The organism is Thermus brockianus, from assembly GCF_021462505.1.
GTDB lineage: Bacteria > Deinococcota > Deinococci > Deinococcales > Thermaceae > Thermus > Thermus hydrothermalis.
This window is the reverse complement of the sequence record NZ_JAKEDV010000003.1, coordinates 54,926-161,181: the sequence shown is the minus strand read 5'-3', so window position 1 is coordinate 161,181 and position 106,256 is coordinate 54,926. Positions and strand designations below refer to the sequence as shown.

117 protein-coding genes, 1 tRNA gene, 1 other RNA gene, 3 pseudogenes and 1 riboswitch (2 of these 123 running past the window's edge) are annotated in these 106,256 nt (G+C 66.9%); of the genes and pseudogenes, 58 read left to right on the top strand and 64 right to left on the bottom strand.

The genetic code is table 11. The features are described from left to right. The 5 genes from LXN00_RS04915 to LXN00_RS04895 form a co-directional block, all read left to right on the top strand. Window positions 1-289: the 3' portion of a prepilin gene (locus LXN00_RS04915; protein WP_234505616.1), read on the top strand. Its footprint begins 92 nt before the window's first position; the window shows 289 of its 381 coding nt (coding positions 93-381); the start codon falls outside the window, past its left edge; it ends in the stop codon at window positions 287-289. Then, window positions 286-981: a prepilin-type N-terminal cleavage/methylation domain-containing protein gene (locus LXN00_RS04910; protein WP_234505613.1), complete on the top strand. Its 696-nt coding sequence runs from the start codon at window positions 286-288 to the stop codon at window positions 979-981. Before LXN00_RS04915 ends, LXN00_RS04910 begins: the two co-directional genes overlap by 4 nt. 11 nt (window positions 982-992) lie before the next feature. Next, window positions 993-2,480, top strand: coding sequence for a hypothetical protein (locus tag LXN00_RS04905; protein WP_234505610.1), 1,488 nt, complete (start codon window positions 993-995; stop codon window positions 2,478-2,480). A 232-nt stretch (window positions 2,481-2,712) separates the two neighbouring features. After that, complete coding sequence (locus LXN00_RS04900; protein ID WP_234505607.1) at window positions 2,713-3,078, top strand: prepilin-type N-terminal cleavage/methylation domain-containing protein; 366 nt, start codon at window positions 2,713-2,715, stop codon at window positions 3,076-3,078. A gap of 70 nt (window positions 3,079-3,148) precedes the next feature. Next, window positions 3,149-3,508: a prepilin-type N-terminal cleavage/methylation domain-containing protein gene (locus tag LXN00_RS04895; protein WP_234505604.1), complete on the top strand. Its 360-nt coding sequence runs from the start codon at window positions 3,149-3,151 to the stop codon at window positions 3,506-3,508. Here the strand turns inward: LXN00_RS04895 and LXN00_RS04890 are convergent. Both LXN00_RS04890 and LXN00_RS04885 read right to left on the bottom strand, forming a co-directional pair. Further along, the gene (locus LXN00_RS04890; protein ID WP_234505603.1) at window positions 3,492-4,817 is read right to left on the bottom strand and encodes an O-antigen ligase family protein; all 1,326 of its coding nucleotides are present in this window, start codon (window positions 4,815-4,817) and stop codon (window positions 3,492-3,494) included. The genes LXN00_RS04895 and LXN00_RS04890 overlap by 17 nt on opposite strands. Window positions 4,818-4,930: 113 nt before the next feature. Then, window positions 4,931-5,380: a YbjN domain-containing protein gene (locus LXN00_RS04885; protein WP_234505600.1), complete on the bottom strand. Its 450-nt coding sequence runs from the start codon at window positions 5,378-5,380 to the stop codon at window positions 4,931-4,933. Window positions 5,381-5,447: 67 nt separating this feature from the next. Between LXN00_RS04885 and LXN00_RS04880 the strand changes: the two genes are divergently transcribed. Beyond that, the gene (locus LXN00_RS04880; protein ID WP_234505597.1) at window positions 5,448-5,921 is read left to right on the top strand and encodes a DUF1640 domain-containing protein; all 474 of its coding nucleotides are present in this window, start codon (window positions 5,448-5,450) and stop codon (window positions 5,919-5,921) included. An 83-nt stretch (window positions 5,922-6,004) separates the two neighbouring features. Here the strand turns inward: LXN00_RS04880 and LXN00_RS04875 are convergent, their stop codons facing one another. Next, on the bottom strand, window positions 6,005-6,568 hold the full coding sequence (locus tag LXN00_RS04875) for a Uma2 family endonuclease (protein ID WP_234505594.1): 564 nt from the start codon (window positions 6,566-6,568) through the stop codon (window positions 6,005-6,007). Window positions 6,569-6,604: 36 nt separating this feature from the next. Between LXN00_RS04875 and LXN00_RS04870 the strand changes: the two genes are divergently transcribed. Next, on the top strand, window positions 6,605-7,021 hold the full coding sequence (locus LXN00_RS04870; RefSeq protein ID WP_234505590.1) for a DUF1640 domain-containing protein: 417 nt from the start codon (window positions 6,605-6,607) through the stop codon (window positions 7,019-7,021). Here LXN00_RS04870 and LXN00_RS04865 read toward each other — a convergent pair. Continuing rightward, on the bottom strand, window positions 7,018-8,130 hold the full coding sequence (locus tag LXN00_RS04865; RefSeq protein ID WP_234505587.1) for an NAD(P)/FAD-dependent oxidoreductase: 1,113 nt from the start codon (window positions 8,128-8,130) through the stop codon (window positions 7,018-7,020). The two genes, LXN00_RS04870 and LXN00_RS04865, sit on opposite strands and share 4 nt — an antisense overlap. A 60-nt stretch (window positions 8,131-8,190) precedes the next feature. On the opposite strand from LXN00_RS04865, the gene icd reads away from it, so the two are divergent. Continuing rightward, window positions 8,191-9,468 carry an NADP-dependent isocitrate dehydrogenase gene (gene icd, locus LXN00_RS04860; RefSeq protein WP_234505583.1) on the top strand — a complete coding sequence of 426 codons (1,278 nt, stop codon included), beginning with the start codon at window positions 8,191-8,193 and terminating at the stop codon, window positions 9,466-9,468. Here icd and LXN00_RS04855 read toward each other — a convergent pair whose 3' ends face one another. The 5 genes from LXN00_RS04855 to coaE all read right to left on the bottom strand — a co-directional run bounded on the left by LXN00_RS04855 (window position 9,469) and on the right by coaE (window position 13,665). Continuing rightward, window positions 9,469-11,265, bottom strand: a complete 1,797-nt coding sequence (locus LXN00_RS04855; RefSeq protein ID WP_234505580.1) for an RNB domain-containing ribonuclease — start codon at window positions 11,263-11,265, stop codon at window positions 9,469-9,471. It abuts the gene before it with no gap. A gap of 141 nt (window positions 11,266-11,406) precedes the next feature. Then, window positions 11,407-11,949: a glycerol-3-phosphate acyltransferase gene (locus LXN00_RS04850; protein WP_234505577.1), complete on the bottom strand. Its 543-nt coding sequence runs from the start codon at window positions 11,947-11,949 to the stop codon at window positions 11,407-11,409. Then, window positions 11,949-12,353: a SufE family protein gene (locus tag LXN00_RS04845; RefSeq protein WP_234505574.1), complete on the bottom strand. Its 405-nt coding sequence runs from the start codon at window positions 12,351-12,353 to the stop codon at window positions 11,949-11,951. Before LXN00_RS04845 ends, LXN00_RS04850 begins: the two co-directional genes overlap by 1 nt. 9 nt (window positions 12,354-12,362) lie before the next feature. Continuing rightward, on the bottom strand, window positions 12,363-13,055 hold the full coding sequence (locus LXN00_RS04840; RefSeq protein WP_234505572.1) for an SDR family oxidoreductase: 693 nt from the start codon (window positions 13,053-13,055) through the stop codon (window positions 12,363-12,365). Between the two features lie 4 nt (window positions 13,056-13,059). After that, entirely contained in the window at window positions 13,060-13,665 is a 606-nt protein-coding gene (gene coaE / locus LXN00_RS04835) for a dephospho-CoA kinase (RefSeq protein ID WP_234505569.1), read from the bottom strand. Here coaE and LXN00_RS04830 point away from each other — a divergent pair. Both LXN00_RS04830 and amrB read left to right on the top strand, forming a co-directional pair. Further along, complete coding sequence (locus LXN00_RS04830; protein ID WP_234505566.1) at window positions 13,645-14,931, top strand: HDIG domain-containing metalloprotein; 1,287 nt, start codon at window positions 13,645-13,647, stop codon at window positions 14,929-14,931. The genes coaE and LXN00_RS04830 overlap by 21 nt on opposite strands. Then, window positions 14,915-16,030 (top strand): AmmeMemoRadiSam system protein B, encoded by a 1,116-nt coding sequence (gene amrB, locus LXN00_RS04825; RefSeq protein WP_234505563.1) that lies wholly within the window; start codon window positions 14,915-14,917, stop codon window positions 16,028-16,030. Before LXN00_RS04830 ends, amrB begins: the two co-directional genes overlap by 17 nt. Here amrB and rnr read toward each other — a convergent pair. From rnr to glmM, 6 genes are all read right to left on the bottom strand, one after another. After that, entirely contained in the window at window positions 16,027-18,255 is a 2,229-nt protein-coding gene (gene rnr / locus LXN00_RS04820; protein ID WP_234505560.1) for a ribonuclease R, read from the bottom strand. The two genes, amrB and rnr, sit on opposite strands and share 4 nt — an antisense overlap. A gap of 1 nt (window position 18,256) precedes the next feature. After that, window positions 18,257-19,501: an aspartate aminotransferase family protein gene (locus tag LXN00_RS04815; protein ID WP_071676315.1), complete on the bottom strand. Its 1,245-nt coding sequence runs from the start codon at window positions 19,499-19,501 to the stop codon at window positions 18,257-18,259. 4 nt (window positions 19,502-19,505) lie between these two features. Beyond that, the gene (locus LXN00_RS04810; protein WP_071676316.1) at window positions 19,506-19,904 is read right to left on the bottom strand and encodes an acyl-CoA thioesterase; all 399 of its coding nucleotides are present in this window, start codon (window positions 19,902-19,904) and stop codon (window positions 19,506-19,508) included. Continuing rightward, window positions 19,883-20,167 (bottom strand): ribosome-binding factor A, encoded by a 285-nt coding sequence (locus LXN00_RS04805; RefSeq protein ID WP_071676317.1) that lies wholly within the window; start codon window positions 20,165-20,167, stop codon window positions 19,883-19,885. Before LXN00_RS04805 ends, LXN00_RS04810 begins: the two co-directional genes overlap by 22 nt. Window positions 20,168-20,215: 48 nt before the next feature. Then, window positions 20,216-20,689 carry a DUF4143 domain-containing protein gene (locus tag LXN00_RS04800; RefSeq protein WP_234505557.1) on the bottom strand — a complete coding sequence of 158 codons (474 nt, stop codon included), beginning with the start codon at window positions 20,687-20,689 and terminating at the stop codon, window positions 20,216-20,218. A gap of 68 nt (window positions 20,690-20,757) precedes the next feature. Further along, window positions 20,758-22,059, bottom strand: a complete 1,302-nt coding sequence (glmM, locus tag LXN00_RS04795) for a phosphoglucosamine mutase (RefSeq protein ID WP_234505547.1) — start codon at window positions 22,057-22,059, stop codon at window positions 20,758-20,760. A gap of 72 nt (window positions 22,060-22,131) precedes the next feature. Between glmM and LXN00_RS04790 the strand changes: the two genes are divergently transcribed. Together LXN00_RS04790 and LXN00_RS04785 are read left to right on the top strand one after the other, a co-directional pair. Then, a complete protein-coding gene (locus LXN00_RS04790) occupies window positions 22,132-22,764 on the top strand; it encodes an AzlC family ABC transporter permease (RefSeq protein ID WP_326491127.1) in 633 nt (210 codons plus the stop codon). After that, a complete protein-coding gene (locus tag LXN00_RS04785) occupies window positions 22,761-23,021 on the top strand; it encodes an AzlD domain-containing protein (RefSeq protein WP_234505542.1) in 261 nt (86 codons plus the stop codon). Before LXN00_RS04790 ends, LXN00_RS04785 begins: the two co-directional genes overlap by 4 nt. On the opposite strand, the gene polA is transcribed toward LXN00_RS04785, so the two are convergent. Genes polA through aroE form a run of 3 tightly spaced genes read right to left on the bottom strand, consistent with a single transcriptional unit; the run spans window position 23,018 to window position 26,874 of the window. Continuing rightward, the gene (polA, locus tag LXN00_RS04780) at window positions 23,018-25,510 is read right to left on the bottom strand and encodes a DNA polymerase I (protein WP_234505539.1); all 2,493 of its coding nucleotides are present in this window, start codon (window positions 25,508-25,510) and stop codon (window positions 23,018-23,020) included. The two genes, LXN00_RS04785 and polA, sit on opposite strands and share 4 nt — an antisense overlap. A gap of 3 nt (window positions 25,511-25,513) precedes the next feature. Next, entirely contained in the window at window positions 25,514-26,083 is a 570-nt protein-coding gene (locus tag LXN00_RS04775) for an IMPACT family protein (RefSeq protein ID WP_234505536.1), read from the bottom strand. Beyond that, entirely contained in the window at window positions 26,074-26,874 is an 801-nt protein-coding gene (gene aroE, locus LXN00_RS04770) for a shikimate dehydrogenase (RefSeq protein ID WP_234505533.1), read from the bottom strand. The genes LXN00_RS04775 and aroE overlap by 10 nt, the downstream gene beginning before the upstream one ends. A gap of 43 nt (window positions 26,875-26,917) precedes the next feature. Here aroE and LXN00_RS04765 point away from each other — a divergent pair, with 43 nt between their 5' ends. The 15 genes and pseudogenes from LXN00_RS04765 to LXN00_RS04700 all read left to right on the top strand — a co-directional run bounded on the left by LXN00_RS04765 (window position 26,918) and on the right by LXN00_RS04700 (window position 38,191). After that, window positions 26,918-28,186 (top strand): NfeD family protein, encoded by a 1,269-nt coding sequence (locus LXN00_RS04765; protein WP_234505530.1) that lies wholly within the window; start codon window positions 26,918-26,920, stop codon window positions 28,184-28,186. A 1-nt stretch (window position 28,187) separates the two neighbouring features. Then, window positions 28,188-29,165 carry a flotillin-like protein FloA gene (gene floA, locus LXN00_RS04760; RefSeq protein ID WP_234505527.1) on the top strand — a complete coding sequence of 326 codons (978 nt, stop codon included), beginning with the start codon at window positions 28,188-28,190 and terminating at the stop codon, window positions 29,163-29,165. Beyond that, on the top strand, window positions 29,162-29,539 hold the full coding sequence (locus LXN00_RS04755) for a hypothetical protein (protein ID WP_234505524.1): 378 nt from the start codon (window positions 29,162-29,164) through the stop codon (window positions 29,537-29,539). The genes floA and LXN00_RS04755 overlap by 4 nt, the downstream gene beginning before the upstream one ends. Next, window positions 29,503-30,198: pseudogene (locus LXN00_RS12720) on the top strand (PhoH family protein); the annotation flags it as partial. The gene LXN00_RS04755 and the pseudogene LXN00_RS12720, both read left to right, overlap by 37 nt. Next, window positions 30,187-30,987, top strand: a pseudogene (locus LXN00_RS12715) (LAGLIDADG family homing endonuclease); the annotation flags it as partial. The pseudogenes LXN00_RS12720 and LXN00_RS12715, both read left to right, overlap by 12 nt. A gap of 279 nt (window positions 30,988-31,266) precedes the next feature. Then, window positions 31,267-31,566: pseudogene (locus LXN00_RS04745) on the top strand (PhoH family protein); the annotation flags it as partial. Then, window positions 31,544-31,963, top strand: coding sequence for an rRNA maturation RNase YbeY (ybeY, locus tag LXN00_RS04740; RefSeq protein WP_234505521.1), 420 nt, complete (start codon window positions 31,544-31,546; stop codon window positions 31,961-31,963). The pseudogene LXN00_RS04745 and the gene ybeY, both read left to right, overlap by 23 nt. Beyond that, on the top strand, window positions 31,918-32,316 hold the full coding sequence (locus LXN00_RS04735; RefSeq protein ID WP_234505518.1) for a diacylglycerol kinase family protein: 399 nt from the start codon (window positions 31,918-31,920) through the stop codon (window positions 32,314-32,316). Before ybeY ends, LXN00_RS04735 begins: the two co-directional genes overlap by 46 nt. 4 nt (window positions 32,317-32,320) lie before the next feature. Continuing rightward, window positions 32,321-32,683, top strand: a complete 363-nt coding sequence (locus tag LXN00_RS04730; RefSeq protein WP_234505515.1) for a hypothetical protein — start codon at window positions 32,321-32,323, stop codon at window positions 32,681-32,683. A gap of 63 nt (window positions 32,684-32,746) precedes the next feature. After that, window positions 32,747-33,217, top strand: a complete 471-nt coding sequence (locus tag LXN00_RS04725) for a GreA/GreB family elongation factor (RefSeq protein WP_234505512.1) — start codon at window positions 32,747-32,749, stop codon at window positions 33,215-33,217. Beyond that, a complete protein-coding gene (gene lysS, locus LXN00_RS04720; protein ID WP_234505510.1) occupies window positions 33,214-34,689 on the top strand; it encodes a lysine--tRNA ligase in 1,476 nt (491 codons plus the stop codon). Before LXN00_RS04725 ends, lysS begins: the two co-directional genes overlap by 4 nt. Before the next feature lies 1 nt (window position 34,690). Further along, window positions 34,691-35,557, top strand: a complete 867-nt coding sequence (locus LXN00_RS04715; protein ID WP_234505508.1) for a cation diffusion facilitator family transporter — start codon at window positions 34,691-34,693, stop codon at window positions 35,555-35,557. A 54-nt stretch (window positions 35,558-35,611) separates the two neighbouring features. Next, a complete protein-coding gene (locus LXN00_RS04710) occupies window positions 35,612-37,267 on the top strand; it encodes an acyl-CoA mutase large subunit family protein (RefSeq protein WP_234505505.1) in 1,656 nt (551 codons plus the stop codon). Window positions 37,268-37,277: 10 nt separating this feature from the next. Beyond that, the gene (locus LXN00_RS04705) at window positions 37,278-37,706 is read left to right on the top strand and encodes a cobalamin B12-binding domain-containing protein (RefSeq protein WP_234505502.1); all 429 of its coding nucleotides are present in this window, start codon (window positions 37,278-37,280) and stop codon (window positions 37,704-37,706) included. After that, window positions 37,703-38,191, top strand: coding sequence for a PaaI family thioesterase (locus LXN00_RS04700; protein ID WP_234505499.1), 489 nt, complete (start codon window positions 37,703-37,705; stop codon window positions 38,189-38,191). The genes LXN00_RS04705 and LXN00_RS04700 overlap by 4 nt, the downstream gene beginning before the upstream one ends. Here LXN00_RS04700 and LXN00_RS04695 read toward each other — a convergent pair. From LXN00_RS04695 to ssrA, 7 genes are all read right to left on the bottom strand, one after another. Further along, window positions 38,112-38,489 carry a hypothetical protein gene (locus LXN00_RS04695; protein ID WP_234505497.1) on the bottom strand — a complete coding sequence of 126 codons (378 nt, stop codon included), beginning with the start codon at window positions 38,487-38,489 and terminating at the stop codon, window positions 38,112-38,114. The two genes, LXN00_RS04700 and LXN00_RS04695, sit on opposite strands and share 80 nt — an antisense overlap. A 48-nt stretch (window positions 38,490-38,537) precedes the next feature. Next, the gene (locus tag LXN00_RS04690) at window positions 38,538-39,455 is read right to left on the bottom strand and encodes an MBL fold metallo-hydrolase (RefSeq protein WP_234505494.1); all 918 of its coding nucleotides are present in this window, start codon (window positions 39,453-39,455) and stop codon (window positions 38,538-38,540) included. Between the two features lie 22 nt (window positions 39,456-39,477). After that, window positions 39,478-41,619: a VWA domain-containing protein gene (locus LXN00_RS04685; protein ID WP_234505491.1), complete on the bottom strand. Its 2,142-nt coding sequence runs from the start codon at window positions 41,617-41,619 to the stop codon at window positions 39,478-39,480. A 1-nt stretch (window position 41,620) separates the two neighbouring features. Beyond that, a complete protein-coding gene (locus LXN00_RS04680; protein WP_234505488.1) occupies window positions 41,621-42,820 on the bottom strand; it encodes a bifunctional 3,4-dihydroxy-2-butanone-4-phosphate synthase/GTP cyclohydrolase II in 1,200 nt (399 codons plus the stop codon). Next, window positions 42,804-43,403, bottom strand: a complete 600-nt coding sequence (locus tag LXN00_RS04675) for a riboflavin synthase (protein WP_234505486.1) — start codon at window positions 43,401-43,403, stop codon at window positions 42,804-42,806. Before LXN00_RS04675 ends, LXN00_RS04680 begins: the two co-directional genes overlap by 17 nt. Beyond that, window positions 43,404-44,537 (bottom strand): bifunctional diaminohydroxyphosphoribosylaminopyrimidine deaminase/5-amino-6-(5-phosphoribosylamino)uracil reductase RibD, encoded by a 1,134-nt coding sequence (gene ribD / locus LXN00_RS04670; RefSeq protein WP_234505484.1) that lies wholly within the window; start codon window positions 44,535-44,537, stop codon window positions 43,404-43,406. A gap of 3 nt (window positions 44,538-44,540) precedes the next feature. Next, window positions 44,541-44,660, bottom strand: a riboswitch (FMN riboswitch). A 92-nt stretch (window positions 44,661-44,752) separates the two neighbouring features. Then, window positions 44,753-45,099: a transfer-messenger RNA gene (gene ssrA / locus LXN00_RS04665) on the bottom strand. A gap of 134 nt (window positions 45,100-45,233) precedes the next feature. Here ssrA and rimP point away from each other — a divergent pair. From rimP to LXN00_RS04630, 7 genes are all read left to right on the top strand, one after another. Further along, the gene (rimP, locus tag LXN00_RS04660) at window positions 45,234-45,683 is read left to right on the top strand and encodes a ribosome maturation factor RimP (RefSeq protein WP_234505481.1); all 450 of its coding nucleotides are present in this window, start codon (window positions 45,234-45,236) and stop codon (window positions 45,681-45,683) included. 8 nt (window positions 45,684-45,691) lie between these two features. Beyond that, the gene (gene nusA, locus LXN00_RS04655) at window positions 45,692-46,855 is read left to right on the top strand and encodes a transcription termination factor NusA (RefSeq protein ID WP_234505478.1); all 1,164 of its coding nucleotides are present in this window, start codon (window positions 45,692-45,694) and stop codon (window positions 46,853-46,855) included. Beyond that, a complete protein-coding gene (locus LXN00_RS04650; RefSeq protein WP_234505476.1) occupies window positions 46,855-47,130 on the top strand; it encodes a YlxR family protein in 276 nt (91 codons plus the stop codon). Before nusA ends, LXN00_RS04650 begins: the two co-directional genes overlap by 1 nt. Further along, entirely contained in the window at window positions 47,099-48,814 is a 1,716-nt protein-coding gene (gene infB, locus LXN00_RS04645) for a translation initiation factor IF-2 (RefSeq protein WP_234505473.1), read from the top strand. Before LXN00_RS04650 ends, infB begins: the two co-directional genes overlap by 32 nt. 5 nt (window positions 48,815-48,819) lie before the next feature. Then, complete coding sequence (locus LXN00_RS04640) at window positions 48,820-49,107, top strand: hypothetical protein (protein ID WP_234505471.1); 288 nt, start codon at window positions 48,820-48,822, stop codon at window positions 49,105-49,107. Window positions 49,108-49,215: 108 nt separating this feature from the next. Next, window positions 49,216-51,423, top strand: a complete 2,208-nt coding sequence (gene secD, locus LXN00_RS04635) for a protein translocase subunit SecD (protein ID WP_234505468.1) — start codon at window positions 49,216-49,218, stop codon at window positions 51,421-51,423. Between the two features lie 132 nt (window positions 51,424-51,555). Then, the gene (locus LXN00_RS04630) at window positions 51,556-52,311 is read left to right on the top strand and encodes a 3-hydroxybutyrate dehydrogenase (protein WP_234505466.1); all 756 of its coding nucleotides are present in this window, start codon (window positions 51,556-51,558) and stop codon (window positions 52,309-52,311) included. On the opposite strand, the gene sdaAA is transcribed toward LXN00_RS04630, so the two are convergent. Continuing rightward, the gene (gene sdaAA, locus LXN00_RS04625) at window positions 52,308-53,165 is read right to left on the bottom strand and encodes an L-serine ammonia-lyase, iron-sulfur-dependent, subunit alpha (protein WP_234505463.1); all 858 of its coding nucleotides are present in this window, start codon (window positions 53,163-53,165) and stop codon (window positions 52,308-52,310) included. The two genes, LXN00_RS04630 and sdaAA, sit on opposite strands and share 4 nt — an antisense overlap. Before the next feature lie 25 nt (window positions 53,166-53,190). On the opposite strand from sdaAA, the gene LXN00_RS04620 reads away from it, so the two are divergent. After that, window positions 53,191-53,769, top strand: a complete 579-nt coding sequence (locus LXN00_RS04620) for a response regulator transcription factor (RefSeq protein WP_234505460.1) — start codon at window positions 53,191-53,193, stop codon at window positions 53,767-53,769. Between the two features lie 38 nt (window positions 53,770-53,807). Here the strand turns inward: LXN00_RS04620 and rplS are convergent, their stop codons facing one another. From rplS to LXN00_RS04590, 6 genes are read right to left on the bottom strand one after another with little or no spacing between them, the layout of a single operon-like run. Further along, entirely contained in the window at window positions 53,808-54,236 is a 429-nt protein-coding gene (rplS, locus tag LXN00_RS04615; protein ID WP_234505457.1) for a 50S ribosomal protein L19, read from the bottom strand. Between the two features lie 56 nt (window positions 54,237-54,292). Further along, window positions 54,293-55,012 carry a tRNA (guanosine(37)-N1)-methyltransferase TrmD gene (gene trmD / locus LXN00_RS04610; RefSeq protein ID WP_234505454.1) on the bottom strand — a complete coding sequence of 240 codons (720 nt, stop codon included), beginning with the start codon at window positions 55,010-55,012 and terminating at the stop codon, window positions 54,293-54,295. 6 nt (window positions 55,013-55,018) lie between these two features. Continuing rightward, entirely contained in the window at window positions 55,019-55,636 is a 618-nt protein-coding gene (locus LXN00_RS04605) for a TetR/AcrR family transcriptional regulator (RefSeq protein WP_234505451.1), read from the bottom strand. A 25-nt stretch (window positions 55,637-55,661) separates the two neighbouring features. Then, window positions 55,662-56,156 (bottom strand): hypothetical protein, encoded by a 495-nt coding sequence (locus tag LXN00_RS04600; RefSeq protein ID WP_234505449.1) that lies wholly within the window; start codon window positions 56,154-56,156, stop codon window positions 55,662-55,664. 9 nt (window positions 56,157-56,165) lie between these two features. After that, window positions 56,166-57,875, bottom strand: coding sequence for an FAD-dependent oxidoreductase (locus LXN00_RS04595; RefSeq protein WP_234505446.1), 1,710 nt, complete (start codon window positions 57,873-57,875; stop codon window positions 56,166-56,168). A 52-nt stretch (window positions 57,876-57,927) separates the two neighbouring features. Beyond that, window positions 57,928-58,782 carry an NAD(P)H-dependent flavin oxidoreductase gene (locus LXN00_RS04590; protein ID WP_234505443.1) on the bottom strand — a complete coding sequence of 285 codons (855 nt, stop codon included), beginning with the start codon at window positions 58,780-58,782 and terminating at the stop codon, window positions 57,928-57,930. A 36-nt stretch (window positions 58,783-58,818) separates the two neighbouring features. Between LXN00_RS04590 and LXN00_RS04585 the strand changes: the two genes are divergently transcribed. After that, the gene (locus LXN00_RS04585) at window positions 58,819-59,991 is read left to right on the top strand and encodes an MFS transporter (protein WP_234505440.1); all 1,173 of its coding nucleotides are present in this window, start codon (window positions 58,819-58,821) and stop codon (window positions 59,989-59,991) included. Here LXN00_RS04585 and LXN00_RS04580 read toward each other — a convergent pair. The 9 genes from LXN00_RS04580 to sdhC form a co-directional block, all read right to left on the bottom strand. Then, window positions 59,953-61,383: a glycosyltransferase family 2 protein gene (locus LXN00_RS04580; protein WP_234505437.1), complete on the bottom strand. Its 1,431-nt coding sequence runs from the start codon at window positions 61,381-61,383 to the stop codon at window positions 59,953-59,955. The genes LXN00_RS04585 and LXN00_RS04580 overlap by 39 nt on opposite strands. After that, complete coding sequence (locus LXN00_RS04575) at window positions 61,383-62,516, bottom strand: HEAT repeat domain-containing protein (protein ID WP_234505433.1); 1,134 nt, start codon at window positions 62,514-62,516, stop codon at window positions 61,383-61,385. Before LXN00_RS04575 ends, LXN00_RS04580 begins: the two co-directional genes overlap by 1 nt. Further along, complete coding sequence (locus tag LXN00_RS04570; protein WP_234505430.1) at window positions 62,500-62,862, bottom strand: response regulator transcription factor; 363 nt, start codon at window positions 62,860-62,862, stop codon at window positions 62,500-62,502. The genes LXN00_RS04575 and LXN00_RS04570 overlap by 17 nt, the downstream gene beginning before the upstream one ends. Window positions 62,863-62,872: 10 nt before the next feature. Beyond that, the gene (locus LXN00_RS04565; RefSeq protein WP_234505427.1) at window positions 62,873-65,044 is read right to left on the bottom strand and encodes a sensor histidine kinase; all 2,172 of its coding nucleotides are present in this window, start codon (window positions 65,042-65,044) and stop codon (window positions 62,873-62,875) included. A 42-nt stretch (window positions 65,045-65,086) separates the two neighbouring features. Next, window positions 65,087-65,404 (bottom strand): cupin domain-containing protein, encoded by a 318-nt coding sequence (locus tag LXN00_RS04560; RefSeq protein ID WP_234505424.1) that lies wholly within the window; start codon window positions 65,402-65,404, stop codon window positions 65,087-65,089. 62 nt (window positions 65,405-65,466) lie between these two features. Continuing rightward, on the bottom strand, window positions 65,467-66,165 hold the full coding sequence (locus LXN00_RS04555; protein WP_234505423.1) for a succinate dehydrogenase iron-sulfur subunit: 699 nt from the start codon (window positions 66,163-66,165) through the stop codon (window positions 65,467-65,469). 9 nt (window positions 66,166-66,174) lie between these two features. Beyond that, a complete protein-coding gene (gene sdhA, locus LXN00_RS04550; RefSeq protein ID WP_234505421.1) occupies window positions 66,175-67,908 on the bottom strand; it encodes a succinate dehydrogenase flavoprotein subunit in 1,734 nt (577 codons plus the stop codon). 1 nt (window position 67,909) lies between these two features. Beyond that, window positions 67,910-68,305 carry a succinate dehydrogenase hydrophobic membrane anchor subunit gene (locus tag LXN00_RS04545; RefSeq protein ID WP_234505418.1) on the bottom strand — a complete coding sequence of 132 codons (396 nt, stop codon included), beginning with the start codon at window positions 68,303-68,305 and terminating at the stop codon, window positions 67,910-67,912. Continuing rightward, window positions 68,295-68,660 (bottom strand): succinate dehydrogenase, cytochrome b556 subunit, encoded by a 366-nt coding sequence (sdhC, locus tag LXN00_RS04540; protein ID WP_234505416.1) that lies wholly within the window; start codon window positions 68,658-68,660, stop codon window positions 68,295-68,297. Before sdhC ends, LXN00_RS04545 begins: the two co-directional genes overlap by 11 nt. Before the next feature lie 282 nt (window positions 68,661-68,942). Between sdhC and speD the strand changes: the two genes are divergently transcribed. The 4 genes from speD (at window position 68,943) to LXN00_RS04520 (ending at window position 72,481) form a co-directional block, all read left to right on the top strand. Further along, on the top strand, window positions 68,943-69,377 hold the full coding sequence (speD, locus tag LXN00_RS04535) for an adenosylmethionine decarboxylase (RefSeq protein WP_234505414.1): 435 nt from the start codon (window positions 68,943-68,945) through the stop codon (window positions 69,375-69,377). A gap of 87 nt (window positions 69,378-69,464) precedes the next feature. Beyond that, window positions 69,465-70,610 carry an NEW3 domain-containing protein gene (locus LXN00_RS04530; protein WP_234505412.1) on the top strand — a complete coding sequence of 382 codons (1,146 nt, stop codon included), beginning with the start codon at window positions 69,465-69,467 and terminating at the stop codon, window positions 70,608-70,610. 1 nt (window position 70,611) lies between these two features. Then, window positions 70,612-71,535 carry an ABC transporter ATP-binding protein gene (locus LXN00_RS04525; protein WP_234505409.1) on the top strand — a complete coding sequence of 308 codons (924 nt, stop codon included), beginning with the start codon at window positions 70,612-70,614 and terminating at the stop codon, window positions 71,533-71,535. Beyond that, on the top strand, window positions 71,525-72,481 hold the full coding sequence (locus LXN00_RS04520) for an ABC transporter permease (RefSeq protein WP_234505406.1): 957 nt from the start codon (window positions 71,525-71,527) through the stop codon (window positions 72,479-72,481). Before LXN00_RS04525 ends, LXN00_RS04520 begins: the two co-directional genes overlap by 11 nt. A 2-nt stretch (window positions 72,482-72,483) precedes the next feature. On the opposite strand, the gene LXN00_RS04515 is transcribed toward LXN00_RS04520, so the two are convergent. Both LXN00_RS04515 and LXN00_RS04510 read right to left on the bottom strand, forming a co-directional pair. After that, on the bottom strand, window positions 72,484-72,861 hold the full coding sequence (locus LXN00_RS04515; protein ID WP_234505403.1) for a cupin domain-containing protein: 378 nt from the start codon (window positions 72,859-72,861) through the stop codon (window positions 72,484-72,486). After that, complete coding sequence (locus tag LXN00_RS04510; protein ID WP_234505400.1) at window positions 72,849-73,475, bottom strand: phosphoribosyltransferase; 627 nt, start codon at window positions 73,473-73,475, stop codon at window positions 72,849-72,851. The genes LXN00_RS04515 and LXN00_RS04510 overlap by 13 nt, the downstream gene beginning before the upstream one ends. 89 nt (window positions 73,476-73,564) lie before the next feature. Here LXN00_RS04510 and LXN00_RS04505 point away from each other — a divergent pair, with 89 nt between their 5' ends. Next, window positions 73,565-75,247, top strand: a complete 1,683-nt coding sequence (locus LXN00_RS04505) for a long-chain-fatty-acid--CoA ligase (protein WP_234505397.1) — start codon at window positions 73,565-73,567, stop codon at window positions 75,245-75,247. Here LXN00_RS04505 and LXN00_RS04500 read toward each other — a convergent pair. From LXN00_RS04500 to LXN00_RS04455, 10 genes are read right to left on the bottom strand one after another with little or no spacing between them, the layout of a single operon-like run. Next, window positions 75,244-76,368: a cysteine desulfurase family protein gene (locus LXN00_RS04500; protein WP_234505394.1), complete on the bottom strand. Its 1,125-nt coding sequence runs from the start codon at window positions 76,366-76,368 to the stop codon at window positions 75,244-75,246. The genes LXN00_RS04505 and LXN00_RS04500 overlap by 4 nt on opposite strands. A 9-nt stretch (window positions 76,369-76,377) precedes the next feature. Beyond that, window positions 76,378-76,824 (bottom strand): RrF2 family transcriptional regulator, encoded by a 447-nt coding sequence (locus tag LXN00_RS04495; RefSeq protein ID WP_071677519.1) that lies wholly within the window; start codon window positions 76,822-76,824, stop codon window positions 76,378-76,380. 15 nt (window positions 76,825-76,839) lie between these two features. Beyond that, window positions 76,840-77,646, bottom strand: coding sequence for a metal ABC transporter permease (locus LXN00_RS04490; protein ID WP_234505391.1), 807 nt, complete (start codon window positions 77,644-77,646; stop codon window positions 76,840-76,842). Further along, window positions 77,639-78,379, bottom strand: coding sequence for a metal ABC transporter ATP-binding protein (locus LXN00_RS04485; protein ID WP_234505389.1), 741 nt, complete (start codon window positions 78,377-78,379; stop codon window positions 77,639-77,641). The genes LXN00_RS04490 and LXN00_RS04485 overlap by 8 nt, the downstream gene beginning before the upstream one ends. Before the next feature lie 39 nt (window positions 78,380-78,418). Then, entirely contained in the window at window positions 78,419-79,249 is an 831-nt protein-coding gene (locus LXN00_RS04480) for an ABC transporter ATP-binding protein (protein WP_234505388.1), read from the bottom strand. Between the two features lie 40 nt (window positions 79,250-79,289). Beyond that, on the bottom strand, window positions 79,290-80,486 hold the full coding sequence (locus LXN00_RS04475; protein WP_234505386.1) for an ABC transporter substrate-binding protein: 1,197 nt from the start codon (window positions 80,484-80,486) through the stop codon (window positions 79,290-79,292). Window positions 80,487-80,495: 9 nt separating this feature from the next. Further along, window positions 80,496-81,563: a branched-chain amino acid ABC transporter permease gene (locus tag LXN00_RS04470; RefSeq protein ID WP_234505384.1), complete on the bottom strand. Its 1,068-nt coding sequence runs from the start codon at window positions 81,561-81,563 to the stop codon at window positions 80,496-80,498. Further along, window positions 81,560-82,453: a branched-chain amino acid ABC transporter permease gene (locus LXN00_RS04465; protein WP_234505382.1), complete on the bottom strand. Its 894-nt coding sequence runs from the start codon at window positions 82,451-82,453 to the stop codon at window positions 81,560-81,562. Before LXN00_RS04465 ends, LXN00_RS04470 begins: the two co-directional genes overlap by 4 nt. After that, the gene (locus LXN00_RS04460; protein ID WP_234505380.1) at window positions 82,450-84,384 is read right to left on the bottom strand and encodes a long-chain fatty acid--CoA ligase; all 1,935 of its coding nucleotides are present in this window, start codon (window positions 84,382-84,384) and stop codon (window positions 82,450-82,452) included. Before LXN00_RS04460 ends, LXN00_RS04465 begins: the two co-directional genes overlap by 4 nt. Beyond that, a complete protein-coding gene (locus LXN00_RS04455; RefSeq protein WP_234505379.1) occupies window positions 84,381-85,142 on the bottom strand; it encodes an ABC transporter ATP-binding protein in 762 nt (253 codons plus the stop codon). The genes LXN00_RS04460 and LXN00_RS04455 overlap by 4 nt, the downstream gene beginning before the upstream one ends. Before the next feature lie 161 nt (window positions 85,143-85,303). On the opposite strand from LXN00_RS04455, the gene rpmH reads away from it, so the two are divergent. The 6 genes from rpmH to prmC are packed head-to-tail and all read left to right on the top strand — an operon-like array spanning window position 85,304 to window position 88,715. Continuing rightward, complete coding sequence (gene rpmH, locus LXN00_RS04450) at window positions 85,304-85,450, top strand: 50S ribosomal protein L34 (RefSeq protein ID WP_014516087.1); 147 nt, start codon at window positions 85,304-85,306, stop codon at window positions 85,448-85,450. Beyond that, complete coding sequence (gene rnpA / locus LXN00_RS04445; protein WP_234506136.1) at window positions 85,420-85,788, top strand: ribonuclease P protein component; 369 nt, start codon at window positions 85,420-85,422, stop codon at window positions 85,786-85,788. Before rpmH ends, rnpA begins: the two co-directional genes overlap by 31 nt. A gap of 5 nt (window positions 85,789-85,793) precedes the next feature. Further along, window positions 85,794-86,036, top strand: coding sequence for a membrane protein insertion efficiency factor YidD (gene yidD, locus LXN00_RS04440; RefSeq protein WP_234505377.1), 243 nt, complete (start codon window positions 85,794-85,796; stop codon window positions 86,034-86,036). Further along, a complete protein-coding gene (locus LXN00_RS04435) occupies window positions 86,033-87,325 on the top strand; it encodes a YidC/Oxa1 family membrane protein insertase (protein ID WP_234505375.1) in 1,293 nt (430 codons plus the stop codon). The genes yidD and LXN00_RS04435 overlap by 4 nt, the downstream gene beginning before the upstream one ends. 9 nt (window positions 87,326-87,334) lie before the next feature. Then, on the top strand, window positions 87,335-87,922 hold the full coding sequence (locus LXN00_RS04430; RefSeq protein ID WP_234505373.1) for a protein jag: 588 nt from the start codon (window positions 87,335-87,337) through the stop codon (window positions 87,920-87,922). Next, window positions 87,885-88,715 (top strand): peptide chain release factor N(5)-glutamine methyltransferase, encoded by an 831-nt coding sequence (gene prmC, locus LXN00_RS04425; protein ID WP_234505371.1) that lies wholly within the window; start codon window positions 87,885-87,887, stop codon window positions 88,713-88,715. Before LXN00_RS04430 ends, prmC begins: the two co-directional genes overlap by 38 nt. Here prmC and LXN00_RS04420 read toward each other — a convergent pair. Both LXN00_RS04420 and lptB read right to left on the bottom strand, forming a co-directional pair. Then, the gene (locus LXN00_RS04420; protein WP_234505368.1) at window positions 88,647-90,032 is read right to left on the bottom strand and encodes a DUF3084 domain-containing protein; all 1,386 of its coding nucleotides are present in this window, start codon (window positions 90,030-90,032) and stop codon (window positions 88,647-88,649) included. The genes prmC and LXN00_RS04420 overlap by 69 nt on opposite strands. Continuing rightward, a complete protein-coding gene (gene lptB, locus LXN00_RS04415; RefSeq protein ID WP_234505366.1) occupies window positions 90,033-90,761 on the bottom strand; it encodes an LPS export ABC transporter ATP-binding protein in 729 nt (242 codons plus the stop codon). It abuts the gene before it with no gap. Window positions 90,762-90,815: 54 nt separating this feature from the next. On the opposite strand from lptB, the gene gltX reads away from it, so the two are divergent. The 3 genes from gltX to ftsY are packed head-to-tail and all read left to right on the top strand — an operon-like array spanning window position 90,816 to window position 93,613. Next, entirely contained in the window at window positions 90,816-92,228 is a 1,413-nt protein-coding gene (gene gltX / locus LXN00_RS04410) for a glutamate--tRNA ligase (RefSeq protein ID WP_234505364.1), read from the top strand. Between the two features lie 33 nt (window positions 92,229-92,261). Continuing rightward, window positions 92,262-92,699 carry a hypothetical protein gene (locus LXN00_RS04405; RefSeq protein ID WP_234505362.1) on the top strand — a complete coding sequence of 146 codons (438 nt, stop codon included), beginning with the start codon at window positions 92,262-92,264 and terminating at the stop codon, window positions 92,697-92,699. After that, the gene (ftsY, locus tag LXN00_RS04400; RefSeq protein ID WP_234505359.1) at window positions 92,699-93,613 is read left to right on the top strand and encodes a signal recognition particle-docking protein FtsY; all 915 of its coding nucleotides are present in this window, start codon (window positions 92,699-92,701) and stop codon (window positions 93,611-93,613) included. The genes LXN00_RS04405 and ftsY overlap by 1 nt, the downstream gene beginning before the upstream one ends. Window positions 93,614-93,619: 6 nt before the next feature. Here ftsY and LXN00_RS04395 read toward each other — a convergent pair whose 3' ends face one another. Further along, complete coding sequence (locus LXN00_RS04395) at window positions 93,620-93,775, bottom strand: DUF5522 domain-containing protein (RefSeq protein WP_234505357.1); 156 nt, start codon at window positions 93,773-93,775, stop codon at window positions 93,620-93,622. Window positions 93,776-93,805: 30 nt separating this feature from the next. Between LXN00_RS04395 and LXN00_RS04390 the strand changes: the two genes are divergently transcribed. Next, window positions 93,806-94,210 carry a disulfide bond formation protein B gene (locus tag LXN00_RS04390; RefSeq protein WP_234505354.1) on the top strand — a complete coding sequence of 135 codons (405 nt, stop codon included), beginning with the start codon at window positions 93,806-93,808 and terminating at the stop codon, window positions 94,208-94,210. Here the strand turns inward: LXN00_RS04390 and LXN00_RS04385 are convergent. The 3 genes from LXN00_RS04385 to LXN00_RS04375 all read right to left on the bottom strand — a co-directional run bounded on the left by LXN00_RS04385 (window position 94,207) and on the right by LXN00_RS04375 (window position 95,996). Next, window positions 94,207-94,854 (bottom strand): chromosome segregation protein ScpA, encoded by a 648-nt coding sequence (locus LXN00_RS04385; protein WP_234505353.1) that lies wholly within the window; start codon window positions 94,852-94,854, stop codon window positions 94,207-94,209. The two genes, LXN00_RS04390 and LXN00_RS04385, sit on opposite strands and share 4 nt — an antisense overlap. Then, window positions 94,851-95,864, bottom strand: a complete 1,014-nt coding sequence (trpS, locus tag LXN00_RS04380) for a tryptophan--tRNA ligase (protein ID WP_234505351.1) — start codon at window positions 95,862-95,864, stop codon at window positions 94,851-94,853. The genes LXN00_RS04385 and trpS overlap by 4 nt, the downstream gene beginning before the upstream one ends. Window positions 95,865-95,909: 45 nt before the next feature. Beyond that, window positions 95,910-95,996 (bottom strand) — tRNA-Leu (locus tag LXN00_RS04375). A gap of 192 nt (window positions 95,997-96,188) precedes the next feature. On the opposite strand from LXN00_RS04375, the gene leuC reads away from it, so the two are divergent. The 7 genes from leuC to ilvD are packed head-to-tail and all read left to right on the top strand — an operon-like array spanning window position 96,189 to window position 102,633. Beyond that, on the top strand, window positions 96,189-97,607 hold the full coding sequence (leuC, locus tag LXN00_RS04370; protein WP_234505349.1) for a 3-isopropylmalate dehydratase large subunit: 1,419 nt from the start codon (window positions 96,189-96,191) through the stop codon (window positions 97,605-97,607). A 12-nt stretch (window positions 97,608-97,619) separates the two neighbouring features. Further along, window positions 97,620-98,225, top strand: a complete 606-nt coding sequence (leuD, locus tag LXN00_RS04365; RefSeq protein WP_234505347.1) for a 3-isopropylmalate dehydratase small subunit — start codon at window positions 97,620-97,622, stop codon at window positions 98,223-98,225. After that, on the top strand, window positions 98,222-99,259 hold the full coding sequence (gene leuB, locus LXN00_RS04360) for a 3-isopropylmalate dehydrogenase (RefSeq protein WP_234505345.1): 1,038 nt from the start codon (window positions 98,222-98,224) through the stop codon (window positions 99,257-99,259). Before leuD ends, leuB begins: the two co-directional genes overlap by 4 nt. 5 nt (window positions 99,260-99,264) lie before the next feature. Beyond that, entirely contained in the window at window positions 99,265-99,804 is a 540-nt protein-coding gene (locus LXN00_RS04355) for a Uma2 family endonuclease (protein ID WP_234505342.1), read from the top strand. Then, window positions 99,801-100,238, top strand: coding sequence for a Uma2 family endonuclease (locus LXN00_RS04350; RefSeq protein ID WP_234505340.1), 438 nt, complete (start codon window positions 99,801-99,803; stop codon window positions 100,236-100,238). Before LXN00_RS04355 ends, LXN00_RS04350 begins: the two co-directional genes overlap by 4 nt. Then, window positions 100,235-100,969 (top strand): SDR family NAD(P)-dependent oxidoreductase, encoded by a 735-nt coding sequence (locus tag LXN00_RS04345; protein WP_234505338.1) that lies wholly within the window; start codon window positions 100,235-100,237, stop codon window positions 100,967-100,969. Before LXN00_RS04350 ends, LXN00_RS04345 begins: the two co-directional genes overlap by 4 nt. Next, complete coding sequence (gene ilvD, locus LXN00_RS04340; RefSeq protein WP_234505337.1) at window positions 100,966-102,633, top strand: dihydroxy-acid dehydratase; 1,668 nt, start codon at window positions 100,966-100,968, stop codon at window positions 102,631-102,633. The genes LXN00_RS04345 and ilvD overlap by 4 nt, the downstream gene beginning before the upstream one ends. Here the strand turns inward: ilvD and LXN00_RS04335 are convergent. The 5 genes in view from LXN00_RS04335 to LXN00_RS04315 are tightly spaced (at most 35 nt apart) and all read right to left on the bottom strand, a layout consistent with a single transcriptional unit that may run on beyond the window. Beyond that, window positions 102,630-103,007 carry a c-type cytochrome gene (locus LXN00_RS04335; protein WP_234505336.1) on the bottom strand — a complete coding sequence of 126 codons (378 nt, stop codon included), beginning with the start codon at window positions 103,005-103,007 and terminating at the stop codon, window positions 102,630-102,632. The two genes, ilvD and LXN00_RS04335, sit on opposite strands and share 4 nt — an antisense overlap. Window positions 103,008-103,042: 35 nt before the next feature. Further along, complete coding sequence (locus LXN00_RS04330) at window positions 103,043-104,098, bottom strand: polyamine ABC transporter substrate-binding protein (RefSeq protein WP_234505334.1); 1,056 nt, start codon at window positions 104,096-104,098, stop codon at window positions 103,043-103,045. Beyond that, a complete protein-coding gene (locus tag LXN00_RS04325) occupies window positions 104,095-104,874 on the bottom strand; it encodes an ABC transporter permease (RefSeq protein WP_234505332.1) in 780 nt (259 codons plus the stop codon). The genes LXN00_RS04330 and LXN00_RS04325 overlap by 4 nt, the downstream gene beginning before the upstream one ends. Beyond that, window positions 104,871-105,731, bottom strand: a complete 861-nt coding sequence (locus tag LXN00_RS04320) for an ABC transporter permease (RefSeq protein WP_234505331.1) — start codon at window positions 105,729-105,731, stop codon at window positions 104,871-104,873. The genes LXN00_RS04325 and LXN00_RS04320 overlap by 4 nt, the downstream gene beginning before the upstream one ends. Continuing rightward, a protein-coding gene (locus tag LXN00_RS04315) for an ABC transporter ATP-binding protein (RefSeq protein ID WP_234505329.1) crosses the window boundary here: on the bottom strand, window positions 105,724-106,256 show its 3' portion. Its footprint extends 535 nt past the window's final position; 533 of the gene's 1,068 nt are visible here — the last part of the coding sequence; its start codon lies beyond the right edge, outside the window — the gene reads right to left on this strand; the stop codon is at window positions 105,724-105,726. The genes LXN00_RS04320 and LXN00_RS04315 overlap by 8 nt, the downstream gene beginning before the upstream one ends.

Genomic DNA, 106,256 nt, shown 5'->3' with positions numbered 1-106,256 from the left:
CAGCCTCAGGGCTTCCCAAAGCGGTCGGCTGACCCAGGCCCTGGTGCGCGAGGCGGAAAACCTCCTGGCAAGCATGCGGGCCAACCCGGGAAACATAGAGGCCCTCTGCCGGGATACCCTCTCCCTGACCACGGCCACCGCCCGGTGCACCTACACCCCCTGCGCCGCTAAGGCGGACGGCACCCTGGAATGCCCGGCCACCGGAACAGCCCACGCTTTCCGGGTGGTCCTCGAGGTCCCCAAGGACTCCCCCCGCCTGACCCTGGAAACGGTGGTCTATCGGCCATGAGGCGCGCCTTTACCCTCCTGGAAGTCCTCCTAAGCCTTGCCATCCTGGGCCTCCTCCTCAGCGCGATGCTTGCCACCACCCAGAGCACCCTGCGGCTTGAGCGCACCCAGCGGGCCCTGGCCCTACTGAGCGAGGAGCTTTCCCTCACCGCTATGGTCCTCGCCCGGGAAGCCTCCCTGGCGGGCTACCGCCTGGAAACGGGCACACCCCTCGTCCTCTCCGGTAGCCTCCTCCTCCGCTTCCTCTGCGACGACGGCATGGAGATCTATTGCTCCAGCGAGAGCATGGGCAAGGTCCGCACCGTGGGGTACGCGTTTCGGGATGGGACCCTTTACTGGGGAACCTGCACCGGCGAGGCCTGCGCCCCCACCCTCAACCAGCCCGTGATGGACGGGGTGGAGGCCTTCCGGCTGGCCTACCGTTCGGGAGGAAGCTGGGCGAGCGGGAACCTTAGCGTCACCCTTTCCCAAGGGGGAGCGAACCCCAAGGTGGAAGCCCTAGCTCTCTACCTGGCCGCCCGCTCCCCCTGGCGCACGGGGGCAAGGCCCTTCACCCCGGGAAGCCAAGTGGACTGGGAGAAGGCTCCCGGCCTAGGCCGGGATCTACTCCTCTCCGGCTATAGCCCTCCCCAGGACGGCCACCCCCGGGCGGAGCGGCTCGTGGTGGTAGCCATGCCCAACCTGGTGCGTTGAAGGAGGTACGTATGCGCAAAGGGATTGCCCTGGTCAGTGTCCTTTCCGCCATGACCGTGGTCCTCCTCCTCTCCTTGGCCGTGAGCCTGTGGGCCGAGGCCAACCTGCGGACGGGTAGCCACCTGGCCCAAAAAGCCGTGGCCCGGGAGCGGGCGGAAGCCGGGATTGACCACGCCTTGGCCCACCTGGCAGCCCAAGGAGCACCCACGGGCACGGTCCAGCTCAGGGGCCCAGGCTACACCGCCACCCTTACCGCCGAAGGGAACGGGCAGTACCGGGTGGAAAGCACGGGCACCCAGGGCATGGCCCGGCACCAGGCCGTGGCCCTCTTGGGCCTCCAGGCGGTGCCCGCCCAAAGGACCCACCCCCTCTTCGGCCAAGGCTGGATCACCGGGGGTCACATCACCATCAACGGCGGGGTGGACCTCCGGAACGCCCGGCTCCACGCCGACCTGGGGTACGCCAACCTCACGGGGCAAGTCCGGGTGTGCGACGAAAACGGGGCGAACTGCCGTAACGTTAGCGAACTCAGCCCTCCCCCCATCACGGGCGGGGCCAGGGTAGGGAACCCGCAGTGCAACGCCTCGGGGAACAACCGGAGCGTGTGCCAGGGCAACGCGCCCAAGTACCAGGTCTGCCCCGTCTACCAAACCCCCGGCGACCCCGACCTGGTGTGCACGGATGCGGTCACGGGGCGTCAGGTGCGTTGGCGGGAGGCTTACCGCATCAGCCCTCCCGACGTGGACAACCTGGCCCAGACCGCCCTAGGGGTGAGGGCCTCGAGTCCCTACCCGGACGCCGTGGCAGGAGGACGGTGCGACGTGACCTTCTCCAGCCTGGATCCCGGAAGGAGCGATGAACTCACCTCTTTCCTTGATGCCCGAGGCCACACCAACCTTCCCACGGACGTGAACGCTCTCCTGGGCCTCGTCCTGAACGCCCTAAACGGCTCTAATCTGCGCGTGTGCGTGCAGGGCAACGTAGCCCTTCCAGGCGGCACCTCGTTAAGCGGGGTCACCTTCTACGTGGGAGGCACCTTCCAGGTGAACGGAAGCGCCACCCTGCAAGGGGTCAAGGTGGCAGCAGGAAGCGGGGTAAATCTCGGGGACGTCCAAGCCACGGACAGCAAGTTTTACTCTGGAGGCTACGTCAACCTAAACGCAAACGCCCTCTTCCGTGGGAACAGCACCCTAGCAGCCCGCCAAAGCATCACCTTTAACGGCGGAGCTAATCTGCTAAACGACCACGCCCTCGCTATCGTGAGCGAGGGGGACATCACCTTCAACGGACGGGCCGATACCCATGCTTTTATGTGGGCAAGGGGCCAGATCACCTTTAACGGCACAGGGGCCTTCATCGGGGGTGCCGTTAGCATGGGTGGTGCCACCCGCAACGGCGGAGGACAGTTCTACATCCAAAGCTCCAGCGCCCAGAACACCGACCTCCCCCAGGTTGAAACCCACGGCAACCCCAGGCCCCGGGTCCTTTACCGCCGCTAGCTTTCACACCCCTTTCACACCCCCCTGCCACCCTAAAGGTGTCCCCCCCAAAAGGGGGAGTTGACAAAAGGAGGAAAGCTCCCTAAGAATGGGGTGCGAAAGGAGGTGAAAGGAGGGTTAAAGGTACAAGGAAAAAGGTTAGAGAGATGGTCCGGTAAGAAGGCTTTTCGGCAACAGGCACTCATGGCCGCGCGATAGATGAAAGCGCGGAAATCTTGGAGGAGAAAGAAGTATGCGCAACGCTAAAGGCTTCACCCTGATTGAGCTCCTGATCGTCATCGCCATCATCGCCATCCTGGCGGCAGTTCTGATTCCCAACCTCTTGAATGCTCGTGGGAACGCTAACACCACCGCGGCCCAGGCGTATGTGCGCAACGTGGCTACTGCGGTAGAAGCTGCGCGTGATCCCACCACAGGCGCCCTGCCTACCCTTGGAGCATGCACCAACTTCGTTAGCAATCCTCCTGCTTCAGTTAGCAGCTGCAACGTTACAGCGAACAACGATAGCGTGAACTTTACCGTTACCGCCAGCCTCCGCGGCGCCCGCTACAACAGCCTATCGTTTGACAGCGCGACCGGGCAATTCTCGTTCCAGTAAGCAACTGTGAGGACTCCGGGGCCGGGGCTTCCCGGCCCCTTGGTTCTAGTCAGGTTACCTCGGAGTAACCATGCGCGCAGGATTTACCCTAATAGAGCTCTTAGTAGTGGTCACACTACTTGGCTTCTTCCTTGCCCTCACGTACCTCCCCATTGCAACGACCCGCAAAAAGGCGAATCTGACCTCCGCAGAAGCATATGTACGAAACGTAGCCGTCAGCCTAGAGGCCCTCCGGGACCCTACGGGTAGGCTACCAGTCCACCTTACAGACTGCCTTACCGGATTCGGCTACCGCCCTCGGAGCATAAGCATGTGCTCCATTTCCTTCCCCACTTCAATGGACTTCGTCATAGAGGCCGTTGTAGACGGCGCTACAATCACAAAGGTGATTTACACAAGCGAAAACGGAAAGCTTACACACCTCCCTTAATGCCGCCAGCTACACTGCGGGCGGTTATCCCTCCGCCCGCTATGCCTATGAACGCCCAGAAAACTCCCTGGTTGTAGAAAATGTTATACCAAAAACCCAAAAAACCAAGATAAGCAATCAAAGCAGCTGCCACTGGCGTCGGCCAGGACCATCGGATAGCCAATAGCAGCACACATAACCATAAGGCTGCACCGGGTAAACCGTAAAGAAGCGCTTGATCCAAAAATTCGTTGTGAGCCTTAAAAGAATCCACCACCAGAACCCGTCTTCTGCCCTCCATATCCACTATGCCGAAGGCAGGTATACCCTCGCCGTTAACCCCTTTAGACAACACCATCTGAGCTCCCCACATGATACGCAAGAAATAGGCTAGATCTTCCTCAGATAAATATCTCGGCCACACAAAATGAAAGCCGCCCGCTCCATAGCCCATCCAAGGCCGGTCCGCTATCCCTGCTACCGCCGCTTTCCACCCATACCACCTTTGCTCTAGAGAAGAAGAACTTTCTAGAGGCTTTTCTCCCCCTGACCCACTCACGCGCACTATCCACAGCCCTAAGACAAGGCCTAACCCAAAAATCAAACCTACACGAAAAACTTGTCTCACACCATACCTCTTATAGACCAGGGAAAAAGCAATGAGAACACCCACTAAAGAGGCCCGGTTGTACGTTAATCCTACCCCCATAGCCAGAACAAATACCATAAAAGGATTTGCAAGATAAATAACACCGCCCAATGCGAGCCCAAGGAAGCCAGCAAGATGCCCTTTGGAAGCAAAGGTAACTTGCGGCAAAACATCTGCTGAAAAATTCCCTATCCACGCCCGCTTATTTATAACTTCAACCGCAGCGAGGAGGGTCAAAATAAGCCCAGAGGCATATATAGCCTTTAAAAGGGTGTGTCTTAGAGAGGGTTCTTCTTCCACCCTTAAAGCTATTAAAGTCGCTATCGCAACCATGAGCACGACCCAAAGTGCCCCATCTCCCAGACCTTCCGGACTGCCTGTCAGGGCAAAAATAGGATTGACAGCAAACGGAACCGCTAATAGTGTCCACAATGCATAAATCCAGGCCACAAGCAAAACCGGTCTTTTCCATAACCAAAGACCAAGACGGGGCAGGTGAGACAGATGTGTATGCGGATGACTAAAAGCTTCTAAAACCAATGCGCCCCCTAAAAAGAAACTGCTAACCCAAACATGCACAGCGTAGTCCCACCTTAAGTCCCTTGCATGCGTTGGGTAAAAAAGCAAAGGGTAGAGAAAAGCATACACCGGCCACCAATATCTAAGCAGTAAGCTCACCACAAAGCAATGTTACACGAAAGCCCCAGGAAAAAGCAAAAAATAGATACCACTTGGCCCTTTTTAAAAACTCGGGTGTGGGCGCAGTGCCTAACACATTAAGTACCCCCACTGGGCTATCGGGTAAACTCAATTTGTTCCATAAAACGGGGCAATATCTCCTCGGCGAAAAGCTCCAAAAAGGCCACCACCGCCCCCAGGCTTACCCCGCCCGTCAGGTCCAGGTCCGACTCCAGCCACACGTCCCCTTCCTCGTCCAAATAGGCCCGGCTAAAGCGGTGCTCCCGGTTCCAGGCGTTCACCACCTCCCAGGAAGGGGGCTCGTCCAGGCTAAAGCCGGCACTTAGGGAAAGGACGCCGCACACCTCCTCCTGGCAGTAGTCCAGGTAGAGCCAGACCTTCTTGAGCCCCGCCATCTCCAGCCGGTACTCCCCTTGGCCCGTGCGCGCAAAGGGGATGCCCGCCTGGCGCAAGACCGCCTCCAGTTCGGCTTCCTTTAACCCCTTCACCACCCCCTGGCCCAAGGCCAGGCCCATCAGTGCCAAAACCCAAACAAAAGCCCGCATGCGAACCCCTTTCCGCCCCGAAGGACTCCCTCATCCTAACCGAACGCCCCGTGCTACTCTAAGGGCAATGACCACGGAGGAACGCCTCTACAAGCTGGAGGGCATTGTGGAGGGGGTCATGGCCACCCTCCCCGACCGGGTTTCCTCCCTGGAGCACCGCATGGACCTCCTGCGGCAGGAGGTGAAGGAGGAAATCGCAAGCCTCCGCCAGGAAGTAAAGGCGGAAATCGCCGGCCTCCGGAGGGAGATGGAGGAGAAATTCACCGGCTTGCGCCAGGAGCTGAAAGCCGATATCGCAAGCCTCCGCCAAGAGGTCAAGGCGGAAATCGCCGCCCTCCAGAGGGAAATGGAGGAGAAGTTTACCGGCCTGCGCCAGGAGATGAAAGCGGAAACCACCAGCCTCCGCCAGGAGATGAAAGCGGAAATCACCAGCCTCCGCCAAGAGGTCAAGGCGGAAATCAACACCGCCCTAAACCGCCTCATGCTCTATTTCACCGCCCTGGCCGCCGCCCTGGCCCTCCTCACCCTCTTTGCCCGGTGAGGGCACCCCCCGAAGGCAACCCTAAAGGCCGCCCCCCATGGGGCATGGAACTCCCGAGCTTTCGGAAACGAAGAAGGCCCCCGCTACACCCCCACCCCCTCGTACACCTCCTCCAAGGAGACCCGGACTCCCAAACAAGGCACCTCCACCACCCCGGCTTCCGCCAGGGTGTAAAGCCACCCCTCCCCTTGACGGGCGTAGACCTCCACCCTACGGGCGCGGCTATCCACCAGGAGGTAGCCCTGCAGGCTGGGCAACTCCCGGTAGCGCCAGAGCTTCTCCCGCCGGTCCACGGGCTCCGTGGCCTCGGAAAGGACTTCCACCACCAGGCACGGGTTCTCCTCGTAGTGGCTGTGGGGCGGTTCGCCCTCGCAGACCACCATCAGGTCAGGGTAGTAAAAGGTGCGCTCCCCCACCCGAAGCTTCACCCTCTCCGTGTAGATACGGCACCCCTGGGGCCGCGCCCAGGGCCTCAGGGCGGCGTACAGGTTCCCCACAAGGAGGTTATGGACCCGGCTCGCCCCTGCCATGGCATAGGGCAAGCCTTCCACCAACTCATGGCGCGTGGGCTGCTCCGCCTCCCAGGCCAGGTACTCCTCCGGGGAATAGAACTTTAGCCTTTCCGCCGCTTGCCCCACAAGGAGCATTCTATCCCCCTGCCCAGGCGTGCTACCCTAAGGGCAATGACCACGGAGGAACGCCTCTACAAGCTGGAGGGCATCGTGGAGGGGGTCATGGCCACCCTCCCCGACCGGGTTTCCTCCCTGGAGCACCGCATGGACCTCCTCAGGCAGGAGGTCAAGGCGGAAATCGCCCGGCTAGAGAGCAAAATAGAGGCCCTTCGTCAGGAAGTGAAGGAGGAGATCGCCAGCCTGCGGCAGGAAATAAAGGAGGAGATTGCCAGCCTGCGGAAAGAAACGAAGGAGGAAATCACCAGCCTGCGGCAGGATATCGCCGCCCTGCGCCAGGAAACACGGGAGGAAATCACCAGCCTGCGCCAAGAGGTGAAGGCCGAGATCAACACCGCCCTCAACCGCCTCATGCTCTACTTCACCGCCCTGGCCGCCGCCCTCGCCCTCCTCACCCTCTTCGCCCGCTAGACGATGCCCCTTTCTCGCAAAAGCCTTCCCTCCCGGAAGCGCTGGGGGCGGAAGGGGCTTAGGTCCAGACTCCTCGCCCGCCCGTAGACCACCTCCTCCGCCATGAGCCGCCCCACCATGGCCGCCTGTTGCACCCCGTGGCCGGAGAAGCCCGCCGCCACCCAAAGCCCCTCCTCCACGGGGCCCAGGAGGGGGTTAGCGTCAGGGGTCATCTCGTAGTAGCCGAACCAGCTCGCCCTCCGGTCCAGGGCGAGGCTTTCCAGGAAGGGAAAGCGGGAAAGGCCCGCCTCCAAGGTGGGCCCAAGCCAGGCCCAGTCCACCCCCTCCCGGAAGCCCGGGGGCTCGTCCGGGTTGGAGCGGCCCAAAAGGAGCCTTTCCCCCTCGGGACGGAAGTAAAAGCCCGTGGCCAGGTCTATGGTGAGGGGGTAGAGGGGAGCGTGGCCCAGGGGGGCGGTGGCGTAGACCATGCGCCGCACGGGGTAGACGGGAAGGTCCAGGCCCAACCGCCTCCCCACCTCCCCCGTCCAGGCCCCGGTGCAGAGGAGGAGGTAGGGGGCCTCGTACCGCCCCTTAGGGGTTTCCACCCACCACACCCCCCCTTCCCGCTTGGCGGAAAGGACGGCCTCCCCGAAGCGCACCTCGGCCCCAAGCCGGCGGGCCTCCCGCAGGTAAAAGCCCGTCATCCCGTGGGGGTCAATGACCCCGTCCAGGGGGCCGTAGGTGGCGAAGGCAAGGCCCTCTTCCCAGAAGGGCACCAGTTCCTGGGCCTCGGGCAGGGAAAGCCGCCGCACGGGCACACCCAGGGCCTCCTGGGTCCTTAGGGCCTCCTCCTGGACTTCCTTTAGGCCTTCTGGCACCAGGAAGAGGTAGCCGATGGGCCGGTAATGGGCCTCCTCCACCTCCCGGTATTCCAGGATGGAATGGTAGGAAAGGAGGACGTTGAGGGGCTCGGAAAACTGCACCCGCACCCCGCCCGCGCTCCTTCCCGTGGAACCTTGGGCGAAGGTGGCCTCCTTCTCCAGGACCAAGACCCTAAGCCCCGCCTCCGCAAGCCGATAGGCGCAGGCCGCCCCCACAATCCCCGCCCCCACCACCATGGCCTCGGGCATAGGAAGAGTCTAGGACACTTTTCCCCCAGGGTAGCGGTATGCTAGGGCCCGGAGGTAGCCATGGGCTACAAACACATCCGGATTCCGGAGGACGGCGAACGGATCACCATCCAAGGGGGCACCTTGCAGGTGCCCGACCGGCCCATCATCGGCTTCATTGAAGGGGACGGCACCGGCCCCGACATCTGGAGAGCGGCCAAGCCCGTCCTAGACGCCGCCGTGGAAAAGGCCTACGGGGGGAAGCGCAAAATCGCCTGGGCCGAAATCTACGCCGGGGAGAAGGCCAACCAGGTCTACGGGGAGCCCATCTGGCTTCCCGAGGAAACCCTGGAGTTCATCCGGGAGTACCTGGTGGCCATCAAGGGCCCCCTGACCACCCCCGTGGGGGGCGGCATCCGCTCCATCAACGTGGCCCTAAGGCAGGAGCTGGACCTCTACGCCTGCGTGCGCCCCGTGCGCTGGTTCCAGGGGGTGCCGAGCCCGGTGAAGCACCCGGAGCTGGTGAACATGGTCATCTTCCGGGAGAACACGGAGGACATCTACGCCGGCATTGAGTGGCCGGCGGGGAGCGAGGAGGTCAGGAAGGTCCTGGACTTCCTCAAGCGGGAGTTCCCCAAGGCCTACGCCAAAATCCGCTTCCCGGAAACCTCCGGCATCGGCCTCAAGCCCGTGTCCAAGGAGGGCACGGAGCGCCTGGTGGCGGCGGCCATTGACTACGCCATCAAGGAGGACCTCCCCAGCGTCACCCTGGTGCACAAGGGCAACATCATGAAGTTCACCGAAGGGGCCTTCCGGGAGTGGGGCTACGCCCTGGCCCGGGAACGGTACGGGGCGGTGCCCCTGGACGGCGGCCCCTGGCACGTCCTGAAGAACCCCCGCACGGGCCGGGAGATCGTCATCAAGGACATGATCGCCGACAACTTCCTGCAGCAGATCCTCCTCCGGCCCGACGAGTACTCCGTCATCGCCACCCTGAACCTCAACGGGGACTACATCTCCGATGCCCTGGCGGCCCAGGTGGGGGGCATCGGCATCGCCCCCGGGGCCAACATCAACTACCAGACGGGCCACGCCGTGTTTGAGGCCACCCACGGCACCGCCCCCAAGTACGCGGGCCAGGACAAGGTGAACCCCAGCAGCGTGATCCTCTCCGGGGAGATGATGCTCCGCTACCTGGGCTGGAACGAGGCGGCGGACCTGATCCTCGCCGCCATGGAGCGCACCATCGCCAAGGGGCTCGTCACCTACGACTTCCACCGCCTCCTGCTGGCGGAGGGCAAGCCCGCCACCCTCCTCAAGACGAGCGAGTTCGGGCGGGCCCTCATTGAGCACATGTAGCTAGACCAGGGCGAAGCGGGCCTCGAGGGCAGCCAGGTCCGCCTCCAGGAAGCGGAGGCGGGCCTCGGCGTTTAGGGGAAGGGGCCGGGGAAGGGCCACCTGGGCGGAAAGGCCGAGCTCGGGGAGGAGGAAGACCCCCTGCCCGCCCCGCCGCTCCACCAAGACCCCCACCCCCTCGTACCCCTCCTCTTGGAGGTAAAGGAGGGTCCAGTGGAGCTTGCTCTTGCGCTCCGCCTCACGCACGGCGTCCGCCACCGCCTCCGCCGCCCCCACCCGCTCCAAAAGCTCCCCTTGGGAAAGGGGCTTCTCCCCTTTGAGCCAGGCCCTCAGTTGCTGGTGGGCCACCAGGTCCAGGTAGCGCCGCAAGGGGCTCGTCACCTGGGCGTAGAGGGGAAGGCCAAGGCCCTTGTGGGGGGCAGGGGTGGCCTTGAGCTGGGCCCGCTTCAGGGTCTTCCGCTGCTCCCACATGGCGGCGAGGCCCTCCCCCTCCACCCTGCGGCTTGGAGCCTCCTGGGTGGCGTAGGGGAAGGGGAGCCCCTCCCGGAAGGCCAGGTGGGCGGCGGCGTAGCCCGCAAGGAGCATGGCCTCCCGCACCCAGATGCGGCTCTCGTAGGGAGGAAGGGGGGTGATGCGCACCCTTTCCCCCTCCACCCGCACCTTCACCTCGGGGAGGGAGATCTCCAGGGCCCCTTGGGCGAGGCGCCGCCTGCGGAAGGCCTCCGCCACCTCCCGCAAGGGGGAAAGCCCGCCATGGCCCAGGGCCTCGGCGTAGGTGAGCCTTTCCACCCGCACCCAGCTCGGGAAAATCCGCTCCTCAAGGAGCTCCCCTTCCTCGGAAACCCAAAGCTCAAAGGTGAGGGCTGGGGAAACCGGTTGTAGGCCCAGGCCCAAAAGGGCCGTGGCCTCCGGGGGAAGCATGGGCACGGTGCCCTCGGGGAGGTAGAGGTTCGCCCCCCGGCGCAGGGCCTCCCGGTCCAGGGGGCTTCCCGGGGCCACCAGGGCGGCCACGTCCGCCACGTGCACCAGGAGGCGGAAACCCCCTTCCACCCGCTCGGCGTAGAGGGCGTCGTCGGGGTCCTGGCTCCCCTCGTCGTCAATGGCGAAGGCGGGGAGGTGGGTGAGGTCCTCCCGCCTTTCCTCGGGCAAGGGGGGAAGGGGGAGGTGGGGAGCCTCGAGGGGCAGGCCAAGCCGCCTGGGGTGGGGGTTTTCCCGCCGCCAAAGGCCGAGGCGGAGGAGAAGGGCGTGGGCCGCCTCGGGGGTTTCGGGGAGGCCCAAGGCCTTCAGCACGGGGCTTTCCTTCCGCTCGCCCCAGGCCAGGGCCTCCACCTCGGCGAGGAGGGGGCGGTCCTCCGGGGCGGGGCTTCCCGCCTTGAGCCGGGCGATGCCCTCCTGGAAGGCCTTTTCCCGGGCCTCCTTCTCCCTTTTGGCCGCAAGCCAGGCGGCGAGCTCCTCCGCGGTGCGGGCCCTAACCCTTTCCCCCTCCAGCACGAACCGCTCCCCCTTCTGGGCAAGGAGGTAGGCCCCCAAGGCCGTCTCGGGCGTGTAGGCCCCGTAGACCAGCTCGGCGAGCTCCTTCAGGCTCACCGCCTCCCCCTGCAGGAGCTCCCACGCCGCCTCCTCCTCCCCGGGGGGCACCTCCAGGGCCAGGCCCGCCGGGCCCGGGTGGAGGAGGAGGACGTCCTTGGGCCGGACCTTGAGCCTTTCCCCCGTGGCCAGGGTGAGCTCCAGCCGGTCGCCCTTTTCCTCGGCCAGGGCGGGCTTGCCTTTGTAGATGACGAGGGCCTGCCTTAAAGGCATACGGGTATCTCCTGTCATAGAAAGAGGGCTAGCCTTCGGGGCTTTATGGCCCCCTTGTTCACCGCCAAGCAATATCCCACGTAAAAACCGGCCACCAAGGCCGCGCCTTCCTAGACTATACCTTCGGGCGGGGTAAGCCACCTAACGTGACCGGTCCTGAAAGAGGCGCAGGGCGACAGGAAGGCCAAGGCCCAGCCCGAAAAAAAGATAGGGCAGGGTCTTCCCCACCCAAGCGGCGAGGATGGGCATGCCTAGGGCCACGGCCAGAAGGGCACGCTGGGGTCTGCGGCTCAAGGAGGCCAGGAGGGCAAAAAGGAAGAGGGCCCCAAAGAGAAGCCTAGGGTCCACCGCCAGGAGCACCCCGGCCCCCGGAACCAAGCCCTTGCCCCCCCGGAAGAGGAGCCACGGCGAAAAGGCGTGCCCCCACACCGCCCCCACGCCCCCGAGAAGCCCCCCTAAGGGGCTTCCCATGGCCCCTTCCCCCAAGGCCACGGAGAGCACCCCCTTGAAGAGGTCCAGGAAGAGGACCATGAGGCCGGGTATGGGCCCCAGGAGGCGGTAGGCGTTCAAAGCCCCCGGGTTACCCGAACCCTCCTGGAGGAGGTTCTTCCCCCGAAGGGCCCCGAACCAGTAGGCGATGGGGAGCCCCCCGAGAAGGTAGCCGAGCAGAAAGGCGAGAAGCATCAGAGGGCCCTGCGCACCTGCTCCTGCAGGCGGAGAAGCGCCGCCTCGAGGCCCCTGAGCCTTAGGGGCGTGAGGATCTCCTCAAGCCCCGCCCCCCGGTAAAAGGAGGGGGGCACGGCCAGAACGGCCTCGGGGGGTTCGCCCTCGAGGCCCTCCTTCAAAATCCCGGCGAAGGCCTTCACCGTGGGGGCCTCGTCGGGAACCATGAAGTGGAGGCGCACCCTTCCCCCCTCCACCTCCGCCCGGAGGAAGAAGGGGGTCTGGCACTCGTGCACCCGCTCCAGCTCCACCCCTTGGGGGGGCGGGGGGACCTTCTTGGCGTACTCCAGGAGGACCTCGGTCTTGAGCTCCTTGGGCAGGGAGCGGATGAGGTCCAGGGCCGCTTGAAGCCTGGGAGGCAACATGTTCTAAGCCTACCCCGCCTTGGCGGGAGGGTGGGTGGGCCTGAGCTCTATCTCGCTCACCAGGGCCCTTTCCGGCATCTCCAGGGCGAAGAGGATGGCCTGGGCCACGTCCTCGGGGGAAAGCTTCCAGGACTGGCCCGGGGTGTTCCCGGCGAAGCCCGTGTCCACCGAGCCCGGCAAAACGTTCACCACCCGCACCCCTTCCTCCCTTAGCTCCAGCATGGCCGCCCCCATGAGGCCCAAGAGGCCGAACTTGCTAGCGTTGTAGGCCGCACCCCCCTTAAAGGGGTTCTTGCCAGCGAGGCTTCCCACGTTCACCACCACGCCCCGCCACCGCTTGAGGGCGGGGAGGGCGGCCTTTAAGCCCAAGAAAGGCCCCAGGAGGTTCACCTCCAAGACCTCCCGCACCTCCGCCTCGGAAAGCTCCGCCACCGGCTTCATGATGCCGATGCCGGCGTTGTTGACCAGGGCGGAAAGCCCACCGAAGGCCTCTTCCAGGGCCGATACGGCCCTTTCCCAGTCCGCAAGCCGCCTCACGTCCCCGGGGAGGGCCATGGCCCCTTCCCCGAGCGCCTCGGCCAAAGCCCGAAGCCTTTCCCCGTCCCGGGCGAAAAGCCCCACCTTGTACCCTTTGGCGTGGAGGAGGCGGGCCGTGGCCTCGCCGATGCCCCGGCTCGCCCCCGAGATGAGCGCCACCCGCATGGCCTTACCTTACCCCAAAGCGCTCCCCGATGTCGGCGAGAACCCGCCTGAGGGCCCCTTCCAGGTCCTCGAGGCTCCCCGCATTCTCCACCACCCAGGTGGCCCGTTTCCTCTTCTCCTCCTCGGGCATCTGCGCCCGTTCCCGGGCCAGGACCTCCTCGGGGCTAAGCCCCGAGCGGGCCACCACCCGCCGAAGGCGTTCCTCCCAGGGGGCGGCCACCAAGAGGGTGGCGTCCAGCCTCCCCTCCCACCCCTTCTCAAAGAGGAGGGGAATCTCCAGGAAGACGAGGGGGGCCTGGAGGCGGGCCAGTTCTTCCTCCAGGAGGCGGCGGATCTCCGGGTGGAGGAGGTCCTCCAGGGCCCGAAGCTTCTCCGGGTGGGCGAAGACGAGCCTCCCCAAGGCCCTCCGGTCCAGGGCCTCGCCCCGAAAGGCCTCGGGGAAAAGGCGCCTAAGCTCCTCCTTCTTGTTCTCCCTGGCCCTTTCCGCCAGGAGGTCCAGGTCCAAGACGGGGTAGCCCCAGGCTCTAAGGAGGCGGGCCACGGTGCTTTTGCCGCTCCCGATGTTGCCGGTGATGCCGATAATGATGGGGTGCTTCGCCTGGTGCGCCATAGGGACTTCCCCTTTTATACCCCCAAGGGGGCCTTCCCCGTGGGAGGGGCTCTTCGGGACCTCCTCTTGGGCCTTAGGCCCAAGGACCTGGACTACGTGGCCATGGACCCGGAAAGGGCGGCGAAGGAGGCCCAAGGCCGCCTTGGGGGAAGCCTCTTCCCCTTGGATGCGGCGCGGGGCCACTACCGCCTGGTGGCCCAGGGCCTCACCCTGGACTTCACCCCCCTGGAAGGGAGCCTAGAGGCCGACCTCCTCCGGCGGGACTACCGCCTGAACGCCCTCCTCTGGAAAGACGGGGCCATCTTCGGCCTGGAAGGGGTGGAAAGGGACCTAAAGAAGAGGGTCCTGGTGCCCGTCAAGGAGGAAAACCTCTACGCGGACCCCCTCCGGAGCCTCCGGGGCGTGCGGCTTGCCGCCACCTTAGGCCTGGGCCTCCCCGAGGCCACCCGGGAGGCCCTCCGCCGCCACGCCCGCCACCTCCAGGCCCACCCCGAGGCCCTCCCCGCTCGGGAAAGGGTGCAGGAGGAGCTCGCCAAGCTCCTCCTTTCCCCCCGGGCGGCCTTCGGCCTCGCCCTCCTGGAGCGGCTTGGGCTCCTGGCGGTCTACCTCCCCGAGCTCACCCCCCTCGTGGGCCACGTCCAGGGCGGGGTGCACCACCTGGACGCCTGGCGGCACACCCTCTCCGTCCTCTTCCACCTCCTCTGGCTCTGGCCCCACGCCCCCCTCGAGGCCCGCCTGGCCGCCCTCTACCACGATGTGGGGAAGCCCCTCACCCGCCGGTTTGACCCCGAGGTGGGGCGGTACCGCTTCCTGGGCCATGCGGACGTGGGGGCCGAGGTGGCCAAGGCGGCCCTTTCCTGGCTCCGCTTCCCCAAGGAGGTGCAGGAGAAGGTGGCCGCCCTGGTGCGCCGGCACATGGACCGCCCCCCCGAGGAGAAAGGGGCCCTCCGCCGCTTCCTCCTCAAGCGCCAAGACCTCCTCCCCCACCTCCTCTACCTCATGGCGGCGGACCGCCTGGGGGCCAAAAAGGTGGAGGCGGAGGCCTGGGAACTCCTAGAGCGCTTCCAGGAGGCCATGGCAGAACCCTTGCCGCAAAAGCCCCTCCTCTCCGGGGAGGAGGTCATGGCCCTTTTGGGCCTAAGGCCGGGCCCCGAGGTGGGAAGGGCCCTCGAGGCCCTCCTCCTCGCCCAGGCGGAGGGGAGGGTGGGAAGCCGCGAGGAGGCGGAGGCCTTTCTCCTATATTGGAAGGGTGGAAGGCCGGCTTAGGCTACGCACGCCCGAGATCACCCCCATAGAAGGGGGCTTCCTCCTGCGGGACCCTTACGGGGTCTACGAGAAGCCCCTGGCCCTCACGGAGGGGGGGCTTTTCCTCCTCTCCCTCATGGAGGGGCGCACCCTGGAGGAGGTGCGGGAGGAGGTCTTCAAGGCCCACGGGGTCATCGTGCCTTTGCAAGAGCTAGAGGAGCTCGCCCGCGCCCTGGAGGAGGCGGGGCTTCTCCTCACGGAAAAGGTGGAGGCGAGGCTCAAGGAGGAAGAGGAAAAGCTCAAGCGGGAAAGGCCCATGCGCCTCGCCGGGCTCTCCTACCCGGAAAGGGAGGAGGAGGCCCGGGCTTTTTTGGAAGCCTTCCGGGCCAGTTTCTCGGGGGAGGCTCCGCCCGCTAGGGCCCTCCTCCTCCCCCACCTGGAGCCAAGCCGCGTGCCCGAGGCCTACGGGGCGGCCCTGGCCAGCCTGGAAAGAACCCCGCCCCCCGAGCGCATCTACCTGGTGGGGGTGGCCCATAGGCCCCTGAAGGAACGGGCGGCCGCCCTCCCCGTGCCCTTCCACACCCCCTTTGGCCCGGCGGAGCCGGACCTCCCCGCCCTCCAGGCCCTGGACGCCCTCCTGCCCTTTGAGCTCTTCAACACCCCCTTGGCCTTCCGGGAGGAGCATAGCCTAGAGCTTCCCCTCTTCTTCCTCAAAGGGCTTTTCCCCAAGGCCCGCTTCCTCCCCCTCCTGGTGGGGCAAAGGACGGCGGCCTTGGGCGAGGCCCTGAAGGCGGTCCTTTCGGAGCACCCGGGCCTTTTGGTCCTGGCGGTGGACCTCTCCCACGTGGGGCCCCGCTTCGGGGACAAGCCCCTCTCCCGCCCCCTGGCGGAGGAGGCGCGGCGGCGGGATTTGGGCTTCCTGGGGCGCCTGGCCCAAGGGGAGCCGGAGGCCGCCTTGGCCCACCTGGGGGCGAACCCTACCCGGGTGGACGCCACGGAGGTGGTGGCGAGCCTCAGCCCCCTCCTCCAGGGCCAAAAGGGCGAGGTCCTGGCCTACCGCCTGGACCTCGAGGCCCCCACCCTAAGCGCCGTGGGGGCGGGCACCCTGGCCTTTGCCTAGCGGCGCCGGCGCCGCTTCCGGGCCCGGGTGTCCACGGGACGGGTTTCCCGGTTTTCCCTGGGTTGCCACTCCCCAAAGTACACCGTTTCCACGGTGGCCCGCTCGGGCCGCGTGTCCCGCGCCTTTTCCTTGGGTGGTCCTACCACTTTGCGCATATCCACCTCCTTTCCCCTAGCCCCCTTCTTGGGGGCCTCTTCTTCCCGGTAGGGCACCAGGTCAATCTGCCGTAGCCGGGGGTTGGCGCCGGCGATCACCACCTCCATCTCGTCCCCCAGGCGGATGCGCTTCCCCTTAGGGCCCAAGAGGGCCAGGGCCTCCTCGCTGTAGGTGTAGGGCCCCAGGGCCTCGAGGCGCACCAGGCCCTCCACCCCGTTTTTCAAGGTCACGAAGGCGCCAAAGCTCGCCACCCCCGTCACCTTCCCCGTGAAGCGCTCCCCCACGTGAAGCTCCGCCCACTTGGCCATGTAGTACTTGGTGAGTTCCCTTTCCGCCGCCTCCGCCTTGCGTTCCCTCTCCGAGGCGTGCTCGGCGATGCCCGGGAAGGTTTCCAGCCAGCGGGCCTTCTTGGCCGGGGTCAGGGTGCGGCGCAGGGCAGCCCGGAGCACCCGGTGCACCACCAGGTCCGGGTAGCGGCGGATGGGGCTCGTGAAGTGGAGGTAGTGCTCCATGGAGAGGCCAAAGTGGCCCAGGTTCTCCGCGGCGTAGCGGGCGAGGCGCAAGGAGCGGAGGACCAGATTGGCCACCACGGGCTCCTCCGGGCGGCCCTTGGCCTTAAGGAGAACCTTCTGCAACGCCCGGGGCGAAACCTCCTCGGGCAAGGTGTAGCCGAGCCGGGCCAGGGCCAGCCGGAGCTTGCCGTAGGCCTCCTCCAGGGGTTCCTCGTGCACCCGGAAGAGGCCAGGGAGGCCTCGCTTCACCAGGTACTCGGCCACCTTTTGGTTGGCGAGGAGCATGAGCTCTTCAATGAGGCTACGGGCCCTTGGCTCCGCTTGGGGAATGAGGTGGAGGGTGCCCCCCTCCACCTCCACCTTCACCTCGGGGAAGTTAAAGTCCAAGGCCCCAGCGGCCAAGCGTTTCGCCCGAAGCCGCCCGGTGAGATCCAAAAGGAGCCTGAGGTCCTCCGCCAAGAAGGCGTGGGCCTCGGGCAGGCCAAACCCCTCGGCGAAGGCCTCCACCTCGGTGTAGGTGAGGCGGGCCACGCTCCTTATCACCCCCTCGGCGAAGCGGACCCTTTGGACCTCGAGGTCCTCCGTGAGGTCAAGGAGCACGGAAAGGGTGAGGCGGTCCTCCCCCGGCTTCAAGGAGCAGACCCCGTTGGAAAGCCTTTCAGGGAGCATGGGCAGGACCCGGCCCGGTAGGTAAACGCTCGTCCCCCTGAGGAAGGCCTCCTGGTCCAAGGGGCTTCCCTCCTGCACGTAGTAGGAAACGTCGGCGATGTGGACGCCCACCCGGTAGCCCCGGGGAAGCCGCTCAATGTGGATGGCGTCGTCAAAGTCCTTGGCGTCCACCCCGTCTATGGTGAAGACCCGTAAGGCGCGGAAGTCCTGCCGCCTTTGAAGCTCCTTTTCCGGGATCTCCAGGGGAATGGCCTCCGCCTCCTTAAGGACCTCCTCGGGAAACTCCGCCCTCAGGCCGTACTTGGCGATGACCGCCTCGGTTTCCGTCTCCGGGGCATCCCCTTCCCCCAGGTATTCCAAGAACTCCCCGTAAGGGCGCTTGCCGTAGTGGACCTTCACCACGATGCGGCTTCCCCGCTTGAGGCCATGGAGCCCTTCGGGAAGAAGCCTGAGCTCGGGCAGGCCCGGCTCGTCGGGGACGAGGACGGCGTAGCCCCGGCGGAAGTCCAAGGTGCCCACCACCCGTTCCCGGGCCCGCTTCACCACCCGTTCCACCACGCCCCAAGGCCTCCCGTCCCGCCCGGGAGGCATGATGCGGGCCTCCACCAGGTCCTCGGGCCACGCGTCCAGGGTGTACCCCGGGGGGATGAAGAGGTCCTTGTCCGGAAGCCGCACGAAGCCGTAGCCGTCCCGGTGAAGGCTAAGGGGGCCCACCACCTTGGCGGGGAGGAAGTACTGGCTTCCCTTCTTTTCCAAAAGCCCTTCCCGCACCAAGGCTTTCAGGTAGGCCTTGGCCTCGCGCTTTTCCAGGCCGAACCGCCTTAGGATCTCCTCCAGGCGGTGGGGCCTGCCCGTCTTTTTGAAAAACTCCAGCAGCGTTTCTTGCATTCTAACCCAGGAGGCCCTCCAAGGCCCTCTCGGTGGCCTTTAGGCTCTCGGAAAGGGCGGCTAGGGCCTCGTCCACGTGTTCCTTGCCGATGATGAGGGGGGGCTCCAAGCGCACCACCTTGGGGTTGTTGAGGCCGAAGGCGGTGATCACCCCCCGTTCGGCCAGCTCGGCCACCACCAAGGCGCCGATATCGGCGTCGGTGAACTCTATGCCCAGCATCAGCCCCCGGCCCCGCACGTCCTCTATGAGGTGGGGGAACTCCCCTTGCAAGGCCTTTAGCCCCTCCATGAGGTACCCCCCCACCTCCAAGGCCCTCTCGGGCAGGTTCTCCTCCAAGGTCACCTCTATGGCCGCCAGGGCCGCCGCCGCCGCCAGAGGGTTGCCGCCGAAGGTGGAGGAGTGGTAGAGGGGGTTTTGCTTGAAGACCTCAAAGACCTCCCGCCGGCCCACGCAGGCCCCGATGGGCATCACCCCGCCCCCCAAGGCCTTGGCCAGGGTCATGAGGTCGGGGGAAACCCCTTCCCAGTCCACCCCAAAAAGCTTCCCGGTGCGGCCCAGGCCGGTCTGCACCTCGTCGGCGATCATGAGAATGCCCCGCTTTTGGGTAAGCTCCCTGACGCCCCTCAGGTACCCCTCCGGGGGCACCCGGATACCCCCTTCCCCTTGGATGGGCTCCACGATGACGGCGGCGGTGTCCTCGTCCAGGGCAGCCTCCAGGGCCTCGAGGTCCCCATAGGGCACCACCTTGACCCCGGGAAGGAGGGGCTTGGCGGGGTCCTGGTACTCGGGCTTGGGGGTGAGGGAAAGGGCCCCCATGGTCTTACCGTGGAAGCCCCCTTGGGTGGTGACGATGCCGGGCTTCCCCGTGTAGGCCCGGGCCAGCTTGATGGCCGCCTCCACCGCCTCGGCCCCGGAGTTGCCGAAGAAGACCATCTCCAGGCCCTCAGGGGTGATCTCCGCCAGCTTGGCGGCAAGCCGCGCCGTGGGCTCGGAAACGAGGACCCGCACGGACATGGGCATGCGCCGAAGTTGCGCCTCCACGGCGGCCACCACCTTGGGGTGGCGGTGCCCTAGGTTCAGGGTGCCGTAAAGCCCCAAAAAGTCCAGGTAGCGCTTGCCCGTGGTGTCCCAGACATACGGGCCTTCGGCGTGGGACTCGGTGCGGTCAAGGCCGGTAAAGCGGAGAAGCCCAGCAAGCCCAGGGTTGATGTGCCGTTCAAAGAGGGTGAAAGGGTCCATGCCCAAAATGCTACCCTAAGTGTAGCACACGCAAGGCTTGGTAGAGGTCTTCCGGGATACGCCCCGCCCTCTCCCCCACCTGGCAGAGGTGGCGGGTGTAGCCTTCCGCCAAGAGGAGGCCCTCCCGCTCCACCCGGTAGGCGAAGCGGAGGTCACGCCGGGAAAGGCCCGCAAGCCGGGTTTTCACCGCCACCACCTCGCCGAAGCGGGCTGGGGCGCGGAAGGTGAGGCCAAGCTCCACCACGGGGAAATAGACGCCCCGGGCCTCAATGGCGTGGTAGGGAAGCCCGGCCTGCTCCAAAAAGTCCACCCGGGCCGCCTCCAGGTAAACGGCGTAGACGGAGTGGTGCACCACTCCCATCTGGTCGGTTTCGGCGTAGCGGACCTTTAGGAGGGTTGTGGTCTCCATGGCATAAACGCCAGCCGGGGCAGGCGCCGGAGGCGCACCCTTTCCGCCAGGGCGGAAAGGAGCCTCCCCTTGGCGTGCTCCAAGGCAGCCAGGGCCTTCTCCTCCTCGGCGAAGGCCTCCACGTACACGGTGAGGACCTTTCCGTCAGGGGAAAGCCGCACCGCTTCCACGGTGAGGAGGAAGAGCCTGGGGTCCTCGAGGCCCTGGAGGGCCTCGGCCAGGGCCCGCTTCAAACGCTCCTCCAAATGGGCCCGGCCGTACATGGCCTTAGCATATCCCAAAGCGAAGGGCAAGCTTGCCGGGCCTACCGCCTAGGCACCCCGCCCCACGTTCTCCATGAGGGCCTTTAGGGGCGTGGCCCAAACCCCCCTCCCGAGGGGAAAGGCCTCCTTTCCAGGGTAGACCACATAGGCGGCCTGGGGCGCCAGGTCCCCTATGGCTTCCAAAAACCCCCTGGAAGGCTTGGGGGCCAGGCTTCGCTTCACCTCCACGGCCACCATCCTCCCACCAGGTAGGGAAAGGACCAGGTCCACCTCCGCTCCTGCCCGGGTGCGGTAGAAAAAGGCCTCCCCGCCCTCGGGCAAAACCCGCAGGAGGTTCTCCACGACAAACCCCTCGTAGCTCGCCCCCACCACAGGATGGGCCAGCAAGGCCTCGAGGTCGGGGATGTGGAGAAGGGCGTGCACGAGACCGCTATCCCGGAGATACAGCTTCGGCGACCTAATCAGGCGCTTGCCCACGTGGGCCTCCAAAGGAGGGAGGCGCCGGAGCAAGTAGAGGTCCACAAGGAGGTCAAGATAGCGGCTAATCTAGCATCATGATGTCAAAAAAGCAAGGTTATACCCCTCTCCCCCTACCCTTGGTCCAGGGAACGCACCAGGGCAGCGAGCTCCTTCGCCAAGGCTTCCGCCCCCTCCTCCGCCTCCACCATGACCCGCACCACGGGCTCGGTGCCCGAGGGGCGCACGTTGACCCGGCCCCTTCCCCCAAGCCTCCTCTCCGCCTCGGCCACCGCCTCCTTGAGCCTGGGGTGGCCCATCACCTTGGCCTTGTCCGCCACCTTCACGTTGAGGAGGACCTGGGGGTAAAGGGGAAGGGCCTCGTACCAGTCGGCGAGGTCTCCGCCCGTGCGCTTCAGGGCCCCAAGCACCATGAGGGCGGTGAAAAGCCCGTCCCCCGTGGTGTGGTGGCGGCGGAAGATCACGTGCCCCGAGGGCTCCCCCCCAAGGTAAAGGTCCTTTTCCTTGAGCATCTCCAGCACGTACCGGTCCCCCACCTGCGCCCGGTGGAAGGCGATGCCCTTCTCCTTGAGGGCCACCTCGAGGCCCATGTTGCTCATCACAGTCCCCACCACCCCTTTCTCCCCAAAGGCCAAGGCGGCCAGGTAGAGGACGTGGTCCCCGTGGAAGAGGCGGCCCCTCCGGTCCACGAAAAGGGCCCGGTCCCCGTCCCCGTCAAAGGCGATGCCCAGGTCCAGGCCCAGCTCCACCACGAAGCGGCTTAGGGCCTCCGGGTGGGTGGAGCCGCACCCCTTGTTGATGTTGCGCCCATCGGGGGTGTTGAAGAAGGCCATGACCTCAGCCCCCGCCCTCTGGAAGAGCTTCGGCCCCACCCGGTAGGTGGCCCCGTGGGCCAGGTCCAGGCCCACCTTGAGGCCCGAAAGGTCCGGGGCATGTTCCAAGAGGAAGTCCAGGTACATCCTTTCCGCTTCCCGGAAGTCCCCCACCGTGCCGATGCCCCGGGTGGGGTGGGCCTCCTCCAGTAGCGCCTCTATGGCCTCCTCCGCCTCGTCGGGAAGCTTCTCCCCAGCGGGGCCAAAGAACTTGATGCCGTTGTCCTGGTAGGGGTTGTGGCTCGCCGAGATCATGGCCCCGGCGGTGGCCCCAAGCCGCCTCGTGAGGTGGGCCACCCCCGGGGTGGGGAGCACCCCCAGGTGCTCCACCCGCACCCCTTGGGAAAGGAGGCCTGCCGCCAAGGCGGCCTCCAGGAGGTCCGAGGACTCCCGGGTGTCCTTGGCGAGGAGGACCACCGGCCTCGCCGCTTCCTTCCGGAAGTACGCCCCCGCCGCCTGGCCTAGCCTCAGGACGAACTCCGGGGTAAGGGGGTGCTTGCCCGCCTCCCCCCGCACCCCATCCGTACCGAAGTAGCGCCTCATCCGGCCCACTATACCCCACCCCCTTTATAAAATCCCCCCATGGCCGCCCTCCCGCCGTCCACACCAAGCCCTTTGCGCCAGGGGCTTCTCGCCGCCTGGCCCGTGGCCTTGGGGTACTTCCCCGTGGCCGTGGCCTTCGGCATGGCCGGAGCGAGCGCGGGGCTTGCCCCCTGGGCCGTAGCGCTCCTTTCCCTCTTTGTCTTCGCCGGGGCGAGCCAGTTCGCCTTCCTCGGCCTCCTGGCGGAAGGAGCCTCCCCCTGGCTCGCCGTAGGGGTGGCCCTTCTCCTAAACCTGCGCCACGCCTTCTACGGGCCAGCCCTTAGACCTTACCTGGCAGGCCATCCCGTCCTGGCCTTTTTCCTTACCGACGAGGTCTTCGCCGTGGCCCTAAAGTCCCTTCCCGGCCTTCCCGAACCCGCCCGCACGGGGTTTTTCCTAGGCCTCGGCCTCGGGGCCTATTTGGCCTGGAACCTGGGCACCCTCCTGGGCGTCTTCGGCCCCGCCGGGCTAAAAGGGCTCCCGGGGGCGGAGGAAGGCCTTTCCTTTGCCCTCCCCGCCCTTTTCCTGCTCCTCGCCCTGCCCCATTTGCGGAACCCCGTGGCCCTGGGCGCCGGGCTTTTGGCCTTCGCCCTCCACCTCCTGGGCCAGACCGCCTGGGGGCTCGTCTTGGCGGGCGTCTTGGGCTTCTTGTGGAGGCGGCCTTGATCCCCATCCTGGTTCTGGCCTTGGGCACCCTTCTCCTCCGCTATCTCCCCTGGCGGGGGGAAAGGGGCCCTTCCCCGGGCCAGGCGGGGCCCGCCTTGGCGGTGGCCCTCTTCCTGGTATCCGCCTTCGGGCCGCCCCCCTCTTGGCTTTGGGCCAAGACCCTGGCCGCCCTTCTTGTGGTTTCCTTGGCCTTTCGGCTTTCCCGCCGCCTAGGGCTGAGCGTCCTCCTCGGGATGGCGGCCTACGCCCTCTTCTAGCCCTTGGCGGAAAGCCAGTCCTCCCCGATGCCCACCTCCACCTCCAGGGGCACGGCCAGGGGCCAGACCCCCTCCATGACCTCCTTGGCCAGGGCCGCCGCCGCCTCCGCCCGCTCCTTGGGCGCCTCCAGGAGGAGCTCGTCGTGCACCTGGAGGAGCATCCGCGCCCCCACCTCGGGAAGCCTGGGGAAAAGCCTCACCATGGCGAGCTTCATCAGGTCGGCGGCGGTGCCCTGCACGGGCATGTTAAAGGCCATGCGCTCCGCCGCCTCCCGCACGCTCTTTACCCGGGCGTTGAGGTCGGGCACGTAGCGCCTGCGGCCGAAGAGGGTTTCCACATACCCCCTCTGCCGCCCCTCCTCCAGGGTCCTTTCAATCCAGGCCTTCACCTTGGGGTAGCTCTGGAAATAGCGGTCAATGAAGGCCACCGCCTCCTCGTAGGGGATGCTGAGCTCTTGGGAAAGCCGATGGGCGGACATGCCGTAAAGGACGCCGAAGTTGATGGTCTTGGCCGCCCGGCGCATGAGGGGGTCTATGGCCTCCGCCGGCAGGCCGAACATCCAGCTCGCCGTCTGGGTGTGGATGTCCCGGCCCTCCTGGAAGACCTGGATGAGGTTCTCGTCCCCCGAGAGGTGGGCCAGGACCCTGAGCTCAATCTGGCTATAGTCCAGGGCCACGAGCAGGTACCCCTCCTCGGCCACGAAGGCCCGGCGGATCCTTTGGCCCAAGGGGGTGCGCACGGGGATGTTCTGCAGGTTGGGGTCGGAGCTGGAAAGGCGGCCCGTGGCCGTGGCCGTCTGGTTGAAGCGGGTGTGGAGCCGCCCCGTCTTGGGGTGGACCAGGGCGGGAAGGGGGTCAATGTAGGTGCCCTTGAGCTTGGCCAGTTCCCGGTACTGAAGGATCTTTTCCACGATGGGGTGGGCCTCCCGCAGGGCCTCGAGGACGGCGGCGCTCGTGGAGCGCTTCCCAGTCTTCTCCGTCTTGCCGATGGGGGGAAGGCCGAGCTCGTCAAAGAGCACCCTTTCCAGCTGGTCGCGGGAATTGAGGTTGAAGGGGTGGCCCGCCAGGCGGAAGACCTCCTCCTCCAGGCGGCGCATCTCCTCCGCCACCTCCAGGGAAAGGGCCTTGAGGTAGGCCACGTCCAGCCTCACCCCCGTGGCCTCCATGTGGGCGAGGACCCGGGAGAGGGGCTTTTCCACCTCCTCGTAAAGCCAAAGGAGCTTCTCTTCCCCTCTCAAGCGCCCAAGGAGGTTCTCGTAGAGCCTTTCGGAAAGCACCGCCCGCTCCCCCGCCTCCTCCGTCCACTCCCCCCCATACCGCCGGGCCACGCCCTCGGGGGTGGTGTTGGAGGGGTCCAGGAGGTAAGCGAGGAGCATGGGGTCGTCCGTGGGGGGAAGGTCCAGGCCCTCCCTTAGGGCCAAGACGGCGAGGTCCTTGGCAAGAAGCCCCCGCACCTCCTTCAGGCCCCTTAGGGCCCCATAGGGCTCCTCCGCCCGGTAAACCCGGCCCTTGGCGCTCGCCGCCAAGGCAAGAAGCTCCGCCCACATGGGCTCGGGCCGGGAAAGGCGGTAGCCCAAAAAGGCCCCTTCCGGCGGCGGCCATGGGGCCTCCTCCGCCGGAAGGGGGCTTTCCAGGAGGCCGAACTCGTGGAGGAGGCTTCCAAACTCAAGCCGCTCCAAGAAGGCCTTAAGCCCTTCCCTATCGGGCTCCCGCCGCTTTTTAAAGTCCACCTTCAAGGGGAGGTCCGTGCGCACCCGGGAAAGCTCCTGGGAGAGCCTGAGGTCGTCCAGGTGGGCGAGGATCTTCTCCCTTACGGAAGGAGGCTTCACATGGTCCAGGTTCTTGAGGAGGTTTTCCAGGCTCCCCCACTCCTTGAGGAGCTTCAGGGCGGTCTTCTCCCCGATTCCCTTCACCCCGGGGATGTTGTCGGAGGGGTCGCCGGCCAGGGCGCGGAAGTCCACCCACTGCTCCGGCTTCAGACCGTACCGCTCCCAAAGCCACCCCGGGGTGATGAGGTGCCCTTCCGGGTGGAGGACGGCGATGCGGTCCGAAAGGAGCTGGAAGAGGTCCCGGTCGGCGGTGAGGATGCGCACCTCGTACCCTTCCCGCTCCGCTTGCTTGGCCAAGGTGGCGAGGACATCGTCCGCTTCAAAGCCCGGGACCTCGAGGCGCTCCAGCCCCAAGAGGTCCACCAGCTCCTTTATGAGGGCGAGCTGCCGGGGAAAGTCCTCCGGGGTGGGGGCCCGGCCCGCCTTGTAGGCCTCGTAGGCCTCGTGGCGGAAAGAGGGGGCCTTGGCGTCAAAGACCACGATGACCACGTCCCCGTCCTCCTTCAGGGCCTTGAGGAGGCTTTTGGCGAAGCCGTAGACCCCTTGCACCGGCTCGCCCCGGCTCGTGGTGAGCCCTTTGAGGGCGAAAAAGTTGCGGTAGGCCAGGTGGTGGCCGTCCACCAGGAGCACCCGGCCCTTGGGCTCAAAGAGGGGAAGCATCCCTCACATTCTACGGGCCTTCCCCCGGGTGGCCTCCCGTAGCGCCGCCTCCAGGGAAGGGAGGGCCTCCTGGGGAAGCCGGAGGCGCAGGAGAACCCCCTCCTGGCCGTGGCTTTCCCCCACCACCTGGTCCCGCACCAAGGGGTAGACCCGGCCTAGCTCGGCGAAGGGGACGAGGAAGGTGGCCTCCGCCCACTCCACCCAGGGCACCTTTTTCCCCCACCTGAGCGCCTCCGCCGCCACCCCCCCGTACGCCCGCACGAGCCCCCCGGCCCCAAGCTTGACGCCGCCAAAGTAGCGCACCACCAAGACCGCCACCCCGTCCAGGCCCTGGGCCTCAATGGCGTGGAGGATGGGCTTGCCCGCCGTTCCCGTAGGCTCCCCATCGTCCGAGAAGCGGTAAAGGTGGCCGATCTTGTAGGCGAAGCAGTTGTGGGTGGCCGCCTCCTCCCGGTTTCGTTCCAAAAAAGCCCGGGCCTCCCCTTCCGAGGCCACGGGCGCCGCCTTGGCGATGAAGCGGCTTTTCTGGATGGTTTCCTCGTGGAAGACGGGCTCGGCCAGGGTCAGGCGCATGGCTCCCCTAAGGCCTTTAAGGCCGCCTCCTCCATGCCCTTGGGGTCGGGGAGGAGGCCCGTCCAGATGCGGAAGGCCAAGGCCCCCTGCCAGGCCAGCATGGGAAGCCCGGTCTGCACCCTTAACCCCTGGGCCTTCGCCTCCTTGAGGAAGCGGGTCCAAAGGGGCCTGTAGACCAGGTCCACCGCCGCCCCCTCCTCGGGGAGGAGCGCTTCGGGAAGGGGGGTGGCCTCGGGATCCTCCAGGCCCACCCGGGTGGCGTTCACGAGAAGCCGGGCCCTCCTGGCCCACGAGAGGGGCACGGCCTTCAGGCCGAACTCCGCCGCCAAGGCCTCCGCCCGCTCGGGGGTGCGGTTCCAAACCCAGACCTCGAGGCCCGCCTCCCTAAGCGCCCAAGCCACGGCCCGCCCCGCCCCCCCCGCCCCCAGGACCAGGGCGGGGCCCTCGAGGGGTATCCCCCCCGCCTCCAAAGCGGCCAAGAACCCGGGGGCGTCCGTGTTGAAGCCAAGAAGCCTCCCCTCCACCTGGAGCACGGTGTTCACCGCCCCAATGGCCTTGGCCTCCGGGGAAACCCAGTCCAAGTGGGCCAAGGCCGCCTCCTTCAGGGGAATGGTGAGGTTCACCCCCCGAAAACCCCGCCGCACCGCGGAAAGCCTATCGGGCAAGGCCTCCGAAGGGGTCTCCCAGGCCTCGTAGCTCCCCCTAAGGCCCAGGCTTTCCAGGGCGTAGCGGTGCATGGCCGGGGAGAGGGAGTGGGCCACGGGGTGGCCCAGGACGGCAAGGCGCAACATCCCCTTCAGCATAGCCCACACTCCTTCCCGGGGGCCGTATAGAATGAGGGCGGTGAAAAGGCTCCTAGCCCTAGCCTTCCTCCTCTCCCTGGCATGGGGGAAGACCTACCTCATCCCCATCCAAGGGGAGATTGACCCGGCCCTGGCGGTCTTCGTGGAAGAGGCCCTCTCCCGGGCGGAACGGGAAGGGGCAAGCGGCGTGGCCTTCCTCATAGACACGCCGGGGGGCCGGGTGGACGCCGCCATCCGCATCACCGACCGCATCCTGCAAACCCCCCTCCCCACCCTGGCCGTGGTGCAAAACGCCTTCTCCGCCGGGGCCCTCATCGCCCTCGCCTGCCGCCAGGTGGCCATGCTCCCAGGCTCGGAGATCGGGGCCGCCCTGCCCCTGGTGGCCCCGCCCCTCGGCCAGCCCCAGGCGGCGGACCAGAAGGTCATCTCCGCCCTCAAGGGCAAGTTCCGCGCCGTGGCCGAGGCCCGGGGGCGGCCCACGGAGCTCGCCGAGGCCATGGTGGACCCCAACGTGGAGGTCCCCGGGCTTTCCGCCAAGGGAGAACCCCTAACCCTCTCCGCCGACAAGGCGGTGGAGCTCAAGGTGGCGGACTTCAAGGCGGCAAGCCTCCCAGAAGCCCTCAGGCAGGCGGGCCTCAGCCCGGAAACGGAGCGCCTGGAGCCGGGGCCTAGGGTCCAGGTGGCCCGCTTCCTCACGAGCTCCGCCGTGGCCGGCCTCCTCCTCGCCCTTGGGCTTCTCCTTCTCCTCATAGAGCTCTTCACCCCGGGCTTTGGCGTCATGGGGGCCTTGGGCCTCGCCTTCTTGGCCCTTTACTTCGCCGGGGGGTGGCTTGCGGGGCTTTCCGGGGCCTTTGAGCTCCTCCTCTTCTTCCTGGGGGTGGTGCTCCTTTTGGCGGAAGCCTTCCTCTTCCCCGGCTTTGGCCTGGCCGGGGCCTTGGGCGTGGGGTCCATTCTGGCCTCCGTCTACTTCACCTTCGGGGAGAACGCCCTTTTGGTCCTGGCCATCGCCGTGATCGCCTTGGGGCTTGGCCTCCTGGTGGTCTTCCGCTACCTGCCCAGGACGCGGCCCGCCCGGGCCTTGGTGTTGGAAAGCGCCATCGCCGCCCACGCCACGGAGGAAGCGGTGGAGGTGGGCTCGGTGGGGGTAGCCCTCACCGACCTCCGCCCCGGGGGCGTGGGGCGGTTTGGCGCCAAGCGCGTGGACGTGGTGGCCCACCGGGGCTTCATCCCCAAGGGCACGGCCATACGGGTGGTGGAGGTGCGGGGTCCCACGGTGCTGGTGGAACCTTTGGAGGAATAGTATGGAAGGACTCGGCGTACTCTTTCTGGCCTTTTTGGTCCTCGTCCTCGTCTTCCTCTTCTTTAGCTTCATCCCGGTAGGCCTTTGGATCTCCGCCTGGGCGGCGGGGGTACGGGTGCCCCTCCTGACCCTGGTGGCCATGCGCCTTAGGCGCGTGCCCCCGGCCAAGATCATCTACCCCCTCATCAAGGCCACCAAGGCGGGGCTGGACGTGCGGCTGGACCGCCTCGAGGCCCACTACCTGGCGGGGGGCAACGTGGACCGGGTGGTGGACGCCCTCATCGCCGCCGACAAGGCGGGCATCAAGCTCACCTTTGACCGGGCGGCGGCCATAGACCTGGCGGGGCGGGACGTTCTGGAGGCGGTGCGGGTCTCCGTGAACCCCAAGGTGATCCAGACCCCCATGGTGGCCGCCGTGGCCAAGGACGGGATCCAGCTTCTCGCCACCGCCCGGGTCACGGTGCGGGCCAACATTGACCGCCTGGTGGGCGGGGCCGGGGAGGAAACCATCATCGCCCGGGTGGGGGAAGGCATCGTGACCACCATCGGCAGCGCCAACTCCCACAAGGAGGTCCTGGAAAACCCCGACCGCATCTCCAAGACCGTCCTGGAGAAGGGCCTGGACGCCGGCACCGCCTTTGAGATCCTCTCCGTGGACATCGCCGACGTGGACGTGGGCAAGAACATCGGGGCGCAACTGCAGATTGACCAGGCGGAGGCGGACAAGAAGATCGCCCAGGCCAAGGCGGAGGAGCGCCGGGCCATGGCCGTGGCGGCGGAGCAGGAGAACCGGGCCCTGGTGGAGGCCATGCGGGCCAAGCTGGTGGAGGCCCAGGCCCAGGTCCCCTTGGCCTTGGCGGAGGCCTTGCGCAAGGGCAACCTGGGGGTCATGGACTACTACCGCCTGAAGAACATTGAGGCGGACACGGACATGCGGGAGTCCATCAGCCGCGCCGCCAAGCCCGAGGGTGAGGAATGAGCCTGGACGACCTTTTGGGCCTCCTCTTCCTCCTCTTCTTCATCGTCCTCCCCGCCCTGCAGGGGTTGCGGAAAAACCCCCAGGCCCCCCCGGTCTTCCCCGAGGACCTGCCCCTGCCCGAGCCCCCCAGGCCCAAACCCAAGCCGAAGCCCAAGCCCGCCCTGCCCCCAAGCCCCCCGCCTCCCCAGGAGGGGGAAAGCCTGGAAAGGGCCCCAAGCCCTGAACGGGAGCGCCTGGAGGTGCGCTTCCGGGAAGAAGTGGCGGAGGAGGTGCGGGAAAAGCCCGCCAAGAAACGCCTTCTCACCATGGACCGCGAAAGCCTTTTCAAAGGGGTGATATGGCACGAAATCCTGAAGAAGCCCAAAGGCTTGTGATCCCCCTAAAACCCGAGGAAACCCTGGCCTTCTTGGGCCAGGCGGACAGGAACCTGAAAAAGCTCCGGGCCCTTTTCCGCGAGGCCTTTGGCGACCGGCTCAAGCTCGTGGCGCGCGGGGAGCAGGTGGAGCTTTCCGGCGACCCCGAGGCGGTGGCGGTGGCCGAAAGGACCGTGCGGGACCTCCTGGCCCTCCTCAGGCAAGGGGCGGAGCTGGACGAGCCCACCCTGGAACAGGCGGTGGCCCTGGCGCAAGGGGGGGAGGGGCTTTACCAGGCCACCACCCCGGAAACCGAACTCGCCCTCCCCGGGCGGCTCCGCCCCAAAACCCCTGGGCAGAAGCGGTACGTGGAGGCCATCGCCCAGCACGACATCACCTTCGGCATCGGCCCCGCCGGCACGGGGAAGACCTATTTGGCCGTGGCCATGGCGGTGAGCCACCTGCGCGCCCGCAAGGTGAAGCGCATCGTCCTCACCCGGCCGGCGGTGGAGGCGGGGGAGAAGCTTGGCTTTTTGCCGGGGGACATCCAGGCCAAGGTGGACCCCTACCTCAGGCCCCTTTACGACGCCCTTTTTGACATGATTGACGCCGAGCGCTTTGAGCAGTACCTCCAGTCGGGGATCATTGAGGTGGCCCCCCTGGCCTTCATGCGCGGCAGGGCCCAGCCCGTGGACACACCGGTCCTAACCCCCGAGGGCTTCCGTCCCATCGGAAGCCTTAAGCCAGGGGACTGGGTGGTGGGCGCTTACGGCGTGCCCGTGCTGGTGGTGGCCGTGCATCCCCAAGGCGTCCGACCCATCTACCGGGTTCGTTTCAGCGACGGCACGGCCACAAGAGCCACGGCCGACCACCTTTGGGCCGTCTTTACGCCTTGGGACCGGAGGCGAAAGCGCCCTCCCCGTTTGGTCACCACCGAAGAGATGCGGGATACCCTCCGCCTGCACCACCAGCACCGCTACGAGGTCCCCTTGCTCCAAGCTCCGGTGGAGTTCCCCCAGCGCCCAGTCCCTTTGGACCCTTACGCTTTGGGCCTCCTTCTCGGGGACGGGTGCCTTACGGGAAGCAGCACCCCAAGCTTCTCCACTGCCGACCCCGAGTTGCAAGAAGCCCTCGCCGCCCGGCTCCAGGGGGTCATGGTGCTCCCCAAGGGCGGCGTGGACTACACCTTGACCTTGGGCTTTAAGGGGGGGAACAACCGCAACCCCCTAAGCGCCGCCCTCCGGACCCTGGGCCTTTGGGACACTCGCTCCTCTGAGCGCTTCGTCCCCAAGGAATACCTTTGGAACACATCTGAGGTACGTCTGGCCCTGCTTCAAGGACTCTTGGATTCGGACGGGAGCGTCCACGTGCAACCGGGACGGAGGGCACGGGTCCAGTTCAGCACCTCCTCCCCTCGCCTGGCCCAGGACGTGGCCTTCCTGGTCCGCTCCTTGGGCGGTGTGGTGTATCACCGGGTGCGGCCGCAAGCCAGCCTCCGTCCAGGCCTTGCCCGGGGCAGGCCCGTCAAACACCGGGCCGACAGCCACGTCTTGGATATCCGCCTGCCGGAAGGCCTTGCCCCCTTCCGCCTAAAGCGAAAAGCAGCGGTCTATGCCGAGGCCGGAGGGATCCGCCCGATGCGATTCGTGGAAGCCATTGAGCCCGCCGGGGAAGCGGAGGCGGTGTGCATCACGGTGGCCAGCCCCGATGGCCTCTACGTTACCGAGGACTTCATCCTCACCCACAATACGCTAAACGACGCCTTCATCATCCTGGACGAGGCGCAAAACACCACCCCCGAACAGATGAAGATGTTCCTCACCCGCATGGGCTTCTCCTCCAAGATGGTCATCACGGGGGACGTGACCCAGATTGACCTGCCCAAGCACCAGAAGTCGGGCCTCATTGAGGCCACCCGCATCCTGAAGGGGATTGAGGGCATCGCCTTCATCTACTTCAAGGAATCCGACGTGGTCCGCCATCCCCTGGTGGCCCGCATCATCAAGGCCTACGAGGAAGCCGAGCGTGGTGGAGATCGTAGCCAATAAGCGCCCGCCCAAGGGGCTAAGGCCCAGGCTCAGGCGGGCCCTCACCGCCCTCATGGAGGAACTGGGGGTGGGGGAGAAGGCGGTGACGGTGATCCTCACGGGGGACCGCCGCCTTAGGGCCCTAAAGCGGGCGTGGTGGGGGGAGGACGAGGCCACGGACGTCCTCTCCTTCCCCCACTACGAGCCCGGGGACCCCTTCATCCCCCCCCACCTGGGGGACATCTGGATCAGCCTGGACACCGCCAGGCGCCAGGCGGAGGCCCGGGGAGCCCCCTTGGAGGAGGAGGTCTTGGTCCTGGCAGCCCACGGGCTATGGCACCTCTTGGGCCACGACCACCAGAAGGAGGAGGATTGGGAAGGGTTCCGCCGCGTCCAAGAGTGGATCCTCGCCCTCTAAAGGGGGTGGTGCGCTCCTTCGGCTACGCCTGGGAGGGCGTGGTCTACGCCTGGCGGGTGCAACGGAACTTCCGCATTGAGGTCCTCCTGGGCCTTTTGGCGGTGGGCCTTTCCTTTTGGCTTGGGGTGAACCCGGTGCCCGTCCTCCTCCTAACCGCCCTGGTCCTCTCCTTGGAGCTCGTGAACACGGCCCTCGAGGCCCTCACCGACCTGGCAAGCCCCGTCTACCACCCCCTGGCCAAAAGGGCCAAGGACACGGCAGCGGCGGCGGTCCTCCTGGCAAGCCTCCTCGCCTTCCTCACGGGGCTATGGCTCTTCCTGCCCCCCCTCCTCGCCCGCCTTGGGCTAAGCTAAGGCCATGGACCACGAAGAGCGGGAGATTATCCTGGAGTTCTTTCCAGGAACCTCCCCCGAACTCCTCCCCCTAGGGGAAATCCTCTACTACCGGGATGCGGAAGGCCGGGTGGTGATCCTGGAAAAGGGCCCCCCCGAGCTCCGGCTGGAACTGGAACCCCTCCCCGGCGCCGCCCACGGCCCCCAGGTGTGCGAGGCCTGCCGCCGCCACCTTTCGGGAAGCGCCCTGGGCTTCTTCCGCCACCCGGTGGGGGGCAAGGACACCCACCTCCGCTACCTGGTCCTCTGCCTGGACACCGCCTCCTGCGCTAGCCACGCCGAGCCCGAGCGTTTGAGGGAAATCCTCCTTCGGGGTATACTCACCTGAGAAGGGGGCCCTTGGGCCAAGGAGGTCGGCTTTGGCCGGCCTCCATGACTTACGAGGTGAGCTATGGCGCGCGAGGTGAAGCTAACCAAGGCCGGCTACGAGCGGCTCATGAAGCAGCTAGAGCACGAGCGGGAGCGCCTCCAGGAGGCCACCAAGATCCTGCAAGAGCTCATGGAATCTTCGGATGACTACGACGATTCCGGCCTCGAGGCGGCCAAGCAGGAGAAGGCCCGCATTGAAGCCCGCATTGACTCCCTGGAGGACGTCCTCTCCCGGGCGGTGATCATTGAGGAGGCCACCACCGAGGTGATCGGGTTGGGCTCGGTGGTGGAGCTGGAAGACCCCGTGACCGGGGAACGCCTGGAGGTGCAGGTGGTTTCCCCCGCCGAGGCCAGCGTCCTGGAAACTCCCATGAAGATCTCCGACGCCTCTCCCATGGGCAAGGCCCTCCTGGGCCACCGGGTGGGGGACGTGCTTACGCTAGAAACCCCCAAGGGCAAGAAGGAGTTCCGCGTGGTGGCGGTACACGCATGAACGAACAGACGCGCCAACGCCTGCTCAACCTGGAAGCCCTGGTGGAGGCGGGCTTCTCCCCCTACCCCTACCGCTACCCCAAGACCCATAGCGCCCAGGAAATCCTAACGGCCAAAGCGGGTGCCCCCCCGGAAACCGAGTGGCCGGAAGAGGTTGCCTTGGCGGGGCGCATCATGGCCCTAAGGCGGATGGGCAAGGTCACCTTCGCCCACCTCCTGGACGAAAGCGGCAAGATCCAGCTCTACTTCCAAAAAGACCTCACCCCCCGGTACGAGCTTCTGAAGAAGCTGGACGTGGGGGACATCCTGGGGGTCCAGGGCACCCTTTTCACCACCAAGACGGGAGAGGTCACGGTCAAGGTCCTCTCCTGGACCCCCCTGGTGAAAAGCCTCCACCCCCTGCCGGACAAGTGGCACGGCATCCGGGACAAGGAGGTGCGCTACCGCCAGCGCTACCTGGACCTCATCGTGAACCCCGAGGTGCGGGAGGTCTTCCGGCGACGCACGGCCATGGTGCGCTACATCCGCCGCTTCTTTGAGGAAAGGGGTTTCCTGGAGGTGGAAACCCCCATCCTCCAGCCCACCACAGGGGGGGCGGAGGCCAGGCCCTTCAAGACCTACCACAACGCCCTAGACCACGAGTTTTACCTGCGCATCTCCTTGGAGCTCTACCTGAAAAGGCTCCTGGTGGGCGGCTTTGAAAAGGTCTTTGAAATCGGGCGCAACTTCCGCAACGAGGGCATTGACCACAACCACAACCCCGAGTTCACCATGCTGGAGGCCTACTGGGCCTACGCCGACTACCAGGACATGGCCGCCTTGGTGGAGGAGCTCCTTTCCGGCCTGGTCTTCCACCTCTTCGGGAGCTACCAGGTGCCCTACCAGGGCCGCATCCTGGACTTCACCCCGCCCTTCAAGCGCATCTCCTTCGTGGAAAGCCTGAAGGAGAAGGCCGGCCTTCCCTTTGACCCCTTGGACCTGGAAAGGCTTCGCCTCTGGGCCGACGCCCACCACCCCGAGCTCGCCCAGGTGCCCAGCTACAAGCTCCTGGACAAGCTCTTCGGCCTCTACGTGGAGCCCCACCTGCAAGACCCCACCTTCGTCTTTGACTTCCCCCTGGCCATCAGCCCCCTGGCCAAGCGCCACCGGGAAAAGCCCGGGCTCACCGAGCGGTGGGACCTCTACGCCGCCGGGATGGAGCTCGCCCCCGCCTATTCCGAGCTCAACGACCCCCTGGACCAAAGGGAGCGCTTCTTGGAGCAGGCGCGAAGGCGCAAGGAAGGGGACGAGGAAGCCCCGGAGCCCGACGAGGACTTCCTCTTGGCCCTGGAGTACGGCATGCCCCCGGCGGCGGGGCTTGGCCTTGGCCTGGACCGCCTGGCCATGATCCTCACCGACCAGCCCTCCTTAAGGGACGTGCTCCTCTTCCCCCTCCTCAAGCCCAAACGGGAGCTGGCGGAAGAAGGGGTCTGAGGTGGCGGAACGGGCCGCCTGGGTGAGCTTTGCGGTGGCCCTCCTGGTCCTGGGGCTCAAGGCCCTGGCCTACCTCCTCACGGGCTCCGTGGCCCTCCTCTCCGACGCCCTGGAGTCCACGGTGAACGTGGCCGCCGCCCTGGCCGCCCTCCTGGCCATCCGCCTGGCGCAGAAGCCCCCGGACGAAACCCACCCCTTCGGCCACACCAAGGCGGAGTACTTCTCCGCCGTGCTGGAGGGGGTCTTGGTGGTGGGGGCGGCGCTTCTCATCGCCAAGGAGGCGCTCCCCCGCCTCCTTAGGCCCGTGCCCCTCGAGGGCCTGGGCCCAGGGCTTGGCGTGAGCCTCTTGGCCGCAGGCTTGAACGGCCTTCTCGCCTACTTCCTCCTCCGGGAGGGACGCCGCCACCGCTCCCCCGCCCTCACCGCCGACGGGTACCACGTGTTTTCCGACGTCCTCACCTCCTTGGGGGTCCTGGCGGGGGTGGGGCTCGCCTGGGCCACGGGGTTTTGGGTTCTGGACCCCCTCTTGGCCCTCCTGGTGGCGGGGAACATCCTCCTCATGGGCTTCCGCCTGGTGCGGCAGTCCGTGGGGGGGCTCATGGACGAGGGGCTTTCCCCCGAGGAGGTGGAGCGGATCCAGGGGGTGATCCAGGCCCACCTGAGGGGGCGGGCCCTGGAAGTGCACGACATAAAGACCCGACGGGCCGGGCCCAAGAGCTTTTTGGAGTTCCACCTGGTGGTGCCGGGCAGGATGAGCGTGGAGGAGGCCCACCGCCTTTGCGACGAGCTGGAGCGGGCCCTGGAGAAGGAGATGCCGGGCCTGGTGGTCACCATCCACGTGGAGCCGGAAAGCGAACGCCAGGCATAACGCCCTTTTCCCCTAGCGCAAAAAAGCGTAAACTTTAGGGTAAAGGGAGGGCCCATGCGCAAGAAGCACGACTGGCTCAGGGAGACCTACCAAAAGAGCCTGGAGAAGATGCCCGAGAGGCCCGTGGCCCACCGCACCCTCTCGGACATCGCCCCAGAGCCCCTCTACACCCCGGAGGACATCGGCGTCCTGGACCCGGAGTACGAGGAGAAGCGGGGCTACCCGGGGGAGTACCCCTACACCCGGGGGGTCTACGGCTCCATGTACCGCTCCAAGCTCTGGACCATGCGCATGTTCGCCGGCTTCGGCACCGCCGAGCAGACCAACGAGCGCTTTAAGAAACTCCTCAAGGCGGGCCAGACCGGGCTTTCCGTGGCCTTTGACCTCCCCACCCTCATGGGCTACGACTCCGACCACCCCCTTTCCAAGGGGGAGGTGGGGAAGTGCGGGGTGGCGGTCTCCAGCCTGGCGGACATGGAGATCCTCTTTGACGGGATCAACCTCGAGGAGGTCACCACCTCCATGACCATCAACAGCCCCGCCAACGCCATCTGGGCCATGTACCTGGCGGTGGCCAAGAAGAGGGGCTACGACTGGAAAAAGCTCGGGGGCACCATCCAAAACGACATCCTCAAGGAGTTCATCGCCCAGAAGGAGTTCATCTTCCCCCCCGAGCCCAGCGTGAAGCTGGTCATTGACACCTTTGAATGGGGGCCCAAAAACGTCCCCAAGTGGAACTTCATCTCCGTGTCCGGCTACCACATCCGCGAGGCGGGGAGCACCGCCGTGCAGGAGCTCGCCTGGACCCTGGCGGACGGCTTTGAATACGTGGAGGCCGCCCTCAAGCGGGGTCTGGACATAGACGAGTTCGCCCCGAGGATCAGCTTCTTCTTTGACGTGCACAACGATTTCTTTGAGGAAATCGCCAAGTTCCGCGCGGCGAGGCGCATCTGGGCCAAGGAGATGCGGAACCGCTACGGGGCCAAGAACCCGGCGAGCTGGATGCTCCGCACCCACGCCCAGACCGCCGGGGTTTCCCTCACCGCCCAGCAACCCCTGAACAACATCGCCCGGGTGGCCATCCAAGCCCTGGCGGCGGTGCTTGGCGGCACCAACAGCCTCCACACCGACGCCTACGATGAAGCCCTAGCCCTACCCACGGAAGAGAGCGCCACCATCGCCCTAAGGACGCAACAGATCATCGCCTACGAGACCGGGGTCACCCACACCATAGACCCCTTGGCGGGGAGCTACTACGTGGAGTGGCTCACGGACGAGATGGAACGCCAGGCCATGGCCATCATTGAGGAGATCCGCCGCATGGGCGGGGTGGTGCGGGCCATTGAGGAGGGGTACTTCCTGAGGGAGCTCGCCGAGGCCAGCTACCGCTACCAGCAGGAGGTGGAGCGGAAAGAGCGCATCATCGTGGGGGTGAACGCCTTCACCGACGAAATCCCCCTGAAGGTGCCCATCCAGCTGGTGGACCCCGAGGTGGAACGGGTGCAGGCGGAGCGCCTGGCCCGGGTACGCCGGGAGCGGGACCCCAAGCGCGTGGAAGAGGCCCTGGCGGGCCTGCGCCGGGCAGCGGTGGAGGGGCAGAACACCATGCCCCACTTCGTGGAGTGCGCCCTGGCCTACTGCACCCTGGGAGAGATGATGGACGTCCTGCGGGAGGTCTACGGCACCTATCAGGAACCCGCCTACGTCTAGGAGGTTTAGGATGCAAGGCGTGGACCGGCGCATACGGGTACTCATCGCCAAACCGGGCTTGGACGGGCACGACCGGGGGGCCAAGGTGGTGGCCCGGGCCCTGCGGGATGCGGGGATGGAGGTGATCTACACGGGGCTCCGCCAGACCCCTGAGATGATCGTCTCCGCCGCCATCCAGGAGGACGTGGACGCCATTGGACTTTCCATCCTCTCCGGGGCCCACATGCACTACTTCCGCGAGGTGAAGCGGCTTTTGGAGGAGCAAGGGGCCTCGGACATCCTGCTTTTCGGGGGCGGCATCATCCCCGACGAGGACGTGCCCAAGCTCAAGGAGCTCGGGGTGGCGGCGGTTTTCGGCCCCGGCACCAGCACCCAGGACATCGTGGACTTTCTCCGGCAAGCGGTGCCCGAACGCTGGCGGGCCCAGGGGCTCGGATGAAGGCCATCCAGCTCTACTACCCCCCGGAGTGGGCCCACTGCTACGGGTGCGGCTACCTCAACGCCCACGGCCTCCACATCAAGACCTATTGGCGCGGGGAAAAGGGGGAAAGCGAAACCCGCTTCACCCCAAACCCCCACCACACCGCCATCCCTGGCTTCGTCTACGGGGGGCTTCTCGCTTCCCTGGTGGACTGCCACTCCACCGCCACCGCCGCCGCAGCCAAGGCGGCGGCGGAAGGGCTTAGCCTCGAGGCCCACCCCTTGCGCTTCGTCACCGCAAGCCTCAAGGTGGACTACCTGAAGCCCACCCCCCTGGGCCCCGAGCTCCTCCTGGTGGGCAGGCCCAAGGAGGTCAAGGGCAAGAAGGTGGTGGTGGAAACGGAGCTTTACGCCGAGGGGACCCTCACGGTTCGGGGGGAGGCGGTTTTGATACAGATCGGCGAGGATTTCGGGCGTTCCAAATCCGCTCCAGATGGTGGATGAGCTGGCTCACCTCGGAGGCCCGCTCCGAGCCCATGAGGCTAAGCTCCAGCCAGGCTTCCTCCAGGACCCTCTTGGCCCAAAGGAGCTCCTCCTCGGGGAAAGCGCGCCCCAGGAAGATCTCCCGCACCTGCCACCGGAGGGCTTCCCTGTCCCCTTGCAGGTGCCGGACCAGCTCTTTGAGCCGCAACACCTCCAGGCGTAACCTGTCAATCTCCTCCCTCAGGGGCTTCTCCCACATTTCGCGCCGCGCCAACTCCGCCCGCATGCGGCGCTCCAGGTCATCGTCCCAGTGGAACATGGCCTTAGCCTAGGCCCCCTTCCCTGTTGCCCATGTGATTTTTGCACATTAGAACTCAAAGAAGGCGGGGACGAAGGCATACCCCTCCCCTTCCCGGCGGATGTACCCCAGGGCGGGCCAGGGGAAGTGGTAGGCGGTGATGAGGCTTTTCTCCTCGCTCACCTTCCTAAAAAGCCGGGCCCGGGTGCGCACCACCTCCGCCTTGTCCATGTCAAAGCCGAGGTAGGCCTGGGGAAAGCGCAAGGAGAGGAGGTAGTGCCCGGCGGCGTCCCCGAAGAGGAAGAGGGTTTTCCCCTCGGAGGTGGCCTCGAGGCTCATGTGCCCCGGGGTGTGGCCGAAGGAGGCCACGGCCCTTACCCCAGGGAGGATCTCCTCCCCGTCCTCCACGGGCCGGATGCGGTCCCGCAAGGGAAAGAGGGCCCGCTCCACCGCCTGGGAGGGGTTCTTGAGCCAGTAGTCCAGGTCCACCCGGCCCATGAGGTGGACCGCCTGGGGGAAGGCCGGCCGCCCCCTTTCGTCCACCAGCCCCCCGATGTGGTCGGGGTGGCCGTGGGTGAGGAAGACGTGGGTGATGTCCTCGGGGGCGTAGCCGGCGAGCTCCAGGTGCGCAAGAAGCCTCCCCCCAGCCCCCACCCCCCGGCCCGTGTCCACCAAGAGCCTCGCCTCCCCCAGGTCCAGGAGGACGGGGTTGAAGTTGTTGCGGGTGGCGTCCGGGTTGAGGAAGTGCTCCTGGAGCACGCGCCGGAACTCCCCCTGGAGCTCGGGGTTCGCCCCCCAGTTGGGGAGAAGGGGCCCCGGGGCCGACTGGCCATCGGAGAGAATGGTGACGGCCATCCGCCCTAGGGCGAAGCGGTAAAACCCGCCCCCGTTCACCCCCTTGGGAGGCCGCCCCTGGCCCCAGGCGGGGGCAAACCCCGCCGCCAAGAGAAACCCACCAGAAAGGCCGATAAACCGCCTGCGGTCCATACTGACCCCCTTCGCCGCCAGGCTAACCGAGGGCGCCTTGGGAAAGTGTGCCCCGGCTCACCCGGGCCTCCCAAACCCGCTCCAGGAGGAAGAGGAGAAGAGCCGCCCACAGGAGGTAGGGCCTTAGGGGAAGGGGCCTAGGAGGGGGCCTGCCCACCTCCTCCAGGGCCAGAAGCCGCCCGCCGCTCGCCTCCGCCATGGCCCTGAGGGTGGCCGCCCCGTCCCTGGGCGTCCACTCCCCGGGAAGGGGAACGGCCAAGGGGATGCGGCGCTTCCCGTCCAGGAGAACCCCGGGACCCGCCACGCGGGCCTCAAAGCGCAAAGGCCCCGTGGGCACCATGGGGGTTTCCGCGCCGCCCGTCAGAAGCCTCGGGGCCTCGAGCCGCCCCAGGGCCACCACCCGCACCCCTTCCCCCTCGGGGTAGGCGTAGAGGGCGAGGGCCCGCCCCGTGCCCGCCAGGTACCGGGCGAGCCCCCCAAGGAAGGCGGAAGCCCCCTCAAAGTCCCGCCAGGAGCGGGAAAGGTCCGTGGCCAGGGCCGCCACCCGCCCCTCGCCCCGCTCCCCCACGGCGAGCACCGCCCGCTCCCCGCTTTTTAGGAGCACCTCGGCCCAGGGCTCGGCCCTTGCCGGGAGGAGGACGGAAAGGGGCGGGAAAAGGAAGCCCTCCGTGAGGGGGTGGGGAAGCGCCTCCACGGGAAACCGCCCCTCCACCGCCTCCTTCCCGAAGACCTCCTGCCCCTCCTTGAGGAAAAGCCGGGGAAGCTCCCGGGCCGTGGCCGCCCGGTAGAAGCGGCCCCCGCCCCGCCGGGAAAGCGCCTCCAAAAAGTCGTGGTCCGCATCCTCCCCCAAGGCGATGGCGGAAACCTCCGCCCCCGCCCCCTCCGCCAGGGCCAGGAGGGGCTCTTTGGGGTCAGAAACGAGGCCATCCGTGAGGACCAAGATCCCCTTGCGGGCCACGGGGACCCCCCGCAAGAGCCCCACCGCCTCCCGCAGGGCCCCGCCCAGCACCGTGCCCCCGCCCGCCCTTAGGGAGAGGAGGAGGCGTTCCGCCTCCTTTTTGGCCCGGTCCGTCATGGGCCTCGGGGGGAAGAGGACCCGATGCCCCGAGGCGAAGGCCACCACCCCCAGGTAATCCTCGGGGGCGGCGCTTTGCACGAGCTCCAGGGCCGCCGCCACCGCCAGGGCGAGCTTCTCCCCCTCCATGCTCCCGGAAACGTCCAGGAGCAGGACCAAGGCCGCCCCTTGCCGCCCCAGGGGCTTCAGGGGAAGCTCCTCGGGCATCGCCCGGTCCCAGCCCCCGAAGAAAAGCCCCTTGGGGGTGGCGGTGAAGAGGAGGCCCCCGCCCCGGCGGAGGTAGTCCCTAAGGGCCTCCGGCGCCCCCTCGGGCAGGTCCAAGACCCCAAGGCCCACCGCCACCAGGTCCGCCTCCAGGGGAAGCCGGAAAGGGCCTTCCTCCACCTGGAAGCCCTGGGCCTCGAGGTAGCGGGCCAACGCGGGGTCGCCCAGGACCAAGGCCCTCGCCCGGTCCTGGGGGGCCACCTCCACCCTGGCCGCGCTCCGCCCCCAGGGCCCCACCGCCTCCGCCCGCACCTCCCCTTCCTCCAAAAGGGGAAAGGTGTAGGTGAAGGCCACCCGCCCCTCCACCCTGAGCGCCCGCTCCCACGTGCCCCCCGGCCCCTCCACCCTAAGCCGCACCTCGGCGGGCAAGGGGGCCTCGAGGACCACCCGCACCCCCACCGTCTCCCCCAGGAGGGGAAAGGGCGGGGGGAGGAGGCGAAGGGCCACGAAGGGCCTTGGGAGCACGTACACCGCATCCAGGGGAAGGGGGGAGGGCACGGGGGGGAAAAGCCCATCGGAAACCAGGACCACCCGGTCCGCCCCCAGGCGCAAGGCCTCCGCCAAAGCCCCCTGCACCTCCGTCCCCTCCCCTAGGTCCAGCCGCCTCGCCGTGGGGCCCGGAAGCCGCGCCACCCTTTCGGCAAAGGCCAAATAGACCCCGTCCCTAGGAAGCCTTTCCGCCGCGGCGAAGACGCTTTCCCGGGCGGAAGGGGAGAAATCCAATAGGTAAACCACCCGCCCCTTTAGGGGCAGGCGGAGGTCTAGGAAGGCGAGGAGGAGCAGGAGGATAACGGAGGCCCTTAAGAGGCGCACCCCAAGGGGCATCCTAGTCCATCCAGTGGCCCAGCTTCTCCTTTTTGGCCTGGAGGTAGCGCTCGTTGAAGGGGTTGTCCCCGGCCCTTAAGGGAATGCGCTCCACGATCTCTATGCCGAAGCCGGAAAGGGCCTTCACCTTGCGGGGGTTGTTGGTCAAAAGGCGCATCTTCCGCACCCCCAGGTCGTAGAGGATCTGCGCCCCCACCCCGTAGTCCCTGAGGTCCGGGGGGAAGCCCAGGGCCAGGTTGGCCTCCACCGTGTCCAGGCCCTGGTCCTGGAGGTGGTAGGCGCGGATCTTGTTGATGAGGCCAATCCCCCGCCCCTCCTGCCTGAGGTAGACCAAGACCCCCTTCCCCTCCTGGGCGATGCGCTCCAGGGCCAGGTCTCTTTGGAAGCCGCAGTCGCACCTTAGGGAGTGGAGGGCATCCCCCGTGAGGCACTCCGAGTGCATGCGCACCAAGACGGGCTCCTCCGGCTCCCAGCTCCCCATGACCAAGGCGGCGTGCTCCTCCCCCGTGAGGGTGTCCCGGTACCCCAGGATGCGGAACTCCCCGAAGCGGGTGGGAAGGGTGGCCTCCGCCTCTCGGCGCACGTACAGGTCCCCCTTCTCCAGGCGGTAGCGGATGAGGTCGGCGATGGTCCCCACCTTTAGGCCGTGCCGCCGGGCGAACTCCAAGAGGTCCGGCAGGCGGGCCATGGTGCCGTCCTCCTTGAGGATCTCAATGAGGCTACCCACCGGGGTAAGCCCGGCGAGGCGCAGGAGGTCCACCGTGGCCTCGGTGTGCCCGGCGCGGCGCAACACCCCCCCAGGCCGGGCCACCAAGGGGAAGATGTGCCCCGGGCGGCGGAAGTCCTGGGCCGTGGCCTCGGGGTCCGCCAAAAGCCTGATGGTGGCCGCCCGCTCGTAGGCGGAGATCCCCGTGGTGGTCCCCCGGGCGTCCACGCTCACGGTGAAGCGGGTGCCCTGGGGGTCTTGGTTCTTCTCCACCATGAGGGGGAGGTCCAAGGCCTTAGCCCTCTCCTCCGTGAGGGCCACGCAGAGGAGGCCGCGGCACTCCCGTAGCATGAAGTTCACCCACTCGGGGGTGACGTGCTCCGCCGCCATGATGAGGTCGCCCTCGTTCTCCCGGTCCTCGTCGTCCACCAGGACCACCGGGCGGCCCTGGCGGAGTTCTTCCAGAAGCTCCCTGACGCTAGCCAAGCCTTCCATCCCTCTCCCCCAAAAGCCGCTCCACGTACCGGGCGATGAGGTCCACCTCCAGGTTCACCCCGTCCCCCACCCGGAGGCCCCCCAGGTTGGTGACCTTTAGGGTGTGGGGGATCAAGGTGACCCAGAAAGCCTCCCCTTCAAGCCCCGCCACCGTGAGGGAAACCCCGTTTAGGACCACGCTCCCCTTCTCGGCGATGTAGCGGGCGAGGGGCCTTGGGGGCCTAAAGTAGAAGTCCTTGGCCCCCGGGGCCTCCCGCACCCCCACGAGCTCCGCCACCCCGTCCACGTGCCCGGTGACGAAGTGCCCCCCAAGCCGGTCCCCCACTTTAAGGGCCCGCTCCAGGTTGGGCCGGTGCCCCACCCGCCAGGTGGGGGCGGTGCGGCGCAGGGTTTCCTGGGCCAACTCCACCCAAAACCCCTCCCCGTCCACCGCCACCGCCGTGAGGCAGACCCCGTCCACCGCTACGGAATCCCCCACCTTCAGGTCGGAAAGCACCTCCTTGGCGGCGACCCGCACCCGCAGGAAGGGGCCTTCCTCCACCTTAAGGATCTCCCCGGTTTCCTCCACCAGTCCCGTGAACACCTATACCTCCAGGTACCCTTCCAGCCAAAGGTCTTCCCCAAGCCACTCCCGCCGCACCAGGCGAAGCCGGAAGGCCTCCGCCATGCGGGAAAGGGCCAGGCCCTCCAAAAGCCCCTTCCCCTCCCCCACCACCTTGGGGGCGAGGAAAAGGGCCACCTTGTCCACCAGCCCCCGGGCCCAAAAGGCCCCCGCCACCAGAGGCCCCCCCTCCAGCAAGACCCCGTCCACCCCTTCTTCCCAGAGGAAGGCCAAGGCGGCCTCCGGGCTCACCCTTCCCCCCTCCCGGGGAAGCTCCACCACCCTCGCCCCCGCCCGCTCCAGGGCCAAAAGCCTGTCCTTGGGGGCCCCTCGCCCCACCAGGAGGAGGACCCGGGCGGGCTCCCCTCGAGGCCCCGGGGCGAAAAGCCGGGCGGTGGGGGGGGTGCGGGCCTCGGTGTCCAGGACCACCTTCAGGGGGTCCCGCAAGGGGGGCGGCTCCACCATGTGGGGAAAGGGGCGGAAGTCGGGGTGGCGCACGGTGAGGGCGGGGTCGTCCCTTAGCACCGTGCCCACCCCCACCACCACCGCCGGGAGCCACTGGCGGTAGGCGTGGGCCACCCGGCGGCTCGCCTCCGAGGACACGTGGCGGGCATCCCCCGAGGCGGCCGCCACCTTCCCGTCCAGGGTGAGGGCGGCCTTTAGGAGGACGAAGGGCCTCCCCTTCCTCAAGGCGGTGAAGAAGGCCTCGTTCTGAAGCCTCGCCTCCTCGGCCAAAAGGCCCTCCTCCACCTGGACCCCTGCCCGCCTCAGGCGCTCCAAGCCGCCCCGGGCCACGGGGTTCTCGTCCCGGGCCGCCACCACCACCCGCGCCACCCCCGCCTCGAGGAGGGCCAAGGAGCAAGGGGGCGTGCGGCCAAAGTGGTCGCAGGGCTCCAGGGTCAGGTAGGCCGTGGCCCCCCGGGCTTTCTCCCCCGCCTCCTCCAGGGCAAAGACCTCCGCATGGAGCTCCCCCGCCCGGGGATGGTACCCCTCCCCCACGATGCGCCCTTCCCGAACCAGCACCGCCCCTACCAGGGGGTTGGGGCTCGTGTGGCCACGGGCCCTTTCCGCCAGTTGCAAGGCTCTTTTGAGAAACCGCTCGTCCAGTTCGCGCAAACGGCCCTCCTTCTCCCATCCGGACTTTCACCGTCGGCCCCGGAATTCCACCGGGTCGGGCCCCAAAGGGCTTCGCGGGCTGTCACCGCCGGTGGGGACTTCCACCCCGCCCCGAAGGAGGTGCCCAAGGCACCTACCTCACTTTACCAAGAGGCCAAAGGAGATGTGTCCCAAAGCGCCCAAAAAGGTTAGGGCGCCCCTTGGGGCGCCCTGTCTGGTGGAGGTGGGGGGAGTTGAACCCCCGTCCGAAGGTCCCTACGGCGGGCGTCTACGCGCGTAGTCCGCGTTTTGGGTGTCCTCCTGGCTTAGCCCGCGGACGGGCGGCCAGGAGCGAGCTCCGTTAAGCTTCGCCTTGGGCTACGGAGCCTGGCCCTCGGCTAGCCGGGTTTCGTGTCCCCGCGCTGGCGAGCCCCCGGCGGGGCTTCCAGGCGAGGCCGCGGTCATTAAGCCGCGAGAGCAAGAGGCTTGTTGGCCTTTATTCTTTTGCGGGTTTTTACGAGGCCACCCGCACCTCGGCGCGCAGCCACACCCTCGGCGACCCCCGTCGAGACCGTTCACCCCCGTGTCCTAAGCCGGGCTCGGACCGGCAACCTTGAGTGTACCAGGCTAAAGGGGTTGTAGTCAAGCGCCCCTTGGGTGTAAACTGAGCCCAGTGCTCCCAAGGGAGGGGGGTGGGTGTAAGCCCACCCTTCCTTTGTGAAGGGAGGTGGGGAGGTGCCTGTAGACCTTTGGCGGTTGGTGGAAGAGGCGGTGGAGGCCTTGGGCCTTCAGGTCCTGGAGGTGAAGGAAGCCCCAGGCGAAGTCCTGGTGCGCCTGGAGCGCCTAGACGAGAAGCCCATCACCGTGGCCGACCTGGAACGGGCGAGCCGCCACATAGAGGCCGCCTTGGACCGGGAAGACCCCATCCCGGGAAGCTACCGGCTTCTGGTGGAGTCCCCCGGGCCCAAGCGCCCCCTCTTCACCCGCCGCCACTTTGAGCGCTTCCAGGGCCTAAAGGCCAAGGTAGCAGGGCCCGAGGGCTTCGTGGGGCGGATCCTCAGGGTGGAGGGGGACGAGGTGGTCTTCCAGGTGGGCCTCGAGGAGAAGCGCTTAAAGCTCGGCACCTTCCGCGCCAACCTGGCCGAGTGGCCCGAGGAGCCTAGGTAGGAGGAAGCATGAACCGGGAATTCGTTGACGCCATGCAACAGCTGGCCCTGGAGCGGGGCGTAAGCACCGAAGAGATCCTAGAAGCCTTCAAGGAGGCCCTGCGCAAGGCCTACATCAAACGGCAGAAGGGCTACCGCAAGGAAGAGGTGGACGCCGGCAAGGGCCCCGAGGTGGACGTGTACATTGACCCCCAGACGGGCCGCATTGAGATGGTGGAGGTCCGCAAGGTGGTGGAGAAGGTGGAGGACCCGGACAAGGAGATCGCCCTTTCCGAGGCCCTCCAGTACGACCCCGAGGTGCAGGTGGGGGACGAGATGGAGTTCCCCATTGACCCCGAGGGGCTTTCCCGCATGGCCATCCAGGACCTGCGCCAGATCCTCACCCAACGCCTCAAGGAGTCCGAGCGCAACCGCATCTACAACGAGTACAAGGACAAGGAGGGCCAGGTGCTCACGGGGGTGGTGACCCGGGTGGACAACCGGGGGAACGTCTTCGTGGAGCTGGGCCGGGGCGAGGCCTACCTGCCCAAGAGCGAGCAGATCCCCACGGAGAAGTACTACCCCGGGCAGCGCCTTAAGGTCTACCTGAAGAAGGTGGACCGCTCCGCCAAGGGGCCTTCCCTCATCGTGAGCCGGGCCCACGAGAAGCTCTTGGAACACATCCTCAAGCAGGAGGTCCCGGAGATCGCCGAGGGCATCGTGGAGATCAAGGCCATCGCCCGGGAGCCTGGCCGCCGCAGCAAGGTGGCGGTGATGAGCCACAACCCCAACGTGGACCCCATCGGGGCCTGCATCGGCCACAAGGGGCAGCGCATCCAGGCGGTTTCGGCGGAGCTGGGCCGGGAGAAGGTGGACATCATCCTCTGGTCCAAGGACCCCAAGGAGTTCATCCGCAACGCCCTCTCCCCCGCCCAGGTGGGCTCCATTGAGCTGGACCCGGAAACGAAGAAGGCCCGGGTAAAGGTGACCAAGGACCAGCACTCCCTGGCCATCGGCACCGGGGGGCAGAACGTGCGCCTGGCCTCCAAGCTCACGGGGTACGACATCCACTTTGAGGAGGCGGAGATCTCCGACCTGGACGAGGCCATCCGCCGGGCCGCCGAGGAGGAAGCGGGTGCGCCCACCCGGGCCCGGGAAGAGTTTGAAAAGCTCTTCAAGGACCTTTCCGAGTGATGCGGCACATCCCCTTACGCATGTGCGTGGCCTGCCGTAGGAGGCGGCCTAAAGGGGAGCTTTTGCGCATCCTCATGACCCCCGAGGGGTTCCGGCTGGACCCCACGGGCAAGCTTCCGGGCCGGGGGGCTTACGTCTGCCCCGACAACCCGGACTGCTGGACGGAAAAGAAACTAAGGCGCTTCGCCGGGGCCCGGGCCAAGGCGCTTTCCGAGGCCCTTTGGGCCCATTTAGGAGGTAACGATGGCCAAGGTACGCATCTACCAGCTGGCTAAAGAGCTGGGCATGGAAAACGAGGAGCTTTTGGAGCTCCTGGACCAGATGGGGGTTCCCTACAAGTCCCACGCCTCCACCCTTTCCGAAGAGGACGCCGAGGCGGTGCGGGAGCTCGTGCGGGAGCAACGGGGGCTCCAAGAGAAGCTGGCGGAGGAAGAGCGCAGGAAGAGCCTCCCCAAACGCCCCCCCGTGGTGGTCATCATGGGCCACGTGGACCACGGGAAGACCACCCTCTTGGACTACCTGCGCAAAAGCCGCATCGCCGAGAAGGAGGCGGGGGGGATTACCCAGCACGTGGGGGCCTTTGAGGTCAAGACCCCTCAGGGTACCGTGGTCTTCATTGACACCCCGGGCCACGAGGCCTTCACCACCATCCGCCAGCGGGGGGCTAAGGTGGCGGACATCGCCGTCATCGTCATCGCCGCCGACGACGGGGTCATGCCCCAGACCGAGGAGGCCATCGCCCACGCCAAGGCCGCCGGGGCGAAGATCATCTTCGCCCTGAATAAGATGGACCTGCCCCAGGCCGACCCCGAGAAGGTGAAGCGGCAACTCATGGAGCGGGGCTTCGTCCCGGAGGAGTACGGCGGGGACGCCATCATCGTCCCCATCAGCGCCAAGACGGGGCAGGGGGTGCAGGACCTTTTGGAGATGATCCTCCTCATCGCCGAGCTGGAGGACTACCGGGCCGACCCCAACGCCGAGCCCCGGGGGGTGATCCTGGAGTCCAAGCTGGACAAGCAGGCGGGGATCATCGCCAACATGCTGGTGCAGGAAGGCACCTTCCGCGTGGGGGACTACGTGGTGGCCGGGGAGGTCTACGGGCGCATCCGGGCCATGCTGGACGCCGACGGGAACCAGCGCAAGGAAGCGGGGCCGGGGAGCGCCGTCCAGGTCCTGGGCTTCCAAGAACTCCCCCACGCCGGGGATGTGGTGGAGTGGGTGCCGGACCTCGAGGCTGCCAAGGAGATCGCCGAGGAGCGGAAGGAGGAGCGCCGCGCCCGGGAAGAGGCGGAAAAGGAGCGCCGCCCCAAGACCATGGCCGACCTCCTGCGGGCCTTGCAGGAGGAGGGCAAGAAGGAGGTGAACCTCATCCTGCGGGCGGACACCCAAGGCTCCTTGGAAGCTATCCAGCACATCCTGGCCAAGGAGAGCACCGAGGAGGTGGGCATCAACGTCCTCCTGGCCCAGGTGGGCGCCCCCACGGAGTCGGACGTCCTCCTGGCCCAGACGGCGGGGGCCGCCATCCTGGCCTTCGGCGTGAACCCCCCAGGCTCGGTGAAGAAGGCGGCGGAGCAGAAGGGCGTGCTCCTCAAGACCTTCCGCATCATCTACGACCTTATTGACGAGGTGCGGGCCATGGTCAAGGGGCAGAAGGAGCCCCAGTACAAGGAGGAGATCCTGGGCCGGGCCGAGGTGCGCGCCGTCTTCCGCCTGCCCACGGGCAAGCAGGTGGCGGGGTGCATGGTGACCCAGGGCAAGATCCCCCGGAACGCCGAGGTGAGGGTCCTGCGCAAGGGGCAGGAGATCTGGAAAGGCCGCATCGCCAGCCTCAAGCGCTTCAAGGAGGACGTGCGGGAGGTGGCCCAGGGGTACGAGTGCGGGATTGGCCTCGAGGGCTTTGACGACTTCCAGGAAGGGGACATCATAGAAGCCTTCCAGATGGTGGAGGTGCCCGCCTAAAGGCCATGCGGGGCCTGAGGCTTCTGGCCGCCCTAGGCCTCCTCTTGCCGGGGTTCGCCCTCTCCCCTTCCCCGGGCAAGGGGGAGGCGGGGCTTCTGGCTAAAGGCCCCACCCTCGTGTTAAAGGAAGACCGGGGCGGGAGCTTTGCGCCGCCCCTTTGGGGGAGCGTAAGCCGGCCCACCCTGCCCCGGCCGCCCCGGCCTAGGAATAGCCCGCTTCCCGCCCTACGGGAGACCCTACCCCAACCCGGGCTTTACCTCCTCTATCGGAAACTCCAGCTAGAAGGCGGCTAAGGCCCTCCCCCCGCCCTTGGCGCCTTACGGGAAGGGGGCGCCAAGCCTAGGGGGTCTTCCGGCCTTCCCCCGGCTATAGGAGCCTTGACGTATGCCAAAGGAGTGGGCATGAACCGCAAGCTACTTAACGGACTTTTCCTCCTATCCCTCTTTCTCCTTTCCTTGCTCTTCGTCTGGAAGCCTTGGGCCCCAAGCGAACCCAAGATCAAGCTAGGTCTGGACCTCAAAGGGGGCTTGCGCATCGTCCTGGAAGCGGATGTGGAGAACCCCACCCCCGATGACCTGGAAAAGGCCCGCACCGTTCTGGAAAACCGCATCAACGCCCTGGGGGTGGCGGAACCCCTCATCCAGATCCAGGGCCAGAAGCGCATCGTGGTGGAGCTGCCCGGGCTCTCCCAGGCGGACCAGGACCGGGCGCTCAAGCTCATCGGCCAGCGAGCGGTGCTGGAGTTCCGCATCCTCAAGGAAGGGGCCACCGGCACCACCGTGGCCCAGATCAACCAGGCCCTTAGGGAAAACCCGCGGCTCAAGCGGGAAGATTTGGAAAAGGACCTCATCAAGCCCGAGGACCTAGGCCCACCCCTTTTGACGGGAGCGGACCTGGCGGACGCCCGGGCGGTCTTTGACCAGTTTGGCCGCCCCCAGGTGGCCCTCACCTTCACCCCGGAAGGGGCGAAGAAGTTTGAGGAGGTGACCCGGGCCAACGTGGGCAAGCAGCTCGCCATCGTCCTGGACGGCAAGGTCTACACCGCCCCCGTAATCCGCCAGGCCATCACCGGAGGGCAGGCGGTGATTGAGGGCCTTTCCGGCCTCGAGGAGGCCAGCGAGATCGCCCTGGTCCTGCGCTCAGGGGCCCTGCCCGTGCCCCTCAAGGTGGCGGAGATCCGGGCCATCGGCCCCACCCTGGGCCAAGACGCCATCCAGGCGGGCATCCGCTCGGCCCTTATCGGAACGCTCGCCATCTTCCTCCTCATCTTCGCCTACTACGGGACAAGCCTCGGCCTGGTGGCCTCCTTGGGCCTCCTCTACACCTCCGCCCTTATCCTCGGCCTCCTCTCGGGACTCGGGGCCACCCTGACCCTCCCCGGCATCGCCGGCCTGGTCCTCACCCTGGGGGCGGCGGTGGACGGGAACGTCCTCTCCTTTGAGCGCATCAAGGAGGAGCTACGGGCCGGGAAACGGTTCCGCCAGGCCATCCCCGAGGGCTTCAAACACTCCACCCTCACCATCCTGGACGTGAACGCCGCCCACCTCCTGGCGGCGGCGGCCCTTTACCAGTACGCCACGGGGCCCGTGCGGGGCTTCGCCGTGGTCCTGGCCATCGGGGTGGTGGCGAGCGTCTTCTCCAACCTGGTCTTTAGCCGCTACCTCCTGGAACGCCTGGCGGAACGCCGGGAAATCCGCCCCCCCATGTGGCTCGTGGACCCCCGCTTCAACTTCATGGGCCCTGCCCGGTACATCACCGTGGCCACCCTGCTCCTGGCCGTCTTTGCGGCGGGGGTGGTCTTCACCAAGGGCTTCAACTACTCCATTGACTTCACGGGGGGCACCGCCTACACCCTGCGCACCGCTCCCGGGACGAGCGTGGACGCCCTAAGGCGCTTCCTGGAAGAAAGGGGCTTCCCCGCTAAAGAAGCGGTGATCACCGAGGTCCAGGCCCCCGTGGCGGACCACAAGGAGTTTTCCGTCAAGCTCCCCCCTCTCCCCGACGAGAAGCGCCTGGAACTGGAAAGGCTCCTGGAAACGGAGCTCAAGGCCACGGTCCTCACCTCGGAGACCGTGGGCCCAGCCATCGGCTCGGAGCTCCGCCGGGATGCGGTCATGGCGGTGCTGGTGGGCCTGGGGCTCATCCTCCTCTACGTGGCCTTCCGCTTTGACTGGACCTTCGGGGTGGCGAGCGTCTTGGCCGTGGCCCACGACGTGGCCATCGTGGCGGGGATGTATAGCCTTCTCAACCTGGAGTTCTCCATCCCCACCATCGCCGCCCTCCTCACCGTGGTGGGCTACTCCATCAACGACTCCATCGTGGTTTCCGACCGGATACGGGAAAACCAGAAGCTCCTTAGGGGCTTGCCGTACGCCGAACTGGTGAACCGCTCCATCAACCAGACCCTCTCCCGCACCCTCATGACGAGCCTCACCACCCTCCTCCCCATCCTGGCCCTCCTCTTCCTGGGAGGAAGCGTCCTCCGGGACTTCGCCCTGGCCATCTTCGTGGGCATCTTCGTGGGCACCTATAGCTCCATCTACGTGGTGAGCGCCCTGGTGGTGTTCTGGAAGAACCTTAGGCGGAAGGAGGCGAAGAAGGCGGCCTAAACCCCAAGCGCTTTCGCCCGGGCCCCGTGTGGGCCCGGGTTCCCTTTGCCAAGGGGGAAACCCCTTGCACGAGGCGCTTCCGGATACGCGCGGTCTACCCGATGTAGGATAGCCCAAGGAGGCAACGAGGAGATGGATAGCTTCGCAGGCAAGACGGTCCTCGTCACGGGCGCCGCCAGCGGCATCGGGCGCGCCATCGCCGAGGCCTTCGCCCGGGAAGGGGCCAAGGTCCTGGTCCACGACGTAAGGGATGCAAGCGCCCTCGCAGAGGAGCTAGGCGGGGTCTACCTCCAGGCCGACCTGGCGGATCCCCAACAGGTGGCCGCCCTGGGGCGGGAGGCGGCCCGCTTCGGCGCCGACATCCTGGTGAACAACGCCGGCTTCCAACACATAGACCCCGTGGAGGCCTTCCCCCTGGAAACCTGGCAGAGGATGCTCCAGGTGATGCTCACCGCCCCCTTCCAGCTCATCCAGGCCCTTCTGCCGGGCATGAAGGAGCGAGGGTATGGCCGCATCCTCAACATCGCCAGCGTCCACGGCCTGGTGGCAAGCCCCTACAAATCCGCCTACATCGCCGCCAAGCACGGGCTTATCGGCCTCACCAAGACGGTGGCCTTGGAGGCCGGGCCCTATGGGGTCACGGCAAACGCCATCGCCCCGGCCTACGTGCGCACCCCCTTGGTGGAAAACCAGGTGGCCGACCAGGCGCGGACCTTGGGCATACCGGAGGCGGAGGTGGTGGAGCGGGTCTTCCTGGCCCAGGCCGCCATCAAGCGCCTCATTGAGCCCGAGGAGGTGGCGGCCTTGGCCCTCTACCTGGCCTCGGAGAAAGCGGGGGCCATCACAGGGGCGGTCTTCCCCATTGACCTGGGCTGGACCGCCCGCTAGGGGGCTTTCTTGAGGGCCTCTTCGGCCAGTTTGCGCCCCGTGGGGGTATCGGCCAGGCCGCCAAGGCCCGTTTCCTTGAGCTCCAGAGGGAGGAGGCGGCCAATCCCTGCCATGGCCAAGACCACCTCGTCCGGGGGGATGACGCTCCTTATCCCCGCCAGGGCCATGGAGGCAGCGCTCACGGCGTGCACGGCGTAGAAGCCGTTCCGCATCACGCAGGGCACCTCCACGAACCCCCCCACGGGGTCACAGACGAGGCCCAGGGTGTTCTGAAGGGCCAGGGCGGCGGCGTGGGCCGAGGCCTCGGGGCTTCCCCCAAGGAGTTCCGTCACGGCGGCGGCGGCCATGGCGGCGGAAGCACCGATCTCCGCCTGGCACCCCCCGCTCGCCCCGGCGATGTGGATGACCCGGCTGATCATCTTGGCCACCCCGGCCGCCAGGACCAGGGGCATGAGGAGCTTCTCGTCGGGAATGCCCAGGTGGTCCGCCACCCCCAAAAGGGCCCCGGGCAGGGTGCCGGCGCTCCCCGCCGTGGGGGCGGCCACGATGCGCCCCATGCGGGCGTTCTCCTCGTTCACCGCCATGGCGTAGGCCTGGACCCGCTTCAAGAGAGGGTCCTTTAGGGGGTCTTCCGCTTCCCAAAGCGTCTTGGCGTTTTTCCCCACCATCCCTGCCACGCTGGGGGCGTCCGAGGCCAGGCCCCGGCGAATGGAGTCCCGCATGACGCTAAGGCGCTCCGCCAGTTTGGCCAAAATGGCCTCGGGGGCTAGGCCCGTTTCCTCCACTTCCTCCTTAAGGACGTGTTCCGAAGCCCGGCCGGAAAGCTCCGCCAGGCGGTTAAGCGTGAGGGCCATGCGTCCAGTATAGTCTTTAAGGAACGTGCGCCTCCTCATCGCCGACGACCACCCCCTCTTCCGCCTGGGCCTGAGGGCAGGCCTCGAGGCGCAGGGCCTCGAGGTGGTGGGCGAGGCTCAGGACGGCCTGGAGGCCCTGGAAAAGACCCTGGCCCTAAACCCGGACGCGGCGCTCCTGGACCTGAGGCTTCCCGGCCTGGACGGCCTGGAGGTGGTGAGACAGCTTCGGGCGAAGGGCTACCGGGGCCTTCTCGCCCTCCTCACCACCTACCAGGAGCCCGCCTTGGTCCAGGAGGCCTGGCGGGCGGGGGCCGACGCCTACTTCTCCAAGGAGCTTTCCGCCCCCGAACTGAAACACCGCCTCCTCAAGGTGGCGCGGGGCGAGGAAAAGCTAACCCCCCCGGACCTCCCCCCCCTCACGCCCCGGGAACGGGAGGTGCTCCACCTCCTGGCCCAAGGGCTATCCGTGAAGGAGATGGCCCGCCTCCTCGGACTCTCCCCCGACACGGTCAAGGACCACCTAGAAAGCCTTTACGGCAAGCTCTTGGCCAAAAACCGGGTAGAGGCGCTGGAGCGGGCAAGGGCCCTGGGCTTTTTGAAGTGAAAGGGGGCGGCATAGCCGCCCCCCGGCGGAAGACCCCCTTACTCCTCTGCCCCGCCCTGGGCCTCGGCCTGGGCCGCCGCCTTGGCCCGCTCCTGGTCCTGGCCGATGCGCTTGCGGTCGGCCCGGAGCTTGCGGCGGATCTCCCTTTCGGAGAGCTCCCGGATGAAGTAGAGCTTGGCCCGCCGGGCCCGGCCCCGCTGCACGATCTCCACCTTGTCAATCAGGGGGGAGTTCATGGGGAAGATGCGCTCCACCCCCACCCCATAGCTCACCTTGCGCACGGTGAAGCTGGAGTTGTACCCGTTCCGCTTAACCTTGATGACGATGCCCTCAAAGTTCTGGATGCGGGTGCGGTTGCCTTCCTTCACCCGGTAGGCCACCCGCACGGTGTCGCCCGGCCGGAACTCGGGCAGGTCGGTGCGGGTGTAACGGGATTCCACCACCTTAAGAAGCGCTCCTCGGTTCATGCTCGGCCTCCGTCCCAGAGGAACCCTTCAAGGGTTCGTGGGCAACAGCCTCTAGTCTATTCCTCCCGGTCCAGTTCCGCAAGCCAGGTGGCCTCGAGGGCCCCAAGCCTCGCCCGCCGCAAGAGCTCCGGCCTAAGGAGCAGGGTGCGCTTTAGGGCCTCCCGCCGGCGCCACCTTTCCACCTCCTGGTGGTGGCCCGTGAGGAGGACCTCCGGCACCCTTAACCCCCGGAACTCGGGGGGGCGCGTGTAATGAGGGTAGTCCAGAAGCCCCCGCACGAAGGAGTCCTCCCGGTGGCTCTCCGGGTCGCCGATGACCCCCGGAAGGAGGCGGGCCGTGGCCTCCAGCACCGCCAAGGCCGCCACCTCCCCCCCCATGAGGACGTAGTCCCCGATGGAGAGCGTCCGGGTGACGAAGGCCTCCACCCGGGCGTCAAACCCCTCGTAGCGGCCCGAGAGGAGGACCAGGTGGGACTTATGGGCCAGCTCCTCCGCCACCTCCTGGGTAAAGGGCTCCCCCGCCGGCGTGAGGAGGATGACCTCGTCCGCGGGCAGGACGGACTCAATGGCGGCCACAGCCACGTCGGGCCGGATCACCATCCCGGCCCCGCCCCCATAGGGGGTGTCGTCCACGCTCCGGTGACGCCCCAGGCCGAAGGCCCGCAGGTCCACCACCTCCACCTGCAAAAGTCCTCGCCCTAACGCCTTGCCGATAAGAGACTCCCGAAACCATGGCCGCAACAAATCGGGGAAAAGGGTCAGGAAGGTGTAGCGCATCGCGCCCTAGGCCTCCGCAGCCGGGACACCCTGACGGGTAAGGATTCCCTCTAAAGCCAAGCGCAGCGACCGCTCCAACTCCACGGTCAAATCGCGATGCGGCGTATAGGCAGCCCACCGCAAGGCGGCAAGGAAGTACAGGTCAGCCAGGGTCCGCCCCATTCGCTCCAGAGAAAGGTCCCGCCGCACAACCCCCTTTTCCTGCAAAGGGCGCAACACCTCGGCGATAAGATCCCCTAAAGGAAGCGCCTCAAAAGCCGCCCTGGCCCGTACGGGGTCCGGATTGAGAAGCTCGTAAAGAAGGGGCAACAGGAGCCCCTTTTCCTCCTTGGTGTACCGGGCAAGCTCGTTGAAGAGCTGATAAAGCACCTCCAGAGGATCCATGCCCTGGGAAAGGTAGCGGCGCACCTCTGCTTTGGCGTATTCCAAAAGCTGCGCGCCGTACTCCAGCAACACCGCCTCCTTGTAGGGGAAGTAGTTGAAGAAGGTGCCCCGGGAAACGTGGGCCGCCTTGGCGATGTCCGTGGCGGTGGTTTCCTGGAAGCCCCGCTCGCGGAAAAGCTTCATGGCCGCCTGGAAGATGCGGTCCCGGCGGCGCTTCTTTTGGTATTCCCGGACGGACATGGGTTTAGTGTACTCCAGTTCAAACTTAAAGCACAACCGCTTTCTGAGCCCAGTCTTCTATGGCCGGAAGGAGGGCGAGCCCCCCCTGGGAGGAATAGACCCTGTCCACCTTCCAGAAAACCCCCTCCCGCACCCGATAGCCCATCCGCGCCAGGTCCTGGGCCACCTCTCCCCCCGCCGCCACCTCCAGGGGAAGCCTTCCCGCCTCCGCCAAAAAGAGGTGGGCGTTGAAGCCCACGAAGACAGCTTCCAAATCCCCCCACACCTCTTCCAAGAAGGCCAGCCAAGCGGGGTCCCCGGCTACCCGCTTAGGCCTCCTAGCCCCGGGGATGAGGAGGGCCTTGGGCTTTGGGGCCGCCGGGAAAGCGTAGGTAGGGGTCCAAACGGACCCCGCAAGCCCAGGCGTCCCCTTCCTGCCCTTGGCCACGGTGTAGGCGGGGATCTCTAGACGGCGGGCCGCCTCGAGGCCAAGGGCGGCCTCCAGCTCGGAGAACTCGGGAAGGAGCAGGACCGCAAGCACCCTAGGCCATTATGGCAGAAGGCGGAAGAGGAGCCGGGCCGCCTCGCCCCGGCTCACCCGTTCCTTCCCGGGGACCGGGGCTTCTCCCAGGGCCTGGAGGAGGGCGTTCAAAAGGGGGCGTCGCATAGGTTTTTGCAACTCTTCCCGGTAAAGCTCCCTGGCCTTGAGGACCACCCTCAGGCGCTCCTCGGGCCCCTTGGCCCGGTAGTAGTGCTCCAGGTTGGCCAGGAAGTCGCCCAGCAACATGGGCTCCCCAAGGCCCAGGCTCCCTTTGAGGTAGTAAGGCCCGGCGAAAAGCCCCCGCCGCAAAAGGCGCACCGCCTCCCGGTAAGCCCCTCCCTCCGCCTCCACCCGGCCCTTCTCCTTGGAGGAAAGCCGGGCCCCCCGCTCCAAAAGCCGCTTGCGCAGGGCCTCGAGGGCGCTTGGGCTTGCGGCGAACTCCTGGAAGCTCCCCAGGGGCACCCGCATAAGCCCCGCCTGGGGGGCAAGCCGTAGAAGGGCCACCGCCACCCCCGCCGCCTCCCCCAAGGCCATCTGCAAAGGAACCACCCGGGCGGAGAAGGCCGCCACGCTGTCAAACCCCGCCGCCTGGGAAACCACCAGCACGTTGGCGAGCTCCCTGGGGACGAGGGTGCGGAAGGGGACGCCATAGGGCGCCGGGGTCCCTAGGAGGTAGGGGGTCTCCCCGGGAAAGTAGGCCTGGCCGTCCAGGGGGTAGCCGCCCAGGGCCACGGCGTCGGGAAAGTCCTTGCCCAGGAGGACCTCCTCCGCCCGCAGGCGGTAAAGGGCCTTGAGGTGGCGGCTTTCCCGCAGGTAAAGGGCCGGGGCTACCCCCGCAAGCCGGGCGGTGCCGAAGAGCAAGGGGTCCTTTTCCCGCAGAAAGGCCACCACCCGCTCCGCTTCCAAAGCCGCCTCCTGCCGTCTGCGTTCCAGATCCGCGGGGTCTAGCCCTTCCAGGCCGAAAAGGAGAAGGGCGTTCACCAGGAGGCTCCCGTCATCCTGCCGGGCCAGGTTCAGGCCCCTTAAGGCGTAACGGCCAGGGTCGGAGGGCGTATACCCCCGCACCAGCTCGCCAAAGCCCCAGCCGCTCCGCCCCCAGGCCCCAGCCCCCGTGCGCCGCACCTGCCCCTCGTAGTTGAGGGCCAGGAAGACCGCCCCCCAAGGCACCCCTTCCAGGCGGAAAACCAAGGTGGCGGCCATGGTGCGCCGGTCTAGCCCCGTGTCCTCCCGGCCCAAGGTGAAGGAGGCCCCGGCGCGGAAGGCCAGCTCCGCCGTGTCGCTGGCGTCCAGGAAGTAGGGGGCCTGGTAGGCGGCTTTGGGCGTCTTCAGGGCGAGAAGGCGCGCTTCCTCCACCTCCACGCCGTCCAAGGGCTCCTCGAGGCGCACCTCCACCCCCGCCTCCCGAAGCATCGCAAGGAAGGCTTCCTCCGCCCGTCTCACGTCAAAGGAAGCCTCGCCCCCCACAAGGCGGTAAAACCTCCGGAAAAGCCCCCCTTGGAGAAGGCCTTCCCCATCCTTGGCCAGGTCCAAGGTGGCGAGCCAGCCCTGGGTAAGGACGCCCCCCACGCCCCGGCCGGGCTCCACCAAGGCCACCTTGAGCCCCTCCTGGGCTGCGGCCACCGCCGCCGTTACCCCTTGCGGGGTGGCCCCGTAAACCACCAGGTCGTACTGGGCCAAGGCTAGCCCCAAGAGGGCAAGGAGCCCCATCCACGCCCGCATAACCCCCTCCCCCACTGCCCCCATGCGGGGCCTTATCCAGGAACCAAGCCTTTTAGGGCAGTTGGCGCTTCGCCTCCTCGTACTCCTTTACCAGACGGGCCACCACCTCCTTGGCCGAGGGGATATCCCGGATGAAGGCCACCCCGTGCCCGGCGGAGTAGACCTCCTTCCAGGCCTTCCCCCCGCCTTGGCGGAAGCGCTCCAGGGACTCCTTGAGGAAGTTGGCGGGCACCCCGGTCACCTCGGGGGTGTACTGGATGTCCTCAGGGGTGGCGCGGAGAAGGGACTCCTTGTAGTCCAAGGGGGCCTCGGACTCCAGGGTGGCGATGAAGCGGGTGCCGATGTAGGCCCCGTCCCCCAGGGCCAAGGCGGCGAGGAGCTGCCTCCCCGTGGCGATCCCCCCGGCGATGAGGACGGGGACCCCCAGCTCCTCCCTCAGCCAGGGACCGAGGACGAAGGGGCTAACGCCCCCGGCATGCCCCCCGGCCCCCGCCGCCACGGCCACCAGGGCGTCGGCCCCCGCCTCCACCGCCTTCCTGCCGTGCCTTAAGCCCACCACGTCGCACCAGACCACGCCCCCATAGGCCTTGACCTTCTCCACCACCCGCGTGGGGTCCCCCAAGGAGGTGACCACCAAGGGGACCTTGCGCTCGGCCACGGCCTCCAGGTCCTCCTCGAGGCGGGGGTTATTCTTAAGGATGAGGTTCACGCCGAAGGGAACCCCCTGGGGGAAGGTTTCCAGGAACTCCCGAAAGGCGGCGTGGGTGCGGAAGTTGAGGCTAGGGATGACCCCGATGGCCCCCGCCTCGGCCACGGCCAAAAGGAGCCTGGCCCCGGAAACCAAAAACATGGGGGCGGCCACGATGGGGTAGCGGATGCCCAACATCCTCGTGATGGCGGTCTCCATGGGGGAGATTTTACCCGGTTCAAGGATAATGGGCGGGTGGAACCCGACCGCTCCCTCCGCCTCTCCCTCTGGGAAGGCACCTTGGCCGTCCTTTTCCTCAACTGGAGCACCGGGGTCCTCGTCACGGGGTACGCCCTGGCCCTAGGGGCCCCGCCCTTGGCCCTGGCCCTCCTGGGGGCCCTGCCCTTTTTGGCCCAACTCACGGCCCCCCTGGCCCCCTTCCTCCGGGGAAGCCGGAAGGCTTGGGCGGTGCGGCTTAACCTGGCCTCCCGCCTCCTCTTCGTGCCCGCCATCCTCTCCCCCTTCTTGCCCGAAGGGCTAAGGGTGCCGGGCCTCCTCCTTTTCGCCGCCTTTTCCCAGCTCCTCGCCGCCCCGGTGGGGGTGCTTTGGCTTTCCTGGATGGCGGACCTCGTGCCCCCAGAAAGGCGGGGCCGTTACTTCGGCTTCCGCAACGCCCTCTTGGGCCTGGTGGGCACCTTGGGGAACGCCTTGGGCGGCCTGGTGGCGGATACCCTTCCCCCGCCCACCGGTTACCAGGCGGTGCTCCTTCTGGGGGTAGGGGCAGGGCTCCTCTCCGTTTGGGTTTTGCGCCTGCAAACCGAACCCCCAAAGCCCTCCCCTCCCCCGCCCCGCGCCGCCTTGCGGGCCGCCTTCCAAGACCGGGCCTACCGCCGTTACCTAAGCCGCGTCCTCCTCTGGTACGGGGCGGTGATGGTGGGCGGACCCTTCGTGGTGCCTTATTTCGTGCAGGTGGGCGGGCTCTCCATGGCCGCGGTGGGGCTTTGGACCCTCCTCTCCGCCACCTCGGGGCTCGTCTTTGGCCCCCTCTGGGGCCGGCTTGCGGACCGGGAGGGGCATGGGGTGGTCCTCTTCCGGGCGGGAATGGTGGGGGCCCTAATGCCCGCTTTGTGGCTCCTAGGCTCCCCCACCTTCCCCTGGCCCATCTGGCTTTCCGCCGTGGCCGACGCCCTGGCCTGGAGCGGCCTAAGCACCGCCATGGCCAACGCCGCCCTGGCCCGGGCCCCCGAGGAGGTACGGGGCGGCTACCTGGCCCTCTTTTGGCTGGCCCTGGGGCTTGGGGGGCTTGGGGGAAGCCTTCTCGCCGGGGGGATCGCCCACCTCGGCCTGGGTCCGAGCCCCTACCACCTCCCCATCCTGGTTTCCTTGGGTCTACGGCTTCTCGTGGCCCTCTCCCTCCGGCGCCTCTAGGCCCTTCCTTTGCATCTCCCCCCAGACCCCCCGCTTGCGCCACACCTGGAAGGTGGCGAGAAAGCGCTCCCAGGCGAGGAGCTGGCGGTAGCCCAGGGCCTCGAGGACCCCCAAGAAGAGAAGCCAAAGCCTGTCCCTTAGCCGGGGGTAGCGCTTGAGGAGCAGGGTTTCCATCCCCACGGCGAGGTGGGAAAGGAGCACCCCGTACCCCACCGCCAGGGCCAGGAAGAGCACCGCCACCTCGGGGTTCAGGAGGCCCAAAAGCCAGAAGACGGGAAGAATGGCGTAGCCCAGCACCTCCACCACCGGGCCCAAGGCCTCAAAGAGGAAAAAGTAGGGCATGGCCACGAGGCCCAGCCGCCCGTACCGGGGGTTGAAGAGCATGGCCCGGTGGGCCCAGAGCACCTCCCAAAGCCCCCGGTGCCAGCGGTTCCGTTGCCTCCGCAAGGTGGCCAGGTCCGCCGGCACCTCGGTGTAGCAGATGGGGTCCGGGGTGTAGAGGATGCGGTACTCCCGCCCCTCCTCCCGGGCCCGGCGGTGGAGGCGCACCACGAGCTCCATGTCCTCCCCCACGGTGTCCGTGCGGTAACCCCCAATGCGGAGGGCCTCCTCCCTGCGGAACACCCCAAAGGCCCCGGAGATGATGAGGAGGGCGTTCATGGCGCTCCAGCCGGCGCGCCCCATGAAGAAGGCCCGGGCGTACTCAATGACCTGCATTTTCTCCAAGAAGCCCCGGGGTAGCCGCATCTCCCGCACCACCCCGCCCCGCACCACCGCCCCGTTCAGGGGCCTTATGGTGCCCCCCACGGCCAAAACCCGGTCGTCCTCCAGGAAAAGCCGGCTCGCCCGCAGGAGGGCCTGGGCGTCCAGGAGGCTATCGGCGTCCACGGCGCAGAAGAGGGGATAGCGGGCGAAGTTGAGCCCGGCGTTTAGGGCATCCGCCTTGCCCCCGTTCTCCTTGTCCACCACCAGAAGGTTGGGGTATAGGAGCGAGCGGTACACCGCCCGCACCGGCTTGCTCGGGAGCACCCGGCGGTACACCCAGTCCACCGCCACCAGGTGGAAGGTCTCCTTCAGGACCTCGAGGGTCTTGTCCTTCGGCCCGTCCGCCACCACCACCACCTCAAACTCCGGGTAGTGCAGGGCGAGGAAGGAGCGCACCGAGGCGGCGATGGTCTTCTCCTCGTTGTAGGTGGGCACCAGGATGGAAACGGGCAGGTAAGCCTCCCGCTCCAAAAGGTCCTTGAGGGCGAGCTCGGAGAGCTCCCGGGCGTAGCGGGCCACCATGGCGAGGCCGCTTACGGCGAAGTAGGCGTAAAGGAGGTTCAAGAGGGCGAAGTAGTAGAGGACGAAGACCTGGTAAGCGAAAAGGAACCAAAGAAGCGCCTCCATCACGCCCCCGCCACCTGCCTGGCCATGGCCCGGCCGTAGGGGTCCGGGTGGGCCTCGGCCGCCTGTTTCAGGAGCGCCGGGTCCAAGGCCCTAAGGGCCTCCGCCGCCCCCCGGCGCACATAGAAGGAAGGGTCGGAAAGGGCCTTCCACAAAGCCCTTCGGGCCAGGGCTCCCCCAAGGAGGGGAAGGAGGCGCACCGCCTGTAGCCGCAAGAACTCCTCCTCCGCCCCCAAGGCGGCGAGCACCGCCTCCTCGTGCCCCAAGGGGGGGTACTCCAGGCGCCAAAGGGCCCGCATGGCCGCCGCCCGCACCTCGGGGTCGGGGTGGCGGAGGAACCCCAGGACCGCCTCCGCCAGGCCGTGGAGCTTGAGCCGGCCCAAGGCCTCCAAGGCCGCCCACGCCTCTTCCTCTCCCCCCGCCTGCAAAAAGCGCCGCGCCACCGGCTCCGCCCGGTCCTCCAAAAGGAGGAGAACCTCCAAAAGCGCCCCTCTGGGTAGCGCCGCCCGCAACAAGGCCTCGGCGAAGGCCTCCAGGTCCTCTTCCCCCACCAGGCGGGCCCCCGCCCGGGCCGCCGCCAGACGCAACACAGGGTCCGGGTGGGCCAGGTAGGGGAGGACGAGGGGGAAGGCCTCGGGCAGGCGGGCCTGGGCCAGGGCGTCCAGGGCCTCGAGGCGGCGGGCCCGGGAAGCGAAGGGGCTCGTAAGGGCCCTCCGCCACCGGGGTAGGCCCAGGCGGAGCCAAGGGAGGAGGGCCTGGGCCAACTCCCCCTCCAGGCTTTCCCTTAAGGCCAAAAGGGCGGCGAAGGCCTCCTTGGGCCAGGGAGGAGGAGGCAGGTTTTCCCCCGCCAGGAGGGCCTGGGCGAACCCCTCCAGGTATCTTTCCCGGAGCCTTTCCTCCTCCCCTTCCCGCCAGGCGGTGTAGGCATGGTAAAGGAGGACATAGGCCCCCAGGAGGACAAGGGCGAGCCCGGTGGGGGCGAGGCCTAAGAGGAGGGCGCCCACCGTCTCCCCGTAGCCCAGGAGGCCGAAGAGGCGGGCCGTGAAGGCGAAGACCAAATACCCGAGGGCCAGGGCCTCGAGGAGGACCACCAGGAAGACTACCAGGGCGTAAAGCCCTTCACCGGACCGCCACATGCCGCCCCAAGCGGAGGATCAGCTCTTTCGGGCTAAAGGGTTTGGTGAGGTAGTCCTGCGCCCCCGCCCGCAGGGCCTCCAGCACGTGGTGCTCTTGCTTTAGGCCCGAAAGGACCAAAACCGGGGTCGCCTTCCCCAAGGTCTGGCGCAGGTGGCGCAGGAGGTCCAGGCCAAACCCCCCAGGGAGGTTGAGGTCCAGGAGGATGGCGTCCCAATCCTCCCCCAAGGCCGCCAGGGCCAAGGCATAGTCCCGGGCCAAGTGGGGCCAAAAGCCCTCCCGCTTAAGGGCGAGCTCCAGGACCTTGGCCACGGCGGGGTCGTCCTCCACCACCAGAACCCGGGCCACGGAAGCCATTCTATTCTCCGGCTAGACGCTCCAAAAGGGCCCGCACCTCGGGGTCGGGGTTGCGGCGAAGCTCCTCCTCGAGGAGGCGCCGGGCCTCCTCCCGCTTGCCCGCCTCCAGAAGGGCCTTGGCCAGGGTGAAGCGGGCCAAGGGGTAGTCGGGCTTTAGGGAAAGCACCTGCCGGGCCAAAAGCTCCGCCTCCCGAGGCCGCCCCAGGGCCAAGACCACCTCAGCGAGGCCCCAGCGGGCGTCCAGGTTGCCCGGGTCCAAGGCCAGCACCTTGCGGTAGCTCTCCTCCGCCTCGGCGTAGCGGCCCATGTGGTAAAGGAGCCGCCCGTACCGCACGCGGATGTCGGGGCTATCCAAGAGGGCCAAAGCCCTCTCGTAAAGGGGCTTGGCCTCAGCGTGGCGGCCCTGGAGGTAGAGGGCGAAGGCGAGCTCCCCAAGGGCCTCGGCGTCGTCGGGGAAAGCGGCCACCGCCCTGCGCAAAAAGGCCTCGGCCCCCGTGGGGTCGCGGGGCAGGCGGCTTTTCCCTTGGTAGAAGCTATACCGCTCGCGGAAAGGCACAGGGTCCGAGGGGTAGCCCAAAAGCCCCACCTCGTCCAGGGCGAAGGCCCGCACCTGGCTTAAGCGGTCCGCCTGGGGCAGGTAGCGGAAAAGCCCCCCTTCCGCCCGGGCGGAGAGGACCACCCTTTCCCCGCTTCGCACCTCCACGAGAAAGCCCTTCGCCCCTTCCGGGCCCAGGAGGCGGAAGACCACCTCGCCCCCCTCCCCCGGCACCGGCCGCACCAAGGGGGCGGGAAGGAGCTTCCTGCGCACCCCCGTGCCCAAGAGGGCCCCCTCCCCGGCGGGCAGGGCCTCCTGGCCCAGGGCAAGCCGGCCCCGGTAGAGGGAAACCCTACCCCGCTCCTCCCGGGAAAGGCGCAGGTGGGTGCCCGTGGGCCTTACCTCCCCCTCGGGGGTGGAAAAGGCGAGGCCTATGTTCCCCTCCCGCACCGCCTCCACCCCACCCCTTTCCAAGGCCACCCTTAGCCTCTCCCCCCCGCCCCAAAGGCTCCGCCAACGCCGGGCTTCCCCCTGGGCATCGGGGCTAAAGGCGAGTTCTAACCCCCTTAGCCGCACCACCTCCCCTGCCGGCACCTCTCCGAAGGCCCGGGAGCCCAGGGGGGCAGGGTAGATGGGAAGCCGGGCCAAGGCGATGAGGGCCAGCATGAGGAGAAGGAGCCTCCCCACGGGGGCCCGCTGCCCGGGCCGGGGCCGGGGAAGGAGGAGCAGGAAGGTGCTTCCCTTCCCCAAGCGGCTTTTCAGGCGCACCTCCCCCCCGTGGGCCTCGAGGACCCGCTTCACCAAGGCCAGGCCCAGCCCCGTCCCCTCCGCCTCCCCCCGGGTGGAAGCCCGGTAGAAAGGCTCAAAAACCTTCTCCGCCTCCTCCTTGGGTATGCCGGGCCCGGTGTCGCCGATGGCGATCCCGTAGCGGTCCGGGCCAGCGAGGAGCCGCACGGAAACCCGCCCCCCTTCCGGGGTGTACTTCACGGCGTTGTTAAGGACGTTGAGAACCGCCTGGTAAAGCCAGTCCCGGTCCCCATAGACCCAAGCCTCCCGCCGGGGAAGGGAAAGGCGGATGGCTAGCCCCTTTCTGCGGGCCAGGGGCCGCACCTCCTCCACCGCCTGCAGGAGGAGGGCCTTCAGGTCCACCCGCTCGGACTTAAGCCGCACCCCCTGGCCTAGGCTCAGGTACTCCTGGGCCCGTTGCAAAAGCTCCCGGATGCGCCTTGCTGAGCGCTCAGCGATCTCCAAAAGCTCCAGGGCCTCTTCCGGCAAACCCTCGGTTTCCCGGAGAAGCTCCAGGGCCCCCAGGACGCTCATCAAGGGGTTCTTGATCTCGTGGAGGAGAAGGCCAAGAAGCCTCCCCGTTTCCCCTTGGGCTTTTAGGAGGGCAAGCTCCCTTTCCCGGAGCTCAAGGAGCTCCCGAAAGGCCCGAAGGAGGAGGCGCAAGGCCTCCTGGACCTCGCGGGAAGGCGGCTTTCCTTCCCAGTAAAGGGCGAGGTCCCCTTCCTCCCAAAGCTTCTCCCCCCGCACCGGGGGCTCAGGCAACACCTCCCCTCGGAAGACCACCCGCACCGGGTAGCGGCGCAGGACCTCGGCCAAGAAGGCCAGGTCCGCGGGGGGGCGCTCCTGTAGCATTTCCCTTAGCCTAGCCCAAGGGTTTGAAAGGGGCGTGAAGGCCTAGGGCTTAGGGGCCATGACCACCAGGAGGAGGGCTGGGCTTGCCGAGGCGTTCCGCACCCCGTGGGGCTTCCCCGCCTCGGCCAAGGCGGCCATCCCGGGGGCCAGAAGGGCCTCCTCCTCCCCCACCTGCACCACCACCTCCCCCTCCAACACGTAGTAGACCTTGTCCGCCCCCTCGTGGGCGTGCACCTTCTGGGCTTGGCCGGGGAGGAGGGCGTAGAGGTCGTAGAACATGTAGGGCGAGTCAAACACCGGGATCTTCGCCATCTTCTCCTGGCTGTAGCGGGCCAGGCGTTTGAGGTCGCGGATCTCCATGGGAGCAGTTTAATGGTAAGCCCGAGGGGTTTTCTTCCCCTCGGGCTTACCGAGCCACTTTCCTAGAAACGGTCAAAGAGGATCTCCCGCTTCACCTCCTCAATGAGCTGGGTCACGGGGATCTCCCGGGGGCAGGCCTCGGTGCAGTTGTAGGCGGTGCGGCAACGCCACACCCCGCTCCCCGAGCCCAGGGCCTTGAAGCGCTCCCTCTTCCCCCGGTCACGGGAGTCAAAGATGAAGCGGTGGGCCTGGACGATGGCCGCCGGGCCCAAGTAGGTGCCGTTCACCCAGAAGACGGGACAGCTGGTGGTGCAGCTGGCGCAGAGGATGCACTTGGTACCGTGGTCAAAGCGCTCCCTTTCCTCGGGGGACTGGAGGCGCTCCCGCTGGGGCGGGGGCTCCTCGTTGATGAGGAAGGGCTTCACCGCCCGGTAGGCGGCGAAGAAGGGCTCCATGTCCACGATGAGGTCCTTCTCCACCGGCAGGCCCCGGATGGGCTCCACGGTGATGACCTTGCCCAGGTCCTTCACCAGGGTCTTGCAGGCCAGGCGGTTTCTGCCGTTGATGAGCATGGCGTCGGAGCCGCAGATGCCGTGGCCGCAACTCCGGCGGAAGGCCAGGGTGCCGTCCTGCTCCCACTTGACCTTGTGCAGGAGGTCCAAGACCCGGTCCGTGGGCTCGGCCTCCACCTGGTAGGTCTGCCAGTGGGGCCTTTGGTCCTTGGCGGGGTCAAAGCGGAGGATCTTCAGGGTGACCTGCATGGGCGCCTCCTAGTAGGTGCGGGCCTTGGGCTCAAAGCGGCCCAGGACCACGGGTTTGTAGCGGAAGGCCACCTTGCCATCCGCCACCTTGTAGGCCAGGGTGTGCTTGAGCCAGTTCTGGTCGTCCCGCTCGGGGTAGTCCTCCCGGGCGTGGGCCCCGCGGGACTCCGTGCGGTTCAGGGCGGAGTGAACCAGGGCCTCGGAGACCTCGAGGAGGTACCCGAGCTCCAACGCCTCCACCAGCTCCGTGTTGTAGGCGTCCCCCTTGTCGTCAATGGAGATTCGCTTGTAGCGGTCCATGAGCTCCTTGAGGATCTCCACCTGCTTTTGCAAAAGCTCCCCGGTGCGGAAGACGGAGGCGTGGTCCATCATGGACTGTTGGAGCTCGGCCCGCAACACCGCCACCTTCTCCTTGCCCGTGGAGTTCTTGATCCTTTCAATGCGCTCCCGGCTTGGACCCAGGTGCTCCTCGGTGAGCTCGTGGTAATCGGCGTCCTTGGCGAAGCGGGCGGCGTGGATCCCGGCCCGGCGCCCAAAGACCACCAGGTCCCCCAAGGAGTTGGTGCCCAGGCGGTTCGCCCCGTGGAGGCTCACACAGGCCGCCTCCCCGGCGGCGTAGAGGCCTGGGACCACGGTGTTCTTCTCGTCTTGGATCACCTGGCCCCACAGGGTGGTGGGAATCCCCCCCATGGCGTAGTGGGCCGTGGGCATCACCGGCACCGGCTCCTTCAAGGGGTCCACCCCCAGGTAGATGCGGCTGAACTCGGTGATGTCGGGGAGCTTCTTCTCAATGACCTCCGGGGGCAGGTGGGTGAGGTCCAGGAGGACGTGGTCCTTCTTGGGGCCTGCCCCGCGCCCCTCCCGCACCTCCAGGTACATGGCCCGGGCCACCACGTCCCGGGGGGCCAGGTCCTTGATGGTGGGAGCGTAACGCTCCATAAAGCGCTCGCCTAGGCCGTTGCGCAAAATGCCCCCCTCGCCCCGGGCCCCCTCCGTGAGGAGGATGCCCAAGGGGTAAAGCCCCGTGGGGTGGAACTGGTAAAACTCCATGTCCTCCAGGGGCAAGCCCTTGCGGTAGAGGATGGCCTGCAGGTCCCCCGTGAGGGTGTAGGCGTTGGAGGTCACCTTGTAGATGCGGCCAAACCCCCCGGAGGCGATGACGATGGCCTTGGCCTGGAAAAGGTGAAGCTCCCCCGTGGCCAGTTCCAAGGCCACCAGGCCCTTGGCTACCCCGTCCTCGAGGATCACGTCGGTGACGTGGAACTCGTTGTAGAAGGTGATGTTGTGCTTGACGCACTGCTGGTAGAGGGTCTGGAGGATCATGTGCCCCGTGCGGTCGGCGGCGTGGGCCGCCCGGTGCACGGGGGCCTTGCCCCAGTCCTTGGTGTGCCCGCCGAAACGGCGCTGGGCGATCTTGCCGTTGGGGAGGCGGTCAAAGGGAAGGCCCATGTGCTCTAGCTCAATCACCGCCTCAATGACCTCCTTGGCGAAGACCTCGGCGGCGTCCTGGTCGGTGAGGTAGTCCCCCCCCTTGACCGTGTCAAACATGTGCCATTCCCAGTGGTCCTCCTCCACGTTGCCCAGGGCCGCCCCTATCCCCCCTTGGGCCGCCCCGGTGTGGCTCCGGGTGGGGTAGAGCTTGCTGACCACCGCCACGTCGGCGCCTTCCCTAGCCGCATAAAGGGCGGTGGCGAGGCCCGCCCCGCCCGCACCCACCACGATGACCTCGTGCCTGTGCGCCATACTAGTTCACCCCAAAGTCGTGGTTAAAAAGGCTCAGGCTCCCCAGGAAGAAGAGGAAGGCGATGAGGCCGTAGAGCACCACCTTGGTCCAGAAGCGTTTGGCGGGATGGCGGATCCAGTCGTCCAGAACGTAGCGAAGCCCATTGCCCCCGTGCAGGAGGGCCAGGGCCAGGATGAGCCAGTCGTAGATCTTCCAGGTGGTCTGGGAAAGTCTCTTGGCCACGTAGGTGTAGTCAATCTTGTTGAGGTCGGTGAGGATGGCGTTCATCCACATGTGGCCGATGAGGAGGAAGACGAGGACCACCCCGGAGATGCGCATGAAAACCCACCAGTAAAGCTCCAGGTTGGTGCTGGCCTCGAGCCGCGCCTCTTGGTAGCGCTTGGACTTAATCGCCATGGCCCCCTCCCAGGATGCCCCCGCCAATCTTCACCAAGAAGGGCAGGTAGAAGAGGACAAAAAGCACCCAGACGGCGTACCAAAGCTGCCTCTGGTACCGCACCCCCCAGGCGGTGAAGTCCATAAGGATGATCCTAAGCCCGTTAAACCCGTGGTAGAGCACCCCGGCGATGAGGAGCAATAGCCCCACCTGGAACACGGGCTGGTGGTAGAACTTCATGAGGGCGTTGGACACCTCCGGCCCCCACATGGCGCTGGCAATGTTGGCCACGTGGAGCATGAGGAAGACCAGGATGCCCAGGCCCGAGATCCGGTGCAGGTAAAACGCCCACTGCCCTTCTCTTCCCCTGTACATGGCACCTCCTTGCCGGAGTTATCATACACCTTTCCCCCAAGGGCCTTGCGTCGGGCAGGCCACCTTCCCGCCGCCAGATACCCCATTCCCGTATAAGAGGCTTGGCCCAAACGAAGCTTCCTTCCTTGGCTACCCCCACCGCCCCAGGAAGGGGGCTTTCCCGGGGGCAAGGCGGGCTTTTCCCGCCCGGGAACGAGGTATTGACAGGGGGGGGAGGGGGGGGCATAATGGGGGGCGTGCCGCGGGGGATACCCCGGGGGGCACGGGAAGGAGGTGGTCAGGGTGGAACTCTTCGGATTCGGTCCGCATCTCATGGTGGACGGGTACGACGCCAACCCCGCAAAGCTCCAGGACGCTGAGCTGGTGCGCCGTGTCCTGGACGAGCTCCCCCAGGAGATGGAGATGACCAAGGTCCTCCCCCCCTTCGTCTACAGCTACGGCCCGAACGGGGAGGACGGGGTGACGGGGGTGGTGATCATCGCCGAAAGCCACATCGCCATCCATACCTTCCCCAAGAAGCGCTTCCTCTCCATTGACATCTTCTCCTGCAAGGCCTTTGACATGGCCAAGGCCCTGAAGAAGTTGGCCGAGGTCTTTGAAATCGGGCGCTACGAAACCTACATGATCCACCGGGGCAAGGAGTTCCCTAAAGACCCCGAGCTGGCCCGGAAGATCGTCCTGGGCGAACGGGAGTACCTGGAGGCCCGGGTCAGCTGACGGACCCACCCCCCTTCCCCGGGCACGCCCGGGGTTTTCATTTTGCACTCATGTTTTCTGCCTAGCCTTGATAGAGGAGGCTTAGGTATGGTGCGTAAGCTCCTTCCCCTGGTGGTGCTCCTCTTGGGCTTCACCCTGGCGCAGGGCTTCCGGGGCCTCTCCTTGGGCACCCCCTACCCCGAGATGGGGGTGCAGCCGGGAGAAAGCGTCAACCTGACCCTGACCCTGAAGAACTACGGGCTTCCGCCTGGGGTGGTGCGCCTCGCCCTGGCGGAGGTCCCCCAGGGCTGGCAGGCGAGCCTGATCGGGGGCGGGCGGCTAGTGCGGGCGGTGTACCTGCCCACGGACGGGGAAACCACCCTTACCCTCAGGCTCCAGCCTCCCAGGGAGGTAAGGCCGGGCACCTACCGCTTCCTGGTGAGGGCGGAAGGCCTAGGGCAGGCGGCGAGCCTCCCCATCGCCTTGGTGGTGGGCCAGGGCCTGCCGCAACGGCTTAGCCTCGAGGCCGAACTTCCCGTGCTCAAGGGCCCCCCCACCAGCTCTTTCCGCTACCGGGTCACCCTCAAGAACGAGTCCGACCGGGACCTTTTGGTCTCCTTAGAGTACGAGGCCCCCAAGGGCTTCCAGGTCACCTTCACCCCTGCCTTCTCCAGCCAGCAGGTGACGAGCCTGCCCCTCAAGGCCGGGGAGAGCAAGGACCTGGACGTGGAGGTCTCCCTGCCTAGGGACACCAAGGCGGACACCTACGGCCTCACCCTACGGGCGGTGGCGGGGGAGGCCAAGGCGGAGCTCGCCCTTACCCTGGAGGTCACGGGGCGGCCCGAGGTGCGCTTCACCACCAAGGAAGGGCGGCTTTCCGGGCAGGTGGTGGCGGGCCGGGAAAACGCCGTGAAGCTCTTGGTGAAGAACGAGGGAAGCGCCCCCGCCAAGAACCTCTCCTTCAGCGCCATGGAACCCTCGGGCTGGGAGGTGAAGTTTGAGCCCGAGAAGCTGGAAGCCCTGGACCCCGGCCAGGAACAGGAGGTGACCGCCCGCATCAAGCCTTCTCCCAAGGCGGTCACGGGGGACTACATGGTGACCCTTTCCCTCTCGGGGGACGAGGGGGTGTCCGAAAGCCTGGACTACCGGGCCACCGTGGTCCGCTCCAGCCTCTGGGGCCTGGTGGGGGTGGGCATCATGGCCGTGGCCCTTCTGGTCCTGGGCTTCGCCGTGAACCGCTTCGGCCGGAGGTAGCATGGCGATCATCCAAACCCGCGGCCTCACCAAGCGCTACGGCCGGGTGGTGGCCGTGGAGGACCTGAACCTGGAGGTGGCGGAGGGGGAGGTCTTCGGCCTCTTAGGCCCCAACGGCTCGGGCAAGACCACCACCATCCTCATGCTCCTGGGCCTCACCGAGCCCACCGCAGGCGAAGCCCGGGTCCTGGGCCTTGACCCCATGCGGGAACCCCTGAAGGTGAAGGCCAAAGTGGGCTACCTCCCGGACCAGGTGGGCTTCTACGGAGAACTCACCGCCTGGGAGAACCTGCGCTACACCACAAGGCTCCTCGGCCTTTCCGAGGCCGAGGCCAAGGCCCGGATTGAGGAGGTCCTAAAGCGCATGGGGCTTTGGGAGGTAAGGGACCGGCGGGTCGCCGCCTTCAGCCGGGGGATGCGCCAGCGCCTCGGCCTGGCGGAGGTTCTCCTCAAAAAGCCCAAGGTGGCCATCCTGGACGAGCCCACCCTGGGACTGGACCCCGAGGCCGCCCGGGAGTTCTTGGCGCTCATCAAGGGCCTCAAGCAGGAGGGCATCACCGTCCTCCTTTCCAGCCACCTCCTGCACCAGGTGCAGGAGATCTGCGACCGGGTGGGGCTTTTCCACAAGGGGCGGCTCGCCCTCTTGGGCACGGTGGAGGAGCTCGCCCAACGGGTCCTCGGGGGCGGGTACGAGATCCTGGTGGAGGCGGGCCCGGGCCTCGCCGAGGCCTTCGCCGCCTTGGACGGGGTGGCCAAGGTGGAGGCGGGGGAAGGGCGCTACCGCATCCTCGCCACCCGGGACCTCAGGCCCGAACTCGCCCGCATCGCCGTGGAGCGGGGTAGCCTCTACGGCCTCGCCTTGCGCAAGCCGAGCCTGGACGAGGTCTACGCCCACTACTTTAAGGAGGTGGCCCATGCGGCGTGAAGGTTCCCCTTGGACCGGGCTTTGGGCCGTCTTCTTCAAGGAGATGGCCGACCACCTCTCGGGGCTCAGGATGCGGATCCTCGAGGCCCTCATCCTCCTCTCCGCCCTGGCCGCCCTGTACACGGGCACCCAGACCCTGCGCCAGACCGTGGGGGAAGACCCCTACCTCTACCTCAAGCTCCTCACCACGGCCCAGGACCCCTTGCCCTCCTTCGTGGGCTTCCTTTCCTTCTTCGTCCCGTTGGCCGCCATCGCCTTGGCCTTTGACGCCGTGAACGGGGAGTACGCCCGGGGCACCCTCTCCCGCATCCTCTCCCAGCCCATCTACCGGGACGCCCTCCTCTTCGGCAAGTTCTTGGCGGGGCTCGGCACCCTGGCGGTCCTCCTCCTGGCCCTCTTCCTCCTGGTGGTGGGCCTTGGGCTCTTCACCCTGGGCGTGCCCCCGGAGGCCGAGGAGATGGCCCGGGCCTTCTTCTTCCTCCTGGCTACCCTGGCCTACGCTGGGGTCTGGCTCGCCCTAGGCCTTCTCTTCTCGGTGCTTTTCCGCCAGCCCGCCACCGCCGCCTTGGCCGCCATCGGGGTCTGGCTCTTCTTCGCCGTCTTCTTCCCCATCCTCACCGACCTGGCAGCCAACGCCCTCCTCCTCCAAGCCGACCCCTTTGACCCGGAAAGCCAGCTAAGGCAGGCCAACCTGGCCCTCTGGATCTCCCGGCTTTCCCCCAACACCCTCTACGCCGAAACCCTCACCGCCGTCCTGAACCCGGCGGTGCGCTCCCTGGGGCCCATCCTCATCACCCAGCTGGAGGGGGCGGTGCTCGGCACCCCCCTGCCCTTAGGGCAAAGCCTCCTCCTCGTCTGGCCCCAGCTCACCGGGCTTTTCGCCCTGGTGATCCTCCTCTTCACCCTGGCCTACGTGGCCTTCCAGCGGCAGGAGGTGCGGGCCTAAAGCTACTCCAGCCACTCCGTGGCGTAGGCGCTCGTCTTGGGGATGACGCAGAGGAACTCCACGGGCTCATCCCCCTCGTTCACGTAGGCGTGGGGGGTGTCCGGGGGAATGTAGACCGCCTGGCCGGCGGAAACCTCCCGCACCTCCTCCCCCAAAAAGACCTTCATCCGCCCGGAAAGCACGTACTGCTCGTGCTCAATGGTGGGGTGCTTGTGCTTGGGGATACGTCCCCCGGGGAGGAGGGTGAACTTGCGGGTGATGAAGTGAGGGGCCCCGTCCTCGGGGCCTATGAGCACCTGGATGAAGGCCTTCTCCCCCCGCTCCACGGGGCGGGCCTCCACGCTCGCCGCCTGCTTGACCACGGGCTTCATGCCGCCCATTGTAGCAGAAGGGCCTCCACGTCCTCGTCCGTGACCTCGCTGAAGTCCAGGTAGTAGGCCCCCACGGCAGCGAAGTCGGGAGGCGTGGAAAGGGCCACCACCTCCGCCCGCTCCTTTAGCTTTTCCACCGCTTCCGGGCTCGCCACGGGCACCGCCACCACCACGCGCCTGGGGCTTTCCGCCAAAACCACGGAAAGGGCCGCTTCCATGCTGGAACCGGTGGCGATGCCATCGTCCACCAGGACCACGTCCCGCCCCGTCAAGGGGACCTTGGGACGCACCTTGCGGTAGCGCTCCATCCGCTTGCGGATCACGTCCTTCTGCCGGGCCGCTTCCCTTTCCAGGTAGCTCGGGTCCGCATACTGGAGGGCGTAGGGGCGCAGGATGAGCTCCCCCTTCTCCCCCACCGCTCCCAGGGCGAACTCGGGGTTGCCGGGCGCCCCCACCTTGCGCACCAAGACCACGTCCAGCTCACCCCCCAGACGCCGGGCCACCTCTTCCGCCACCACCACCCCGCCCCGGGGTATCCCCAAGACCACGGGACGCTCCAGGCCTAGGGGTTGTAAGGCCTCGGCCAAAAGGGCTCCGGCGTGCCGGCGGTCACGGAAGCGCATAGGAAACCTCCGCCATCCATGCTACACCAGCCCATGGTCTTGAACGCGGTATAAAGTGCTTGGTAACCTGGGGGGCAAAGGAGGGTAGCATGTCCGAAGTCCGCACCAAGCCTTGGCTGGCCCATTACGACCCAGGCGTCCCCGCGGAGGTAGAGGTCCCCCCCATCCCCCTTTGGCGCCTTTTGGAGGAAAGCGCCCAGCGCTTTCCCAAGAACGTGGCCCTGGAGTTCTTGGGGAAAACCCTGACCTACGGGGAAACCTGGGACCTGGCCCGCCGCTTTGCCCGGGGGCTACAGGACCTAGGGGTGAAGCCAGGGGAGCGGGTCGCCATCATGCTCCCCAACACGCCCCAGTTCGTCCTGGCCTTCTTCGGCACCCTCTTGGCGGGGGGCGTGGGGGTGAACGTGAACCCCCTCTACACCCCCAGGGAGCTTAGGCACCAGCTCGCCGACGCCGGGGCGGAAACCCTGGTCATCCTGGACCACCTCCTGCCCCGCTTCCTGGAAGTGGAGAAGGAAACGCCCGTAAAGCGGGTGGTGGTCACGGGGATTAAGGACTTCCTCCCCTTCCCCAAGAACCTCCTCTACCCCCTGAAGGCCAAAAGGGACAAGCTTCCCCTAGGCTTCCCCAAGCGGGAAGGCTTCTTCGCCTTCAACGAGCTCCTGAAGCGCCCCCCCGCCACGCCCCACCCGGCCGATCCCGAGGACCTGGCCCTCCTCCAGTACACGGGGGGCACCACGGGGATCTCCAAGGGAGCCATGCTCACCCACCGCAACCTGGTGGCCAACGTCCTGCAGATTGACGCCTGGGACCCCACCTCCAGGGAGCTTTTGGGCAAGGGGGTGATGCTTGGGGCCCTGCCCTTCTTCCACGTGTACGGCATGACCGTGGCCATGAACTACGGCCTCTTCTCCGGCTACAAGATCGTCCTCCTCCCCCGCCCGGAGATCCACGCCGTGGTGGAGGCCATTGAGAAGCACGGGGTCACCCACTTCCCCGGGGTGCCCACCCTGTACGTGGCCTTCAACAACTTCCCCGGGATTGAGAAGCGCAACGTCAAGAGCATCCGCATCTGCCTCTCGGGGGCGGCCCCCTTGCCCGTGGAGGTGGCCAAGCGCTTTGAGGAGATCACGGGGGCCAGGCTCATTGAGGGCTACGGCCTCTCCGAGGCGAGCCCCGTGACCCACTCCAACCCCGTGGAAGGGGTGGTGAAAAAGGGCTCCATCGGCATGCCCCTCCCCAGCGTGGAGGCCAAGGTGGTGGACGAGGAGGGGAAGGAAGTGCCCTTGGGCGAGGTGGGCGAGCTCATCGTCAAGGGCCCCAACGTCATGAAAGGCTACTGGAACCGCCCCGAGGAAACCCAAAAGGCCCTCAAGGACGGCTGGCTCTACACCGGCGACATGGCTCGCATGGACGAGGACGGCTACTTCTACATCGTGGACCGCAAAAAGGACATGATCATCGCCGGCGGCTACAACATCTACCCCCGCGAGGTGGAAGAGGTCCTCTACACCCACGAGGCCGTCCAGGAGGCCGCCGTGGTGGGCGTCCCCGACCCCTACCGCGGGGAAACCGTGGCCGCCTTCCTCGTCCTCAAGCCCGAGTACCGGGGCAAGGTGACGGAAAAGGACATTGAGGCCTTCTGCCGCCAACACCTGGCCGCTTACAAGGTGCCCCGTATCATTGTCTTCCGGGAAAGCCTCCCCAAGTCCAGCGTGGGGAAGATCCTGAGGCGGGAGCTCAGGGAGGAGTTCGCCAAAAGGCAAGGCTAACCCCGGGCCCGCGCCACCGCCTCCCTAAAGGCGGCCACCGCCTTATCCACCTCCTCGAGGGTGGTGGTGCGGCCCAGGGAAAAGCGCAGGGAGGCCTTGGCCTCCTTGGGGGAGCGGCCCAGGGCCAGGAGGACGTGGGAGGGCTCGAGGCTTCCCGCCGAGCAGGCGGAGCCCGAGGAAACCGCTACCCCGAGGAGGTCCATGGCGAGGAGCAAGGCCTCCCCGTCCGCCCCCTTCACGGTGACGTTCGTCAGGTGGGGCAGGCGGGCCGTGGGGTGGCCATTCCGCTCCACCCCGGGCACGGCGAGGAGGCCGGCCTCGAGGCGGTCCCTTAGGGCGGCGAGGCGCGGGGCTTCCTCGGGCAGGAGCCTAAAAGCCTTCTCCAAGGCCACCGCCATGCCCCAGGCCAGGACCGGGCTCGGCGTCCCCCCCCGCCTCCCCCCCTCCTGGCTTCCCGGCACCAAGGGGACGAGGTCCACCCCCTGGCGCACCAGAAGCGCCCCCACCCCCTTGGGCCCGTAAAACTTGTGGGCGCTTAGGGAAACCAGATCCGCCCCCACCTCGTCGGCCCGGAAGGGGATGTGGCCCACCGCCTGCACGGCGTCCGTGTGGAAGAGAACCCCCTGGGCGTGGGCCACCTGGGCGATCTCCCGGATGGGGTAAAGGGTCCCCACCTCGTTGTTGGCGGCCATGACGCTCACCAGGATGGTCTCGGGCCTAAGAGCCTCCGCCACCTGCTCGGGGTAGACGAGGCCAAAGCGGTCGGGCTTTAGGCGGGTTACGGCGAAGCCCAGGCGCTCCAGAAGCCTTAGGGCCCCGAGGACCGCCGAGTGCTCCACCTCGGTGCTCACCACGTGCCCCCGCCCCTTGGCCAAGGCCACCCCCAAAAGGGCCAGGGCGTCCGCTTCCGAGCCTCCGCTGGTGAAGACCACCTCCCGGGGCCTCACCCCCAGGAGGGAGGCCACCTTCTCCCGTGCCCCCTCCAAGACCCGCCGGGCCTCCTGGCCGTAGCGGTGGATGCTGGAGGGGTTGCCAAAGGCCTCCTCCACCTCCCGCATGGCCTCCCGCACCTCGGGGTCCAGGGGGGTGGTGGCGGCGTGGTCCAGGTAGATCCCGCGCACCTCCTTAGGCTACCCGGTGGGCTCCAGTTGGATCAGGCGCCTCGCCTCTATGAGCTTCCGCTCCTCAATGAGGTCCTTCAGGGTGGTCCCCCCCAGGACCTGGCGCATGGCCAGGTCCACCCGCTTCCAAAGGAGCTCCGTGGAGCACTGCCCCACCTTGGCGCAACTCTCTGGGTCCTCAATGCAGGAAACGGGGGCCAGGCTTCCCTCCAGGGCCTCCACCACCTCCAAGGCGGTGACCCGCTCCGGGGGGCGGGCCAGGCGGTACCCCCCCTTGGCCCCCCGCACGGAGCGGATGAAGCCCGCACGGCGGAGCTGGGCGGCGATCTGCTCCAGGTAGTGCTGGCTGATGCCCTGGGCCTCGGCCACCTCCTTGAGGGGCACCGCCTCGGGGGCGCGGAGGCCGATCTCCACCAGGGCCCTCAGGCCATACTGGGCCTTCGTGGACACCCACATGCCCTCAGTATACCCCTATTTGCCGTGCGGAAATAGCGCTTTTGTGAAGGCGAGGGCAAAGAGGGCCGCCTGGGCCAGGACCACGCTGGCCCCGCTCGGCCAGTCCAGGAGGAAGGAGAGGAAAAGCCCCAGGAGGGTGGAAAGGACGGCGAAGAGAAGGGAAAGGAGGGTCATGCGGGCGAAGGTGGAGGCCAGAAGCCTGGCCGCCGCCCCGGGGATGACCAAGAAGGCCGCCACCAAAAGCGCCCCCACCACCTTCACCGCCAGGACCAGGCTCACGGCGATGAAGCCGGAAAGGAGGTAGTCGTGGAAGACCACGGGCAGGCGGTCCGCCAGGGCAAGCTCCCGGTCCAAGGTGGCGTAGGCCAGGGCCCCCCAAAGGGGCAGGAGGAAAAGCCCCAAGAGGCCGAGAAGCCCCAAGGCCCAAAGGTCCTCCCGCCCCACCGCCAAAAGGGAGCCGAAGAGGTAGCCCATGGCGTCCCCCACGTACCCTTTGGCCTTGGCCAGGAAGACCGCCCCTAGGGCCACGGAAAGGGCGAAGAAGACGCCGATGGCGGTGTCCTCGGAAAGCTCGGTGCGCTCCCTGACGAAGGTGATGGCCATGGCCACCCCGAAGGTGAAGGGGAGGGCGAACCACAAGGGCTCCCCCCGCAGGAAAAGCCCCAAGGCCACCCCGGCGAAGGCGGCGTGGGCCAGGCCGTCCCCCAGGAAGGAAAGCCGCCTTTGCACCACGAAGGGGGAAAGGAGCCCAGCGAGAAGGCTCACCAAAAGCCCCGCCAAGAGGGCTCGCTGGAAAAAGGGGTAGGCCAAGGCCTCAAGCACCGCTTCCTCCCCAATAGAGGCCGTGGGCGTGGCCCAGGTGGCCGAAGGCCTGGCGCAGGCACTCCTCGCTCAGGGCCCGTTCGGGCGGACCGAAGCCCACCACCCTGCGGTTCAGCACCAGGACGTGGCTGGCGTGGTGGGCCGCCTCCCAGTCGTGGGTGACCATGAGCACCGTGGCCCCGCTTTCCTGCTGGTAGGCCTCGAGGTAGCGGTACAGGTCCACCTCCCCCGCCCGGTCCACCCCCGTGGCGGGCTCGTCCAGGAGGAGAAGCCTGGGCCTACGGACGAAGGCCCGGGCCAGGTAGACCCGCTGGAGTTGCCCGCCGGAAAGCCTTCCCAAGGGCCTTTCCGCTAGGCCTTCCGCCCCCACCCGCTCCAGGGCGCGAAGGGCCTCCGCCCGCACGCTAGGGCTCAAGCGGAAGGGCCAGCGCCCAAGAAGCCCCGTGGCCACCAGCTCCACCGCCAAAGCGGGAAAGGTGCGGTCAAAGGCCTTGATCTGGGGCACGTAGCCAAACCAGCGGGGATCGGCCTCGGCTAGGGAGCGGCCCAGGACCCGCACCCGCCCCCGGAAGGGCACGAGGCCCAAAAGGGCCTTTAGGAGCGTGCTCTTCCCCGCCCCGTTGGGGCCCACGATGGCCACAAAGGCCCCTTCCGGCACCTTAAGGGAAACCCCCTCTAGGGCCCAGAACTCCCCCAGGCGCACGGAAAGGTCCTCCACCTCCAGGGCCCACACGCCCTTAACGATACTGAGTTTTCACTATTTGGTCAAGGGCTACATGAAGCGCTTGCGCCTCTTGTAGGCCTTCACCTCCTTGAAGCTCTTCCGCCCGCCCCCCTTGGCCACCCCCAGGTAGAACTCCTGCACGTCCGGGTTTTCCAAGAGGTAGTCCCGATCCCCCTCCAAGACGATCCGCCCCGTTTCCATGATGTAGCCGTAGTGGGCGATGGAAAGGGCCATGCGGGCGTTTTGCTCCACCACGAGGACCGTCACCCCCTCCTCGGCGTTCACCCGGGCCACGATGTCAAAGATCTCCCGCACCAAAAGGGGCGCAAGCCCCAAGGAGGGCTCGTCCAAGAGGAGAAGCCTGGGCTTCGCCAGAAGGGCGCGCCCGATGGCGATCATCTGCTGCTCGCCCCCGGAGCAGTAGCCGGCCAAGCGGTGGCGGAGATCGGCGAGGCGGGGGAAGTAGTGGTAGATGCGTTCCAGCTCCTCCTTTAGCCGTGCGCCCTTCCGGGTTAGGGTCCCCACCCTTAGGTTCTCCTCCACCGTGAGGTGCTTGAAGACCCGGCGCCCCTCCAGGACCTGGACGATGCCAAGCCGCACGATCTCCTCCGGGGGAAGGCCGTGGATGGGTTTCCCCTGGTAGAGGATCTCCCCCCGCACCACCTCCCCGTCCTCCGGGATGAGAAGGCCGGAGATGGCCCGGAGGGTGGTGGTCTTCCCCGCCCCGTTGGGGCCTAGGAGGGCGGTGATCCTGCCCTCCGGCACCTTCAGGGAAACCCCCCTTAGCACCTGGATGATGTCGTGGTAGACCACCTCAATGTTGTTGACCAGAAGGAGGATGGGGCCGAGGTCCTCTGGACGCGTGGGGTTCAGGCTCATGGCAGGAAAAGGGGCCCGGGGACATCCCGGGCCCAAAGGGCTATTTGCCGTAGTGCACCTTGCGGAAGAGGGCCGAGGTGAAGGGTTCGGTGATGGGCACGAAGCGCCCGCCCTTGACCTCGAGGATGCGCAACCCCTCCGCCCCCGTGCGCTCGCTCCTGGTGAAGTCCACTTCAATGCCCTGCTTGGTGGACACGGCAAGCCCCGGCTTGAAGGCGTTGGGCCCGTTCATGCCCACGATGGCCTGGTAGACCGTCTCGTTGGTGATGCGCTTGAAGCGCTCCTGGGCCCGCTTCATGGCCTCAATGGCGATGGCCGCCGCCAGCATCCCCGCGGTGTAGTTGTGGTTCTCCACGTAGCCCGCCGGCCGGCCGAAGCGGGCCACCAGGTCCTTTTGCAAGCGGATGCCCGGGGTGTCGTCCTGGACGGTGAAGTAGGGGCTCGCCCAGAGGAAGCCCTCCGCCGCCTCCCCCGCCAGGGCGATGAGGTCCACCCCGCCCGTGTACACCGCCCCCAGGTGGCGCATCTTGCCGGAAAGGCCAAGCCTCCGGGTGTCCTTCAGGATGTTGGCCACCGGCCCCGCCACGTTCTGGTGGACCACGAACTCCACCCCCGCCCCCTCAAAGCGCCGGAGGAGGGCGGTGTTGTCCAGGTTGCCCGCCCCCACCTCCTGCACGTCCACGATCTGGAGGCCAAGCTGCTGCGCCGCCTTCCGGGCGTCCTCCACGGGGGCCCGGCCGAAGGGGGAGGGGTGAACCACCAGGGCCACCTTGGCCCCCCGCTTCAGCTTGGCCACGTACTCCAGGAGGGCCACCACTTGCTCGGAGTAGGTGGAAACCGGGATGAAGTAGTAATCCCCGTTGGGCGGGTCAATCAGGCCCACGTGGTTGGAAGCGGGCAGGGTGGGGATCTTGAGCTCCTGGATGAGGGCTTTCATCTGGAGCATGGCCCCCGTGCTGTAGCCCAGATAGATGGGGATTTTAAAGCGGTCCACCGCCTCCTCAAAGAGGCGTTGCGTGGTGGCGTTATCGTACCGGTCGTCCCGCACCACGCAGTTCAGCACCACCCCCGGGATGGCCCGAGCCATGTGCCGGCAGTAGTCCTCTATACCCGCCCCATAGGGGGCCCCCGTCTCCGAGGTGGGGCCGGTGATGGCCCCCGACCAGAAGAGGGTCACCTGCTGTTGGCCAAAGGCCAGGCCCAACGCCGCCAAAACCGCCGCCAAACCCTTGCGCATACTTCCCTCCTAGTACTTGAACGGCCACGTGCGGAGGTAGCTCCGCACGATGCGCCACCAGTTGTAAAGCCCCCTGGGCTCAAACATGAGGAAGAGGACGATGATGAGCCCAAAGGCCAAGGGCCTCAAGGCGCTCGCCACGTCCACCCCCGCCACGCTGAAGCCCAGGGCCTTGATGAGGTTGGAAAGGGCCTCCATGTTCACGTCCAGAAGCACCAGGAAAAGGGGCCCAAGGAAGCTTCCCACCAAGGTGCCCAACCCCCCCACGATGGCCATGGCCAGGTACTTCACCGAGTGGGCGAAGACGTAGTCCTCAATGACCACCGCCCGGGAAAGGTAGGCGTAAAGCACCCCCGCCACCCCGGCGTAAAAGGCCCCTAGGGCGAAGGCAAAGAGCTTGGTGCGCCCCGGGTCCATGCCCATGGCGTCCGCCGCCCGGTCGTTGTCCCGCACGGCGATGAGGGCGCGGCCGTACTTGGTGCGCAGGAGGTTGCGGAAAAAGAGGGCGAGGAGGACGAGGGTGGCCAAGGATGCGTAGTACCAGAAGTGGAAATGGTTGCGAAACCCCGCCTCATACCCGAGGAAGCTCGCCCGGGGCATATCCATGGCCCCCCCTTGCTTCAGGAGGGGCAGGTGACCCACGGTCCACTCAAAGATCACCTGGAAGGCCAAGGTGGCCAGGGCCAGGTAAAGGTGCTTCACCCTAAGGCTTGGAATCCCCACCAAAAGGCCGAAGAAGGCGGCCACAAGCCCCCCGAGGGGGATGAGGAGCCAGAAGGGAAGCCCCTGGGGGGCGAGGAGGGCGGCGGTGTAGGCCCCCACCCCCATGAAGGCCGCCTGACCGATGTTGATGAGCCCCGCATACCCCGTGGTGATGTTGAGGCCTAGGACAGCGATGCTATAGACCAGGATCAGGTCCAGGATGAAGACCTGGGTCCGGGGAAGGAACTGGGGCAAAAGGAGGAGAAAGCCCAGGAAAAGGAGGAGGGAAAGGAGCTCCCGGTGGGTGGCGAAGATGCTTGCGTCCTGGGAATACGAGGTGCGGTAGTTTCCCGTCTGCGCCCAAGGGTTTCTCATACGCGCTCAATCTCCTCCGTGCCGAAAAGCCCGTGGGGCTTGAACCAAAGGACGAGGAGCAAGACCAGGAAGGGGAAGACGTCCCGGGTGCCCCCGCCGGGGACATAGGGGTCCAAAAAGCCCGCCGCCAGGTTCTCCAAAACGCCGATGAGGATGCCCGCCACCACCGCCCCCGGGATGGAGTCCAGCCCCCCCAGGATCACCACGGGGAAGACCCGAAGGCCGATGTGCACCAGGCTGTCCAGGTTGAGGCCGGAGAGGGTGCCCACCATCACCCCGCCCGCCGCCGCCGCCAGGCCCGCCGCCGCCCAGGCCAGGGCGAAGACCTTGGCCACAGATACCCCGAGGCTCATGGCCGCCATCTGGTCGTCGGCCACGCTCCGCATGGCCACCCCCAGGGTGGAGCGCTGGAAGAAGCAGGTGAAAAGGAGCAAGAAGGCCAGGGTGAGGAAAAGGGCGAGGAGCTGGGCGTAGGAGACCTGGGCCCCCAGAACCCGCACCCCGCCTTCGGGGAGGAAGGGGGGGTAGCCGTAGCTCCCCGCCCCGTAGGGGGTGAGGTGCAAAAGCCCATCCAGGAAGAAGGCCAGGCCAATGGTGGCCATGATGACGGAGATGATGGGTTGCCCCACCAAACGCTTCAGGAAAAGCCTTTCCAGGAGGTAGCCCACCAAGGCCGTGAACCCTAGCGCCAGGGCAAAGGCCAAGGCCACGGGGAGCTTCAGGCCCACCAGGAAGAAGTGGGCGGCAAAGGCCCCGATGGCGATGAGTTCCCCTTGGGCGAAGTTCACCACCCGGCTCGCCTTGTAGATGAGCACAAACCCCAGGGCCACGAGGGCGTAGATGAGGCCTAGGACCACGCCCGAGATGAAAAGCTCCAACACGAAGCTCACGCCGCCACCACCCCCTCGAGGTCCAACACGGGCACCCGGGCCTGCACCCGCTGGACGGTGCCGTCCTGGTACCGGTACTCCGCCTCCACCTCCACCGCCTTGGCCCCCGAGTACAAGGCCTCCACCAAGGGGGCGTACTTCTTGGCGATGAGGCCCCGGCGCACCTTGCCCGTGCGGGTGAGCTCCTCGTCGTCGGCGTCCAAAAGCTTGTAGAGGAGCACGAAGCGGCGGATCCTTAGCTCCTCAGGCAGTTCCGCATTCACCCGCTCCACCTCCTTGCGGATAAGCTCCGCCACCTCCGGCTTCAGGGAGAGGTCCAGGTAGGTGGTGTAGGCGAGCCCCCGGTCCTCCGCCCACTTGCCCACCGTCTGGGGGTCCACGTTGATAAAGGCCGCCAGGAAGGGCTTGCGGTCGCCAAACACCACCGCCTCCTTGATGTAGGGGGAGAACTTCAACTTGTTCTCCACGAACTGGGGACTGAAGACCGTGCCCCTTGCCGTGCGCATCACGTCCGAAAGCCGGTCAATCACCACCAGGTGGCCCTCCTCCGTGAGGTAGCCGGCATCCCCGGTGTGGAGCCAGCCGTCCCGGAAGGTTTCCGCCGTGGCCTCGGGCCTTTCCCAGTAGCCGGCGCACACCGCATCCGAGCGCAAGAGGATCTCCCCCTCCTCGCTAATCCGCACCTCCGTGCCGGGAATGGGGAGGCCCACGGTATCGTGGCGCACATCCCCGTCCCGGTGGACGAAGGCGATGCCGATGATCTCCGTCTGGCCGTAGATCTGCTTGAGGTTTACGCCGATGGCGTGGAAGAACCGGAACACATCGGGCCCCAGGGCCGCTCCTCCCGTGTAGGCGCGCCGGAGGCGCAGGAAGCCCAGTTGGTCCCGCAGAGGCCGGAAAAGCACCCGGTCGGCAAAGGCGTAAGCAAGGCGCAGGGGAAGGGGCATAGGCCTCCCCCGCATGCGGTACTCCGCCGCCCGGTAGCCCAGGCGGAGGAGTTTCTCATACACAAAGCGGTTTAGGGCAGGGCTTTCGGAAATGCGCACCCAGATGCTGCTCTGGATCCCCTCCCAAACCCTTGGGGGGCTGAACATCACGTGGGGGCCGATCTCCTTAAGGTCCTGCAAGGCGGTTTCCACCGCCTCGGGGAAGTTGACGGCAAACCCTCCGGTAAGGGCCATGGCCACAGACATCATCTGCTCCCCGATCCAGGCAAGGGGCAGAAAGGAAAGGTAGTCGTCCGTGGGCCAAAGGGGGTCCACCTCCTGCAGGGCCACCCCCATGTGGATCAGGTTCCGGTGGCGGAGCATAGCCGCCTTGGGGCGGCCCGTGGTGCCGGAGGTGGAGGAGAGGTGGCAGACCTCCTCGGGGCTTGCGGAAAGGAGAAGCTTCTCCACCGCCTCAGGGTGGCGCTTGCGGTGCTCCCGCCCCCGCTCCAAAAGCTCCGCAAAGGAGAGGAGCCAAGGGTCCCGGTAGCCCCGCATCCCCTTGGGGTCCTCGTAGATGACGTGGCGCACGTGGGGGATCTCGTTCCGGATCTCGTAGAGCTTGTCCACCTGCTCCTGGTCCTCGGCGAGGACCACGCTGGCCCCCGTGTAGCTGAGCATGTAGGCGATCTCCGCGGGCAGGGAGCTTTGGTATACCCCCACGCTAATCCCCCGCACCGCCTGGGTGCCGAGCTCGGCGTAGAGCCACTCGGGGATGTTGTCGGCGATGATGGCAAGGCGCTCCCCCGGGGAAAACCCCATGGCCAAAAGCCCGTGGCCGAAGAGGAGGACCTTCTCATAGTACTCGGCGTAGGTGACCTCGTTCCAGATGCCGTAGTCCTTCTCCCGGAGGGCCACCCGGTCCCCCTCTTCCAGGGCGCGAAACCTCAGGAGCTGGGGCAGGGTGTAGCGCTTCATCTCGTGGGAGGGCCGGATCGCCTTCACGCCTCCACCCCCAGGTAGGCCTCCTGCACCCTGGGGTTTTGGGCCACCTCCGCCGGGGCCCCTTGGGCGATGACCTGGCCGAAGTCCAGCACGTAGACCCGGTCGGAGATGTCCATGACCACCCCGAGGTCGTGCTCAATGAGGATCACCGTGGTGCCTTGGGCCCGGATCTCCAGGATGAAGCGCACCATGTCCTCCTTTTCCTCCAGGGTCATCCCCGCCATGGGCTCGTCCAGGAGGAGGAGCTTGGGGGAAAGGGCCAAAGCCCGGGCCACCTCCACCCGCTTCCGCACCCCATAGGGGAGGTTGCCCACCAAGGCCTTGCGGTAGGGCTCCAGTTCCATAAAGTCAATGACCTCCTCCACCCACCTCCGGTTCCTCACCTCCTCCGCCAGGGCCCGGCCGTAAAAGAACCCCGCCTGGAGGAGGCCGTAGCGGAGGTGGGTGTGCCGGGCCAGCATGAGGTTTTCCAGGACGGTGAGGCCCGAGAAGAGCTCAATGTTCTGGAAAGCCCGGGCGATGCCCTTGCGGGTGATTTCGTGGGGGGACGCCCGGGTGATGTCCTGGCCCTCAAAGAGGATGCGCCCTCGCTGGGGGTGGTAGAAGCCGGAGATGACGTTCAAAAGGCTCGTCTTCCCCGCCCCGTTGGGTCCGATGATGGAGACGAGCTCCCCCTTCTCCACCTCTAGGGAAACGGCGGAGAGGGCGGCCACGCCGCCAAAGGTTAGGGTGACGCTCTCCACGAGTAGCTGGGCCACGGGTTCCTCCCTAACGACCGTTTGCCGGGAAGTATAAGGGAGAGGGCTCGGGAATGTCAACGTTATACCGCTTGGGTGTAAAAAACCGTTAGACTGGGTACAGGGCTTTCTGTGCTACACTCTTTAGGGTATCGGGGCACTGGCCCCAGGGAGGGAAATGGATGAAAAGGACCTGGCAGCCCAACCGGAGGAAGCGGGCCAAGACCCACGGCTTCCGGGCCCGCATGAAGACCCCAGGCGGCAGGAAGGTGCTGAAGCGCAGGCGGCAGAAGGGCCGCTGGCGCCTCACGCCCAAGGTGAACGCCTAAAGAACCCGCCCCCCGCCCCGGGGGGCAAGCTCGTTTCCCTCAAAGGGGACCGGGCCTTCCAAAGGCTCCGCAAGGGCAGGGCCGGGCGGGGGCGGTACGTGAGCGTGAAGTGGCTCCCCGCCCCCGAGCTCCGGGTGGGCATCGTGGTGTCCAAGAAGGTGGGAAAGGCGGTGGTGCGCAACAAGGTGAAAAGGCGCCTACGGGAGATCCTCCGCCGCCTCCACCTGCCCAAGGCCCACCTCCTGGTGGTGGCGAGCCCCGAGGCCCGGGAGGCCAGCTACGCCGAGCTCTTCCAGGACCTGGCGCGCGCCCTGAAGAAGAGCGGGCTGATACAATAGGCGGCGTGCGCAGGCTCCTCGTACTCCTGGTCAAGGCGTACCGCCGCTACCTCTCTCCCCTTAAGCCCAAGACCTGCCGGTTCCACCCCACCTGTTCCGCCTACGCCCTCGAGGCCCTGGAGCGGCACGGGGCCCTTTGGGGTAGCTACTTGGCGGCGCGGCGGATCCTAAGGTGCCACCCCCTGCACCCCGGGGGGCTAGACCCCGTGCCCCTTGTCTTCCCCCCCAGGAAGGAGGGGGCCCGATGAGAAAACTCCTCGCCCTTTTCCTCCTCCTCTCCCCCGTGTGGGCCCTGGAGGCCGCCTTCAAGGACGTGGACGTGAACGGGGACGGCACCCCCGAGAAAGTGGCCGTGACCAACCTCATGGACCTGGCCTTTGACCAAAAGGGCCAGATCGTGGGCTGGTACGTGAAGACCTACAAGGGCACGGCCATCGGCGACTACACCCGGGCCCCCAACCTGGCGGACGGGGCCCCCGTGGTGGCCCCTGAGGGCTTCACCCCGAAAAAGGCGGAGTTTTTGGTGGAGGATGGCCGCCTCCTCGCCCGCTTCCAAGGCCCCGAAGGCACCCTCACCTACCGCTTGGCCAAGGGGCAGTACACCCTCGAGGCGGAAGCGGACTTCCCCCTCACCCTAAGGCTCAAGGCCCAAGGCCAGCCCAAGGTCCTCCCGGAAGGGACCAAGGAGCCCACCCCAAGCGGGGAAGGCCTCCTCCGCTACCTGGCCTGGCAGACCCGCCCCAAGGCGGGCTACGCCCTGGTGGCCTTCGCCGAGGGTCCCCTAACCGGCAAGCTGGTGGGCAAGGAAGGGGAGGTGCGGCTAGAGCCCGGGAAGGCCCTCAAGCTCTACGGCGGCCAGAACGAGCTGGTGCGCTACCACGTGGAGGGGCTCCTTTCCCTCCCTGGGCTCTTTAGCCCCAACATCTGGGGCCAGCTCTCCTTAGGCCTCCTTTGGCTCATGGAAACGGCCTTCCGCTACACGGGAAGCTGGGGCCTCGCCATCCTCTTCCTCACCCTGGTGGTGCGCCTCCTTCTTTGGCCCTTAATGCACCAGCAATTCAAGAGCATGGCGGAGATCCAGCGCCTCCAGCCCCTCATCCAGAAGATCAACGAGAAGTACAAGGACGACCCCAACAAGCGGGCGGAGGCCACCATGAAGCTCTACCAGGAGCACAAGGTAAACCCCGCCGCCGGCTGCCTGCCCCTTTTCATCCAGATGCCCATCCTCTTCATCCTCTGGAAGGTCATCGCCAACTACGAGTTCGGCCAGGGCCTCCTCTGGATCCCCGACCTGGCCCTGCCCGACCCCTTCTACGTCCTCCCCGCCCTCTACGTGGCCACCACCTTCCTCTCCACCTGGCTTTCCGCCCACGGCAACAAGGACCTGATCCGCCAAAGCCTCTTCATGAACCTGATCTTCATCTTCCTGGTCCTCCAGTTCCCTTCGGGGGTCACCCTCTACTGGGTGCTCTCCAACCTCATCGGCCTCGTACAGCAGTGGCTCATCAACCGGAGCCTCAAGCCGGTGGCGGCGTAAACTTGAGGCATGGACGAGAAGAAAAAGAGCATTGACGACCTCCTCTCCGACCTGGGCGTCCTGGAGGAGGCCCCGGTGGAGGTGGAGCTTAAGGAAACGGGCAAGGAACCCCGCCCCCAAGGGCCCAAGGAGGTGTTGGAAACCTTCCTGGTGGGCCTCCTCCTCCGCCTGGACCCGGCGCACTACGTGGAGATCCGCCAAGAGGGCAACCTCCTCAAGGCGGAGGTCAAGGGCGGGGACCTGGGCCGTTTCATCGGCAAGGAGGGGCGCACCCTGAAGGCGGTGGAGTACCTGGCGGGCGTGGTCTTGGCCAAGCACTTCGGGAGAGCGTACCGGGTGGTCCTGGACGCCGCCGGCTACCGCAAGCGGCAGGAGGAGAAGATCCGCCGCATCGCCGAGGAGGCCGCCCTCACCGTGGCCATGACCGGGGAGCCCCTGCACCTCCCCCCCATGCGCCCCTCGGAGCGGCGCATCGTCCACATGCTCCTCAAGAACCACCCCCAGGTGACCACGGAAAGCCAAGGGGAGGGCGAGGAGCGGCACGTGGTGGTCTATCCCCGTGATCAAGCTCCTCCGAGCGCTCCAGGCGCGGCTTAGGGAAGCGGGCTTACCCGAGGGGGAGGCCTGGGACCTCCTGGCCCTGGCCGCGGGGCTTCCCCGGAAGGAGCTCCTCCTCAGGCTCCCGGAGCCCCCACCCCCGGGGGCCGAGGAGAGGGCTTGGGCCCTTCTGGAAAAGCGGCTTTCCCGCTACCCCCTGCAGTACCTCTTGGGGGAAGTGGAGTTCTTCGGCCTGCCCCTAAGGGTGGAGGAGGGCGTCCTCATCCCCCGGCCCGAAACGGAGGGCCTGGTGGCCCTGGCCCTCGCCCTTCCCCTTCCTCCCAAACCCAAAGTCCTGGACGTGGGCACGGGCACCGGGGCCATCGCCCTCGCCCTCAAGCGCCACCTCCCCGAGGCGGAGGTCCACGCCACGGAGGTGGACGAAAAGGCCCTCCGCCTGGCGCAGGAAAACGCCAAGCGGCTTGGCCTCTTGGTCCACTTCCTCCAGGCCCCCCTCACGGGCGGGCTTAGGGGACTGGACCTCCTCGTGGCCAACCCCCCCTACCTGCCGGAGCGCTACCGGGAGGAAGCCCCGCCTGAACTCCGCTACGAAAACCCCCTGGCCCTCTACGCCGGGGAAGAGGGGCTCGCCGTGGCCTGGCCCTTGGCCCTGGAGGCGGAAAGGGCCCTAAGGCCCGGTGGCTTTCTCCTTTTGGAACTGGCCCCGGAAAACGTCCACCGCCTGGCGGAAGCCCTGCGGGAAAGGGGCTGGGAAGCGGAGGTGCTACGGGACCTTGCGGGTCGGGACCGGTACCTCCGGGCCCGGCGGCCCCCCGAGGAGGCGGAAGGCTAGGAGGGGCCTTTCCGTGGTCCAAAGCTCCCTCTCCGCCACCACCCCCACCCGCACCACCCCTTGCCGCCCCTTCAGGAGGGCGAGGCCCCGGGCGAGCTCCTCCGGGGCGGGGAAGGTGGCGTATTCCGGGGGAAACCCCGCCTCCAAAAGGCGCTTCCTCGCCTCTTCTCCCAGGCGCTCTAGGACCTCTTGGTTTCGGGCCTGGGTGGAAAGGCGGAAGGTGGCGCTCGCCAGAACCTCCCCCTCGGCGAAGGCCCGCCTCTCCGGGTAGAAGCGCACCCGCACGAGCAGCCGGCCCTCCTGGTACCCCGCCCCCTCGAGGACCGCAAGCCCCGGGCCCACGGCCTCCCCCAGAAGCTCCGCCCCCTTAAAGCCCTGGAGAAGCGCCCGCCTCTCCGCCACCCTTTCCAACACCGCCCGGCCCTCCTCCGCCCCCAGGCGCACCTCCCCCAGGTAAAGCCCCTGGCTTAGCCGCACCAGGCTCTGGGCGAGTTGCCCCTTTTCCCTTTGCAGGACCTCCGCCTGGGTCAAAAGGCCAAGAAGGCGCTCCTCGGCTTGGCGGAGCTCCCGCCGGGTGCGCTCCAGGGTGGCCCTAAGCCCCTCCGCCTCTTGGGCCAGGCGGGCCCGCTCTTCCCTCGCCGCTTCCAGACGGGCCTGGGCTTTGGCGAGCTCCTCCTGGAGGCGGCGCCGCTCGGCCTCCAGGCCTTTCGCCGCCTCCTGCAGGGCTTTTAGGCGGGCCTCGAGGCCCTGGAGCTCCCGGCTCCTTTCCCCGAGCTCCTTGTTCTTCAGGGCGAGGAGGGCCAAGAGTTCTTCCCTTTCCGCCTTAAGCCGCTCCGTCTCCCCAAGGAGGGCCTGGCGCTCCTCACCGAGGGCCCTGACCTGGCGGGAGAGGGCCTCGGCCTCGGCCTCGAGGCGGCGCCTCACGGCCTCCGCGCCCGCCAAAGCCTCCGAAAGCTCCCGCCTCTCCCCCCTGAGGGCGTTGAGCTCGGCTAAGGCCCGGGCCGCCTCCGCCTCCATGGCGGACTTGGCCTGGAGAAGCGCATCCCGTTCGGCCCTCAGCGCATCCCGCTCCCTGCGGATGGCCGTGGCCTCCAGGATCACCTCCCGGGCCTCCCGGAAGACCAGGAGGAAGGCGAGGTAGCTAAAAAGGGCAATCCCCACCCCCGTGAAGACGGCGATGAGGGTGGCGGTCTGCCGGGGACGCAGGCCAAAGAGGCGGTAGTGGCGCTTTCCCGCCCACTTGGCCACCCTGTCCCCCAGGTAGGCCACCAAGGCGGCGAGGCAAAGGATGAGGAGGAGAAGCGCCCAGAAGGTCATCTAGAGCTCGTAGTCCTCGCCCAGGTAGTGCCGCCTTACCCCTTGGTCCTGGGCGAAGGTATCCGGGTCCCCGTGGAAGAGGACCTGGCCGTCGTACATGAGGTAGACCCGGTCCGTGATGGCCAGGGTTTCCCGCACCGCATGGTCGGTGATGAAAACCCCCACCCCCCGCCTTTCCCGGAGCTCGGCGATCACCTTCTGGATCTCCCGCACGTTCTTGGGGTCCACCCCGGTAAAGGGCTCGTCCAGAAGGATAAAATCCGGGTCCGTGCAGAGGGCCCGGGCGATCTCCAGCCGCCTCCTCTCCCCCCCGGAAAGGGCGTAGGCCAGGCGGTCTTTTAGGTGGTAGATGGCGAGCTCTTCCAAAAGGGCCTTGGCCTTCTCTAGGCGTTCCCCTTTGGAAAGGGGCTGGAACTCCAGGATGGCGAGGAGGTTTTCCAACACGGTCATCCGCCGGAAGGCGCTGGGCTCCTGGGGCAGGTAGCCGAGGCCGAGCCGGGCCCTTTTGTACATGGGTAGGCGGCTCACCTCTTGCCCCTTCAGGTAGATGCGCCCCGCCGTGGGCCGGATGAACCCCACCACCATGTAAAAGGTGGTGGTCTTCCCCGCCCCGTTGGGGCCAAAGAGGGCCACGATCTCCCCCCGCCTGAGGTGGAGGTCCACGCCCTTGACCACCTCCTTGGGGCCGTAGCGTTTGCGCAAACCCTGGGCCAGAAGCTCCCCATCCATTACCCCCAAGCCTAAGGCCCGGCCTTTAAGCGCGGATGAGATAATGGGCGAGGTATGGTGGTGACCCGCATCGCTCCGAGCCCCACGGGGGACCCCCACGTGGGCACGGCCTACATCGCCCTCTTCAACTACGCCTGGGCCCGCAAAAACGGGGGGCGTTTCCTGGTGCGCATTGAGGACACGGACCGCGCCCGCTATGTGCCGGGCGCGGAGGAAAGGATCCTGGCCGCCCTGAAGTGGCTCGGTATCACCTACGACGAGGGTCCGGACATCGGTGGCCCCCACGGGCCCTACCGCCAGTCGGAAAGGCTTCCCCTCTACCGGCAGTACGCCGAGGAGCTCCTAAGGCGCGGCTTTGCCTACCGGGCCTTTGAAACCCCCGAGGAGCTTGAAAGGATCCGCAAGGAAAAAGGAGGCTACGACGGCCGGGCCCGGAACATTCCCCCGGAAGAGGCGGAGGAGCGGGCCCGGCGGGGCGAACCCCACGTGATCCGGCTCAAGGTCCCCCGCCCCGGGACCACGGAGGTCAAGGACGAGCTCCGGGGGGTGGTGGTCTACGACAACCAGGAGATCCCCGACGTGGTCCTCCTGAAGTCCGACGGCTACCCCACCTACCACCTGGCCAACGTGGTGGACGACCACCTCATGGGGGTCACGGACGTGATCCGGGCGGAGGAGTGGCTCGTCTCCACCCCCATCCACGTCCTCCTCTACCGGGCCTTTGGCTGGGAGGTGCCCAAGTTCTACCACATGCCCCTCCTGCGCAACCCCGACAAGACCAAGATCAGCAAGCGGAAAAGCCACACCTCCTTGGAGTGGTACAAAGGGGAAGGCTTCCTGCCCGAGGCCCTGAGGAACTACCTCTGCCTCATGGGCTTCTCCATGCCGGATGGGCGGGAGATCTTCACCCTGGAGGAGTTCATAGAGGCCTTCAGCTGGGAGCGGGTATCCCTGGGGGGGCCGGTCTTTGACCTGGAAAAGCTCAGGTGGATGAACGGGAAGTACATCCGGGAGGTCCTCCCCCTGGAAGCGGTGGCCGAGCGGGTGAAGCCCTTTTTGAGGGAGGCGGGGCTTTCCTGGCCCGACGAGGCCTACCTGCAAAGGGCCGTAGCCCTCATGCGCCCCCGGTTTGACACCCTGAAGGAGTTCCCCGAGAAGGCCCGCTACCTCTTCACCGAGGACTACCCCTTTGCGGAAAAAGCCCTCGCCAAGCTAAAGGAGGGCCTTCCCCTTCTTGAAGAGCTTTTCCCCGCCCTGAAGGCCCAGGAGGACTGGAGCGAAACCGCCCTGGAAAACCTCCTCAGGGGGTTCGCCGAGGCAAGGGGCCTAAAGCTCGGCCAGGTGGCCCAACCCCTCCGGGCCGCCGTCACGGGAAGCCTGGAAACCCCGGGGCTTTTTGAGATCCTCGCCCTTCTGGGCAAGGAGCGGGTCCTCAGGCGGCTGGAGCGGGCGCTGGCCCATTCGTGAAAAGCGGCGCGAGAGGGGCTATACTGGACAAGGATGAAGCGGGTTTTCGTCCTCCTCGCCCTCCTCGGTCTAGCCCACGCCCAAAGCGCCATCCAGATGCGCTTTGGCCACGGGGAAACCCTGGGCCTCACCTTCGGGGCCGGGGTGGAAAGCCGCCTAAGGCAGAACCTGACGGGCCGCCTCACGGCCGAGCTCGCCCCCGCCGCCCCGGGGGTAGCCCTGGAGGCTGCCCTCCTCTTCAAGCCCGACCTGGGCCAGTACGACCCAAGCCTTAGGGGCCTCCTCCCCTACTTCGGCGGGGGCTTGGGCGCCCTCGTGGGGCCAAGCCTCACGGCGGGGGTAAGCTTTACCCTGGGCCTCGAGGGCCTTCTGGACCCCTCCACCGGCCTCTTCGCCGAGGGAAGCTACGTCTACGGCTTCGCCGATTTCCCCAAGGTGTGGCGCTTCGCCCTGGGGGTGAACTTCCGCTAATGGGTTTCTTTGACCGCCTCAAGGCCGGGCTGGCCAAGACCCGGGAAACCCTCCTCAAGGCCGTCCCTTGGGGCGGCAACCCCGAGGAGGTCCTGGAGGAGTTGGAAATGGCCCTCCTCGCCGCCGACGTGGGGGTGGCGGCCACGGAGGAGCTTTTGGCGGAGCTAAAGGCCTCCGGGAGAAAGGACCTGAAGGAAGCGGTGAAGGAAAAGCTCGTCCAGATGCTGGAGCCGGACGAGCGCCGGGCGACCTTGCGCAAGCTGGGCTTCCGCCCGCAAAGCTTAAAACCGGTGGAGCCCCGGGGGCACGTGGTGATGGTGGTGGGGGTGAACGGGGTGGGCAAGACCACCACCATCGCCAAGCTGGGCCGCTACTACCAGGCCTTGGGCAAGAAGGTGATGTTCTGCGCCGGGGACACCTTCCGCGCCGCCGGGGCCACGCAGCTCGCCGAGTGGGGCAAGCGCCTGGGTATCCCCGTGATCCAAGGGCCCGAAGGGGCGGACCCCGCCGCCCTGGCCTTTGACGCCGCCAAGGCCCGCCAGGCCCGGGGCTTTGACCTCCTCTTTGTGGACACCGCCGGCCGCCTGCACACCAAGCACAACCTGATGGAGGAGCTCAAGAAGGTGAAGCGGGCCATCGCCAAGGCCGAGCCCGGGGAGCCCGGGGAGGTCTGGCTGGTGCTGGATGCGGTCACGGGGCAAAACGGCCTGGAGCAGGCCAAGCGCTTCCACGAGGCGGTGGGCCTCACGGGGGTCATCGTCACCAAGCTGGACGGCACCGCCAAGGGTGGGGTCTTGGTGCCCATCGTGCGCACCCTGAGGGTGCCCATCCGGTTCATCGGGGTGGGGGAAGGCCCGGAGGACCTCCAGCCCTTTGACGCCGAGGCCTTCGTGGAGGCCCTCCTCGAGGCCTAACCGGGCCTAGCCCTCCTCTTCCTTAGGCCGCCAGGGGCAGTGGCGGCACCCCGAGCCGCAGCAGTAGCCCCGCTTGCGGTGGTAGGCCTCCGTGAAAACCACCCGGTCCCCCTCCCAGTAGAAGTCCTCCCCCTCCCGCAAAGCCTTTTCCTCGTCCTTCACAAACCCCAGTTTAAGGGTATGCTTTACCCGATGAAGCGCGGCCCTCTCCTCCTCGGTTTCGCCTGGGTGGTGGCCCTGGTGGCCACCTTGGGTAGCCTCTACTACTCCGAGGTGCGGCTTTTCCTCCCCTGCGAGCTCTGCTGGTACCAGCGGATCTTCATGTACCCGCAGGCGGTGCTCTTGGGGCTCGCCCTCTGGCGGCAGGACCTTGGGGTGTGGCCCTATAGCCTCGCCCTCTCCCTCATCGGGGGAAGCATCAGCACCTTGCACCTCCTAGAGCAAAGGTTCCCCAACCTCTTCACCCTCGCCTGCAAGCCCCCCGTGCCCTGCTCGGTGGAGTACATCCCCCAGTTCCCCATCCCCTTGCAAGCCCTCCTCGCCTTCCTCCTCATCGCCCTGAGCATGGGGCTTTTGGCCCGGGAGGCTAGGCGCTAGGCTAAGCGCCGCTCCAGGGCCTCCTCCACCTCCACGTAAAGGGGGGCAAAGGGGGCCTCTTGGTATAGCCGCACCCGCCCCAGACGGCAGGCCTCCAGGAGGGCGGCAAAGCCCACCGCCTTTTCCGCCCAAGAGGGAAAGGGCAGGCGGTGGAAGGCCACCCGCCCCCTCAGGTAGGGCACCAGCCTGGCCCAGGCCTCCTCGAGGCCAAAGGCCTCCCGGGGCAGGTGGAGCACCGCCTTCCGGAAGGGGCGGGCCGCCTCGGCCAGGACCCTTGGGGGCAGCCGAAGGGAGGGCCTAGGCACGGGTGGGGGCGCCGCAGGGTAAAGCCTGGCCCGCCTGGCCAAGCGCCCTTCCAAAAAGGCCACGGCCTCGGAAAGGTCCAAAAGGACCCGCACCAAGGGGGCCTCCTCCCCTTCCTCCTTGGGCACCAGGGCCTTTTCCGGGGCCAGCTTGAGCACGAGGAGCTCGGCCAAGAGGGGGAGAAGCTCCGCCCTCGCCTTAAGCTCCTCGGGCACCTGGGCAAGGGCCTGCTCCACCACCCAAAGGACGGGGAGGTCCTTCGGGGAAAGCCGGCCCCGCCGGAGGGCCTCCCTAAGCTCCCAGGGAGACCCGGAAAAGCCCGGAAACTCCAAGCGGATCACGCCAGGACCGGCCGCTTCCTGGGCAGGAGGAGGCCCACCTTCTCCCGCACCTCTTCCATGGTGGCCGCCGCCACCGCCCTCGCCCGCTTCGCCCCTTCCAAAAGGGCGTCCATCACGTAGTCGGGGTCCCGCTTGAGGGCTTCGGCCCGCTCCCGGATGGGCCTTAAGGTCTTCATCATCTCCTCAAAGAGGATGCGCTTCACCACGTACGTGCCCACCCCCGCCTTGCGGTACTCCTCCTTAAGCGCCTCCACCAGCTCCTTGGGGGCGAAATAGGAAAGGTAGGTGAAGACGATGGTCCGCTCAGGGTCCCCGGGGTCGGAAAGCCGGATCCGCTGGGGGTCGTCGGGCAGGTGCTGGATCTTCTGCCAGATGCTCTCCTCGGGCTCCAAAAGGCCGATGGTGTTCCCCAGGGACTTGCTCATCTTGGCCTTGCCGTCAATGCCCGGCACCCTAGGGGCCTCCGGGTTGAGAAGGGCCTCGGGCTCGGGAAAGGTTTCCCCGAAGAGGTGGTTGAAGCGGCGGGCGATCTCCCGGGTGAGCTCAATGTGTTGCACCTGGTCCTCCCCCACGGGCACGGTATCCGCCTTGTAGATGAGGATGTCCGCCGCCTGCAGGACGGGGTACATGAGGAGGCCAGACCAGATGGTCTCCTGCTTGCTGGCCTTGTCCTTGAACTGGGTCATGCGGGTCAGGTCCCCCAAGGGGGTTAGGGTGGTGAAGACCCAGGAAAGCTCCGTGTGCTCGGGCACGTGGGACTGGACGAAGAGGGTGACCTTTTCCGGATTGAGCCCAGCGGCGATGTTGACGAGCGCCGCCTCAAAGGTGCGGCGGGCCAGGGTTGAGGGGTCGTAGGCCAAGGGGTTGGTGAGGGCGTGGTAGTCCACGATGCAGAAAAAAGCCTCCCTGCCCAGCTTCTCCCCCAGGGCCACCCACTGCTTGATGGCCCCCAGGTAGTTCCCGATGTGGATCTCCCCCGAGGGCTGGATGCCGGAGAGCACCCGTCGCATGGCCTAAGTGTAGCAAAAGGCGATGGCCCCCTTGCGGGGGCCTTCTGGTGCCGGGGGCGGGACTTGAACCCGCACGCCCTTGCGGGCACATGACCCTGAATCATGCGCGTCTACCAATTCCGCCACCCCGGCAGACGCAAAAGTCATTCTAGGGGGGTTTAGGCCTCGCGTCAAGCTTGACCCAGGCGCAGGAAGGCCTTAGGCTATAGGGCAATGCGGCGGGGCATCCTGCTAGACCTAGGCCGGGCGGGCCCGGTCTAGGGAGGCCTTTCCGCTTTCCCCCGGGCCCAAACCCCGGGGGATTTTCGCATAGGGAGGGAGAGCATGGGGAAGACGCTTTACGAGAAGGTTTGGGAGGCCCACGAGGTGCGGAAGCTCAGAAACGGGCAAAGCCAGCTTTTCATAGACCTGCACCTCCTCCACGAGGTCACGAGTCCCCAGGCCTTCGGGATGCTCAAGGACCTGGGCCTCAAGGTGCGCTACCCCCACCGCACCTTCGCCACCGTGGACCACATCGTCCCCACCCACGACCGCACCGAGCCCTTCCAAGACCCCCTGGCCCAGAGCATGCTGGACGCCCTTAGGCAGAACACCCAGGAGCACGGCATCACCTTCTTTGACCTGGGGAGCGGCAACCAAGGCATCGTCCACGTCATTGGGCCCCAGCTCGGCCTCACCCAGCCTGGGATGACCATCGCCTGCGGCGACTCCCACACCTCCACCCACGGGGCCTTTGGGGCCGTGGCCTTCGGCATCGGTACGAGCCAGGTGCGGGACGTCCTCGCCACCCAGACCATCGCCGCCCAGAAGCTCAAGGTGCGGCGGATCAACGTGGAGGGGAGGCTCGCCCCTGGAGTCTACGCCAAGGACGTGATCCTCCACATCATCCGCCACCTGGGGGTGAAAGGTGGCCTCGGCTACGCTTATGAATACGGGGGGAGCACGGTGGAGGCCATGGACATGGAAAGCCGCATGACGCTTTGCAACATGTCCATTGAGGGCGGGGCCCGCATCGGCTACGTGAACCCCGACGAGACCACCTTCCGCTACCTCGAGGGCCGCCCCTACGCCCCCAAGGGGGCCGAGTGGGAGGAGGCCAAAAGGCGGTGGCTTTCCTTCCGCTCCGACCCCGACGCTCCTTACGACGACGTGGTCACCTTCCGCGCCGAGGAGATCGCTCCCACGGTAACCTGGGGCATCAACCCCGGCCAGGCCATCCCCATTGACGGCCGCATCCCCTTCCTGGAGGAGCTTCCCGAGGAGGAAAGGCCCGTGGCCGAGGAGGCCCTGGCCTACATGGGCTTTAGGCCGGGGCAGCCCATCAAGGGGGTGCCCATCCAGGTGGCCTTCATCGGAAGCTGCACCAACGCCCGGCTTTCCGACCTCCGGGAGGTGGCCCGCTACCTCAAGGGGCACAAGGTCAAGAAGGGAGTGCGGGCCCTGGTGGTGCCGGGCTCGGAGTGGGTGGCGAAGCGGGCCGAGGAGGAGGGCATCGCCGAGGTCTTCCGCGAGGCGGGGTTTGAGTGGCGCAACCCAGGCTGCTCCATGTGCCTGGCCATGAACCCGGACCGCCTCGAGGGGGATGAGCTCGCCGCCTCCAGCTCCAACCGCAACTACAAGGGGCGCATGGGAAGTCCCAGGGGGCGCACCGTGCTCATGAGCCCCCTGATGGTGGCGGCGGCAGCGGTGGCGGGAGAGATCGCCGATGCCCGGGAGGTCTTCGGCGTGGTGGGCGCGCGCTAAGGGAGGGAAAGCATGTTGGAGAAGTTCACGGTCATCCGGGGAAGGGCGGTGCCCCTCAGGGGCGAGGACATAGACACGGACCGGATCATTCCGGCCCGCTTCATGAAGGCCCTCACCTTTGAGGGCTTGGGCCAGTACCTCTTCTACGACGAGCGCTTTGACGAGCAGGGCAACCCCAAACCCCACCCCCTGAACGACCCCCGCTACCAAGGGGCCAGCATCCTCCTGGTGGAGTCGGGCTTCGGCTCCGGAAGCAGCCGGGAGCACGCCCCCCAGGCCATCAAGCGGGCGGGGTTCAAGGCCATCATCGGGGAGAGTTTCGCCGAGATCTTCTTCGGCAACGCCACGGCCATCGGCCTGCCCTGCGTGGCCCTGGCCCCCGAGGACCTGGCCGTGCTCTTCCAGATGGTGGAGGCCAACCCCGAGGTGGAGGTGGAGATTGACCTGGTGCAAAAGGAGGTGCGCTTCGGGAACCGGGTAGCCCCCCTCTTCCTCCGGGAGGAGGCTCGGGAGGCCCTCGTCCAGGGCCTTTGGGACCCCATCGGGGAGCTTTTAGAGGCCGGGGAGCTTTTGGACGCCTTTGACCGCAAGCTCCCCTACCCGAGGAGGGCGGAATGAGGGTGGCGGTCCTCCCCGGGGACGGCATCGGCCCCGAGGTGACCGAGGCCGCCCTGAAAGTGCTCCAGGCCCTGGACCAGGCCCACGGCCTAGGCCTCACCTACGAGGTCTTTCCCTTTGGCGGAGCCGCCATAGACCAGTACGGGGAGCCCTTCCCCGAGGCGACCCGGCGGGGCGTGGAGGGGGCCGAGGCGGTGCTTTTGGGAAGCGTGGGCGGACCCAAATGGGACAACCTCCCCCGCAAAATCCGCCCGGAAACGGGGCTTTTAGCCCTAAGGAAAAGCCAAGACCTCTTCGCCAACCTCCGCCCCGCCAAGGTCTTCCCCGGCCTGGAGCGCCTCTCCCCCCTCAAGGAGGAAGTCGCCCGGGGGGTGGACGTCCTCATCGTCCGGGAGCTCACCGGGGGGATCTACTTCGGGGAGCCCCGGGGCATGTCCGAGGCGGAGGCCTGGAACACGGAGCGCTACAGCAAGCCCGAGGTGGAGCGGGTGGCCAAGGTGGCCTTTGAGGCGGCGAGGAAGCGGAGGAAGCACGTCACCAGCGTGGACAAGGCCAACGTCCTCGAGGTGGGGGAGTTCTGGCGCAAGACCGTGGAAGAGGTCCACAAGGGCTACCCCGAGGTGGCCTTGGAGCACCAGTACGTGGACGCCATGGCCATGCACCTGGTGCGTAGCCCCGCCCGCTTTGACGTGGTGGTCACGGGGAACATCTTCGGGGACATCCTCTCCGACCTGGCGAGCGTCCTCCCCGGCTCCCTGGGCCTCCTCCCCTCCGCCTCCCTGGGCCGGGGGGTGCCCGTCTTTGAACCCGTGCACGGCTCCGCCCCGGACATCGCCGGCAAGGGCATCGCCAACCCCACCGCCGCCATCCTCTCCGCCGCCATGATGCTGGAGCACGCCTTCGGCCTGGTGGAGCTTGCCCGCATGGTGGAAAAGGCGGTGGCCCAGGCCCTGGTGGAAACCCCTCCCCCCGACCTGGGGGGCACCGCTGGGACCCAGGCCTTCACGGAAGCGGTGCTCCGCCTTCTACAATGAGGGCAATGGTCCGCCACCGCTTTAATGTTGAGGACTTCCACCGGATGCAGGAGGTGGGCATCCTCCCCGAGGACGCCCGGGTGGAGCTGGTGCAGGGGGAGATCCTGGAGATGAGCCCGGTGGGGAAGCGGCATATGGCCGCACTCAAGCGGCTTATGGACAAGCTTTTCCCCTTACAACAAGCCCGCAAAGCCCTTCTGCAGATCCAAGACCCTTTGCGGCTTTTCCCTGACACCGAAGTCCAGCCAGACTTGGTTCTGCTCCGCTTCCGCGAGGATTTTTATGGGGAAAGGGTGCCCGAAACCCAAGATGCCCTCTTGGTCATAGAGGTGGCGGAAACCTCCCTGGACTACGACCTCCGGGTAAAGGTCCCCCTCTACGCCAAAGCAGGGGTGCCCGAGGTCTGGGTACTGGACCTAACCCGGGACCGGCTCCACCGCTATAGCGAGCCCCAGGGCGGGGCCTACCGGTTCCAACAGGTCCTGGAAGAGGGCACGCTGGAAGTCCTTGGCCTCTCCTTCCCCCTCAAGGAGGTCCTCCCATGACCCGTCACCGGATTTCCCTGGAAGAGTTCCATCGGAGGGTGGAGGCGGGAGTTTTCCCCGAGGACCTACGGCTTGAGCTGGTGGAAGGGGATCTGGTGGAGATGCGCCCTATCGGTCCTAGGTGCGCCGCCATCGTCCGCAGGTTAACAAGCCCCTTGGCCCCCTTGGTCCTAGAAGGGAAAGCCCTGCTCTCCGGGCAAAACCCTCTGGTGGTGAAGGTGGCCGACACCTCGTTGCGCTACGACCTCTCCACCCAGCTCCACCTCTACGCCCAAGGGGGTGTGCCCGAGGCCTGGGTGGTGGACCTCGAGGGCCAAAGGATTTTGGTCCACCGCCACCCCCAAGGGGCCTCCTACGGGGAAGTGGAAACCCTGGGCCCGGGCAAGCGGCTCTCCTTCCTCGGCGTGGAAATCCCCACGGAGGAACTCCTATGAGAAAAACCCTCATCCTCACCGGGGCGAGCCGGGGCATCGGCAGGGCCCTCGCCCTGGAGCTCGCCAAGGCGGGCTACGACCTGGTCCTGAACGCCCGCTCGGAAGCCCCGCTAAGGGCGGTGGCGGAGGAGGCCCGGGCCCTGGGGGCCAGGGTGGCCCACGTGGCGGGGAGCGCCGGCAAGGCCGAGGTGGCCGAGGTCCTGGTGGAAAAAGCGGAAGGCCTAGGCAACTTCCTCGGCTACATCCACAACGCCGGGGTCCTGCACCCGGGGCCCTTGCTCTACGAGATGGCGGAGGCGCTCTTTATGGAGGTCCTCGAGGCCAACCTCCTCGCCGGCTACCAGCTCGCCCGCTTCGCCTACCCCCTCCTGCGGAGGCGGGGGGAGGGGCTTGCGGTGTACGTGGGCTCGGGGGCGGCGGAAACGAACCTCCCCGGCATCGGCGCCTACGCCGTGGCCAAGGCGGCGGAGGAGCACCTGGCGCGGCAGTTGGCCGCGGAGGTGCCCGAGGTCGCCTGCTTTGTCTTCCGGCCCGGGGTGGTGGAAACGGAGATGCAACGCCAGGCCCGGGAGGCCCAAGGAAGCGCCGCTCCCGTGCTCCAGCGGGTCTTTAGAGGCTACAAGGAAGAAGGCCTTCTCCTCACGCCGGAGGAGGCGGCCAAGGCCCTGGTGCGCCTCCTTTCCAAGGCCAGGCAGTACCACGGCAAGACCGCCAGTTGGAGGGACGCATGAGATCCGACCGCATCAAGAAGGGATTGCAACAGGCCCCCGCCCGCAGCATGCTCCGGGCGGTGGGGGTAGGGGACGAGGACTTCCAAAGGCCCTTCGTGGGGGTGGTGAACACCTTCACCGACGGGATGCCCTGCAACTTCCACCTGCGCACCCTGGCCTTGGACCTCAAGGCGGGCCTTAGGGAGGCGGGTCTCGTGCCCTTTGAGTTCGGGGCCCCCGCCATCTCCGACGGCATCAGCATGGGCACCCCGGGCATGCGGGCAAGCCTTGTAAGCCGCGAGGTCATCGCCGACAGCGTGGAGCTCGTGGCCCAAGGCTACCTCTACGACGGGATGGTGGCTCTCTCCGCCTGCGACAAGACCATCCCCGGGGGGGCCATGGGCGTCATCCGGAGCGGCGTTCCCGGCATGGTCCTCTACGGGGGCACCATCGCCCCCGGGGAGTGGCGGGGAAGGAAGCTCACCATCGTGGAGGTCTTTGAGGCGGTGGGCCAGCGGGCGGCGGGTAAGCTCTCGGACGAGGAGCTATTGGAGATAGAGAAGCGGGCCATCCCGGGCCCCGGGGCCTGCGGCGGCCAGTACACCGCCAACACCATGGCCATGGCCCTCGAGGCCCTCGGCCTCTCCCCCCTCGGCTACAACGCCATCCCCGCCGTCCACCCGGACAAGCCCCGGGCCACTCGGGAAGCGGGGAAAATCCTGGCGGAGGCCATCGCCAAGGACTGGAAGCCCAAGGACTTCCTCACCCGGAAGAGTTTCCTCAACGCCATCGCCACCGTGGCCGCCACGGGGGGGAGCACCAACGCCGTGCTCCACCTCCTGGCCATGGCCAGGGAGGCGGGGGTGGAGCTCACCCTGGACGACTTTGACCAGGTTTCCCGCAAGACCCCCGTCATCGCCGACCTGAGGCCTTGGGGCACCTACACCGCCTGGGAGCTCTTTGAGGCCGGGGGGACGGCCCTCGTCTTCCGGCGGCTTTTGGAGGCGGGCCTCCTCTTTGGGGACGAGAAGACCCTCACGGGGAGAACCCTGGCGGAAGAGGTGGAAAGGGCCTACCGGGAAAAGGAAGGGCAACGGGTGGTCTTCCCCGTGGATAAGGCCCTCAAGCCCCAGGGAGGCCTGGTGGTCCTTAAGGGGAACCTCGCCCCCCAAGGGGCCGTCCTCAAGCTCGCCGGCACGGAGCGCACCTTCTTCCAAGGCCCCGCCCGGGTCTTTGACTCGGAGGAGGCGGCCATGGAAAAGGTCCTAAAAGGGGAGATCCGCCCGGGGGACGTGGTGGTCATCCGCTACGTGGGGCCCAAGGGAGCCCCCGGCATGCCGGAGATGCTCTCCGTAACCAGCGCCATCGTGGGGGAGGGCCTCGGCCCCGAGGTGGCCCTCCTCACGGACGGCCGCTTCTCCGGGGGAACCCGGGGCCTCATGATCGGCCACATCGCCCCCGAGGCCTTCGTGGGAGGCCCCATCGCCCTCCTGGAAGAAGGGGACACCATCCGGATTGACGTGGAGAACCGCCGCCTCGAGGTCCTCCTTTCCGAAGAAGAACTCGCCCGGCGCAAGGCGAGATGGCAACCCCGCCCACCCGCCTTCACCCGGGGCCTCTTCGCCCGCTACGCCGCCCTGGTGCGCCAAGCGGACGAGGGCGCTGTCCTGGAAGAGCCCCTCTAGGGGCGCTTCACCTGGTCGGGGGTGAGGTTCAGGCCTCGCCCCCGCCGGACCTCTTCCGGGGTAAAGGGCTCGCCCTTGGCCCCGAGGAGGGTGCGGAGGTGGTTTAGGAGGGCGGCGAGCTCCTCGTCCTTGAGTTGGGAAAACCCCGGCATAAGGCCGGCCTCGCCCTTTTTGCCGTAGAGGACCACCAGGACCAGGTAGCGCCGCCCCTCCGGGGTAGCGAAAAAGGAGGCCACCCCCTGCAGGGAGGGGTAGGGGCGCACCCCTTGGCCCTTCTCCCCGTGGCACTGGGCGCAGGACCTCACCCAAAGGGCCTCTACCCCTTGGCCCCAGGCCAGGCCCAAGACGAGGAGAAGGGCCCAAAGCTTCCTCATGGGTCCAGCTTACCCCATCCCCCGCCAAGGCACCTTTAGCGGGCCTTTACCTCGGTCCAAACCCGGTCAAAGAGGGCGATGTCCGGCCCCAGGTCCTTCAGGTACTCCAGCTTGGCCCGCACCTCCTCCGGGGGGAAGACCACGGGGTCTTGGCGCATCTCCTCGGGAAGAAGGGGAATGGCGGCGGCCACGGGGGTGGCGTAGCGGGTGTACTCGGCCAAGGCGGCGGCGTTTTCCGGCTCCAAGAGGAAGTCTATGAAGCGGTAGGCCAGGGCTTTTGCCGGCCCCCGCTCCAGGACCACCATGGCGTCCGTCCAAAGGGTGCCCCCCTCCTTCGGTATGGCGTAGCGGAGGCGCTCGTCCTCCTGCCGGGCCTGGAGCACGTCCCCCGAGTAGGCGAGGCTAAGGGCTGCATCCCCCGCCAGGATGCGGTTTAGGGCCTCTACACCGCCCGCAAACCCCACGGAACGCCCCTTGGCGCTAAGGAGGAGCGCCTTGGCCTTTTCCAAGGCAGCGGGGTCCGTGGTGTTCACCGAGTAGCCCAGGTACTTGAGGGCCGCCCCAATGGTCTCCCGCATCTCGTCCAGGAGGAGGAAGGGCCCCACCTGGCGGGCGGGGTCAAAAAAGACGGCGTAGGAGTCCACAGGGCCCTGGACCAGGTCCTCCCGGTAGGCGATGCCCGTGGTACCCCAAAGGTAGGGGACGGAGTACCGCAACCCCGGGTCGTAGGGGGGGTCTTGGAAGAAGGGGTCCAGGTTCTTAAGGTTGGCAAGCCTCCCCTTGTCCAAGGGGGCGAGGAGGCCCTCCCGGGCCATCTGGAGCACGTAGTAGTCCGGGGCCACCACCAGGGAAAACTCCTGGTCCGCCCCCGCCTTCAGCTTGGCCAGCATGGCCTCGGGGGACTCAAAGGTGTCCAGGACCACCTTGGCCCCCGTTTCCGCCTCAAACTTCTTGACGAGCTCCTCGGGGATGTAGTCGGCCCAGTTCAGGAAGTAGAGGGTACCCTCCCCCTGGGCCGGCCTAGGCCGCAGGAGGAAAACCCCGAGGAGGACCAAAACCGCCAACAGAAGGAGAACCAACCCTCGCCTCATACCCGCCTCCGGGAAAGAGCATACCCCAACGCCAGAAAAAACGCCGAAAGGCCCACGATGAGGGTGGAGAGGGCGTGCACCTTGGGGCTTACGCCCAGCTTCACACTGGAATAGATGTAAAGGGGCAAGGTGGTGGCCCCGGGGCCTGCGGTGAAGAAGGTGACCACGAAGTCGTCCAGGGACAGGGTAAGGGCGAGAAGCGCCCCCGCCGCCACCCCCGGCCAGGCCAAGGGGAGGGTCACGTGGAGGAAGGTCTGGAACCCCCTGGCCCCCAGGTCCCGGGCCGCCTCCTCCAAGGCGGGGTCCAGGAGGAGGAGCCGGGAGCGCACCACCAGGGTCACGAAGGCCAACTGGAAGGTGATGTGCCCCAGGATCACCGTGAGGAGGGAAAGCCTAGGGAAGCCCAAAAGCTCCCGGGAAAAGGCGAAAAGGAGGAGGAGGGAGATCCCCATGACCACGTCGGGCATCACCACGGGGATGTAGAGGAGGTAGCGCAAGAGCTCTTTGCCGAAGAAGCGGTAGCGCACCATGCCCAAGGCGAGCAGGGTGCCCAAGGCCGTGGACACCAGGGTGGACACCAAGGCCACGGCCAGGGTGTTCCCGAAGTACTCCAAGACCCTGGGGTCCTGGAACAGGGCCCGGTACCAGTCCAGGGTGAAGCCGGTGAAGCGCACCCCCCGGCGGCTCTCGTTGAAGGACAGGGCCACGATCACCAAAAGGGGAAGGTAGAGGAAGGCGTAGACCAAAAGGGCGTGCAGGGAAAGAAGCCGCCTCATACCAGCTCCTCAAGCCCCCTTTCCCCCTGGATGCGGGCGTAGAGGTAAAGGCTTAGGAGAACGAAGCCCATGAGAAAAACGCTCAACGCCGCCCCGAAAGCCCAGTCCCGGGTTACGCCGAACTGCTGCTGGATGAGGTTGCCGATGAGGACCACCCGCCCAGCCCCCAAGAGGTCCGCCACCACAAAGGTGCCCATGGCGGGAATGAAGACGAGGACGCTTCCGGCAAAAAGCCCCGGGTAGGTTTGGGGAAGCACCGCGTGAAGAAAAGCCCTAAAAGGCCTTGCCCCAAGGTCGTAGGCCGCTTCCAATAGCTGCCAGTCCAACCTTTCCACGCTGGCGTACACCGGCAGGACAAAGAAGGGCAAGAAGGTGTAGACCGTGGCCAAGAGCACGGCGCCAAAGGAGGGGTAGAAGGGGAAAGGACCAAGGCCAAAAGCCCCCAAAAGGGCGTTCACGAGCCCTTCCCGTTGGAGCAACACGAGCCAGGCGTAGACCCGGATGAGGAAGTTGGTGAGGAAGGGTAAGAGGAGCAAAAAGAGGAGGAGGTCCCGCTTGGGGTGGCGGGCGATGTAAAAGGCCAAGGGGTAGCCTAAAAGGGCGGAAAGGAGCGTGGCCCAAACGCCCACCAAGAGGCTTTGGGCGAAGGCCTCGAGGTAAAGGGGCTCCAAGGCCCGGGCGTAGTTGTGCAGGCCAAGGGGCGGGCCGAGCTCCCCGTAAGGCCCCCGGGTGAGGAAGGAAGCGAGGAGGACCAAAAGGGAGGGAAGGAGCACGAAAAGGAGAAGCCAAAGCCCCCCCGGTCCCACGGTGACCAGGACCCGGAAGAGGCGCTGGCTAGGGGTCGCCGCCTCATTCATGGACCACCACCAGGTTCTCCGGGGGGAGGTAGGCGTAGACCTCCTCCCCATACCCGAACTCCTCCGCCCCCGGCTCCTGCAGGTCCTGGTTCAGGGTGTAGGCCAGGAGCCGCACCTCCCCCGCCCGCAGGTAGTACTGGTTCTCCGCCCCCGTGTAGACGATCTCCTCCACCACCGCCCGCACCAGGTTCTCCCGGGCGGGGGCCCCGTTTTGCGCCGGGTAGAGGCGGATCTTTTCCGGGCGGATGGCCAGGGTGGCCGCCTGCGTCAAGGGCTCCTTGAGCCGTAAAGGGCCCACGGGGGTTTCCGCCCCCAAGGGGTGGGGCTTGGCGGAAAGGAAGTTGGAGCGGCCTAGAAACTCCGCCACGAAGCGGTTTTTGGGCCTTTCGTACACCTCGTCGGGAAGCCCCTCCTGCACGATGCGCCCCGCGCGCATCACGGCGATGCGGTCGGACATGACCAAGGCCTCCTCCTGGTCGTGGGTGACGAAGATGAAGGTGGTGCCAAGCCGCCTCTGGAGTTGCA

What these genes read in the sequence shown, in the direction of transcription:
- LXN00_RS04905 (WP_234505610.1), top strand. Translation starts at nt 993, where the DNA reads ATGCGCAAAGGGATTGCCCTGGTCAGTGTCCTTTCCGCCATGACCGTG.
- LXN00_RS04475 (WP_234505386.1), bottom strand. Translation starts at nt 80,486, where the DNA reads ATGCGCAAGGGTTTGGCGGCGGTTTTGGCGGCGTTGGGCCTGGCCTTT.
- trpS (WP_234505351.1), bottom strand. Translation starts at nt 95,864, where the DNA reads ATGCGACGGGTGCTCTCCGGCATCCAGCCCTCGGGGGAGATCCACATC.
- LXN00_RS04730 (WP_234505515.1), top strand. Translation starts at nt 32,321, where the DNA reads ATGGACCACGAAGAGCGGGAGATTATCCTGGAGTTCTTTCCAGGAACC.
- LXN00_RS04505 (WP_234505397.1), top strand. Translation starts at nt 73,565, where the DNA reads ATGTCCGAAGTCCGCACCAAGCCTTGGCTGGCCCATTACGACCCAGGC.
- LXN00_RS04765 (WP_234505530.1), top strand. Translation starts at nt 26,918, where the DNA reads ATGAGGGCGGTGAAAAGGCTCCTAGCCCTAGCCTTCCTCCTCTCCCTG.
- nusA (WP_234505478.1), top strand. Translation starts at nt 45,692, where the DNA reads ATGAACCGGGAATTCGTTGACGCCATGCAACAGCTGGCCCTGGAGCGG.
- coaE (WP_234505569.1), bottom strand. Translation starts at nt 13,665, where the DNA reads ATGGCGCACCAGGCGAAGCACCCCATCATTATCGGCATCACCGGCAAC.
- LXN00_RS04345 (WP_234505338.1), top strand. Translation starts at nt 100,235, where the DNA reads ATGAGAAAAACCCTCATCCTCACCGGGGCGAGCCGGGGCATCGGCAGG.
- gltX (WP_234505364.1), top strand. Translation starts at nt 90,816, where the DNA reads ATGGTGGTGACCCGCATCGCTCCGAGCCCCACGGGGGACCCCCACGTG.
- LXN00_RS04430 (WP_234505373.1), top strand. Translation starts at nt 87,335, where the DNA reads ATGGACGAGAAGAAAAAGAGCATTGACGACCTCCTCTCCGACCTGGGC.
- LXN00_RS04470 (WP_234505384.1), bottom strand. Translation starts at nt 81,563, where the DNA reads ATGAGAAACCCTTGGGCGCAGACGGGAAACTACCGCACCTCGTATTCC.
- LXN00_RS04390 (WP_234505354.1), top strand. Translation starts at nt 93,806, where the DNA reads ATGAAGCGCGGCCCTCTCCTCCTCGGTTTCGCCTGGGTGGTGGCCCTG.
- LXN00_RS04895 (WP_234505604.1), top strand. Translation starts at nt 3,149, where the DNA reads ATGCGCGCAGGATTTACCCTAATAGAGCTCTTAGTAGTGGTCACACTA.
- LXN00_RS04520 (WP_234505406.1), top strand. Translation starts at nt 71,525, where the DNA reads ATGCGGCGTGAAGGTTCCCCTTGGACCGGGCTTTGGGCCGTCTTCTTC.
- LXN00_RS04515 (WP_234505403.1), bottom strand. Translation starts at nt 72,861, where the DNA reads ATGGGCGGCATGAAGCCCGTGGTCAAGCAGGCGGCGAGCGTGGAGGCC.
- LXN00_RS04755 (WP_234505524.1), top strand. Translation starts at nt 29,162, where the DNA reads ATGAGCCTGGACGACCTTTTGGGCCTCCTCTTCCTCCTCTTCTTCATC.
- LXN00_RS04855 (WP_234505580.1), bottom strand. Translation starts at nt 11,265, where the DNA reads ATGCCTTTAAGGCAGGCCCTCGTCATCTACAAAGGCAAGCCCGCCCTG.
- LXN00_RS04865 (WP_234505587.1), bottom strand. Translation starts at nt 8,130, where the DNA reads ATGCCCGAGGCCATGGTGGTGGGGGCGGGGATTGTGGGGGCGGCCTGC.
- rpmH (WP_014516087.1), top strand. Translation starts at nt 85,304, where the DNA reads ATGAAAAGGACCTGGCAGCCCAACCGGAGGAAGCGGGCCAAGACCCAC.
- LXN00_RS04420 (WP_234505368.1), bottom strand. Translation starts at nt 90,032, where the DNA reads ATGACCTTCTGGGCGCTTCTCCTCCTCATCCTTTGCCTCGCCGCCTTG.
- LXN00_RS04330 (WP_234505334.1), bottom strand. Translation starts at nt 104,098, where the DNA reads ATGAGGCGAGGGTTGGTTCTCCTTCTGTTGGCGGTTTTGGTCCTCCTC.
- LXN00_RS04575 (WP_234505433.1), bottom strand. Translation starts at nt 62,516, where the DNA reads ATGTGGCGGTCCGGTGAAGGGCTTTACGCCCTGGTAGTCTTCCTGGTG.
- LXN00_RS04640 (WP_234505471.1), top strand. Translation starts at nt 48,820, where the DNA reads ATGCGGGGCCTGAGGCTTCTGGCCGCCCTAGGCCTCCTCTTGCCGGGG.
- rplS (WP_234505457.1), bottom strand. Translation starts at nt 54,236, where the DNA reads ATGAACCGAGGAGCGCTTCTTAAGGTGGTGGAATCCCGTTACACCCGC.
- ftsY (WP_234505359.1), top strand. Translation starts at nt 92,699, where the DNA reads ATGGGTTTCTTTGACCGCCTCAAGGCCGGGCTGGCCAAGACCCGGGAA.
- LXN00_RS04590 (WP_234505443.1), bottom strand. Translation starts at nt 58,782, where the DNA reads ATGGAGACCGCCATCACGAGGATGTTGGGCATCCGCTACCCCATCGTG.
- LXN00_RS04710 (WP_234505505.1), top strand. Translation starts at nt 35,612, where the DNA reads ATGCGCAAGAAGCACGACTGGCTCAGGGAGACCTACCAAAAGAGCCTG.
- LXN00_RS04650 (WP_234505476.1), top strand. Translation starts at nt 46,855, where the DNA reads ATGCGGCACATCCCCTTACGCATGTGCGTGGCCTGCCGTAGGAGGCGG.
- leuC (WP_234505349.1), top strand. Translation starts at nt 96,189, where the DNA reads ATGGGGAAGACGCTTTACGAGAAGGTTTGGGAGGCCCACGAGGTGCGG.
- glmM (WP_234505547.1), bottom strand. Translation starts at nt 22,059, where the DNA reads ATGAGGCGCTACTTCGGTACGGATGGGGTGCGGGGGGAGGCGGGCAAG.
- sdaAA (WP_234505463.1), bottom strand. Translation starts at nt 53,165, where the DNA reads ATGGCCCTCACGCTTAACCGCCTGGCGGAGCTTTCCGGCCGGGCTTCG.
- LXN00_RS04580 (WP_234505437.1), bottom strand. Translation starts at nt 61,383, where the DNA reads ATGGAGGCGCTTCTTTGGTTCCTTTTCGCTTACCAGGTCTTCGTCCTC.
- LXN00_RS04405 (WP_234505362.1), top strand. Translation starts at nt 92,262, where the DNA reads ATGAAGCGGGTTTTCGTCCTCCTCGCCCTCCTCGGTCTAGCCCACGCC.
- LXN00_RS04545 (WP_234505418.1), bottom strand. Translation starts at nt 68,305, where the DNA reads ATGGCGATTAAGTCCAAGCGCTACCAAGAGGCGCGGCTCGAGGCCAGC.
- LXN00_RS04880 (WP_234505597.1), top strand. Translation starts at nt 5,448, where the DNA reads ATGACCACGGAGGAACGCCTCTACAAGCTGGAGGGCATTGTGGAGGGG.
- LXN00_RS04685 (WP_234505491.1), bottom strand. Translation starts at nt 41,619, where the DNA reads ATGCCCCTTGGGGTGCGCCTCTTAAGGGCCTCCGTTATCCTCCTGCTC.
- LXN00_RS04510 (WP_234505400.1), bottom strand. Translation starts at nt 73,475, where the DNA reads ATGCGCTTCCGTGACCGCCGGCACGCCGGAGCCCTTTTGGCCGAGGCC.
- LXN00_RS04805 (WP_071676317.1), bottom strand. Translation starts at nt 20,167, where the DNA reads ATGTACGGCCGGGCCCATTTGGAGGAGCGTTTGAAGCGGGCCCTGGCC.
- LXN00_RS04775 (WP_234505536.1), bottom strand. Translation starts at nt 26,083, where the DNA reads ATGCGCCTGACCCTGGCCGAGCCCGTCTTCCACGAGGAAACCATCCAG.
- LXN00_RS04870 (WP_234505590.1), top strand. Translation starts at nt 6,605, where the DNA reads ATGACCACGGAGGAACGCCTCTACAAGCTGGAGGGCATCGTGGAGGGG.
- LXN00_RS04355 (WP_234505342.1), top strand. Translation starts at nt 99,265, where the DNA reads ATGGTCCGCCACCGCTTTAATGTTGAGGACTTCCACCGGATGCAGGAG.
- LXN00_RS04325 (WP_234505332.1), bottom strand. Translation starts at nt 104,874, where the DNA reads ATGAGGCGGCTTCTTTCCCTGCACGCCCTTTTGGTCTACGCCTTCCTC.
- LXN00_RS04555 (WP_234505423.1), bottom strand. Translation starts at nt 66,165, where the DNA reads ATGCAGGTCACCCTGAAGATCCTCCGCTTTGACCCCGCCAAGGACCAA.
- LXN00_RS04350 (WP_234505340.1), top strand. Translation starts at nt 99,801, where the DNA reads ATGACCCGTCACCGGATTTCCCTGGAAGAGTTCCATCGGAGGGTGGAG.
- LXN00_RS04690 (WP_234505494.1), bottom strand. Translation starts at nt 39,455, where the DNA reads ATGGACCGCAGGCGGTTTATCGGCCTTTCTGGTGGGTTTCTCTTGGCG.
- polA (WP_234505539.1), bottom strand. Translation starts at nt 25,510, where the DNA reads ATGCTTCCCCTCTTTGAGCCCAAGGGCCGGGTGCTCCTGGTGGACGGC.
- aroE (WP_234505533.1), bottom strand. Translation starts at nt 26,874, where the DNA reads ATGTTGCGCCTTGCCGTCCTGGGCCACCCCGTGGCCCACTCCCTCTCC.
- LXN00_RS04530 (WP_234505412.1), top strand. Translation starts at nt 69,465, where the DNA reads ATGGTGCGTAAGCTCCTTCCCCTGGTGGTGCTCCTCTTGGGCTTCACC.
- LXN00_RS04885 (WP_234505600.1), bottom strand. Translation starts at nt 5,380, where the DNA reads ATGCGGGCTTTTGTTTGGGTTTTGGCACTGATGGGCCTGGCCTTGGGC.
- LXN00_RS04630 (WP_234505466.1), top strand. Translation starts at nt 51,556, where the DNA reads ATGGATAGCTTCGCAGGCAAGACGGTCCTCGTCACGGGCGCCGCCAGC.
- floA (WP_234505527.1), top strand. Translation starts at nt 28,188, where the DNA reads ATGGAAGGACTCGGCGTACTCTTTCTGGCCTTTTTGGTCCTCGTCCTC.
- sdhC (WP_234505416.1), bottom strand. Translation starts at nt 68,660, where the DNA reads ATGTACAGGGGAAGAGAAGGGCAGTGGGCGTTTTACCTGCACCGGATC.
- LXN00_RS04725 (WP_234505512.1), top strand. Translation starts at nt 32,747, where the DNA reads ATGGCGCGCGAGGTGAAGCTAACCAAGGCCGGCTACGAGCGGCTCATG.
- lptB (WP_234505366.1), bottom strand. Translation starts at nt 90,761, where the DNA reads ATGGATGGGGAGCTTCTGGCCCAGGGTTTGCGCAAACGCTACGGCCCC.
- LXN00_RS04335 (WP_234505336.1), bottom strand. Translation starts at nt 103,007, where the DNA reads ATGAGGAAGCTTTGGGCCCTTCTCCTCGTCTTGGGCCTGGCCTGGGGC.
- rnr (WP_234505560.1), bottom strand. Translation starts at nt 18,255, where the DNA reads ATGCAAGAAACGCTGCTGGAGTTTTTCAAAAAGACGGGCAGGCCCCAC.
- infB (WP_234505473.1), top strand. Translation starts at nt 47,099, where the DNA reads ATGGCCAAGGTACGCATCTACCAGCTGGCTAAAGAGCTGGGCATGGAA.
- LXN00_RS04810 (WP_071676316.1), bottom strand. Translation starts at nt 19,904, where the DNA reads ATGGAGACCACAACCCTCCTAAAGGTCCGCTACGCCGAAACCGACCAG.
- LXN00_RS04695 (WP_234505497.1), bottom strand. Translation starts at nt 38,489, where the DNA reads ATGTTCCACTGGGACGATGACCTGGAGCGCCGCATGCGGGCGGAGTTG.
- LXN00_RS04605 (WP_234505451.1), bottom strand. Translation starts at nt 55,636, where the DNA reads ATGTCCGTCCGGGAATACCAAAAGAAGCGCCGCCGGGACCGCATCTTC.
- LXN00_RS04480 (WP_234505388.1), bottom strand. Translation starts at nt 79,249, where the DNA reads ATGAGCCTGAACCCCACGCGTCCAGAGGACCTCGGCCCCATCCTCCTT.
- LXN00_RS04435 (WP_234505375.1), top strand. Translation starts at nt 86,033, where the DNA reads ATGAGAAAACTCCTCGCCCTTTTCCTCCTCCTCTCCCCCGTGTGGGCC.
- leuB (WP_234505345.1), top strand. Translation starts at nt 98,222, where the DNA reads ATGAGGGTGGCGGTCCTCCCCGGGGACGGCATCGGCCCCGAGGTGACC.
- LXN00_RS04680 (WP_234505488.1), bottom strand. Translation starts at nt 42,820, where the DNA reads ATGGAAGGCTTGGCTAGCGTCAGGGAGCTTCTGGAAGAACTCCGCCAG.
- secD (WP_234505468.1), top strand. Translation starts at nt 49,216, where the DNA reads ATGAACCGCAAGCTACTTAACGGACTTTTCCTCCTATCCCTCTTTCTC.
- icd (WP_234505583.1), top strand. Translation starts at nt 8,191, where the DNA reads ATGGGCTACAAACACATCCGGATTCCGGAGGACGGCGAACGGATCACC.
- LXN00_RS04320 (WP_234505331.1), bottom strand. Translation starts at nt 105,731, where the DNA reads ATGAATGAGGCGGCGACCCCTAGCCAGCGCCTCTTCCGGGTCCTGGTC.
- LXN00_RS04525 (WP_234505409.1), top strand. Translation starts at nt 70,612, where the DNA reads ATGGCGATCATCCAAACCCGCGGCCTCACCAAGCGCTACGGCCGGGTG.
- ilvD (WP_234505337.1), top strand. Translation starts at nt 100,966, where the DNA reads ATGAGATCCGACCGCATCAAGAAGGGATTGCAACAGGCCCCCGCCCGC.
- LXN00_RS04595 (WP_234505446.1), bottom strand. Translation starts at nt 57,875, where the DNA reads ATGCGGGCGTGGATGGGGCTCCTTGCCCTCTTGGGGCTAGCCTTGGCC.
- LXN00_RS04705 (WP_234505502.1), top strand. Translation starts at nt 37,278, where the DNA reads ATGCAAGGCGTGGACCGGCGCATACGGGTACTCATCGCCAAACCGGGC.
- LXN00_RS04875 (WP_234505594.1), bottom strand. Translation starts at nt 6,568, where the DNA reads ATGCTCCTTGTGGGGCAAGCGGCGGAAAGGCTAAAGTTCTATTCCCCG.
- LXN00_RS04900 (WP_234505607.1), top strand. Translation starts at nt 2,713, where the DNA reads ATGCGCAACGCTAAAGGCTTCACCCTGATTGAGCTCCTGATCGTCATC.
- LXN00_RS04560 (WP_234505424.1), bottom strand. Translation starts at nt 65,404, where the DNA reads ATGGAGATCCGCGACCTCAAACGCCTGGCCCGCTACAGCCAGGAGAAG.
- LXN00_RS04850 (WP_234505577.1), bottom strand. Translation starts at nt 11,949, where the DNA reads ATGCTTCTCGCCTTTCTGCTCGGCTACCTTCTCGGGGGGCTCCCCATC.
- sdhA (WP_234505421.1), bottom strand. Translation starts at nt 67,908, where the DNA reads ATGGCGCACAGGCACGAGGTCATCGTGGTGGGTGCGGGCGGGGCGGGC.
- lysS (WP_234505510.1), top strand. Translation starts at nt 33,214, where the DNA reads ATGAACGAACAGACGCGCCAACGCCTGCTCAACCTGGAAGCCCTGGTG.
- LXN00_RS04495 (WP_071677519.1), bottom strand. Translation starts at nt 76,824, where the DNA reads ATGTGGGTGTCCACGAAGGCCCAGTATGGCCTGAGGGCCCTGGTGGAG.
- LXN00_RS04700 (WP_234505499.1), top strand. Translation starts at nt 37,703, where the DNA reads ATGAAGGCCATCCAGCTCTACTACCCCCCGGAGTGGGCCCACTGCTAC.
- trmD (WP_234505454.1), bottom strand. Translation starts at nt 55,012, where the DNA reads ATGCGCTACACCTTCCTGACCCTTTTCCCCGATTTGTTGCGGCCATGG.
- leuD (WP_234505347.1), top strand. Translation starts at nt 97,620, where the DNA reads ATGTTGGAGAAGTTCACGGTCATCCGGGGAAGGGCGGTGCCCCTCAGG.
- LXN00_RS04840 (WP_234505572.1), bottom strand. Translation starts at nt 13,055, where the DNA reads ATGCGGGTGGCGCTCATCTCGGGGGCGAGCCGGGGCATCGGCGAGGCC.
- LXN00_RS04910 (WP_234505613.1), top strand. Translation starts at nt 286, where the DNA reads ATGAGGCGCGCCTTTACCCTCCTGGAAGTCCTCCTAAGCCTTGCCATC.
- LXN00_RS04845 (WP_234505574.1), bottom strand. Translation starts at nt 12,353, where the DNA reads ATGTTGCCTCCCAGGCTTCAAGCGGCCCTGGACCTCATCCGCTCCCTG.
- LXN00_RS04565 (WP_234505427.1), bottom strand. Translation starts at nt 65,044, where the DNA reads ATGCTACAGGAGCGCCCCCCCGCGGACCTGGCCTTCTTGGCCGAGGTC.